Source organism: Sphingobacterium athyrii (assembly GCF_003071065.1).
Taxonomy (GTDB): domain Bacteria; phylum Bacteroidota; class Bacteroidia; order Sphingobacteriales; family Sphingobacteriaceae; genus Sphingobacterium; species Sphingobacterium athyrii.
On the sequence record NZ_QCXX01000007.1, the window covers coordinates 116,012 to 231,354 of the forward strand.

General features: G+C 40.0%; 94 protein-coding genes (1 of these 94 cut by a window edge). 52 read left to right on the top strand and 42 right to left on the bottom strand.

Annotated features, from left to right (window positions below):
- The first annotated feature begins 25 nt into the window (after positions 1-25).
- Positions 26-1,009, top strand: coding sequence for a sugar phosphate isomerase/epimerase family protein (locus DCO56_RS22040; protein WP_241254925.1), 984 nt, complete (start codon positions 26-28; stop codon positions 1,007-1,009).
- 105 nt (positions 1,010-1,114) lie between these two features.
- Complete coding sequence (locus DCO56_RS22045) at positions 1,115-2,650, top strand: IS1182 family transposase (RefSeq protein WP_108634802.1); 1,536 nt, start codon at positions 1,115-1,117, stop codon at positions 2,648-2,650.
- A gap of 151 nt (positions 2,651-2,801) precedes the next feature.
- Here the strand turns inward: DCO56_RS22045 and purE are convergent, their stop codons facing one another.
- The 8 genes from purE to glyA all read right to left on the bottom strand — a co-directional run bounded on the left by purE (position 2,802) and on the right by glyA (position 10,546).
- Positions 2,802-3,311, bottom strand: coding sequence for a 5-(carboxyamino)imidazole ribonucleotide mutase (gene purE / locus DCO56_RS22050; RefSeq protein ID WP_104384899.1), 510 nt, complete (start codon positions 3,309-3,311; stop codon positions 2,802-2,804).
- Positions 3,312-3,318: 7 nt separating this feature from the next.
- Positions 3,319-4,461 (bottom strand): 5-(carboxyamino)imidazole ribonucleotide synthase, encoded by a 1,143-nt coding sequence (locus DCO56_RS22055; RefSeq protein WP_108635902.1) that lies wholly within the window; start codon positions 4,459-4,461, stop codon positions 3,319-3,321.
- 32 nt (positions 4,462-4,493) lie between these two features.
- Positions 4,494-4,997 (bottom strand): NADH-quinone oxidoreductase subunit B, encoded by a 504-nt coding sequence (locus tag DCO56_RS22060; RefSeq protein WP_104384901.1) that lies wholly within the window; start codon positions 4,995-4,997, stop codon positions 4,494-4,496.
- 2 nt (positions 4,998-4,999) lie between these two features.
- On the bottom strand, positions 5,000-5,587 hold the full coding sequence (locus DCO56_RS22065) for an NADH-quinone oxidoreductase subunit A (protein ID WP_108635903.1): 588 nt from the start codon (positions 5,585-5,587) through the stop codon (positions 5,000-5,002).
- A 126-nt stretch (positions 5,588-5,713) separates the two neighbouring features.
- Positions 5,714-7,054, bottom strand: coding sequence for a signal recognition particle protein (gene ffh / locus DCO56_RS22070; protein ID WP_108635904.1), 1,341 nt, complete (start codon positions 7,052-7,054; stop codon positions 5,714-5,716).
- A 134-nt stretch (positions 7,055-7,188) separates the two neighbouring features.
- Positions 7,189-7,884 (bottom strand): zinc metallopeptidase, encoded by a 696-nt coding sequence (locus DCO56_RS22075; RefSeq protein WP_108636104.1) that lies wholly within the window; start codon positions 7,882-7,884, stop codon positions 7,189-7,191.
- Positions 7,885-8,113: 229 nt separating this feature from the next.
- On the bottom strand, positions 8,114-8,704 hold the full coding sequence (locus DCO56_RS22080; protein WP_077437828.1) for an RNA polymerase sigma factor: 591 nt from the start codon (positions 8,702-8,704) through the stop codon (positions 8,114-8,116).
- Positions 8,705-9,274: 570 nt separating this feature from the next.
- Positions 9,275-10,546 carry a serine hydroxymethyltransferase gene (glyA, locus tag DCO56_RS22085; RefSeq protein WP_108635905.1) on the bottom strand — a complete coding sequence of 424 codons (1,272 nt, stop codon included), beginning with the start codon at positions 10,544-10,546 and terminating at the stop codon, positions 9,275-9,277.
- Between the two features lie 286 nt (positions 10,547-10,832).
- Here glyA and DCO56_RS22090 point away from each other — a divergent pair, with 286 nt between their 5' ends.
- On the top strand, positions 10,833-11,183 hold the full coding sequence (locus DCO56_RS22090) for a HesB/IscA family protein (protein ID WP_108635906.1): 351 nt from the start codon (positions 10,833-10,835) through the stop codon (positions 11,181-11,183).
- A 10-nt stretch (positions 11,184-11,193) separates the two neighbouring features.
- Here DCO56_RS22090 and DCO56_RS22095 read toward each other — a convergent pair whose 3' ends face one another.
- Positions 11,194-11,436, bottom strand: coding sequence for a hypothetical protein (locus DCO56_RS22095; protein ID WP_108635907.1), 243 nt, complete (start codon positions 11,434-11,436; stop codon positions 11,194-11,196).
- 47 nt (positions 11,437-11,483) lie between these two features.
- On the opposite strand from DCO56_RS22095, the gene ileS reads away from it, so the two are divergent.
- From ileS to DCO56_RS22125, 6 genes are all read left to right on the top strand, one after another.
- The gene (gene ileS / locus DCO56_RS22100) at positions 11,484-14,897 is read left to right on the top strand and encodes an isoleucine--tRNA ligase (protein WP_108635908.1); all 3,414 of its coding nucleotides are present in this window, start codon (positions 11,484-11,486) and stop codon (positions 14,895-14,897) included.
- A gap of 3 nt (positions 14,898-14,900) precedes the next feature.
- The gene (locus DCO56_RS22105; RefSeq protein WP_046674049.1) at positions 14,901-15,287 is read left to right on the top strand and encodes a TraR/DksA family transcriptional regulator; all 387 of its coding nucleotides are present in this window, start codon (positions 14,901-14,903) and stop codon (positions 15,285-15,287) included.
- Between the two features lie 54 nt (positions 15,288-15,341).
- On the top strand, positions 15,342-15,992 hold the full coding sequence (locus DCO56_RS22110; protein ID WP_108635909.1) for a lipoprotein signal peptidase: 651 nt from the start codon (positions 15,342-15,344) through the stop codon (positions 15,990-15,992).
- 135 nt (positions 15,993-16,127) lie between these two features.
- A complete protein-coding gene (locus tag DCO56_RS22115) occupies positions 16,128-17,072 on the top strand; it encodes a M20/M25/M40 family metallo-hydrolase (RefSeq protein WP_108635910.1) in 945 nt (314 codons plus the stop codon).
- A gap of 122 nt (positions 17,073-17,194) precedes the next feature.
- Positions 17,195-18,109 (top strand): SDR family oxidoreductase, encoded by a 915-nt coding sequence (locus DCO56_RS22120; protein ID WP_108635911.1) that lies wholly within the window; start codon positions 17,195-17,197, stop codon positions 18,107-18,109.
- A gap of 14 nt (positions 18,110-18,123) precedes the next feature.
- Complete coding sequence (locus DCO56_RS22125) at positions 18,124-18,651, top strand: acyl-CoA thioesterase (protein ID WP_108636105.1); 528 nt, start codon at positions 18,124-18,126, stop codon at positions 18,649-18,651.
- 109 nt (positions 18,652-18,760) lie between these two features.
- On the opposite strand, the gene DCO56_RS22130 is transcribed toward DCO56_RS22125, so the two are convergent.
- Genes DCO56_RS22130 through DCO56_RS22145 form a run of 4 tightly spaced genes read right to left on the bottom strand, consistent with a single transcriptional unit; the run spans position 18,761 to position 21,276 of the window.
- On the bottom strand, positions 18,761-19,171 hold the full coding sequence (locus DCO56_RS22130; protein ID WP_108635912.1) for an EVE domain-containing protein: 411 nt from the start codon (positions 19,169-19,171) through the stop codon (positions 18,761-18,763).
- A 27-nt stretch (positions 19,172-19,198) separates the two neighbouring features.
- The gene (gene gldC, locus DCO56_RS22135) at positions 19,199-19,549 is read right to left on the bottom strand and encodes a gliding motility protein GldC (protein ID WP_088160288.1); all 351 of its coding nucleotides are present in this window, start codon (positions 19,547-19,549) and stop codon (positions 19,199-19,201) included.
- Positions 19,550-19,597: 48 nt separating this feature from the next.
- Positions 19,598-19,900: a hypothetical protein gene (locus DCO56_RS22140; RefSeq protein WP_108635913.1), complete on the bottom strand. Its 303-nt coding sequence runs from the start codon at positions 19,898-19,900 to the stop codon at positions 19,598-19,600.
- Positions 19,901-19,905: 5 nt separating this feature from the next.
- Positions 19,906-21,276, bottom strand: coding sequence for a DEAD/DEAH box helicase (locus DCO56_RS22145; RefSeq protein WP_108635914.1), 1,371 nt, complete (start codon positions 21,274-21,276; stop codon positions 19,906-19,908).
- Between the two features lie 176 nt (positions 21,277-21,452).
- On the opposite strand from DCO56_RS22145, the gene DCO56_RS22150 reads away from it, so the two are divergent.
- On the top strand, positions 21,453-23,591 hold the full coding sequence (locus tag DCO56_RS22150) for a S46 family peptidase (protein ID WP_108635915.1): 2,139 nt from the start codon (positions 21,453-21,455) through the stop codon (positions 23,589-23,591).
- A gap of 118 nt (positions 23,592-23,709) precedes the next feature.
- On the top strand, positions 23,710-23,889 hold the full coding sequence (locus tag DCO56_RS22155; protein WP_104384913.1) for a histone H1: 180 nt from the start codon (positions 23,710-23,712) through the stop codon (positions 23,887-23,889).
- A 77-nt stretch (positions 23,890-23,966) separates the two neighbouring features.
- Here the strand turns inward: DCO56_RS22155 and DCO56_RS22160 are convergent, their stop codons facing one another.
- The 5 genes from DCO56_RS22160 to DCO56_RS29380 all read right to left on the bottom strand — a co-directional run bounded on the left by DCO56_RS22160 (position 23,967) and on the right by DCO56_RS29380 (position 31,723).
- Positions 23,967-24,758, bottom strand: coding sequence for a GLPGLI family protein (locus DCO56_RS22160; RefSeq protein WP_108635916.1), 792 nt, complete (start codon positions 24,756-24,758; stop codon positions 23,967-23,969).
- Between the two features lies 1 nt (position 24,759).
- Positions 24,760-27,477, bottom strand: a complete 2,718-nt coding sequence (locus DCO56_RS22165; protein WP_108635917.1) for an outer membrane beta-barrel protein — start codon at positions 27,475-27,477, stop codon at positions 24,760-24,762.
- Positions 27,478-27,774: 297 nt separating this feature from the next.
- Entirely contained in the window at positions 27,775-28,563 is a 789-nt protein-coding gene (locus tag DCO56_RS22170; RefSeq protein WP_108635918.1) for a GLPGLI family protein, read from the bottom strand.
- A 17-nt stretch (positions 28,564-28,580) separates the two neighbouring features.
- The gene (locus DCO56_RS22175; protein WP_108635919.1) at positions 28,581-31,325 is read right to left on the bottom strand and encodes an outer membrane beta-barrel protein; all 2,745 of its coding nucleotides are present in this window, start codon (positions 31,323-31,325) and stop codon (positions 28,581-28,583) included.
- Positions 31,326-31,582: 257 nt separating this feature from the next.
- Complete coding sequence (locus DCO56_RS29380; RefSeq protein ID WP_165305657.1) at positions 31,583-31,723, bottom strand: hypothetical protein; 141 nt, start codon at positions 31,721-31,723, stop codon at positions 31,583-31,585.
- 107 nt (positions 31,724-31,830) lie between these two features.
- Between DCO56_RS29380 and DCO56_RS22180 the strand changes: the two genes are divergently transcribed.
- The 20 genes from DCO56_RS22180 to DCO56_RS22275 all read left to right on the top strand — a co-directional run bounded on the left by DCO56_RS22180 (position 31,831) and on the right by DCO56_RS22275 (position 56,183).
- On the top strand, positions 31,831-33,201 hold the full coding sequence (locus DCO56_RS22180) for a dipeptidase (RefSeq protein WP_108635920.1): 1,371 nt from the start codon (positions 31,831-31,833) through the stop codon (positions 33,199-33,201).
- 61 nt (positions 33,202-33,262) lie between these two features.
- Positions 33,263-34,165 carry a LysR family transcriptional regulator gene (locus tag DCO56_RS22185; protein WP_108635921.1) on the top strand — a complete coding sequence of 301 codons (903 nt, stop codon included), beginning with the start codon at positions 33,263-33,265 and terminating at the stop codon, positions 34,163-34,165.
- Between the two features lie 80 nt (positions 34,166-34,245).
- On the top strand, positions 34,246-35,226 hold the full coding sequence (locus DCO56_RS22190) for a c-type cytochrome (protein ID WP_108635922.1): 981 nt from the start codon (positions 34,246-34,248) through the stop codon (positions 35,224-35,226).
- Position 35,227: 1 nt separating this feature from the next.
- A complete protein-coding gene (locus DCO56_RS22195) occupies positions 35,228-35,701 on the top strand; it encodes a DsrE family protein (RefSeq protein WP_245935896.1) in 474 nt (157 codons plus the stop codon).
- 1 nt (position 35,702) lies between these two features.
- Positions 35,703-36,620: a substrate-binding domain-containing protein gene (locus tag DCO56_RS22200; protein ID WP_245935897.1), complete on the top strand. Its 918-nt coding sequence runs from the start codon at positions 35,703-35,705 to the stop codon at positions 36,618-36,620.
- 64 nt (positions 36,621-36,684) lie between these two features.
- On the top strand, positions 36,685-37,476 hold the full coding sequence (locus DCO56_RS22205) for a lysophospholipid acyltransferase family protein (protein WP_108635924.1): 792 nt from the start codon (positions 36,685-36,687) through the stop codon (positions 37,474-37,476).
- Entirely contained in the window at positions 37,458-38,216 is a 759-nt protein-coding gene (locus DCO56_RS22210) for an ABC transporter ATP-binding protein (protein WP_108635925.1), read from the top strand. The genes DCO56_RS22205 and DCO56_RS22210 overlap by 19 nt, the downstream gene beginning before the upstream one ends.
- Positions 38,217-38,338: 122 nt before the next feature.
- The gene (locus DCO56_RS22215) at positions 38,339-38,560 is read left to right on the top strand and encodes a DUF2795 domain-containing protein (protein WP_028072584.1); all 222 of its coding nucleotides are present in this window, start codon (positions 38,339-38,341) and stop codon (positions 38,558-38,560) included.
- An 80-nt stretch (positions 38,561-38,640) separates the two neighbouring features.
- Positions 38,641-39,108 (top strand): hypothetical protein, encoded by a 468-nt coding sequence (locus DCO56_RS22220; RefSeq protein ID WP_146191115.1) that lies wholly within the window; start codon positions 38,641-38,643, stop codon positions 39,106-39,108.
- A gap of 391 nt (positions 39,109-39,499) precedes the next feature.
- Positions 39,500-40,489 carry an anthranilate phosphoribosyltransferase gene (trpD, locus tag DCO56_RS22225; RefSeq protein WP_108635927.1) on the top strand — a complete coding sequence of 330 codons (990 nt, stop codon included), beginning with the start codon at positions 39,500-39,502 and terminating at the stop codon, positions 40,487-40,489.
- A gap of 1 nt (position 40,490) precedes the next feature.
- A complete protein-coding gene (locus DCO56_RS22230) occupies positions 40,491-41,117 on the top strand; it encodes a phosphoribosylanthranilate isomerase (RefSeq protein ID WP_108635928.1) in 627 nt (208 codons plus the stop codon).
- Positions 41,114-42,298 (top strand): tryptophan synthase subunit beta, encoded by a 1,185-nt coding sequence (trpB, locus tag DCO56_RS22235; RefSeq protein WP_108635929.1) that lies wholly within the window; start codon positions 41,114-41,116, stop codon positions 42,296-42,298. Before DCO56_RS22230 ends, trpB begins: the two co-directional genes overlap by 4 nt.
- Positions 42,299-42,301: 3 nt before the next feature.
- Positions 42,302-43,063 carry a tryptophan synthase subunit alpha gene (trpA, locus tag DCO56_RS22240; protein WP_108635930.1) on the top strand — a complete coding sequence of 254 codons (762 nt, stop codon included), beginning with the start codon at positions 42,302-42,304 and terminating at the stop codon, positions 43,061-43,063.
- A gap of 286 nt (positions 43,064-43,349) precedes the next feature.
- Positions 43,350-43,943 carry an RNA polymerase sigma factor gene (locus DCO56_RS22245; RefSeq protein ID WP_108635931.1) on the top strand — a complete coding sequence of 198 codons (594 nt, stop codon included), beginning with the start codon at positions 43,350-43,352 and terminating at the stop codon, positions 43,941-43,943.
- Positions 43,944-44,026: 83 nt separating this feature from the next.
- Positions 44,027-45,220: a FecR family protein gene (locus DCO56_RS22250; RefSeq protein WP_108635932.1), complete on the top strand. Its 1,194-nt coding sequence runs from the start codon at positions 44,027-44,029 to the stop codon at positions 45,218-45,220.
- Positions 45,221-45,410: 190 nt separating this feature from the next.
- Positions 45,411-48,794 (top strand): SusC/RagA family TonB-linked outer membrane protein, encoded by a 3,384-nt coding sequence (locus DCO56_RS22255; protein WP_181390641.1) that lies wholly within the window; start codon positions 45,411-45,413, stop codon positions 48,792-48,794.
- A gap of 15 nt (positions 48,795-48,809) precedes the next feature.
- The gene (locus tag DCO56_RS22260) at positions 48,810-50,249 is read left to right on the top strand and encodes a SusD/RagB family nutrient-binding outer membrane lipoprotein (RefSeq protein ID WP_108635934.1); all 1,440 of its coding nucleotides are present in this window, start codon (positions 48,810-48,812) and stop codon (positions 50,247-50,249) included.
- 8 nt (positions 50,250-50,257) lie between these two features.
- Positions 50,258-52,723, top strand: a complete 2,466-nt coding sequence (locus DCO56_RS22265) for a phosphocholine-specific phospholipase C (protein ID WP_108635935.1) — start codon at positions 50,258-50,260, stop codon at positions 52,721-52,723.
- Positions 52,724-53,069: 346 nt separating this feature from the next.
- Positions 53,070-53,489: an HYC_CC_PP family protein gene (locus DCO56_RS22270; protein ID WP_108635936.1), complete on the top strand. Its 420-nt coding sequence runs from the start codon at positions 53,070-53,072 to the stop codon at positions 53,487-53,489.
- A 105-nt stretch (positions 53,490-53,594) separates the two neighbouring features.
- Positions 53,595-56,183, top strand: coding sequence for a TonB-dependent receptor domain-containing protein (locus DCO56_RS22275; protein ID WP_108635937.1), 2,589 nt, complete (start codon positions 53,595-53,597; stop codon positions 56,181-56,183).
- 41 nt (positions 56,184-56,224) lie between these two features.
- On the opposite strand, the gene DCO56_RS22280 is transcribed toward DCO56_RS22275, so the two are convergent.
- On the bottom strand, positions 56,225-56,803 hold the full coding sequence (locus DCO56_RS22280) for a Maf family protein (RefSeq protein ID WP_108635938.1): 579 nt from the start codon (positions 56,801-56,803) through the stop codon (positions 56,225-56,227).
- Between the two features lie 2 nt (positions 56,804-56,805).
- Positions 56,806-57,324 carry a KdsC family phosphatase gene (locus tag DCO56_RS22285; RefSeq protein ID WP_108636107.1) on the bottom strand — a complete coding sequence of 173 codons (519 nt, stop codon included), beginning with the start codon at positions 57,322-57,324 and terminating at the stop codon, positions 56,806-56,808.
- A gap of 601 nt (positions 57,325-57,925) precedes the next feature.
- Here DCO56_RS22285 and DCO56_RS22290 point away from each other — a divergent pair.
- The 7 genes from DCO56_RS22290 (at position 57,926) to DCO56_RS22320 (ending at position 67,218) form a co-directional block, all read left to right on the top strand.
- On the top strand, positions 57,926-61,357 hold the full coding sequence (locus DCO56_RS22290) for a hybrid sensor histidine kinase/response regulator (protein WP_108635939.1): 3,432 nt from the start codon (positions 57,926-57,928) through the stop codon (positions 61,355-61,357).
- Entirely contained in the window at positions 61,345-62,184 is an 840-nt protein-coding gene (locus tag DCO56_RS22295; RefSeq protein WP_241254921.1) for a CheR family methyltransferase, read from the top strand. The genes DCO56_RS22290 and DCO56_RS22295 overlap by 13 nt, the downstream gene beginning before the upstream one ends.
- 6 nt (positions 62,185-62,190) lie before the next feature.
- On the top strand, positions 62,191-62,751 hold the full coding sequence (locus DCO56_RS22300) for a chemotaxis protein CheB (RefSeq protein ID WP_108635940.1): 561 nt from the start codon (positions 62,191-62,193) through the stop codon (positions 62,749-62,751).
- 23 nt (positions 62,752-62,774) lie between these two features.
- The gene (locus tag DCO56_RS22305; protein WP_108635941.1) at positions 62,775-64,376 is read left to right on the top strand and encodes a response regulator; all 1,602 of its coding nucleotides are present in this window, start codon (positions 62,775-62,777) and stop codon (positions 64,374-64,376) included.
- Positions 64,377-64,431: 55 nt separating this feature from the next.
- Entirely contained in the window at positions 64,432-64,965 is a 534-nt protein-coding gene (locus DCO56_RS22310) for a plastocyanin/azurin family copper-binding protein (protein ID WP_104384943.1), read from the top strand.
- A gap of 375 nt (positions 64,966-65,340) precedes the next feature.
- Positions 65,341-66,747, top strand: a complete 1,407-nt coding sequence (gene lpdA / locus DCO56_RS22315) for a dihydrolipoyl dehydrogenase (protein WP_108635942.1) — start codon at positions 65,341-65,343, stop codon at positions 66,745-66,747.
- Positions 66,748-66,813: 66 nt separating this feature from the next.
- Positions 66,814-67,218, top strand: a complete 405-nt coding sequence (locus DCO56_RS22320; protein WP_108635943.1) for an acyl-CoA thioesterase — start codon at positions 66,814-66,816, stop codon at positions 67,216-67,218.
- A 165-nt stretch (positions 67,219-67,383) separates the two neighbouring features.
- On the opposite strand, the gene DCO56_RS22325 is transcribed toward DCO56_RS22320, so the two are convergent.
- On the bottom strand, positions 67,384-67,683 hold the full coding sequence (locus DCO56_RS22325; RefSeq protein ID WP_108635944.1) for a DUF3817 domain-containing protein: 300 nt from the start codon (positions 67,681-67,683) through the stop codon (positions 67,384-67,386).
- A 244-nt stretch (positions 67,684-67,927) separates the two neighbouring features.
- On the opposite strand from DCO56_RS22325, the gene lpdA (DCO56_RS22330) reads away from it, so the two are divergent.
- Positions 67,928-69,316, top strand: a complete 1,389-nt coding sequence (gene lpdA / locus DCO56_RS22330) for a dihydrolipoyl dehydrogenase (protein WP_108635945.1) — start codon at positions 67,928-67,930, stop codon at positions 69,314-69,316.
- A gap of 75 nt (positions 69,317-69,391) precedes the next feature.
- On the opposite strand, the gene DCO56_RS22335 is transcribed toward lpdA (DCO56_RS22330), so the two are convergent.
- From DCO56_RS22335 to DCO56_RS22350, 4 genes are all read right to left on the bottom strand, one after another.
- A complete protein-coding gene (locus DCO56_RS22335) occupies positions 69,392-70,396 on the bottom strand; it encodes a LacI family DNA-binding transcriptional regulator (RefSeq protein WP_108636109.1) in 1,005 nt (334 codons plus the stop codon).
- 131 nt (positions 70,397-70,527) lie between these two features.
- Entirely contained in the window at positions 70,528-71,058 is a 531-nt protein-coding gene (locus tag DCO56_RS22340) for a hypothetical protein (RefSeq protein WP_108635946.1), read from the bottom strand.
- Between the two features lie 74 nt (positions 71,059-71,132).
- Positions 71,133-71,612, bottom strand: a complete 480-nt coding sequence (locus tag DCO56_RS22345; protein ID WP_108635947.1) for a hypothetical protein — start codon at positions 71,610-71,612, stop codon at positions 71,133-71,135.
- An 8-nt stretch (positions 71,613-71,620) separates the two neighbouring features.
- Positions 71,621-72,271: an ABC transporter ATP-binding protein gene (locus tag DCO56_RS22350; protein ID WP_181390655.1), complete on the bottom strand. Its 651-nt coding sequence runs from the start codon at positions 72,269-72,271 to the stop codon at positions 71,621-71,623.
- Positions 72,272-72,443: 172 nt separating this feature from the next.
- Here DCO56_RS22350 and sucC point away from each other — a divergent pair, with 172 nt between their 5' ends.
- The 3 genes from sucC to DCO56_RS22365 all read left to right on the top strand — a co-directional run bounded on the left by sucC (position 72,444) and on the right by DCO56_RS22365 (position 76,116).
- Complete coding sequence (gene sucC, locus DCO56_RS22355) at positions 72,444-73,637, top strand: ADP-forming succinate--CoA ligase subunit beta (protein WP_108635949.1); 1,194 nt, start codon at positions 72,444-72,446, stop codon at positions 73,635-73,637.
- A 248-nt stretch (positions 73,638-73,885) separates the two neighbouring features.
- The gene (gene asnS, locus DCO56_RS22360) at positions 73,886-75,331 is read left to right on the top strand and encodes an asparagine--tRNA ligase (protein ID WP_108635950.1); all 1,446 of its coding nucleotides are present in this window, start codon (positions 73,886-73,888) and stop codon (positions 75,329-75,331) included.
- A 164-nt stretch (positions 75,332-75,495) separates the two neighbouring features.
- Positions 75,496-76,116 carry an L-threonylcarbamoyladenylate synthase gene (locus DCO56_RS22365; protein WP_108635951.1) on the top strand — a complete coding sequence of 207 codons (621 nt, stop codon included), beginning with the start codon at positions 75,496-75,498 and terminating at the stop codon, positions 76,114-76,116.
- 895 nt (positions 76,117-77,011) lie between these two features.
- Here the strand turns inward: DCO56_RS22365 and DCO56_RS22370 are convergent.
- The 5 genes from DCO56_RS22370 to tilS form a co-directional block, all read right to left on the bottom strand.
- Complete coding sequence (locus DCO56_RS22370; protein WP_108635952.1) at positions 77,012-77,341, bottom strand: DciA family protein; 330 nt, start codon at positions 77,339-77,341, stop codon at positions 77,012-77,014.
- Entirely contained in the window at positions 77,334-78,437 is a 1,104-nt protein-coding gene (recF, locus tag DCO56_RS22375) for a DNA replication/repair protein RecF (RefSeq protein WP_108635953.1), read from the bottom strand. Before recF ends, DCO56_RS22370 begins: the two co-directional genes overlap by 8 nt.
- Before the next feature lie 33 nt (positions 78,438-78,470).
- Entirely contained in the window at positions 78,471-78,791 is a 321-nt protein-coding gene (locus DCO56_RS22380; protein WP_108635954.1) for a DUF4834 family protein, read from the bottom strand.
- 89 nt (positions 78,792-78,880) lie between these two features.
- On the bottom strand, positions 78,881-79,375 hold the full coding sequence (locus tag DCO56_RS22385; protein WP_241254920.1) for a hypothetical protein: 495 nt from the start codon (positions 79,373-79,375) through the stop codon (positions 78,881-78,883).
- A gap of 51 nt (positions 79,376-79,426) precedes the next feature.
- Complete coding sequence (tilS, locus tag DCO56_RS22390) at positions 79,427-80,758, bottom strand: tRNA lysidine(34) synthetase TilS (protein ID WP_108635955.1); 1,332 nt, start codon at positions 80,756-80,758, stop codon at positions 79,427-79,429.
- Positions 80,759-80,857: 99 nt separating this feature from the next.
- Here tilS and DCO56_RS22395 point away from each other — a divergent pair, with 99 nt between their 5' ends.
- A complete protein-coding gene (locus DCO56_RS22395; protein ID WP_181390642.1) occupies positions 80,858-83,362 on the top strand; it encodes an OstA-like protein in 2,505 nt (834 codons plus the stop codon).
- A 102-nt stretch (positions 83,363-83,464) separates the two neighbouring features.
- Here DCO56_RS22395 and DCO56_RS22400 read toward each other — a convergent pair whose 3' ends face one another.
- The 7 genes from DCO56_RS22400 to DCO56_RS22430 form a co-directional block, all read right to left on the bottom strand.
- A complete protein-coding gene (locus DCO56_RS22400; protein ID WP_108635957.1) occupies positions 83,465-84,040 on the bottom strand; it encodes a non-canonical purine NTP diphosphatase in 576 nt (191 codons plus the stop codon).
- An 85-nt stretch (positions 84,041-84,125) separates the two neighbouring features.
- Positions 84,126-84,773 (bottom strand): hypothetical protein, encoded by a 648-nt coding sequence (locus DCO56_RS22405; RefSeq protein WP_108635958.1) that lies wholly within the window; start codon positions 84,771-84,773, stop codon positions 84,126-84,128.
- 126 nt (positions 84,774-84,899) lie between these two features.
- Positions 84,900-85,880, bottom strand: coding sequence for a deoxyhypusine synthase family protein (locus DCO56_RS22410; RefSeq protein ID WP_108635959.1), 981 nt, complete (start codon positions 85,878-85,880; stop codon positions 84,900-84,902).
- A 142-nt stretch (positions 85,881-86,022) separates the two neighbouring features.
- Positions 86,023-88,245: an outer membrane beta-barrel protein gene (locus DCO56_RS22415; protein ID WP_108635960.1), complete on the bottom strand. Its 2,223-nt coding sequence runs from the start codon at positions 88,243-88,245 to the stop codon at positions 86,023-86,025.
- A gap of 20 nt (positions 88,246-88,265) precedes the next feature.
- Positions 88,266-89,741 (bottom strand): N-acetylmuramoyl-L-alanine amidase, encoded by a 1,476-nt coding sequence (locus DCO56_RS22420; RefSeq protein WP_181390643.1) that lies wholly within the window; start codon positions 89,739-89,741, stop codon positions 88,266-88,268.
- The gene (locus DCO56_RS22425) at positions 89,734-90,105 is read right to left on the bottom strand and encodes a BlaI/MecI/CopY family transcriptional regulator (protein WP_108635962.1); all 372 of its coding nucleotides are present in this window, start codon (positions 90,103-90,105) and stop codon (positions 89,734-89,736) included. The genes DCO56_RS22420 and DCO56_RS22425 overlap by 8 nt, the downstream gene beginning before the upstream one ends.
- A gap of 240 nt (positions 90,106-90,345) precedes the next feature.
- A complete protein-coding gene (locus DCO56_RS22430) occupies positions 90,346-91,443 on the bottom strand; it encodes a mandelate racemase/muconate lactonizing enzyme family protein (protein WP_108635963.1) in 1,098 nt (365 codons plus the stop codon).
- A gap of 457 nt (positions 91,444-91,900) precedes the next feature.
- Between DCO56_RS22430 and DCO56_RS22440 the strand changes: the two genes are divergently transcribed.
- From DCO56_RS22440 to DCO56_RS22470, 6 genes are all read left to right on the top strand, one after another.
- Positions 91,901-95,563, top strand: a complete 3,663-nt coding sequence (locus DCO56_RS22440; protein ID WP_108635964.1) for a DEAD/DEAH box helicase — start codon at positions 91,901-91,903, stop codon at positions 95,561-95,563.
- A 236-nt stretch (positions 95,564-95,799) separates the two neighbouring features.
- Positions 95,800-97,086: an ATP-binding protein gene (locus tag DCO56_RS22445; RefSeq protein ID WP_108635965.1), complete on the top strand. Its 1,287-nt coding sequence runs from the start codon at positions 95,800-95,802 to the stop codon at positions 97,084-97,086.
- A 240-nt stretch (positions 97,087-97,326) separates the two neighbouring features.
- A complete protein-coding gene (locus DCO56_RS22450) occupies positions 97,327-97,728 on the top strand; it encodes a hypothetical protein (protein WP_146191116.1) in 402 nt (133 codons plus the stop codon).
- A gap of 292 nt (positions 97,729-98,020) precedes the next feature.
- Positions 98,021-102,535, top strand: a complete 4,515-nt coding sequence (gene gltB, locus DCO56_RS22460) for a glutamate synthase large subunit (RefSeq protein ID WP_108635968.1) — start codon at positions 98,021-98,023, stop codon at positions 102,533-102,535.
- Between the two features lie 17 nt (positions 102,536-102,552).
- Entirely contained in the window at positions 102,553-104,013 is a 1,461-nt protein-coding gene (locus DCO56_RS22465) for a glutamate synthase subunit beta (RefSeq protein WP_108635969.1), read from the top strand.
- 359 nt (positions 104,014-104,372) lie between these two features.
- Positions 104,373-104,807, top strand: a complete 435-nt coding sequence (locus DCO56_RS22470) for a hypothetical protein (RefSeq protein WP_108635970.1) — start codon at positions 104,373-104,375, stop codon at positions 104,805-104,807.
- A 309-nt stretch (positions 104,808-105,116) separates the two neighbouring features.
- On the opposite strand, the gene DCO56_RS22475 is transcribed toward DCO56_RS22470, so the two are convergent.
- Positions 105,117-106,409 carry an esterase-like activity of phytase family protein gene (locus DCO56_RS22475; RefSeq protein WP_108635971.1) on the bottom strand — a complete coding sequence of 431 codons (1,293 nt, stop codon included), beginning with the start codon at positions 106,407-106,409 and terminating at the stop codon, positions 105,117-105,119.
- A 363-nt stretch (positions 106,410-106,772) separates the two neighbouring features.
- Here DCO56_RS22475 and DCO56_RS22480 point away from each other — a divergent pair, with 363 nt between their 5' ends.
- Positions 106,773-109,787 (top strand): VIT domain-containing protein, encoded by a 3,015-nt coding sequence (locus tag DCO56_RS22480; protein ID WP_181390645.1) that lies wholly within the window; start codon positions 106,773-106,775, stop codon positions 109,785-109,787.
- Positions 109,788-109,907: 120 nt separating this feature from the next.
- Here DCO56_RS22480 and DCO56_RS22485 read toward each other — a convergent pair whose 3' ends face one another.
- The 3 genes from DCO56_RS22485 to tgt all read right to left on the bottom strand — a co-directional run bounded on the left by DCO56_RS22485 (position 109,908) and on the right by tgt (position 113,238).
- The gene (locus DCO56_RS22485; RefSeq protein ID WP_104384968.1) at positions 109,908-110,819 is read right to left on the bottom strand and encodes a DMT family transporter; all 912 of its coding nucleotides are present in this window, start codon (positions 110,817-110,819) and stop codon (positions 109,908-109,910) included.
- Between the two features lie 106 nt (positions 110,820-110,925).
- The gene (locus DCO56_RS22490) at positions 110,926-112,005 is read right to left on the bottom strand and encodes an LptF/LptG family permease (protein WP_108635973.1); all 1,080 of its coding nucleotides are present in this window, start codon (positions 112,003-112,005) and stop codon (positions 110,926-110,928) included.
- Positions 112,006-112,107: 102 nt separating this feature from the next.
- The gene (tgt, locus tag DCO56_RS22495; RefSeq protein ID WP_108635974.1) at positions 112,108-113,238 is read right to left on the bottom strand and encodes a tRNA guanosine(34) transglycosylase Tgt; all 1,131 of its coding nucleotides are present in this window, start codon (positions 113,236-113,238) and stop codon (positions 112,108-112,110) included.
- A gap of 225 nt (positions 113,239-113,463) precedes the next feature.
- Here tgt and DCO56_RS22500 point away from each other — a divergent pair, with 225 nt between their 5' ends.
- Together DCO56_RS22500 and rsmG are read left to right on the top strand one after the other, a co-directional pair.
- Complete coding sequence (locus DCO56_RS22500; RefSeq protein WP_241254918.1) at positions 113,464-114,627, top strand: glycosyltransferase; 1,164 nt, start codon at positions 113,464-113,466, stop codon at positions 114,625-114,627.
- A gap of 21 nt (positions 114,628-114,648) precedes the next feature.
- A complete protein-coding gene (gene rsmG, locus DCO56_RS22505) occupies positions 114,649-115,287 on the top strand; it encodes a 16S rRNA (guanine(527)-N(7))-methyltransferase RsmG (protein ID WP_181390646.1) in 639 nt (212 codons plus the stop codon).
- Here rsmG and DCO56_RS22510 read toward each other — a convergent pair whose 3' ends face one another.
- Positions 115,288-115,343 carry the 3' end of a hypothetical protein gene (locus DCO56_RS22510; protein WP_108635976.1) on the bottom strand. It continues 541 nt past the right edge of the window, so the window shows 56 of its 597 coding nt (coding positions 542-597); its start codon lies beyond the right edge, outside the window; it ends in the stop codon at positions 115,288-115,290. It lies immediately after the preceding gene.

Below are 115,343 nucleotides of genomic sequence, written 5' to 3' on the forward strand. Positions count from 1 at the left end.
TGTACACTAACACATAATCAGTTATATGATGAACAATTCTCGCCGTCAATTTTTAAAGCAAGCTGGAATAGGTCTTTCGGCAGCTTATCTGATGCCCAACTTGATATCTTGTCAAAATAAAGCGGGCGCCGTCAGTGACAATCCCCTGCAGAACATAGGTGTACAGCTCTATTCCATACGGGATTTAATGGATAAAGATCCAAAAGGTTCTTTGGAGCAAATTGCAAAAATTGGCTTCAAACATGTTGAGCTATATGGTATTGATCCCGCCGCCAAGCAATTCTGGAAATTACCTTATAAAGAGCTAAAAAAGATTTTGGATGACAATGGCTTAAAAACCTATTCGGGTCATTATGACATGTCTAAATATCTCAGTAAATCCCATACAGATAAAGAAGATCTATCCATTTATTTTGATGCGGCAAAAGAGCTCGGTCAGGAATATGTTATTGCACCGGTTACACCGATGTTCGATATTAATGCACTTAAAAAAGACGATTATCTCTATGCCGCAGAACAACTTAATAAAGCAGGGGAAGAGGCGAAGAAACTCGGATTAAAGGTTGCATACCACAACCATTTCTGGGAATTTAGAGATCTGGGGAATAATACGATGGGGGAAGAAGTCATGTTAGCTTTCACAGAACCTGATCTGGTGGATTTTGAACTTGATCTTTTCTGGGCCGAGAAAGCCGGAAAAAATCCGATATCCATATTCGAAAAATTCCCGAATAGATTTAAACTATGGCATGTGAAGGATATGGACCGTACAAAATCCAATCCGATCGAATGGCCTAAGGACGGCAAGTTGCCGGTTGAACAGATCTTTAAAGATATCAGATATACCGAAGTTGGTACAGGAAGTATCAATTTTACCGAGATTGTCAAAGAGAAGGCTAAAGCAGGGCTGAAATATGCTTTTGTGGAGCAAGACGACATTTATATGCCAAATAAGATGGAGAGTCTTAAAAAGAGCTACGACTATGTGCAGGCAAATCTTATCAAATAAAAAGAGGTTGTCTCAAAAAGACAGCCTCTTTTTTATATTATTTCATTATGTTTAATTTGGTTCAATTAACTGATTTTCATATATTTAAAGTGTAAAAAAAGATATATGTCATCTCAAAGACCTACTTTTAAGCCTTACTATCAGGACCAGATTATGGCAATTCCTCCAACTTTGGACGAATTGGTCTCCAAAGGACATCCGGTACGTATTGTTAACGATGTGATCAACCGTATCAACATACAGGGTCTTTTGGATGCCTACAAGATAAAAGGCTGTTCCAGTTATCATCCGCAAATGCTGTTGAAGGTTCTGGTGTTTGGCTATGTAAGCAATGTCTACAGCAGTCGGAAACTGGAAACAGCCTGCCGGGAGAACATCAACTTCATGTGGCTGAGCGGCATGAGCTACCCCGATCATAATACTATCAACAGATTTCGTGGTGTCCGCTTAAAGGAAGCACTTCGCAGTGTATTTGAAGAAGTTGTTAAGCTCCTGGCCGAAGAAGGGTTGTTAAGCATAGAAGATGTCTACACCGATGGCACCAAGATAGAGGCTAATGCAAACAGATACACTTTCGTTTGGAAAAAAGCTATCCATACCAATAAGGAAAAGATGAAAGCTGCTTTAAAAGATATATGGGACTACGCCCAAAGTATCGCCAAGTCGGAGGACAACCTTCCGGATCCTCCCGATCTGACGACAATTGACAGCGAAAAAGTCCGGGCTACGGTCGATAAGCTGAACAGGGTCTTATCCGACAAAGCTTCGGTAAATAAGAAGATGAAAGCAAAGTTGCGTTATGTAACCAAAAACTATCCGGAGAAGATCGCACAATATGAAGAGCAGGAAGCTACCCTGGGAGACAGAAACAGTTATAGCAAAACAGATCCCGATGCCACCTTTATGCGGATGAAAGAGGATCATATGAAAAATGGCCAGCTCAGACCAGGATATAATATCCAGATATCCACGTCCAATCAATACATTGTCAATTATACCATACATTCCAATCCCACAGATACCAGAACATTATCCGGTCATTTGCAACAACATGAGGACAGCTTTGGAAAAACACCGGGAACCCTTACCGCGGATGCCGGTTATGGCAGTGAAGAAAACTATGCATTACTGGCAGCAAAAAATATTGAGGGCTATGTGAAATATGGTATGTTTGACAAAGGGCAGAAAAAGAGCTGTCGGGATAAGAAACCATTTTCTGCAGATAAATTACATTATAATCCTTCACAGGATTGCTATATCTGTCCAATGGGACAGGAAATGCATTGTATAGGTACATTTAACCAAAAGACCTCCGCAGGCTTCCGGCAGGAAATCAAAAAGTATCAGGCAAAAAACTGCACAAACTGCCCGTTGAATGGCGCCTGTCACAAATCACAGGGAAATAGGATCATCGGGGTGAATAAGCAACTTGAGATGTACAGGGACAGGGCATACGAATTGCTCAACAGCGATGTAGGTGTAGCCAAACGAAAACAGAGGTGCCATGATGTCGAACCTGTCTTTGCAAACATTAAACAGAACCATGGGTTCCGAAGATTTATGCTCCGGGGTAAAGAAAAAGTGTCCATAGAATGGGGATTATTGGCAATAGCGCAAAATCTAAGAAAAAAAGCGGCCTAAAAAGCTACTTTTTGTTCATTTTTCTCTTTCATATGAGTCTTTTTCCAAAATAACCAACAAACAACACACAGATCTATCTCATAGACTTTTTAAACAAAAAAACTGTCCCAAATAAATTTGAGACAGCCTCTTTTTTATTTGATTAATTTCCTTAGAATTGTGTATCCTCTACTTCAACGGCTGTTTCAATCACTTTACGCGCCAGTTCTTCCTTGAAGTCAATAATATTTTTACTGATCGTCTCATCGTGAGTTCCTAGAATCTGAGCGGCCAAAATACCTGCATTTTTTGCTGCATTTAAGGCAACTGTAGCCACTGGAATTCCGTTGGGCATCTGCAGGATGGATAAGACCGAATCCCATCCATCGATAGAATTAGAGGATTTTACAGGAACACCGATCACAGGTAAATGTGTAATTGAAGCGACCATTCCCGGTAAATGTGCTGCCCCGCCAGCTCCTGCAATAATCACCTTCAATCCGCGGGATGCCGCATCTTTCGCATAATCAAACATACGTTGTGGCGTACGGTGTGCCGAAACGATGGTAACTTCAAATTCTACTCCAAGGACTTTGAGGACATCAATGGCATCCTGCATAACTGGAAGATCTGATTTACTTCCCATGATAATGCCTACCTGGGCCTTATTATTGACTGACATAGTATTATTAAGCTTTAACTTTTAATATTTCTTGTACTTTTCTTGCATTGGAGATTGCTTTATCCCGATCATCATTGATGATACACACGTGGCCCATCTTGCGAAAAGGTTTTGTATATTTCTTGCCATACAGATGCAAATAAACTCCCTCCATCGCCAACACCTCTTCTACGCCATCATATTTTGCCAAACCTTCGTAGCCATTTTCGCCCAAAAGATTGATCATGACGGTATTTGTCCGACATCTCGTATCGCCCAATGGTAAATTGAATATTGCTCTTAAATGTTGTGCAAATTGAGAAACATAATTGCCCTCAATCGTTTGATGTCCGCTATTATGCGGGCGCGGAGCCAGTTCATTCACCAAAATATCTCCGTTTTTCGTTAGGAACATTTCCACGGCAAGTAAGCCCACGATCTGCAAATCGTCCGCAATTTTCTTTGCAATTGCTTCCGCACGCTGCTGAATTTCCACGCCATATAAGGATGGCGCGATAAGAAACTCAACCAAATTAGCTTGTGGATTAAATTCCATCTCCACCATCGGAAAGGTGGAGACATCCCCCCGATCGTTACGGGCGACAATGACAGCGATTTCCTTTTCAAAATCTACCCACTCTTCTATTAAACTCGGTTCTTCGAAAGCATCCTGAATATCCGCTTCAGTAACAATTTTCTTAACCCCTTTTCCATCATAACCATCTTTACGCAGTTTCTGAATGTAAGGTAGGCTCAGGGCAGGATTTTTTAAATTATCCTTTGTTGATATCAATTGAAACGCTGAGGTCGGGATATCATTTTGTTTAAAGAACTGTTTCTGCAACCCCTTATCTTGGATCAGGCGAATGATACGCGACTGTGGGTAAACAACTACGCCTTCCTCTTCCAGTTTCTCCAGGGCATCAACATTCACTTTTTCGATTTCGATCGTTATCAAATCCAGATCTTTCCCAAAATTATATACCGTCTCAAAATCACTCAATGAACCACATTCAAACTTATTGCACAGTTTCCGACAAGGAGCATTCTTATCAGGATCCAACACATGAACGTTTACATTGTAATTAATGGCTTCCTGGATTAACATTCTTCCGAGTTGACCACCACCAAGAATGCCTAATTGCAGTTCGCCATAAAAATCTTTTGCCATAATTGATTTTAAAATCTTATAAAATTTATCTTCTAAGCTTTTTCCTTGAACAGTTGTTCGCCTAATAAGCTTTCTTTATCTATCTTTTTTTGCAGTTCAATAAATGCACCGATAAGGGCTTCTGGACGTGGAGGACAACCTTGAACATACACATCCACCGGGATGATCCGATCCACTCCCTTAACCACATGATAGCCGTGTTGCCAATAAGGTCCACCACAATTGGAACAGGATCCCATTGAGATCACATATTTAGGATCGGGCATCTGCTCATATAGTTTTTTTATGCGGTCAGCCATTTTGAATGTAACTGTACCTGCGATTATAATGACATCAGACTGTCTCGGCGAAGGTCTTGGAAAAACGCCCATCCGATCCAGGTCATAAGTCGAGGCCATCGCTCCCATCATCTCGATCGCACAACAGGCAATGCCAAAACTCATGGGCCACATGGACGAAAGCCTCGCCCAGTTTAACAAATCATCCAATTTGGCAACAACGACACCATTATTTTGCAGTTGACTATCTAAACTCATGCTTACTCAGGTTTTTTAAATCGAGGTTTAAAAGCGATCTTTGGAGCAGCCGCTACTTCCTGTACGACAGTATTCTCCATAGCCGCGTTTGCCGGCTCCCTATAGTCCCGCACCTGATAGGTACTATTATTCAATGTGGAATAAGCACTTTGAGGAATATTTACAGGAACCTTAGGTAAAGATACATTGGGCTTCACCCATTCCAGATCGCCTTTTTTCCATACAAAAACCAATCCCAAGATTAATATACCGATAAACATGGCCATTTCAATCAGGGTGAACCAGCCCCATCGACCATCTGCGGCAATGTATTCCGATTGCCCAAATACAGTTGCCCATGGAAAAATAAAAATAAGCTCCACATCAAACAACAGGAACACCAGGGCAATGACGTAGAATCGAGGGTTAAATTGTACCCAAGAGGATCCAACAGGATCTTCACCACATTCGTAAGTACCAGATTTAATGGGATTGTTCTTTTTGGGAGAAATTAAACGTGCTAAAAAAATGGTCGCACAGACTAACAGCGCCCCTATCAGCAGAATGATAAGGATTTTGCCGTATTCCGATAATTGCGCGGGGTCATCCATAATAATTACAAATTTAACAATTATTTCGTTTACTCGAGCGAGGAACTTGAAATTACGAATTATTTATTAAAAAAATAGGGCATTGTATGCGTACAATGCCCCATAATATATAACTATACACTAAAATTACATTTTTCCTGGCATTTTAGGCATATTGCGCATCAACTTCGCGGCCATCGCCGGGTTAGACATTTGCTTCATCACCTTTCGCATATCACCAAATTGCTTCAACAATTTGTTTACTTCATTAATATCTGTTCCGGAACCTTTGGCAATACGTAAGCGACGTTTTTGATCAATTACATCCGGATTTTCACGCTCAAAAGGAGTCATCGAATCAATGATCGCTTCAATAGGTTTGAACGCATTGTCATCAACTTCAATATCTTTCATTGCCTTTCCTACGCCAGGGATCATGCCCATCAAATCTTTCATATTACCCATTTTTTTGATCTGTTGGATCTGGGATTTGAAATCATTGAAATCAAATTTATTCTTACGGATTTTCTTCTGAAGCTCAGCAGCTTGCTTTTCGTCGAACTGTTGTTGTGCACGCTCCACCAAAGATACCACGTCACCCATACCCAAAATACGGGATGCCATACGATCGGGGTAGAAAACATCCAATGCATCCATCTTCTCTCCGGTACCGATAAACTTAATTGGCTTATTGACAACGGATTTTATGGATAGCGCAGCACCACCGCGTGTATCACCATCCAATTTGGTCAATACAACACCTGTAAAATCAAGGCGATCGTTGAATGTCTTCGCTGTATTGACAGCATCCTGTCCCGTCATCGAGTCAACTACAAATAAGATCTCATCCGGTTTTGTTGCTTCCTTAACCGCAGTGATCTCCACCATCAAAGGCTCATCTATCGCCAAACGACCAGCGGTATCAATAATGACTACATTATGGCCATTGCGTTTTGCCTCTTCAACCCCCGCTTTCGCAATAGCAATCGGATCCGTTGATTCTCTATTCACATATACAGGTACACCAACTTGCTCGGCTAGCACCTCCAATTGATCAATCGCAGCCGGACGATAAACGTCACCCGCAACCAATAATGGCTTTTTGTTCTTTTTATCTTTCAGGTATAAGGCTAACTTTCCGGAAAAAGTTGTTTTACCGGCACCGTTCAGACCCGCGATCAAAATAACAGTAGGATTTTTACCAGTCTCCAGCTCGGTAACAGATCCGCCCATCAATTCTGTCAACTCATCATTCATGATTTTAGTCAACAATTGACCCGGAGAAATACTTGTTAAAACGTTCTGCCCTAAAGCTTTTTGTCTAACATCATCTGTAAAAGTTTTAGCAGTCTTGTAATTCACGTCGGCATCCAACAATGCTTTGCGAATTTCTTTCATCGTTTCAGCAACGTTGATTTCGGTAATACTGCCTTGCCCTTTTAATACCTTAAAGGCCCTATCTAGCTTATCTTGAAGATTTGAAAACATAAAATCTGAGTCTTATTCTATATAAACAGCAAAGTTAAAAAAATTGTCTGTAGTAACCTCATTAACACCCTATAAAAAATGCGACTATTAAAAATAATCGCATTTTTTATATGCTAAAGTTGTTAAATCGTTCTTTACTCGCTTCTACGCCCGCCAAATAACATAGACGCATAGTATAAAAGTGTTACCAAGGCACTCAAAGCAGCAACTACATACGTCATGGCAGCCCATTTTAACGCATCCTTCGCACCATCGTGCTCCTCGCCATTATAGGTAACTCCGGCATGATTTAACCACGCTAGCGCCCGGTTTGATGCATCGAATTCTACCGGAAGTGTGATGAACGAGAAAATTGTTGTAATAGCCAAAGCACCTACACCCACGGCCAACAACCAAGGATTACCGCCTTTGGAAAATGCAAATAACATCACACCCAGCATCAATACCCAAGAGGTCAGTTTGGAAGCCGCATTGACCATAGGCACCATTGCCGAACGGAAACCCAACCATTTGTAGGCCTTTGCATGCTGGACAGCGTGACCACATTCATGCGCCGCGACTGCCGCAGCCGCCACACTACGACCACTATACACTTCAGGACTCAGGTTTACCGTTTTATCCGATGGGTTGTAATGATCTCCCAAACGATCAGGAATGGAGATTACTTTTACGTCATAAATCCCGTTATCGTTCAGCATTTTCAGTGCGATCTCAGCACCTGACATTCCATTCCCCAATGGCATCTCCGAATACTTCTTAAATTTGTTTTTAAATCGTGTCTGGACAATCAGGCTTACCACCATTATTCCAATAAATAAAATCAAGTACATAGCTTTTATATTTTTATCGTTATTATCTTTTAATAGTTTCGATATGACTATCAAACCCTATTCCAATTCCCATAAATTGATTAAGACATGAATTTCTAAGATAATAAAAAGCGTATAACTGACAAAAAGAACAAATTCTTCTGATGCCGACATGACATTGTAGCATAAAAAAGGGGATGAAAACCTCACCCCCGTTATTGTTATTTTCTAAATTATAGTACTTTTTTCATTATCCCATCTGAAAGACCAAATCGGAGCCTTCGATCATTTTTCGCAGATTGCTCAAAGCATAGCGCATTCTTCCTAACGCAGTATTGATACTCACCTCTGTTATCTCGGCAATATCCTTAAAGCTCATATCACAAAAATGGCGCATAATCAAAACCTCTTTCTGATCATCCGGTAGTTTCTGTATCATTTTCTTTAAATCGACATCCACCTGCTGTTTCAGCATCTTAGACTCAGCGCTTTCATCACTGAACTCCAACACTTCAAAAATGTCAAAACCATCTGCATTTACAATATTGGGAGCCCGTTTGGCTTTCCTGAAAAAGTCAACGATCATATTATGCGCAATACGGATCGCCCAAGGCAAAAATTTCCCCTCTTCGTTGTATTTGCCAGATTTTAAGGTATTGATGATTTTAATGAAAGTCTCCTGGAAAATATCTTCAGCAAGATATTCGTCTTTTACTTTCATATATATAGAGGTGTAAATCTTCGATTTATATCGATTCAACAATGCCTCTAGGCCGGACTCCTGGCCACCGACATACATTTGGATCAATTCTTGATCACTCTTACTTTTCAAAAGTCTCATACGTCACTTACTTTTTAGCAGTTCGCAATTAAATTATCAGTTCTGTTGTAAAATGTAAATGTTTAGCGTATAGTGTTCCTTTCTTATTGTAAAACAATCAATTAATACTATCTCAAAGTACCGTAAAATTATTGAGTAATCAAATTTTTACATTTTATTTTAAGACTTTTTAACATTTTAAGAATTAAAAACTTCCTTCCCTTCGCAAAAAGAGCACCTGACATACTTAGGTCTGCTTCGACTTATCCGGTGAATTACGCTGACCCAAATTGACCGATAACAGGGAGCTTACAGGAACCTGGTCCAGACCTCATTGGATGAAAGCGTATCAAACCGCTGTTAACTCGCTGTTATTTTAGTATAAAACGCGTATTATCCCAAAAGCTGTCTCCATATTGCCGGCAGGAAATTATAAGCTGGTTTCGCAGTTCATACTGTCTCGAAAATAACATGTTAAAAGAAGGGAACGAACATAAGCAGAGCCGGGACTTGCAAATGTAGCTTAGACCCAAAACGAAAATAGCGGAATTACCTTGGGCAATTCCGCTATTCTATATAGGAACAATCGTCTTATTTATACAATGGAAATTCGGCCATCATGGCTTTCACCTTGCCATGGATTTTATCCAATTCAGCATCGTTCGATGCATTTTGCAATGCTTCGTCAATTAATTCTCCGATTTGAACAATTTCATTTTCTTTGATTCCACGTGTTGTGATCGCCGCAGTACCAAAACGTACACCTGAAGTCACAAAAGGAGAACGTGTATCAAAAGGAACCATATTTTTGTTGGTTGTGATACCCGCTTTACCCAATACCGCTTCTGCTTCTTTACCAGAAATATCTTTGTTTCGTAGATCCACTAACATCAAGTGGTTATCCGTACCGCCAGAGATAATCTTATAATCTTTCTCAACGAAGAACTGTGCCAATGCCGCTGCATTTTTCTTCACCTGAACAATGTACTCCATGTATTCGTCAGATAAAGCTTCGCCGTAAGCAATTGCTTTTGCAGCAATTGTATGTTCCAAAGGACCGCCTTGTGTGCCTGGAAAAACAGCTAAATCCAACAACTGTGTGATTGTACGGGTTTCGCCTTTAGGTGTTTTGATACCCCAAGTGTTTTCAAAGTCCTTACCAACCATAATCATACCACCACGTGGACCACGTAGTGTTTTATGTGTCGTTGTAGTAACGATATGACAATGTGGAAGTGGATCATTCAATAAACCACGAGCGATCAAACCTGCAGGATGAGAAATATCAGCCAAAACAATCGCACCGATTTCATCAGCAACTTTACGGATGCGTGCATAGTCCCAGTCACGGGAATAAGCTGAAGCACCGCAGATAATCATTTTTGGTTTTTCACGAAGTGCCGTTTCTTCCAACTGTTCGTAATCAATCAGACCTGTATCTTCTTTTACACCGTAAAATAATGGTTGATAGATCTTACCAGAAAGGTTTGCCGGTGATCCGTGAGTCAAGTGTCCACCATGAGATAAATCAAGACCTAAAATTTTGTCTCCAGGTTTGATTGTCGCCAAAAAAACAGCCGCATTTGCCTGTGCTCCAGAGTGAGGTTGAACATTTACCCATTCTGCGCCAAATAATTGCTTTGCACGATCAATTGCGATGGTTTCAATTTCATCCACAACTTCACAACCTCCATAGTAACGTTTTCCTGGGAGGCCTTCTGCATATTTATTTGTCAACACTGAACCAGCAGCTTCCATCACTTGTTTTGAAACAAAGTTTTCCGAAGCAATTAATTCAATACCTTCTTCTTGGCGTTTCAGCTCATCAGCTATTAAATTAAAAATGGCTTGATCTCTTTCCATTGTTTTTAAATGTTGTAAAGTAAATTTTGTTTTTATTTTAATGCCTCAAAGATAGCATATTCCATAAAGAATATCGACAAAAAGCCATATTTTATTAAATGTTCTTAGAAAAATAGGCTTATTTATGCGAATTAGCTAATTAACAAGGTATCCTTTTAACTCCTATTTGGAGCCCCCCCAATCCAATAAAAATTGAATGTTTTGTAAATGTCAAAAAATCTACGGCGGGCGATTTGCAATTAAAAATATGTATTTTTGTTAAAGAATTGGCTAAAACATTATCAAAATGAGCACAGAACATACAGCAATTGCTCCCGTTACCTTAACTCAAGGGGCAATCAAGGAACTCAATAAATTAAAGGATCAGCAAGAAATCTCTGATGATTTTGGTTTACGTGTCGGTGTAGAAGGTGGTGGTTGTTCAGGTATGAGTTATATCCTTGGTTTTGACCAGAAAAAAGATGGAGACAGCGAGTACGAAATTGAAGGAATCCGCATTTTTATGAACAAAGCACATGGCTTATATCTTGCAGGCATGGAAATTGACTTCAAATCAGGACTTGACGCAAGAGGTTTTACTTTCAATAATCCAAATGCAAGTAGCACTTGTGGTTGTGGAAGCAGTTTTTCAGCATAAAGTTGAAATTTTACACATATTCCAACAGAAAGGGGACTGCAATGCGCAATCCCTTTTTTGTTTCATGCTGATTCCAGCAGCTCGAATAGCTCATTGTCCAACATAACTCCCGTGCTTTTCTAGCTTTCATTTCGAGTTTGAGTACTCCTATCCGTACAATCCTTCCGTTTTGATAGTACCGTGAATTTTCAAAAATAGGAACTGCACATTTAATGATATTACAGCTACAATGCCCTCTTTCTTTTTCCATCATAATTCACTAAATTAGCGACCTTTAGAAAAGAAGCATACAACAGTCTGATGTACAAAGAATATAAGCAGTTAAATTTACCGGAGATCGGTAAAGAGATTTTGACCCGTTGGGAACAGGAAAAAATATTCGAAAAAAGTATCAATAATCGTCCTGAGAGCAAATCATATACATTTTTTGAAGGACCACCTTCTGCAAATGGAATGCCTGGGATCCATCACGTGATGGCGCGTACGATTAAGGATATTTTCTGTCGCTACAAGACATTGAAAGGCTACCGCGTAAAACGTAAAGGAGGCTGGGATACCCATGGTCTTCCAATTGAGCTTGCTGTCGAAAAAGCGCTTGGTATTACAAAAGAAGATATCGGCAAAAAGATTACCGTCGAAGAATATAATGAAGCTTGCCGCAAGGAGGTAATGAAGTATACAGATGTCTGGAATGACCTAACCAACAAAATGGGTTATTGGGTTGACCTTGAGCATCCTTACATTACCTATAAAAACGAATACATCGAAACACTATGGTATTTGTTAAAAGAACTTTACAAAAAGGGTTTATTATACAAAGGCTACACCATTCAACCGTATTCGCCTGCTGCAGGCACCGGATTGAGTTCACATGAGCTTAATCAACCGGGTACGTACAAAGATGTCAAGGATACGACCATTGTTGCTGAATTCCGATTGATCAAGAGCCAGCTGCATCCGGCAATCGAAAAACTGGTTGATGATGAAGCCGAGGATGTTGCGTTCATCGCCTGGACAACCACCCCCTGGACATTACCTTCCAATACAGCCCTGGTAGTCGGCAAGAAAATAAACTATGTGAAGATCCGTACATTTAACAAGTATACGGGAGCACCTGTCTCTGTTGTATTGGCAAAAGATCTGATCAGCAAACATTTTAAAGCTGAAGGTGAAAATGCATCTTTTCAAGACTACAAATTGGGTGATAAAGTAATCCCTTGGGAACTTGCCGCAGAATTTGTCGGCGAGGAACTCGTTGGCTTACGTTACGAGCAATTGTTGCCCTATATCACCAATGAAGATTTACAGGAAAATGCCTTCCGTGTAATCCCCGGTGACTTCGTGACAACTGAAGACGGTACGGGTATCGTACATGCTGCGCCTACTTATGGTGCGGATGACTTTCGGGTAGCGAAAGAACACGGTGTACCGGGCATTCTGGTGAAAGACGAAAATGGAAAAGATGTTCCTACAGTAGACCGTACAGGCCGTTTCGTTAATGAAATCACGGATTTTGCTGGACGATTTGTAAAAGAAGAATACTACAGTGCCGAAGAACGGGCAAAAGAGGACTTCAAACCTACTGACGTCTTGATCTCCATCAAATTAAAAGAGGACAATAAAGCATTTGACGTTAAAAAATACGAGCACACCTACCCACACTGCTGGCGTACAGACAAACCGGTTTTATACTATCCATTGGATAGCTGGTTTATCCGTACAACTGCGGTAAAAGAAGATTTGGTTGCTTTAAATAAAACAATCAACTGGAAACCTGAAGCTACCGGTACGGGGCGCTTTGGAAACTGGCTGGAAAACCTAGTGGACTGGAACCTTTCACGCTCACGCTACTGGGGGACTCCACTTCCTATCTGGCGTTCGGAAGATGAGAATGAAGAAGTATGTATCGGTTCATTACCAGAGTTAAAATCGCTATTGGAAGCCTCCCTGAGGTCGGACGTTTTATCCGCAGATGAGAAAGCGAAAAATCAGGCTTACCTGGATAAATTTGACACGGAACAATTGGACTTACACCGACCTTATGTCGATGATATTGTGCTTGTTTCTGATGCCGGTCAAAAATTATTCCGTGAACCGGACTTAATTGACGTATGGTTTGATTCCGGTGCAATGCCTTATGCCCAATGGGGACTGGATCATGAGAAGTTGGCAAAAGGTGAAGAGTTTCCATTTAAAGACGGATTCAATCATGCGTATCCGGCAGATTTCATTGCGGAGGGTGTTGACCAGACTCGTGGATGGTTCTTTACGCTACATGCGATCTCCACGATGATGTATAAATCGGTTTCTTTTAAAAACGTGGTTTCCAACGGTCTGGTATTGGATAAGAACGGGAATAAGATGTCCAAACGTTTAGGTAATGGCGTAGATCCATTTTCAACGATAGATCAATATAGTGCCGATGCTACTCGTTGGTATATGATCAGTAATGCAGCTCCTTGGGACAACTTAAAGTTCAACATGGAGGGATTGGATGAGGTCCGTCGTAAATTCTTCGGTACGCTATACAATACCTATGCATTTTTTGCACTTTATGCCAATATTGACAAGTTCTCCTACGCAGAACCAGATATTGCATTGGAAAACCGTCCTGAAATCGATCGTTGGATTATCTCATTACTCAATTCACTAACGAAAGAAGTGGATGAATATCTAGCGGATTACGAACCGACAAAAGCGGCTCGTGCAATCCAAAATTTTGTGGACGAGCACCTGAGTAACTGGTACGTTCGTTTGTGCCGCCGTCGCTTCTGGAAGGGAGAATATACAGAAGATAAAATTTCTGCCTATCAGACATTGTATACTTGTCTGGATACTATCGCGAAATTAATGTCACCGATATCACCATTTTTCTCGGATAGACTGTTCCTGGATTTGAATACTGCAACAAATAAAGAGCAAGTTGATTCTGTACACTTGGCGAACTTCCCGGTATACAATGAAAACTTAGTGGACAAAGATCTGGAAGAACGTATGGCCCTGGCACAAGACATCTCCTCGTTGACGCTGTCATTGCGTAAAAAAACGTCGATCAATGTGCGTCAGCCATTAAACAAAATCCTTGTTCCGGTATTGGACAGTGCTTTCCGGGAGAAAGTGGAGAAAGTAAAAGATTTGATACTTTCGGAAACTAATATCAAAGATATTGAGTTCATTACGGATACAACAGGTATTATCAAGAAAAAAATAAAACCAAACTTTAAAGCTCTTGGCGCGAAAGTTGGTAAGGATATGAAGTTAGTCTCTTCAGCTATCCAATCGTTGACTATAGATCAAATCAGCACGCTGGAATCAACTGGTGAATTGGCCTTAACAGGTACGCCATATACTATTCTATTGAGCGATGTCGAAATTATAGCAGAGGATGTGGAAGGATGGCAGGTTGCTAATTTGGGTAAATTAACCGTCGCATTAGATGTCCATATCACCGAAGAATTGAAGAAAGAAGGACTATCAAGAGAATTGATCAACCGTCTACAAAATTTGCGGAAAGAAAAAGGACTTGAAGTAACGGATAGAATTAACGTAAAGTTAACAGTTTCACCAGAGGTGGTCGATGCTGCGAAAGAAAATTTATCTTATATTTGCACCGAAATTCTAGCCGATTCATTGGTATTTGAAGATTCACTAACTGAAGGAGAGCTCATCGAGATCGATGGCAAAGAACTTAAGGCATTAATCCAAAAAAATTAAATTATGGCAAACAACAACGAGAAAACACGCTATAGCGATTCAGAATTACAAGAATTCAAAGATATTATCTTGGACAAGCTTAGAATAGCAAAAGAAGAGCTTTCCTCGTTGACAGCAACGCTTAATAACAGCAATGCGAATGGTACAGACGATACTGCGGGTACTTACAAGACCTTAGAGGATGGTTCTGCAACGTTGGAGAAAGAGCAAACCAACCAATTGGCTGCGCGTCAAAAGAAGTTTATCGACAACCTTGAAGCAGCGTTGGTGCGCATCGAGAACAAAACGTATGGTATCTGTAGAGAAACCGGAAAACTGATTCAAAAAGAACGTTTGAAAGCTGTTCCGCATACGACGTTGAGCATCGAAGCGAAAAACAAACAATATTAATTTTAAGCAAAAATATATGGTCTTTGCTCCGGCAAAGACCATTTTTATAGCACAATGAAGGGGTATACGAAACCAGTCGCACTAATTGTCGCGATTCTTTTAATAGACCAATTGTCAAAAATATGGGTTAAGCTCTCTATGACAATTGGACAAAGTCATCACATCTTAGGTAAATTCTTCCAGATCCATTTTATTGAAAATAACGGAATGGCTTATGGAATGGAATTTGGTGGCGATTACGGGAAATTGTTCCTGACCGTGTTTCGGATACTGGCCGTCGCTGGTATTGGCTATGGTCTACACTACATGATTAAGAATAAATACAACCGTGGTTTTATATTAAATGTAGCCTTGATTCTCGCCGGTGCTTTGGGCAATATCATTGATTCGGCATTCTATGGGGTGATCTTCAGTGAGAGCACCTTTTACGACAAAGCATCCTTATTTCCAGCTGCCGGGGGGTATTCATCCTTCTTGCATGGAAAAGTCGTCGATATGCTTTATTTCCCATTAATCGAAGGAACTTTCCCTACCTGGGTACCTTTTTGGGGTGGCGAAGATTTTCTATTCTTCAGGCCAGTTTTTAATATCGCTGATTCGGCAATCTCAGTAGGTGTTGTGTTAATATTACTATTCCAAAAACGGTATTTTAAAACGGAAAAAGAGGAAAAATCTAGTATCCATAGCGAAATCGTTGAAGATTAACGAAATATATTACAAAAGCCTTGTTAATCACAAGGCTTTTCTTTTAAAAAGTTAAAAATAAAATGGGGATCATAATCCGGTTATCAAGTAACCTAGCCATGTAGGTAATGGTGATCTCCACACTAAACATCAAAAATGAAAAACATAAACTTATTCCTAATCGTCTGCTTACTTTTTTTGACAAAATACGCGCAAGCACAGCAAATTGAAATTCCAAAGCTAAAAAAACATATCTACTACCTGGCAGATGACAAGATGAAAGGTAGAGGAACGGGTAGCAAAGAAGTATTCAAAGCAGCAGACTATATCGAAAAAGAATTCAAAAAATATAAATTACAGCCCAAAGGTGACCATGGTTACCGTCAGTCTTTCAAAGCCAAAGTATGGAAAGTGAAAGTAGCCGACAGTATCCGTGATGCAGACAACATTATCGGCTTTGTTGATAATGGAGCAGCCCTGACAGTGGTGATAGGTGCTCATTACGATCATTTGGGTACAGGCCACCAAGGTAGTTCAAAAGATTCCTTAGGTGTGGGAAAAATCCACAATGGTGCTGATGATAATGCTTCCGGTACCGCCGGTTTATTGGAACTTGCCCGTTATTTTAGTACCAACAAGGAAAAAGAACCTTACAATCTATTATTTATAGCCTTTGGCGCTGAGGAGCTGGGATTAGTAGGTTCCAAATATTTTACGGAGCACCCCACCCTACCGCTTGAAAAAATCACCGCCATGCTCAATATGGATATGATCGGCCGCTATAATTCTGACAATGGACTTGCCGTCATCGGATATGGCACAAGCAGCCAATGGCCAACGATTTTTAAAGATATCCAGGCACCAATAAAATTTAACCTGAGCAAGGACGGTAACGGCGGATCCGATCAGACTTCCTTTTATAAAAAGAATATTCCAGTATTATTTTTCCATACCGGTGGGCATCCAGACTACCACATGCCTACCGATGATGCAGACAAAATTGATTACAAGGCATTGAAATCTATTCTTGACCTGGAAAAATCGGTGATTGAAAATGTGATGAAACAGTCCGATAAAATGGATTTTATCTGGACGAACTAAATATATAAAATCCCGCTTGTTTTTTTGAATCCCGGCTTAGTCCCGGAAACAACTTGATCGGGATGAATGATACAGTGTAAGTCCCTATTGAACTAAAAGACGGATAAAAAATAACTATACGGATGAAAAAAATTCTTGTCACAGGATCCAACGGCTTTTTGGGGCAAAAGGTCGTAGACCTACTTGCCGGAGATGACCGCTATGAAGTTACAGCCATTTCAAAAGGCTCAAACAGAAATCCAAATCAAGCTGGATATGTATTTGAGCAGATTGATTTACTGGATCATACAAAACTGACGGATTTTTTATCCAGTCATAGCTTTGATACGATTGTACATACTGCAGCGATGACCAGTGTCGAAGCATGTGAGGTCGATAAGGCGGCCTGCCAGCTGATCAATGTAGATCTGGTACAAACCTTGGCGAGCTACTGCGAAAAAAATCAGGCACAGTTGGTTCATCTCTCCACCGATTTCGTATTCGATGGCAAAAAAGGTAGTCCCTATCATGAACAGGATTTACCAAATCCCCAAAGTGAATATGGGAAGAGTAAACATGCCTCGGAGCAAGTGCTCGCACAGTCTTCCTGCAAGTATGCCATTTTACGTACAATTTTAGTCTATGGTATAAATGCTGACCCAAACCGCTCCAATTTAGTGCTATGGGCAAAGGGAAAGCTTATACAAAAAGAAGCGATAAAAGTAGTCAATGACCAATGGAGAATGCCTACATTTGTAGATGATTTAGCGTACGCTTGTCAATTGGCCATTGAACGAGATGCTCAGGGGATATTCCATATCTCCGGGGCCGAATTGATGTCCATCAATGAAGCGGTTTATGCAATTGCAGATTATTGGCAACTGGACAAATCATTGATCTCGGAAATCAGTGCAGCAAGTATCGGACAAGCGGACAACAGGCCGCGTCTGACAGGTTTTGATCTCAGTAAATCCAAAAACGAACTGGGCTATGTACCGACGTCATTTGTGGAGTCCTTGGCAATAATTGATAGGCAATCTAAGGAACTTGGAAGATAATGACAAAAAATAATATGATAGAGAAATTTGCGAGAGAGTCATACACGGAGATGAATGAATTGGTCCTTCCGAATGATACCAATACGTTTGGAAATCTCATGGGCGGCCGTTTATTATATTGGATGGATATCTGTTCGGCTATTGCTGCACAGAAGCATTGTAGCAATGTGGTCGTTACGGTATCTGTAGATAATGTATCTTTTAAGCGTTCGATCAAACTGGGTGAAGTGGTCACCATACAGGCACAAGTCACCCGTGCATTTAACAGTTCGTTAGAGGTACGCATGGAAATTTTTGCATCAAATTTGCCGGAGGGCACTCGCGTAAAAACCAATGAAGCGTATTATACTTTTGTTGCCGTTGATGCCGACAATAATCCTAAAACTGTGCCGGTATTGATTCCTGAAACAGAATCAGAACACAAAGCTTATGAAGATGCATTGCAACGCAGAGAGCTTCGCCTTATTCTCGCGGGAAAACTAAAGCCCGAAAATGCAAAAAAACTAAAAGCATTGGTCAGTCTGTTCAGCCAGAAAAACTAATACAGGACTGATACATTGCTATAAAAGAAAGCGAGTACATGTCGACATGTACTCGCTTTCTTTTTATTGGCTGCAAAAAATATGATTCTGCACCTTTTATTTCGAATGGTTACTCCCCATTGCCTAAAGCTAAGATCCGGTCGAATTCCTCAGGCTTTAACGGCATCACCGATAGACGGCCCTGTCTTACCAAAGCGATATCCTGTAATTGCTCATCTGCTTTGATGGTCTCCAGCGTAACAGACTTCTTCAGTGTTTCAACAGGAGCCAAGTCTACGACGACCCAGCGTTCATCATCGGTTGTTGGGTCCTGATAAAATTCTTTCACTACCTTCGCGACACCAACGACATCCTTTCCCTCGTTGCTATGATAGAAAAGGACCAAATCGCCTTCCTTCATCGCTTTCATGTTATTCCTAGCCTGGTAATTGCGAACACCATCCCAAAACGTCCGTCCATCTTTATTAAATTGCTCCCAACTATATTTAAATGGTTCAGATTTCACTAAGAAATATTGCATAATCAACTGTTTGTTAAGCGTTAAAAACTATTGTTGTGGCATTAATACTTCCATTTTGTCCGCGAAATGCGCACAGTAATCGCGCAAGTCACCAATAACCTTCTCGGCCATGGGATCTCCGCCCGAGGAACGGATAAAGGAGTCGCCCAAAGTTTGTAAAGTTTCGTAAAAAAAACGCTTCATCTCATCGTACGGCATGTCTTTTGTCCAAAGGTCGATACGCATTGAATTTTTATAATGTGAATCCCATAGGGCTAAAAACATCGCTTTCGCGGGTAATTCTTCCGCATTATTTCCGTCTGTGGACGACCACATGATGTTTTCAGGAACATTGTTTTCGTCAAGCTCTACTTGTAATTTTATTTCTGCTTTTTTCATTTTAGTATTGAGTATTGAGAAAGGCGTATTAAGTATTGAGATTTTACCTCAACCAGCCCACGGCTTCCGCACCATCTCCGTTTTTTTAATTTCCTTTTTTATTTTTCTACTGACTGTTACCTTTATGATCAAACTTACTACACAGACTAGGACCAAAAATGCCAGTTGCAATAGCCACATTTTCTTATTTTCTTTAATGAGTACTCTAAACAAAATATCTACCACTGTCAGTAGTACCATCAACGCGATAAACGCTCCCCATGTAAAGAGTGCCTTTTCGTCATTGGGATTTTCCATGACAAACCAGGCGACCAAACATGCACTAGCAATATTTAATGGGGTAAACCGCATGTTGGTTATCGTTTCTTGAAATTACGGCTTGATCCTGTAGATTTACCACCGCCCGATTTGCCCTTGCTTTTGGCCTTTGGCTTATAACCTGAGGCACGTTGCGCTTCGCGGACTTCCTTTTGTTTGATCACATATTTTTTCTCATGGAAAGCGCCCTGATAATCCGGGTTATCTTTTTTCTTTTGATTATCAATATCGCGTGCAATATCCTGTTTCTCCTGAAAAGGCGTCTTCTCCACGAATACCTCCTCTGGGATTGGATACACCGGAATACTCTGTTTGATCAATTTTTCAATTTTTCGAACATAGTATTTCTCGGCCTCATTGCAAAAAGTGATCGCATCCCCTTCATTGAACGCCCGGCCTGTACGTCCAATACGATGTACATAGTCTTCGATGACAATAGGCACTTCAAAATTGATCACGTGGCTTACATTGGAAACATCAAGTCCCCGTGCCGCTACATCCGTTGCAACTAGGATACGGATATTCCCTTCCTTAAATGCATTGATTGAGTTGATACGCGTATTCTGTCCTTTATTGGCATGAATGACACGGACTTCGTCTTTGCCATATTTACGTTCCAGGAAATGAAAAACATTGTCCGCAACTTGTTTCGTTTTACAAAAAACAATCAGTCTGCTAAAAGCTTCATCGTCTTTCAATAGATGCTGCAGTAAATTTAACTTGGTTTTTTGATTGGGAACAAAATATAAAGCCTGACTGACCGTTTTAGCCGGTGTCGCCTGTTCAGAAACTTCTATTACAGTGGGAAAAGCCAGAAAATCACCGGCAATTTTACGAACAAGTTCGCTCATGGTCGCCGAGAACAATAAATTTTGGCGTTTGCGCGGCACGATTTCCAATACGCGGTGAATCTTACTGATGAAACCCATATCCATCATCTTATCCGCTTCATCCAATACCAAAAATTTGAGTGACTTCACGACAATATGTCCTTCCAAATATAAATCCAAGAATCGGCCAGGTGTAGCGACAATAATATCAACTCCTTTTTCAAGGGTTTCAATCTGTGTCTTAGGCCCTAGTCCGCCGTATAAAACCACCGAACGCAAATCGAGGTAAGTAGAAAATAGCCTGATATTCTCTTCGATCTGCATGGCCAATTCTCTGGTCGGTGTTAAGATCAACGCTCGCGCATCAATTCCTTGGGCGTATTTCAATTTCATCAGGATGGGCAATACAAATGCAGCCGTTTTTCCCGTTCCTGTCTGGGCTATTCCCATCACATCTTGCCCCGCCAATATCGGTGTAATTGCCTTCTCCTGGATCTCAGTCGGTTGTTCATAACCTGCCTCTGTGATCGCGTTTAAGATCTGTTTATTGAATTTAAAATTTTCAAATGTTTGCTGCATCCTACAAAGATAAGGAAAAGAGTCCATTTGACTTTCCTCGATGGACATTCCCGTACACATTTACTTTTAATTGACATAAAAATTGGGAAAAAGCATAATATAAAGTCTAATATTTTGGTTTTTAACAGAATTAAAGCATTTTTGTAGGGTATAAACAAACTTTTTATCAGGTTGATATGAAAAAATTATGGATGTGTTTGTTGCTGATAACAACAAGCTTTGCTGCATTTGCCGATGAGGGAATGTGGTTTTTAATGTATCTAAAGCGTCTGAATGAGGCTGATATGCAAAAAAAAGGTCTTCGTTTAAGCGCCGAAGAGATCTACAGCATTAACCACTCGAGTTTAAAAGATGCGATTGTGCAATTTGGCGGTGGTTGTACCGCAGAGATTGTTTCTGACCAAGGGTTGGTATTCACCAATCACCACTGCGGCTATGGTGCAATTGCTGAATTGTCCACACCTGAGAATGACCACTTGACAAATGGTTTCTGGGCAAAGACAAAAAGCGAGGAATTGAAACCAAAATCCCTATCTGTCCGCTTCTTCGTACGAATGGATGATGTTTCAAAACGCATCTTAGGTTTGGTCAATAATAAAATGACTGAGGATGAGCGCAACAAAATTATCGCTGCTGAGATCGCTAAAATCCAAAAGGAGAACAGCGAAAATGGTAAGTATGTTGTTGAGGTAAAATCTTTCTACCAAGGTAATGAGTATTATTACTTTGTGTACCAAGATTATAACGATGTACGTTTAGTCGGAACGCCACCAAATAGCATCGGTAAATTCGGTGGAGACACTGACAACTGGGAATGGCCACGTCACACAGGCGACTTTTCGATTTTCCGTGTCTATGCAGACAGAAACGGAAACCCTGCGGAGTATGCACAGGACAACGTTCCGTTGAAACCAAAACATTTCTTACCAGTCAGTTTAAAAGGTATTCAAGAAGGCGATTTTGCAATGATCTTGGGTTATCCCGGCCGTACAAACCGTTGGATGCCTTCGGGTGGAATCAATCAAAACGTAAAATTTGCATATCCTGCTTGGGTAGAGGCCTCCAAAACGGGCATGGATGCCATGAAAAAATTCATGGACCAAGATCAAGCAGTTAAGTTGAATTATGCGTCGAAATACTCTCAGGTGGCCAATTATTGGAAAAACCGCCAAGGTATGATTGACGCGTTGACCTTACATAAAACAGCAGCGTCAAAAGCTAAAGATGAGGTTAAATTTGACAAATGGGCAAACAAGGCCGCCAACAAAGCGGAATACGGAGACGTGATCAAAATAATTAATGCTTACTATACCGCAACCAACGAGAAAGCGAGACATGACAACTATCTCATGGGAATGATTCGCTCCAGTGCGATTGCGACATTGCCGTACACGATCGGCTCCGGCTTAGAAGTTTATGCTGCAGGCGATGAAGCACGGAGAAAAGATATTCTTCCTCGCTTAAAATCGGCGATCGATGCTGGCTATGAAAAAATGTATCTGCCTTTGGAAGAACAGGTGTTGATCGACGAATTAAATCTATATGCAAAAAAAGCGGGGAATATTGCACCTTATGTTGCTGAGTTGGCTGCTAAAAACAATAATGATTTTACCGCTTACATCAAAGAATCCGTAAAGAACAGCATTTTCGCTTCTGCAGAGCGTTTGAACAATTATTTAGAGAATCCAAATGCTGAAATTTTGACAAACGATCCGTTGTACAAGTTATCTTCAGCATTGATCAGTAAATACCGTCAGGAAGATCCGAGCTTAAAAGTTGAGCAAGACAAGTTTGATGGGGCTTACCGTAAATACGTCGCCGGTGTGTTGGCTTCCAATCCAAAAGGAAAGTTCTATCCGGATGCAAACAGCACATTGCGTCTTTCATATGGTTCAATCAAAGGCTTGCCACAAGACCCGCGCAATGACGCTGACAAGAACTTCTACACGACTTTAAAAGGTACTGTCGCGAAGTACAAAAAAGGTGATGAAGAGTTCGATTTGCCCCAACGTTTGATGGATCTGTACAAAAATAAGGACTATGGGCGTTATGCTGACAAAAAAGGGTATTTACCAGTAAACTTCCTAAGTGACAACGACATAACAGGCGGAAACTCAGGTTCTCCCGTAATAAATGGCAATGGTGAATTAATTGGCCTAGCTTTTGATGGTAATATTGAGGCGATGGCCGGCGATGTGATCTTCGACCATAAGCTACAACGTACAATTTCAGTTGACATTCGCTACGTTTTATTTATCATTGATAAATTTGCAGGAGCAACCAACATTATTGACGAACTTAAGATTGTTGAATAGTTTTTTTTAAGCTTTTTCGATAAAAAAAAACGAAATTTATTTTCTATTTGATTCGTTTTTGTATATTTAAGGAGTGTTTAGGAAAAACCATAAAAACTAAAATTATAATTATAAAAAAATGGAAAACTACGTAAAATTAAAAGAGTTAGTAGCTTCTATCGAAGCTGATGCAGACAAGTTCTTCAACAATGGTAATTCTGCTGCTGGTACACGTGTACGTAAAGGATTACAAGACATCAAAACCTTAGCACAAGAAATTCGTAACGAAGTCACTGCTAAGAAAAACGGCGGAAAATAATCTTTCCTGAGTTTTTACATAAAAAAGGCCTTTCAAATGAAGGGCCTTTTTTTATGTGTTAGTGGATCTGGGGCTGGTTACAAGTAATAACAGCCCATCACAAGGTTATACACCTTAACGCCGAGATAGCCCCCCACAACAGCATTTAGTTTGTCGTAAACCTGCTTTCTATTCAAAGGTTTGTCTTTTTTCTTAAGAAGATTGTCAGAAGAAATCGTTACTGGACTCAGTTCGACTTTAGTTGCGAACATATTATAGTGAAGCTCCGGAACAGCCAACCCCAAAATCATCCCAGGTAAACCATTGAATGCGGACGGTCCACCAGATACTGGAATCTGATCCGTATAAAATGCTACAGCATAGATCGAGTCAAGCACAAGTCCGTTTGCCCGCCGGCATTGATACCCCGCGATCTCCCGGTACTCGTTCGTAATTTTCCATTTTATCTTTAGCGTCGAATCAGCGATTACGATCCGTTCTCCTCCCAATTCGAAGATGGATTTGAATTCCTTTGTTTTCAGGTTCTGATAACTGCTAATTCCAGATTCAAAAATCCCCATCCGCATCAACCCCTGTGTGACTTCGGGATAATCCTCAGCAATATGCTCATACAGCACTTCATCCGGAGAAAATTTCAAGGTCTTTCTCAGCACTTGATTTTCTGGAGCCGCTTCCCCCAATCCCTTGAAAGCATTACGGCTCTCTTCATCTTTGGAATAGGCTCCATAACGCTTGATCAAATTTTTAAGAAATACGGTTTTCTCAAAAGTAATCGTTCCCCGGTCAGGGAAATAAGCGTATTGTCCTACCGCCGTTTTTCCAAAAAATAGGACTAAAAATAGGGTTATTATATTTTTTATCGTTCTCATTTTATTTCGATTTGGCTAACATCTTATTGATTTCCCAGCTTAGTTTTACCATATAATACCTACCGATTGTATTAAATCGACGCTCGGTAAGTAGAGTGCCGTTTTGATTTCGTTCAAAGCCAATATTTTGATTCAATATATCATTAACCATAAAGGTTGCTTCAAGCTTCTCGTCTTTCATAAACTTTTTCGATAGTGCAGGGTTCAATACAAAACGTTCGAACTTTTTACTATACACGGCCGTCGGTGCCTGATATCGATAGTTGAAGTCTGTCCGCAATACAAATTTGGCCGGAAGAAAATATTTAAGACTTCCATTGGAAGATAATGTAAAACCTTTACTGTCTTCCATCATACCAATTGAATTACTCTGGATGACATAGCCCGGCGAAACTTCAAATTCAAAATCCAGCCCTTTTGTTGTGGACTTTTGAAGCCCATAATTCACTGAATAAGTTTGAAACTTCGCATTCGCCAAAACATTGTTCACATAATTATAATTGTTACCAATGGAAATAGTAGGTCCTCCACCGTGTCTCAATTGATACTTTTTCCACAGAATCCCATAATACATAGGGCTGATGCTAATCTGATTATTGGTATTGTGATTTAAGTTATCCCAGATAAACGTTGTTTTACCCACAGAATCAATTGTTGCATTTTGAACCAAGGCTTTGTTGGTACGGGAAGCATTGATGAAAATACCATAAAACTCACCTTTAAGAATTGAAAAAGATCTAAAACCTAAATTCAATTCATTGGTATAAGATGGCTTTAAGTTTTCATTTCCTAAATATTCATTCAACGGGTCAAGGTTTGACCGTAGTGGCTGAATCTGATTGAGTGAAGGTAATCCATTTGTTCCTCTATAGACCATTGAAATTGACCTATTTTTTTTAATCTCATAATTTAAATCCAAGACAGGATTATAAACAAAAAAGGACCTAGACAGATGTGCATTATCCGCTCGGTTTAACTGCGACAAATCGCTATTTTCAAATCTATTTGCAATATTAATAACAAATTTTTCCAGCGGTTTATAGTTGACCGAAAGATTATAGGTATTCTTCGTGGTCTTATACAAAAAGTCATTACTATAAACTTCATCCAGATCATCGTACTTACCTGTGACAGGATTTTTGTTAGATGATTTTACCGAATTATTGTCGCGGTTAAAATTGATACCGTACTCAAACGCTAAAATAAGCTTCTTTGATAGGGGTTCAGAGTAAGATACATCTCCCCCCATTGCAAACGATTTATTTGTAATCACCTTCTCTTGATCTAAAATCGTATTGCCGACGGAATCACCATCCTTGTAATAGCTTAGATTGGAATATAGCTGCTGATTTCCATCCTGCTTGTTACCTGATGTTGCATAGCTAAATGTTAATGAGCGCCCCTTTTTCTTAAATCTTCTTACATAAATTGCCGAGGTATTATACTGTTCTGACTCAGTATCATTCTTAAAATTTCGGGTATTGCCATTAATCTGTTGATCAAATTGGTTAAAGGTCGTTGAGATCGTTGCTGATGAGCTAATATCCCTTCTCCGGTTCGCACCAGCCCAAACGGTCAGATCCGATAAAGAATCTATTTTAAATTCATATTTCAATCCGAAGTTATGTTTTTTATTGTCGCTGGAAGCAGTCGTATTATTGTTGCTGATCAGAATGGTATCCCGTGCTGCATTTCTTGTGAATACACTTCTGTCCAGATCTACATTCGATTGACTATACTTATAGTCAATACGCCACGTATGTTTTTTATTTGCTGTTTTATCTGAATATAGAAAACCCGTATTTAAGGACTTCGGAACCCCTTCCCCCTCAAAATTTCCAGAACCGTCACCATCACCACCTATACTTGATGCCTCTTGACCATTCAGCCCTGTTTTTCCGGTATTACTTGCGATCAGATAAGTTGAAATCCGAAAAGATTGATTGAAATAATTCAAAAAGCCCTGACCAAGGTAAAATTTATTATTTCCGACACCAGCATCGGCTTTCCCAAATATACCACGTTTTGCTTCCTCTTTTAGTTTTACATTGATGGTCTGCGTACGTACTCCATCATCAATGCCCGTTTTCTCCGCTTTATCGGATTTCTTTTCATAGACCTGAATCTTGTCGACCATATCCGAACGGATATTTCGGCTCACCAATTTCGGATCATCCCCAAAAAACTCTTCGCCATCGACAAGCATCTTTTCGACCGTTTTCCCCTGTGCGGTAATCTTCCCCGAAGCATCCACGGTGATCCCGGGCAGCACTTTCAAAAGATCTTCAACCTTTGCATTTTTCTCCACCTTGAAACTCCGGGCATCGTATTCCGTTGTATCACCTTTAATTGTTATGGGGATCCGTCCCGTTACGATCACTTCCTCTAATAAAGTCGTACTGCTTGTCAGTCCAATCGACAAATTTGTGTAATCCTTCCCCGGTAAGATATCCGCATAATATTCACCATATTTTGGATAGGTAACGATAAGAATATATTGTCCGGTATCTGGTTTAGCCAAAGAGAATTTTCCGCCCTCATCAGAGCGGGTAAAATCTGTTAGTATCGAATCTTTGGCTGTCAACAACATGATCGTTGCTTTTTGTAACTTTAGCTGATCCTTTACGTCGTTAATCTTTCCCTCAATTTTGGATTGTGCTTGAACTATTCCGCAGGAGCATAGTAGGAAAAGTAAAAGTGGTAACCACAGGCTTTTCATAAAATTTATTGAATGGTATATAATGATAAATTGTATTAGCAGGCAAAACTACAATTTTGCCACTATTATTTTTCACTTCGGTTTTAAAAAAAATAACCATGTAATGAAAAAATTATAAAAATAAACATGCTAAGTCGCTTTTAGCCTATTGTATAGCAGCTAAATTTCGCATAAAGTTACCCCGATCAACATAGATTTCACTTTTTCCTACTAAGAAAGGGCTATCCTTGGGTAGCCCTTTCTTAGTAAGGCACTTTAGTACCTGACAAATTAAACACACTTATGCTCGATGCGTCTTTACAAATTGCCCAATTCCATGATAAACTGAACAGTTTCTTTATTCATGTGCTGTGATAAAACGCTCGAAATCTGATCGGTCATTGTCTTTCTAGTCATCCGTTTCACTTTACTTTTTTCGAACCTTTTTTTATCCATGATTACATCATTGCTCAATTCGACTTTCGTGGCAAAATAGGAAACATGCTGGCTGGGCACCACCAAGCCCAAGATCATCCCGGGAAGACCGTTGATGGATTCAGGTCCGCCACTGATTGGAATCTCGTTACAATAATAGCCGATTACATAAATCGAGTCAGCTGTAAGCCCATTGGCTCTCCGGCAATTGTATCCCGCGATTTCCCGATACTCGTCAGTAATTTTCCATTTGATACGTTTCATCGTGTCTTCGACAATAATCTTTTCACCAACGATATCATTATACCTTAGAAAAGAGCGGGTCGTCATATTGGACAAAGTAATCCCTTCAAAGTCCAATGCCAACATCATGATGTATTGCTTGACCATCTGATCCAGATTATCATCTTTGACTGGTTCAAACAAGGTTTCATTGGCATTGAATTTTAGGGTCTTTTTCAGTACGGCATTTTCAGGAAGTTTGGGTAACATCTGTTCAAAAAATATTTTTGATTTATCATCAGCCTTCGCCAAAAACTTTTTACCCACAATATTCTTCATGTACATGGTTTTATCATAGGAAATGCTCCCGGACCTTCCGAATAGCGTGTACTGCGCCTTGAGACTTAGAACTGTACAACAAAAAAAGAAAAAAACGATATATTTTAACATGGTATTTATCTTAAATTTTATAAAAACATTTTTGTGAAATCCCAGGATAACTTGAGCATATAATATCTACGGATCGTATCATAACGTCGCTGTGTAAAAATTGATGTTGATGCCGAACGGCTAAAACCTTTATTTTGATTAAGTACATCGTTGATCATAAAATCCAACATCAGAGATTCATTCTTCAGGAACTTTTTACTTACTCCGGGATGCAACAGGAATTGCTCAAATTTTTCATCAAAAGCCTTCGTCGCTGCCTCGTAGGTATAGCTATAGTTTGTATATACTTTAAAGGTTTTATTGATAAAATATTCAACACTACCATTTGATCCAAATACAAAGCCATTACTATTCGTGTTACGTTCCAGGCTGGATTTCATTAAGCGATATTGTGGGCTGAAGTTTAAATCGAAATTCAATCCAGTCTTTGTATCTCTTTTAAAGTTGTACGTAAAATTGAAATTCGTTGTGTTGACCTTGTTTAATTGCTGATTGAATAGATTATAGTTATCACTCATATTCAGGTAGAACTGTGGCGAATTGGACAAGCCCAATTTTTTGCTCAATTTGAAATGGTATCCAGACCAGATATTCACGGAGGTATTTGTTTTACCTTTTACATTATTCCAGGTGTAGATATTGAGACCTTTTACAGTATCAATATTTTGTGTGATCGGATTTTTATCCAAAGTGATATTCCCGCCCACATAGACATAACTTCCTGTCAAAATTCGAAATGAGTTATAATTGATATTTAAGGAGTTTCTAAAAGAAGGTTTTAAATTTTCATTTCCCAAATACCTGTTGATCTGATCCGAATTATCGAGAATAGGCTGAATCTGACTCATGGAAGGTAATTGGTTCTTTCCTGTGTAATTCATCCATAACCCTTTGGTCTTTGTGAAGGAATATCCGGCACTCACATTGGGATTATAAGTAAAATAAACTCTGGAAAGCCCTTCTTGACTATAATAATTATATTGTTTCAGTTTATCATTATTAAAATTATTGGCAACAGTGAACTTGAACTTATCAGTGGTATGCACGATGGCTAATTTATATCTGCTGCTCCGTCTATCAAAATCATAATTGTTACTAAAACGACTGTCCAGATCATCATATTTCCCGTCAGCACCTTTATTGAATGATTCAACACGGGAGGAGTTATTGCTACTTTCTATTCCAGTTCCGACAACTAGATTCCAAACTTTCGATAGAGGCTCTGTATAGGATACCGAAGCACCCAGCACATCATTTTTATTATTGCGTTCCTTGCGTTGATCTGTCCTGTCAATCTGTCTATGCCCTGCGGAATCTTTTTGAGCATAATTTTCAACAGTTGAGGATAGATGACCGTCTCCTATCATTTCACTTCGCTTGAATTGACCGTCAAATGTAAAGGAACGTCCTTTTTTCTTAAATTTATGCGTAAAATAAGTGCTAAAATTCAACTCGTTAACCGTATTCTTGATGGTCTCACGGGTGTTTTCAGCGACGGTTGTATCCATATTCTGGGTAAACTGATAGGCTTCACGTTTGTTGTCCGACCAAAGATTTTTACGGGAAGCTCCGCCTCGGATGGTCAAGGTATTTAATGAATCAAAATTTAGATCATATTTTAAATTGGCACGATGCTGATCGTTTTCTGTATCTACGGATTTAGTTGACTTATTATTGATCAGCCCCGTACTAATTGTCTCATCATCCCCATCACTGCTTAGTCTTCCATATTTATAGTTGATATTGACGTTGTGTTTATCCTTGTTGAATTTATCTGAAAAATTGACCCCCGAATTGATCGCACGGGGTATACCGATTACACCCTGCCCTGAAAAAGGATCCGTAAAATTAGACCAGGACATGGATCCGTCATCCCCGTATGAAACGCCTGAATCACCACCATATTTCTGTGCATCCTGCCAGTTCATGCTTGTCGTCCCATTATTTCCAAAAAGACCATAAACGGAGATCTTTTGAGATCCCTTGAATTTGTTTAACATCAACTGTCCCATATAATAATCACTGGTACCGCCTCCGAGTAAGGCTTTTCCGAACATTCCATTTTTGGCACCATCTTTTAATTTGACATTAATGGTCTGTTCGCGCTGTCCGTCATCTACTCCCGTTCGTTCGGCTTGCTCAGACTTCTTTTCATACACCTGCACCTTATCAACCATATCCGATCGAATATTGCGGGTGACCAGCGTCGGGTCATCACCGAAAAATTCCTCGCCATCTACGAGAACCTTTTTGACCGTTTTACCCTGTGCAGTAATTTTTCCGGACGCATCGACAGTAATCCCCGGCAAGACTTTCAACAAATCTTCAACCTTTGCATTTTTCTCTACTTTAAAACTACCGGCGTCATACTCTGTGGTATCCCCTTTTATAGTAATGGGAATTCGACCAGTAACAATAACTTCCTCCAATAAAGTGGCCGTTTTGGTCAGCCCAACAGCTAACTTGGAATAATCCCTGTCTTTAGAAATCTCTGTATAGTAATCACCGTATTTGGGATAACTGACGATCAACAGATAGGATCCTGTATCTGGCTTGGATAAAGAAAAAAGTCCGTTTTCATCTGATCTCGTAAAACCTGTCAATATGGAATCTTTAGCGGTAAGCAACATAACTGTTGCATCAGATAATTTGACTTGATCCTTTACATCACTTATTTTTCCGGCAATAATTTTGGACTGTGCGTGCACTATTCCATGAACTCCGAAAACGAAAAATAAGAGAATTTGCAAAACTCTTTTCATAAAATTGTTGGATAGTATTTTAATATCAATATAACATTAGTAGATAAAACCAATGTTTTGTTACAGTAAATTTAATTTTATTTCTAAAAAAATTTCCCCGGCTGCCCCGACTCTAATTGAAAAGAAATAAAAAGTCCATGTCTGATCAAAATTGCGACTGCGAGTGAATCAGGCAAACCAGCACTCACATAGTTTTGTAATATGCCCACAATAAATAATCCAATGCCTATTCCCAATACCAGAATCCCCGGCTTTTGTCAATCAGCGGGTTGCCTTCTTCTTTCCTCTCCGGGGATATTGATTGCTGTGCTGCGGTAACGCATAATAAAATAGACGCTAAGTGTAACACATGCAAACAATCCTATCCCTAGAATTGCTGCCATTTGCTCTTTTCCCATAATAATTTGATTTAATTTTAACATTAGTCACTACCAAATCTGAAAAGGTTACAACAAATTGAGTTAAATGTACCGATTTGTGTAAATTTGTTTCAAATACAAACAATATGCAAAACATTAAAGAATATGTAGAAGCAAACAAGCAACGTTTTTTAGATGAGTTGTTTGATTTATTGCGTTTACCTTCGGTCAGTGCTGATCCTAAATTTAAGGGTGACGTGCAGAAGACGGCTGAATTTGTTGCTCAGAAATTGCGTGATGCAGGGGCCGACAAGGTAGAAGTTTGTGCCACTGCTGGTAATCCAATCGTTTATGGCGAAAAAATTATTGACCCTTCATTGCCGACTGTACTGACCTATGGTCACTATGATGTACAGCCAGCAGATCCATATGAGTTGTGGGACACCCCTCCTTTTGAACCGACTATCCGTGATGGTAAAATATATGCCCGGGGTTCGGCAGATGACAAAGGACAATTTTACATGCACGTAAAAGCTTTCGAATATATGATGAAAAACAATGCGCTGGCATGTAACATCAAATTTATGATCGAAGGTGAAGAGGAAGTAGGTTCAGTCAACTTAGGCACCTTTGTCAAGGAAAACACCGAAAGGCTTAAAGCAGATGTTATCGTGATCTCAGATACATCCATGATCAGCATGGCGCAACCGTCTTTGGAGACTGGCCTTCGTGGTCTTTCTTATGTCGAGGTCGAAGTTACGGGGCCAAACCGGGATTTACACTCTGGCGTATATGGTGGTGCTGTAGCAAATCCAGCAACGATTCTCGCAAAACTTATCGCCTCCTTGCACGATGAAAACAACCATATCGCAATTCCCGGATTTTATGACGATGTCGTTGAATTAACGGATGAAGAACGCAAAGCATTGAACGAAGCTCCATTTGATATTGAAGAATACAAATCAGATTTGGGTATTCAGAATATCTGGGGAGAGAAAGGATATACAACATTAGAACGTACGGGAATCCGTCCAACCCTGGAGGTCAATGGTATCTGGGGCGGATATATCGGCGAAGGTGCCAAAACAGTATTACCTTCCAAAGCAAATGCTAAAATCTCCATGCGTCTTGTCCCAAACCAAAATTCTGAACGCATTACCGAGTTATTCAAAAAGCACTTCGAGGGTATTGCACCAGACTATGTTAAAGTAGAAGTAAAACCGCATCACGGTGGAGAACCGGTAGTCACACCAACAGACAGTGTGGCCTATAAAGCCGCTGAAAAAGCTTTACATGAAACATTCGGTGTAAAACCAATCCCTACACGTGGCGGTGGATCTATTCCAATTGTCGCTTTATTTGAAGACGTTTTAGGATTAAAAACAGTGCTTCTTGGATTTGGACTAGACAGCGACAACCTGCATTCTCCAAACGAGAAGTATGGAATCGAAAATTACCTCATGGGGATCTCTACAATTCCTTTATTTCATAAATATTACGCAGAACTAAGTAAATAATTTAGTTTTTCATTAGATAAAGGGTTATTTTTAAATTTTAGAAATAACCCTTTATCGTTTTATGGATTTTGATTTTCGTCTCATCGTTTTTTATACTGCAGCTCAGCATCTTAATTTCACCAAGACCGCTTCGGCGCTTTTCATCTCGCAACCTGCGGTCAGCAAAAACATTCAGGAACTGGAAAAAAAACTTGGTGTTCCTCTTTTTGAAAGGAAGGGAAATAACCTCGACCTGACTGAACCGGGGCAAATTCTCTATAAATACGCCCAACAGATTATCAATCTCTACAATCAGGCAGGGCAGGAAATACAAGAACTACAAACGGGACGTAAGGGAAACCTTGTGTTAGGAGCCAGCACAACAATCTCCCAATATGTACTTCCCACCTTACTGGCAGACTTTCTTTCCCAATATCCAAACAACCGCATCCAGTCTTTTCAATCCAACAGCCGTAGCATTGAAGAACAGCTTATTGACAAAACATTGGACCTGGGTATCACGGAGGGCTCTACAGACAACAGGGCATTAAAATATATCCCCTTTATGAAAGATGAGCTCGTCTTGGTCACGAATAGTGAAAACCCGCTTTTAAAACAATTGAAAAACCCTATTCTTTCGGACATTACACGTCTACCTTTAGTGCTTCGTGAGCAGGGGTCAGGTACACGTACCATTGTTGAAAATGCATTAAAAGAACAACGTATCAGTCTCTCAGAAATCCAGATAGAAATGATATTACCATCAACAGAAAGTATAAAAGGATACCTGGCCCGCCGCCATAGTTTTGCCTTTCTTTCTATTCATACGGTTCAACGGGAGGTCCTGAACAATCAATTGACCATTGTCGATATTCCCCAGCTGTCTATTGAACGTTATTTCTATTTCACGCACGTATACGGAGGTCTTGCCGGTACCCCAAACCAATTCTTGCAGTTCTGCCTGAAACAAAATTTCAAGATATAACATTTGGTTATATCTCATAAAAAAACTTCGTTTTAATCGCTGTTAATGGACAGGTAGATTTGTACAAACGAATTAGAGGCATGGAATACAAAAAACTAACAAATTACCTAAAGGCGCTCAGTTGGATCATTATCGCATTGTTCATCACCTGTACAACACTCTGTGTATTTCCACTTAAGCATGAACGCACCGGTCAATCGACCGATTCGCTCGCTGCAGATAATGATTCTCTGATTACACATGTATCACAGTTCAGAGCCGTATCCTTCAAAGACAACCCAGAAGGTGAAATGGCTAGTTACGGCGAGAAGCTGATCAAAAACACGTATGACTATTTTTACGACGGGGAAATAAAAATCGGAAATAAATTAGCATGCAGCAGTTGTCATCTCAACGGTGGAACAAAAGCTTTCGCTGCCCCGTATGTTGGACTCACAAATGTTTTTCCAACCTATATCGGACGGGAAAACAAAGTTGAATCTCTGGAAGAACGTATTAATGGCTGTTTTGAAAGAAGTATGAACGGCCGCGCTATTCCAGAAAATGGCAAAGAAATGCGTGCTATTGTCACCTATATAAAAAATATCAGTATCAATACGGTCAATAAGGGAAGATTAACCGGTCAGGGCTTTGTCAAAATGGACATACCAAATCGTGCTGCGGATTTAAAACATGGTCGATTGGTCTTTGAAGGCAAATGTACCAGCTGTCATGGAAAAGACGGACAAGGGGTGCCGCAATCTACAGGTAAAGGGTATCTATATCCACCACTCTGGGGCAAAGACAGCTACAACGATGGAGCTGGTATGGCACGATTGCTTACTGCTACACGTTTTATTAAAGCAAATATGCCCTTGGGAGCAAGCTACGAAGCACCACAGCTCAGCGATGATGAAGCCTATGATGTTGCGGCATACATCAATTCTTTCGATCGTCCAAAAAAAGCAAACAAGGAATTTGATTACCCGAATCTGGCAAAGAAGCCAAAAGATAGTCCTTATCCCCCCTACGCAGACAATATTAGTTTAGAACAACATAAACATGGACCTTATAATTTTTAATATGATGAAAAAACACCTGACAATTGCGTGCATCCTCTTAGCAATGACAACAATACAAGCTAAAGCACAAAGCAATAAATTATTGCTAAACAACCATCAGTATACCGGTGCTGTCGCCAAGAAAAAAATGTATAAAGCAATCTATCAATTGGATAGTAATGATCCAAAAACAATCGAGAAAGCCATTCGCAATATCAACAATGTGCTGAAAGATCCGCGACTGAAAGGACATCTTCAAATTGAACTAGTGGCTTTTTCAGGTGGTACCGAAGCCTATCTAAAAAAGAATAGCCAGTATGAAAAACCATTGCAGGACCTCGTCGAAAAAGGTGTTATTGTCGCCCAGTGTTTAAATACATTGGAAGAGAAACATATCCCAAAGGAGGAGTTATTTGACTTCATCGGTTATGTTCCCAGTGGGAATGGCGAATTGATCCTAAGGGCAAATGAAGGTTGGGTCATTGTTAAACCATAGTATGATGAGAAAATTAATCACGTTAAGTCTCGCCTTGGCATGCTTTACCGTTCCAAAAATCAAGGCGCAGGAACATCGTTTTGATCCCCCTTGGAACAATCCGCCGGAATCAGCATTAAATTTTACTGTTCCTGGGATAGACAATATTCCGGATCTGTACGGGGATATTGAAAACCCACAGCTCACTGTATTTTTTGCCGGCAACCAGTTTATGGTCGTGGATGATTTACTGGCATCTTTCAAAAAAGAATACCCACAATATGAACGTATTTTTGTCGAAACATTGCCGCCGGGAATCCTGGCGAAACAGATAAAAGGGGGATCCATCACGATTGGCAATCTACGCATTACACACAAACCCGATATCTACACTGCAAGCAAACGTGCAATTAATGAAATGGCCGATTATTTCAGCCATACACAAACCTATTGCTACAACAACATCTGTTTGATGATCCCACAAGGAAACCCTGCTCATATCAAAACGTTAAATGATCTGGGAAGAGCAAATGTACGGATTAGCATGCCTAACCCACAATGGGAAGGCATAGGTGAACAGATTAAGGCTTCCTATAAAAAAGCAGGTGGCGAACAGCTGGTCAAGAAGATCATGGAAGATAAGGTAAAGGATGGCAGTACGTATTTGACAAAAATACATCATCGCGAAAGCCCCATGCGTATCCTCTACAGTCAAGCCGATGTCGCTCCGGTCTGGACTTCAGAGGTCGTCTACCAAAAGCTTATCGGTCATCCTGTTGAAGGCATAGCTATTCCTGATGCGCAGAATACCACAGCAACCTATGTGGCCGCAAAATTGAAAGATGCACCACATGCACTGGCTGCAGATGATTTTTTAAAATTTATGGACTCCCCCACAGCCAAGCAGATCTACAAAAAGTATGGCTTTACAATAGACTAAAAGAAAATGGATAATTAATTATCCATTTTCTTTTTTTACTTTAGGTCAAAATTAGTTGAATTGTATGGTTCTATTGCTCAAAAAACTCCATCGTTACTGGTATTTTATTAGCGTTCTACTTGTTTTCATCGTATTATTCCCCTATATCTATTTCTTGGCCCGGGATCCAAAAAAGAACTATGCTCGGATTGCGCGTATGCGACGTTGGGTATCCATAGGGGGATCAGCATTGGCAGGTGTATTTTTTAAAGTCACCTATGAATCAAAAATGGACTGGAACAGACCGATGGTACTTTGTCCCAACCATACCTCAGTGCTTGATATCACAGCGTTAACCTATCTATGTCCTGTCCCGTTTTCATTTATCGGGAAGGCCTCTCTTCTTAAAAATCCCGTAACCCGTATTTTTTTCAAAACCATAGACATTCCTGTCACACGGAGGAGTAAAGTATCTTCATTTAAGGCATTTCAACGTGCTAACGAACTTGTCCAAAATGGCCGCAGTGTCGTCATTTTTCCGGAAGGAAAAATAGATGACGGATTTCCACCTCAGATACATGCGTTTAAGTCTGGGGCCTTTCGTATTGCGGCACAAAACGATGTGCCAGTGGTTCCCATTATCATTGAAAACGCCTGGGATATCTTTTTTGATGATGGCGCCAAAAGGGGATCCCATCCGGGGATTGTCAGGGTCCATGTTTTTTCACCTATTGAAACAAAAGACTTTGACGACAACAATGCCGCAGACTTGGAGAAAATTGTCTATGACAAAATGCATTCCTATTGGATTATGAAGAATAAATCGTATTTTCATCAACCAGAGAACGTCCAAAAAATATGTCAGGAAAGATATTAATCGAAATCAAGGATATTGCTCGTGAATACCAAATAGGCTCAGAGACAATCCATGCACTCAGCTCAGTAACGCTCAATATTCATAAAGGAGAATTTGTAGCGCTTATGGGGCCTTCAGGATCCGGAAAATCCACGTTAATGAATATCCTGGGTTGCTTGGATACCCCCAGTAGAGGTGAATATATCCTGAATGGGATTAATGTAAGTGACATGTCGGAAGACGAGTTAGCTGAAGTAAGAAATAAGGAGATCGGCTTTGTATTTCAAACATTTAATCTCCTTCCTAAAAGCACTGCATTGGAGAATGTGGCACTCCCTTTAATCTATGCAGGATACAATAAAGCCAAGCGTGAAGAAAAAGCTACGGGCGCATTAGAAAGTGTTGGACTAGGACACCGTATGGACCACAGACCCAATGAGCTTTCAGGGGGACAACGTCAGCGGGTGGCTGTAGCCCGGGCCCTGATTAATGATCCCTCGATTATATTAGCCGATGAACCAACGGGAAATCTTGATACAAAGACATCCATTGAAATCATGGGTTTACTCGAGGAGATTCATTCCAAAGGAAATACCATTATTCTAGTCACTCACGAAGAAGATATTGCGCTACATGCTCATCGCATTGTACGCATGCGCGATGGTCTAATTGAAAACGATTACCCCAACGCTGACATTAAGTCCGTGTCACCACGGCTAAGTGCCTTAAATGAAAAAGGGAGCGACTTTGAGAATATTTAAAAATATTATTTCATTATAAATCAAACACTTATATTATTGACACAAAAATAACAGTTGATTTACTTGTTTAAGTTAAATTAAATGATAGTTTTGCGAAAATAGAGAACTTAAATTGTTTTTATATGTATTGGACATTAGAATTAGCTTCGCATCTAGAAGATGCACCGTGGCCAGCAACAAAAGATGAATTAATCGATTACGCTATTCGTTCGGGTGCACCAGTTGAGGTGATTGAAAACTTACAATCTCTTGAGGATGATGGTGAGCCATATGAAAATATTGAAGAAATTTGGCCCGATTATCCAACAAAAGATGATTTCTTCTTCAATGAAGATGAATATTAGCAAATAAAAAACGCCTTTAGTCAAAAGGCGTTTTTTTTTCAGAAAATTAATCCATTGCCATGAAGTTCAGTCTTACGCTTATGAAGATAAAACTAAATCTATTGTTGTTAACGTTCATAAGCTGTATGCTATCTATTTCTCTGTTCGCTCAGGAAAATCCTGCAGCGACAGAAAATATTGCTGTGTTAAGAAAATTCGTCCATCGTCTAAATGATCCCGATCTGGCGACTGACATCATTTTAAGTCAGGATATATTAACGGCGAAAAACCTCGATGAAGACCAACAGGAGTATCTTTTGGCCAGCATAGACGAAATCCGAATCAATGTACAAAGCAAAGATATCCGTCAATTAGAATATATCAATTTTATAGCAGCTGGCCGGAAAGAAACCTACGATATTGATCTGGAAGGAATAGATCCGCAACAAGTATATTTCGTGAGGTATCTCAAGCGTTTTGTTTTTGCCGCTGTTATTCGGGACAAAAAAATTGCCTCCTTTACCTTGGTCTCCAAAGGAAACAATAAAGCACATTTTGTATTCTATTAATCTTTCATATGTGTTATACTCTTCGTTTTTTCAGGCAATCTTATCTTTTTAAAATCCCCGTCTTAGTTTGCCGTTGATCATCCTATTCCAATATGGAAAAGCACAATACACTTGACTTATTTCAGGATTTCACTCGGCTGGACTTATGAGCCATCTTAAGCTTAGACTGCTTTCTTAAAAATTTTTCAATAAAAACACTTGCATTTTAGAATTCTATCAACCATATTTGTAATAACAAAAACGGAAATGATAATAACTGTATTAAATAAGGCTTGGTGGTGGCACAACGAATAACGTTGTGGCAAACACCTATTGCATTATTTGATATATACATCAAGATATGATGGGCTTGCCTGAATAAGGTAAGCCCTTTTTTATTTACAAAAATATTATGAAAGAAATTTTAGCCCATTTATTTGAATACAAGACCTTTTCGCGGCAAGAAGCTTACGAGATTTTGACGAACATTGCCAAAGGTAAATATGATAGTCATCAGATCGCCGCTTTTATGACAGCTTATGGTATGCGCAGTATTCGGGTGGAAGAACTTGGCGGATTTCGAGATGCCATGTACGATCTGTGCCTCAAGCTGGATTTTGATGGCTATGACTTGATCGACTTATGTGGTACTGGCGGTGATGGTAAAAATACGTTTAATATTTCTACCATTGCTTCCTTTGTGACAGCTGGCGCAGGTTATCAGGTTGCAAAACATGGCAATATAGGTGTATCATCGAGCTGCGGCTCCTCCAACGTAATGGAGTATTTAGGGTATCAATTCAGTAATGACAAAACCGAGTTACAGCGACAGCTTGATGAAGCTAATATTTGCTTCCTCCACGCGCCGCTGTTTCACCCGGCCATGAAAACAGTGGCCCCTATACGCCGCGCATTGGGGGTAAAGACATTCTTTAATATGTTGGGACCATTAACAAATCCGGCCAATCCGAGGTTTCAATCTGTCGGTGTATTTAGCTTAGAACTTGCCCGGCTTTACGGCTATCTATACCAAAATACAAACAAACAATATTCTATTATCCATGCACTGGACGGTTATGACGAGATATCGATGACCGGAGATTTCAAGGTTATCAACAATCAGGGTGAAAACTATTATAATATGGAGGAGTTAGGCTTCACTCCTGTTCTTCCACAGGAATTAGCCGGTGGTGACAGCATCGCCGAAGCAGCCCAGACCTTCTTGTCCATCTTGAACAACACAGGCACAGATGTGCAGAACAATGTTGTTTTGACAAATGCGGCATTTGCCATAAAAACATTTCATCCTGAAAAATCTTTTGGCGACTGTTTCTATGAAGCTGAGGAATCACTTATGACAGGAAAGGCGCTCACAAGTTTCAAAAAAATAATAAAGCGATAAGATGGCAATCAAGATAAAAGTTTGTGGCATGAAGCACCCCGACAATATCGTTGGAGTGACCGCCCTTGCTGTTGACTACATCGGTTTTATATTTTATGAAAAATCCAAACGTTTTGTTGGCGATGCTAATCAAGACTATATCAAAGGCCTCAAAGGTATTATAAAAGTTGGTGTTTTTGTCAATGCAAACCTTACCGAGGTACATCGTAAAATAGAAGAGTTCGACTTAGATGCAGTTCAATTGCATGGCGATGAAAGTCCTCAATTCTGTGCAGAACTTAAGCAATGTACACCAGTGACCGTGATCAAAGCCTTTGGTATAGACCCGCATTTTGACTGGTCAGTATTGGATGCTTATGTGGGTGTAATTGATTATTTTTTATTTGATACCAAAAGTAATTCCCACGGTGGTACCGGTCTACAATTTGACTGGTCTTTGCTCCATCAGTACAAACTTGATTGCCCCTATTTCCTCAGTGGCGGATTAAATGCGGACAATATTAAAGACGCTTTACAAGCAAATGATCCCAGGTTATATGCCTTGGATCTCAATTCAAAATTTGAAGTAGAACCAGGATTAAAAGATATTAATCTTTTGGCCCACAGCATAAATAGTATTAAGAAATGAGTATATATCAAGTCAATGAAAAAGGGTATTATGGTCCATTTGGTGGTGCCTATATCCCCGAAATGCTCTATCCCAATGTAAAAGAGCTACGGGAAGAATATCTCAAGATAATCGAAGAGAAAAGTTTTCAGGAGGAATTTAACCAACTACTCAGTGACTATGTGGGACGCCCCTCCCCATTGTATCATGCAAAACGACTGTCTGAAAAATATGGCACAACGATTTATCTCAAACGGGAAGATCTCAATCATACAGGTGCACATAAGATCAACAATACCATCGGACAGATTCTATTGGCCGAACGTCTCGGAAAAAAACGCATTATTGCAGAAACAGGTGCTGGACAACATGGTGTAGCTACAGCTACTGTTTGCGCATTAAAGGGGATACAATGTGCCGTCTATATGGGAGAAATTGACATTCAAAGACAGGCACCTAATGTTGCGCGAATGAAAATGATGGGTGCGGAAGTCATTGCCGCAACATCTGGTTCAAAAACACTCAAAGATGCGACAAATGAAGCTTTGCGCGATTGGATCAATAATCCTGTCGATACGCATTACATTATCGGCTCTGTCGTAGGTCCACACCCTTATCCCGATATGGTTGCCCGATTTCAATCCATTATCTCCGAGGAAACGAAAAAGCAGCTGTTAACAAAAACAGGGAAAGAGAATCCGGATATCGTACTCGCCTGTGTCGGTGGCGGATCCAATGCTGCAGGAATGTTCTATCACTTTCTGGACGATGAAGCTGTACAGTTATATGCCGTAGAAGCGGCGGGACATGGCGTTGATTCCGGTGAATCTGCAGCCACTACAGCGCTAGGAAAAGAGGGTGTTTTGCATGGTAGCCGATCCATATTAATGCAAACCGATGACGGTCAAGTAACTGAACCTTATTCAATCTCTGCCGGTCTTGATTATCCCGGTATCGGCCCACAACACGCTTGGCTGTTTAAATCTGGAAGAGGAAAATACGTTAGTATAACAGATGATGAAGCTATGCGTGCAGGATTGGAACTCACTCGACTAGAAGGTATCATTCCCGCGATCGAAAGTTCACATGCACTTGCCTATTTGGGTAAAATCCCTTTCAAAGGTGATGAAACCGTTGTGGTTTGTCTATCAGGGCGCGGCGATAAGGATCTCGATAACTATATGAAATACTTTGATTTTTAAAGCATGACTACAATTGAAAAAAAAGAAGGCAAACCCCTTCTATCTATATATTTTACAGCTGGGTATCCCGAGTTGGATAGTACTGTCCGCATCGCTAAAAAATTGGAAGAAGCCGGTGCTGATTTTCTGGAAATCGGCTTTCCATATTCCGATCCTGTCGCGGACGGACCTGTCATTCAACACAGTTCGGAAGTTGCCCTGGCAAACGGAATGACTGTCAAAAAATTATTTGATCAATTACGCGAGCTACGAAACCAGGTACAGATCCCGGTCTTTCTGATGGGCTATGTCAATCCCGTGATCCAATTCGGCGTAGAAAAATTTTGTGAAGAATGCAAAAATGTCGGTGTAAATGGCGTTATTATACCCGATCTACCGATGTACGAATACGAGGATCTTTATAAGGATACTTTTGAAAAAAACGGTATTGCAAATATCTTCATCGTTACACCGCAGACCTCAACAGAGCGCATCCGGAAAATAGACAGTCTATCCAATAGTTTTATCTACTTATTATCCTCCAATGCAACAACCGGAAAAACGCTGGATGTAAGTGAAGATACCAATGCTTATTTCAAGCGGATTCATGATCTTCAGTTGAAAAACCCCTTGATCGTTGGATTCGGAATTTCAAACAAAGAAGCTTTTCAGAAAGCAAGTCAACATACTGCCGGAGCAATTATAGGCAGTGCATTTGTAAAAAGACTCGGAGAAAAAGATTATATGGATCAGATCCCTGACTTTATAAAATCAATAAAAGGGTAAGACAACACGATGTGCTAACGTGAGTTCTAAGCAAAGCGATGGACTCACGTTAGTATCTTTAAGTACTTCAAAAAAGCTGTATCATACAGCTGTTAAATAGCCTATAGTTCCATTCCCTTTAAAAGATATTTGTTAACTTCATTTATAATTTACTAATATTGTAACGTAAATACACTTGAGCTAATGATATGCCTTTTAGGAGTGTTTATTAGCCAAAGACGGGATATAAACAATCTGATTACATTCTGTTAACAACCAATTCATGTATAACCAATAGTTTCACGAAATGAAGAGTAAAGCTGAAGATCTGAATTATACCGCATGGATTATTCGCTTAAATGCAGGTGAAATGATCGCTTTTGAATGGTTGTACAATACCTACAAACATCAGTTAGCTGGCAATCTTCTTAAACTCGTAAAAACGTCCGATATTGCCGAAGATATCCTCCATGATGTTTTTGTTAAAGTTTGGGAAAATAGAACAAAGATTGATCCCGCACGTTCCTTCGAAGGTTATCTTTACCGCATAGCAGCCAATATGGTAGCAGACTTTTATCGAAAAATCAGCAAGGATAGAAATTACCAAAAACACCTCATTTCTATACAAGAAACTGTTTATCAACATATTGATGAGTTATTGGAAAATAAATACAGAAAGGAACTGATAGATAAAGCTTTGACGGAACTCCCCCCTAAGTGCAGAACAGTTTTCCAATTGTGCAAAATTGAAGGCCGTAGCTATGAAGAAGTCTCCAATCTTTTGCAAATATCTCCAAATACGATTAGCAACCACCTAAATCGCGCTAACAAAAAGATACTATTATTTTTACAGAATCCTGTAAACCTCCCCTACTTCCTGCTCCTAATATGGATTAAATAATCCTTACGAAAAAAATAAAAAAAAAATAAATTTCATGTAGTGACTTTTTTACGCTAACACGTAATAGATATAAAACGAGTCCCTTGGAAAAGAAAAATTTGAATAATCTGTTTGAGGATTTTATTGCCAATCGCTGTTCGCCCGAAGACATTGAGCAGCTGATGCAGCATTTTGATTCGCCAACAAGCCTAGATAATCTGCGCAATCTGATTGAACAACAGCTTGCGGTACAGCAATTCGAAACGTCCCCCCAAGCTGTTGGATCGATCGTTTGCGCCGTTGATAAGAAAATGGCAATGACCATGTTGAAATATCAAGCAGTAGAAAAACAAAAACGAAAAACACAAAGAATATGGCGATTTGTTTCAGCCGCCGCCGCGTTAATCCTTTGTATCTTGGCCGTACTTTGGCAATACAAACCAGCTATACAGAAAGATACAATACAACAAGCTGAAAAAACACGTACTCAGGAAATTCGTCCAGGAAAAAACCAGGCACGTCTTACGCTATATAATGGCGAAAAGTTAAACTTTGACCAACAAGGGACCGACAATAAAAAAAACAGTACGGCCAATCTCAATTACGACAACGGAAAGTTGGTGTACGGTGGAAGCCCTGTCGAAGAAACGATTCAGTGGAACGTCCTTGAAGTTCCTAAAGCCGGAACCTTTGAAATACAGTTGCCTGATGGATCGACAGTGTGGGTAAACGCCAATTCCAAACTCTATTTCCCCAATCGTTTTCCAGCAAATGAGCGATCCGTCAAAGTGGAAGGAGAAGCTTTCTTTAAAGTACAAAAAGATAAAAAACGTCCATTTAAAGTCCAAACTGGAGATCTTAATATTTCAGTCTTAGGAACATCCTTCAATGTACGTGCTTATCAAACCAAGCATATATCCACGACACTGATCGAGGGATCCGTCCAACTGACATATCACGATCAGCGAATCATCATGACGCCGGGGGAAAAAGCATTTATAGACGCAAAAAATAAGCTCCAAATCCAAGCAGTAGATATCGAAGGCGCGACGGCATGGAAAGAAGGATATTTTTATTTTAAAGATGAATCATTGGGTAAAATATTGCAAGATGTAAGTAATTGGTATGATCTGAAGGTCAGCATAGCCGGAAATTTACCGGGCGGTCGATATAGTGGTAGTATGGATCGCAACAGTAATTTAAGTGGCGTACTTAAAATGCTCTCCACAGTTGCTAACCTTGATTTTATCCTTGATGGCAATCATCTTACTGTTAAATCAAAAAACAAAAATAATTAATCGCCTATGATAAGAAGTTAGTACAATAAAAATACGGAGATGGTGGTAACATCTCCGCAATCTGTTCAAAAAAGCTGTTCAAAAAATTATTAAACAACCTTAATTCAAAATTATGGAATATTTCTGTGATCGTAAAGAAACAATACGACTATATCGTTTTTTTACGGACCATTATCTAATCATTAGAAGAATGAAACTGACGATCATCTTCATCTTGTTCTCAATTGGGTTAAACGCCAAAACAAGTGGACAACAAATCAAACTATCAGTCAAGCAGATGCGTTTGGAAAATGTACTTAAAAAGATAACCCAGCAGACTGATTATAAATTTTTCTATTCAAGCGATCTGATCGACAATACAGAATCGGTCAGTATATCGGTAGAGGAAGCTTCCCTAGAAGAAATATTGGAAAAAATCCTTACGCCGAGGGGGCTGAGTTACCAAAAGATGTCACGAACAATCACAATTACTGCCGCCAATAAGCCACAACAAATTGAGATTTCGGGGACTGTAAAAGATGATAAAGGGCCACTTGCAGGGGTTAACGTCTATACCAAAGCCGACAACAGAATCGGGACAAGAACAGATGCGGATGGAAAATTCACCTTAAGAGTACCTGCGAATTCAACACTTATTTTCAGTTTTCTAGGCTATGAGCGAAAAGAAATCGTTGCGCGAGATAAGGAGCTTCATGTGGTATTAAATCAGATCAGCAACGCAATGTCCGAAGTTGTTGTAACAGCTTTAGGTATCAATAAAGAGAAACGTAAAGTTGCTTATGCCGCACAAGATGTCAAAGGAGAAAGCCTGACTGCAGCCCGGGAGCCTAATGTCGCCGCCAGCTTGGTTGGAAAGGTCGCTGGCCTACAGATAAAAACCAAATCGACCTTGTTTGAGAATCCCGAGATTAGCCTGAGAGGTGGGAAAGCGACAATCGTCATTGATGGGGTACCTGCGCCTGATGGCTTTGATATGTGGAGCATAAACGCGGATGATATTGAAAACATCACGGTACTGAAAGGAACTGCCTCATCGGCTTTATATGGTTCAGTAGCACAGAATGGAGCCATTATGATCACCACAAAAAAAGGGAATGGTGGCAAGGCGGGCATTGAGCTTTCCTATAATTCCAGTACAGAATTTCAAGCTGGATTTTTACGTATTCCGAAAACACAGCAGGATTATGGCATGGGCTTCAATGGTAAGTATGCCTTTGTAGACGGCAAAGGCGGTGGTATCAATGATGCTTATGGCTATGTCTGGGGACCCAAACTTAATCAACCGGATCCGTCGACAGGCAGTGGCTTTGTAGAGATACCACAATATAACAGCCCCTTGGATCCGATAACGAACAAGTTGACACCGCTTCCATGGATTACCAGAGGAAAAGACAACTTAAACAATTTTCTCAATAATGGTTTAATTACAACACACAATGTGAGTGTTGCTGGATCGACAGACAAATCGGACTACCGCATCTCACTGTCTCACCTGTATCAAAAAGGACAGGTGCCCAATACAAAATTAAATTCAACGACCTTGAACCTCGCAGGTAAGCTGAAACTGAATAGTAAACTTGAAGCTGAAGCGACTTTATCGTACAACAGGCAATACTCACCCAATTATCCAAACAGTGGTTATTCACCGGACAATTATCTTTATAATATTGTTTTATGGATGGGGCCTGATGTTGATATCCGTGATATGCGGAGTTATTGGAAGCCGGGCCGGGAGGGACTGGAGCAGCTGACTTACAACTACAGTTGGTATAATAACCCTTGGTTTTTGGCTTATGAGAAAGAGCGAGCCTACACCAATGATGTGATCGTTTCACAAGGTAATATTAAATATGCTTTTAACAATGACCTAAAATTACTCGTTCGCGGTGGCATTACCACAAACTTTGCAAACAGTGAAAGTCGTATTCCCTATAGTTATATTAACTATGGTACGGATGCCGCTCCTTATGGCAATTACAGCATCAATCGTGATAATCAGATGCGTTTTGTCAGCGATGCCTTGCTGACCTATGACAAAAAATTAAGCCAAGATTTCACGGTTACAGCGAGCGTCGGCGCAAGTACACGATTAGATCAATATAATAAATTGGAATCCAAAACTACTGGCGGCCTTTCCGTTCCGGAATGGTACAATCTTGACAATTCAAGAGATCCTGTCCGTTCTACGAATGAGCGAATTGAAAAACAGGTGTATGGTGTCTATGGTTATGTTGACTTAGATTACCGTAACATGGCAACATTAAGTTTGACCGGACGGAATGACTGGACTTCAGCGCTGCAATCTCCTTATAACTCTTATTTTTATCCTTCAGCCTCCCTCAGTCTGATTATTTCCGAAATGTTCCATTTACCTAAAGTAATCTCATATTTCAAATTACGCGGTGCTATAACAGATGCCACTACCGATATCAATGCCTATAGTGCACTGTTAACATATGAAATCGGTCGTAGATGGAACGGTAACCCTTCATTGTATCTTCCTAATACCTTACGTCCTCCGGGATTAAAACCCAATAAAACAATCTCTCAGGAATATGGTGCAGAATTACGCCTGTTTCGTAATCGTATCGGATTAGATTTCACCTATTTCAACTACGACAGAACGAACAATGTAGTAGAGGTACCACTCTCTGAAGCTTCCGGTTTTGCCAAACTTCAACTAAACGGGGATCGTTATCGTCGGAGAGGTATCGAACTTGTTGTTTCGGGGACACCAGTACAGACCCAGAACTTCAAATGGACGACCACATTGAATTATTCCCGTTTACGAAACACGGTAATTGAATATTATGGTGGCGAAGAAATTCGTGGCGGGGTGAAAGTAGGGGAACGAATGGATATCTATCGCGGCTGGGCATGGCAAAAGTCTCCTGATGGACAGATTGTACATGAAAATGGTATTCCACAGTATATTAATCAAGAGACCAACCTCGGGTATGTCCTCCCAAATTGGGAATTCGGTTTCCAAAACAGCTTTCAATATAAAAATTTCGGAGTTTCTTTTGCTTTTGATGGCCGTATTGGTGGAAAAATATACAATGGTTTAGAGGCAAAAATGTATGAAGGTGGAATGCATCCCAATACCGCAAACAGTTACCGGGACGATGCTTATAACGGAGAAAAGACATACCTTGCCGGTGGCGTAACACAAACGGGCGGCGAGGTGAGTTATGACGCCCAAGGTAACATCACTGCTGATACACGCACTTTTGCACCAAACACAACTAAAGTTAACTATATAGATTGGGTGTTTGCAAAATATACCAATGGTATCGACGAATCTGTAAACTATAGTGGAACCTTCGTGAAACTGCGTGAAGTAACATTGACGTATCAAATTCCGTCCCACTTATTGACAAAAAGCCCTTTTAAAGCAGCTAGTATTTCTCTTGTCGGACGAAATCTAGCCCTTTGGGCGAAAGTTCCCTTTATGGATCCTGATGGCTATAACGGTTTGACAAAAAATAATAGTGTTTCCCCACAGACAAATAGTATTATTTTCCCTGAACCCACTATCCGTAATATAGGTTTCAACGTCAATCTCAAATTCTAAAAGCAAGAACTTATCATGAAAAAAACATATATATTATTGATCGTAAGTATACTCGCATTGAGTATGGGTTGCAAAAAATTTGATTATTATCAAGATAACCCCAATAAACCAACCAAAGCTACACCAGCTTTATTAATGACCTATATCTGTCAGAATATCTTTAACAACAATCCCATCAGTGCCGCTTATGCCTCAAGACACCTCACTTATTATGAGCGACCGAACGAGTCCATCAATTACAATTGGAATCGCGGCTCTTTTGACGGTTATGGCGGCTTACGTCAAGTACTCAAATTAGAGGCTCTTGTTGCGGATAACAAAAATTTCCAAGGACTTGCCCATTTGTTCCGTGTAATCTATTTCACCCAGCTGACGGAAACTTTTGGCGATATTCCGTACACAGATGCCTTGAAGGCCGAGCAGGATGGGCGCACGCCAATCTATAACAAACAAGAGGATATTTATACCGGATTATTGCAGGAGCTGGAGGAAGCTAATTCCCTGTTGGATGCCGGAAACGGAATTATCGACGGCGACGTTGTCTACGCCGGCGACGCCAATAAATGGAAAAAATTCGTCAATGCTTACCGGTTACGTCTGTTGATCCATCTTTCGAAGAAAGAAGGCCAATCGAAAATAGCGATCAAACAGCAATTTCAATCTATCCTTAGCAACCCGGCTAAATATCCGTTAATGACAAGTCCTAGTGATAATGCCCAATTGGTATTTAATACAACTGATCCATCAAACTATTATCCTACTGCGGGTTCGCTAAGTGTTTCAACCTTAGTATCGCTCGAACAATCTTTTGTCGAAATGCTACAGCAACGAGAAGATCCACGTTTATTCTCCTTTGGAGATCCAGTCGCTGGCAAAACAGCGGGAGTTTTCGCAAACTATAAAGGAGTAGATGCAGGCCTTTCTCCGGCAGATCAGCAAGCTAGTGCTGCCCAATCGTCCCTGATTGCCCGCAGATTTGTCGACCTCCGTAATCCCGTAAACGAACCGATGATCTTCTTAAGTTATGCGGAACAAGAATTTATTATTGCAGAGGCTATTCAACGGGGTTGGGTTACAGGAGATATGAACGACCATTATCAAAAAGGAATAACCGCATCAATGGCCTTCTATAAAATAACTGGAACGATTGTCACAGATTACCTTAATAAAGATCTTGTCAAATTAACCACCGGTGACCCTTTAACAAAAATATTGACACAAAAATACATTGCTTTCTACATGAATTCAAGCTGGGAACCTTTCTTTGAACAACGACGCACTGGAGTCCCCGTGTTACGAGTTGGCCCCGGAACGTTAAATGGAGGTAAAGTACCCAAACGTTGGCAATACCCACTTTCCGAGTCACAATATAATGAGGCGAATCTAGATGAAGCTGTCAAGAGACAATTTGCTGAGGGAGATAACGTGAATGCCAGTATGTGGCTAATCAAATAAACTAAAACATGGATACTAGAAGAGATTTTTTAAAAAAGGCAGCTATGCTTGCCGGGGGAGCATCACTTTCCCAAGTGCTCCCAGCGGCTATCGCAAAAGCTATGGCTATTGATCCGGCTCTAGGTAGCACATTTTATGATGCTGAACATGTGGTTCTGTTGATGCAGGAAAACCGGTCTTTTGACCATGCTTTTGGTACGCTACGGGGTGTCCGCGGCTTCAATGACCCGAGAGCCATCCGTCAACCAAACAATCACAAAGTATGGTTACAGACACAAAAAAACGGAGAAACATACGCTCCTTTCCGACTGGACATTAAAGATTCAAAAATCACATGGATGGGTTGTCTTCCACACAATTGGACCGACCAGACCGATGCGCGAAACAACGGAAAGATGGATAAATGGCTAGATGTCAAACATTCCGGATTTAAGGAATTTGCAGATCTGCCCCTGACCATGGGCCATTATACACGGGAAGATATCCCATTCTACTATTCACTCGCGGATTCTTTTACCATCTGCGACCAGCATTTCTGTTCCAGTATCACAGGTACAAATCCCAACAGACTTTATTTTTGGACAGCTAATATCCGGGAAAACCTGAATGGAAAAGCATTGGTATGGAATGGCGATTCTGAATTTAGCGGCAAAGCAAACTGGAAGACTTTCCCAGAGCGACTTTCAGCGCTGGGTGTAGACTGGAAAATATATCAAAATGAGATTTCCTCAAGCAGTGCGGGATACAGTGGTGAGGCCAATAGCTGGTTGGCGAATTTTGGTTGCAACCCGATGGAATATTTCCCTCAATACCAAGTCAAATATAGTTCCCGATACAGGGAGCTCCTCACAAGGAAAAAAGAGGAACTTGACAAAAAAATAGCTTCAACAACGGCAAAAGATACGCTTGAAAAGCTGCATAAGGAACATGCACATATAAACGAAGAACTGCAACAATACAGCGCAGAAAATTTCGAAAAGCTTGATGAACGTACCAAAGATATCCATCGCCGTGCTTTCGTCAATAACAGTGCGCAGCCCGGTTACATGGAACTCGAAACCATGCACTATCAGGAAGGTGATCAGCAACGGGAACTGCAGATCCCAAAGGGCGATGTGTTATATCAGTTCAGAAAAGATGTCACTGAAGGTAAACTACCAACGGTATCCTGGCTTGCACCGCCACAACTTTTCTCAGATCATCCCGATTCGCCTTGGTTTGGTGCTTGGTATGTCAGTGAAATCATGGATATCCTCACACAAAATCCCGAAGTCTGGAAAAAGACAATCTTTATTCTTACCTATGATGAGAATGATGGTTATTTTGATCATTTCGCGCCCTTTTCAGCCCCAAACCCTTATGAAGCAGAGAGCGGTAAAGTATCCTCAGGCATAGATCCCAAATTGGAATTTGTCCGTCGTGACGAACAATATTACCCAGAAAGTGGGAGAGAAAGCAATATAGGTCTGGGATATCGTGTCCCTTTGATCATTGCTTCGCCATGGACAAGGGGTGGATGGGTAAATTCTCAAGTTTTTGATCATACTTCGAGTTTACAGTTTTTGGAAAAATTTATTAGCCATAAAGTCCATAAAGAAACCAGGGAACCCAATATAAGCAGCTGGCGGCGTACAGTTTGTGGAGATCTCACCTCTGTATTTAGACCTTACCATGGGGAAATCATCAAAAAACCGCTGGTATTGGAACGTCAGCTTTTTATCAAAGAGATCCACCAGGCAAAATTCAAAGGGCTCCCAATGGGATTCAAAGCATTGTCAACTGCGGAGATCGAACAGATTGAAAAGAATCCCGCACTCTCCCCCTATTTTCCAAAGCAAGAAGAAGGACTTCGTGACTCTTGTACTCTTCCGTATGAGCTGTATGTACATGGCGAATACCTACCGGAAGGAAAGTATCAGCTGACGTTTGAAGCGGCTAATACGATGTTCGGTGCGCGTTCTGCAGGTTCACCTTTTACGGTATACCATCGCAGATCTTATAAGGACGAAATCGGTACCTCCCGTAACTATGCCGTATCTCCGGGGGATCAGATCTCGGACAGCTGGTCTATCCATGCATTTGACAAGGGTCTATTTCAACTTGACGTCCATGGTCCTAATGGGTTCTATCGTATGTTTAAAGGTGATACGCAACGCCCAAACATTCAAGTTCGCTGCACCTACGAGAAAAGTAGGGATGAGCGGTCATTTACAGGTCGTCTTTCCTTCACTTGTATAAATCAAGATAGCAAAAGCCATCGTCTTTTGCTTGAAGACATCAGCTATGGTGGAGATAGAAAGGAATTCGAACTCAAGGCCGGAGCGTCAACAACAGTGTTATTCGACCTTTCCAAACAAAGCTTTTGGTATGATTTCCGTGTCAGCTGTAAGAATGACAGTGTATTTGAAGAACAATACGCAGGTCGTATAGAAGCTGGAAAAAGTGGAAAAAGCGATCCGCTATTAAGCCGATAATAACTGATAAACGGGGTTATTTTGAGAAAGAGATAACCTCGTTTATCAGTTATTTATCAAGAAAATAGATGATCAATCTAAAATCAACTCGTTTAAGCCATAATTACTTAGCAAAGCCCCCATCACTATTATTCTTGTATACGACGAATAACGTGATAGAATCCTTTATATAGTAAAACTGCGCCAACAATCAAAAAAAAAGCTAATAAATATAAACTGATGGAGTTAATAAATAATAGACACATCATAACGGTAATTTTTGGTTTTTTATTTCTTATGTACAAGTTATAACATTTATCCAAAATATTACAAAAAAAAAATACAAATTTTCTCTACTTTTGTTGGGATGAGGAAAATTGTATTGTTTATCGGCTTGTTTTTTTATTTGCTTGCGGCAAGTGGTGCAACTTTACACTTTCATTTTTGTCAGGGTGAAGCGCAAAGTGTTTCATTAAGCCAAAATCAAACGGCTCATTGTCCACTATGTGCTAAGTCGGATAAAAAGCAGCAAAATCACTGCCATCAAGAAGGCAGTTGTAAAGATGTCATTATTGCTGCTCAAAAGGTCGATGACTTTAACAGATTATCACAAACCCTTAATTTCAATAGTTTCTCTCCGGCAATTGTTACACTGCATTGGATATATAATTATTATCAATTTCCTACAGATGAGGACGATTCATCGAAATTAAGTGCTAATCAGAACACCGTAATAAAAAGGTACAGTCCCGCTGTATTTATTCTAAATCAGAATTTCAGAATTTGATTCTTTTCTTTTTTGATTACCTTTAATCAAAAAAATTATAGATGATTTTTTACACCCCCCTAAATAGCATGTGCGATTTTTTAAGTCATACATTATTAAAAAACTATGAATCAAATTTTAAAAAAAATCTACACAACGATTCTTTTATTCTTAATTACTCTCGCCATTGTGCAGGCACAAACCGATAGCACCAGAACGCTTACCGTAGGCGGCAACTGTGGCATGTGCAAAAAGAGGATTGAAACAGCCGCAAAACTACCAGGAGTTGAAAGCGCTGTATGGAATGCAAGCGATAATTTACTCCATCTTAAATACAATACTCAAAAAGTTAAATTGGAAACCATCAAAAAGAATATTGCCCAAGTTGGGCATGATGTTGATAACTTGGTTGCAAGTGAGGAATCCTATGCGAAACTCCATGAGTGTTGTATGTATCCGAGACTGGAAAACGGAAAAGTTCCCGAAAAGAAAGTGGTTTCTACAGAAGATGGGCACCAAGATCATCCCCATACCGTCACAGGTGTTGTTGTCGAAGAAAATGAAAAAGGAGATCTAAAACCTATCGTTGGTGCCAATTTACATTGGGCGAATTTACCGACCAGAAATACCAGAAGTAATGAAAACGGTGTATTTAAGCTTGAGCACAAAGAGGGTTTTGACAAATTAGTCGTCAGTTATGTCGGGATGAAATCCGATACAATCACGATCAAAGACCTGCATGAGGTCGTCATGATCACTGCGAAGGGAAATGTACTCATGGAAGTCGAAGTCAAAGGAACACGTCGGTCGAACTACATTGACCGGATGACACCAGCTCGACTGGAAGTTCTCACAGGAAAAGAATTATTTAAAGCTGCATGTTGTGATTTAAGTGAAAGCTTTGAGACCAACGCTTCAGTGGATGTCATTAGTGCAGACGCGGTAACCGGCAGTAAACAGATTCAAATGCTGGGTCTTAGTGGTATATATACACAATTGACGGTAGAAAACTTGCCTGGACCACGTGGTTTGGCCTCCCCATTAGGACTTAATTCCATTGCCGGTACCTGGATTGAATCCATTCAAATCGCCAAAGGAGTGGGCTCTGTGGCTAATGGCTATGAAAGTATGGCCGGTCAGATCAATGTCGAGCTGAAAAAGCCACAAAATTCTGAAAAACTATTTTTTAATGCCTATGCAAATAACATGGGACGTACCGATGTGAATTTAAATCTATCTCAAAAAATAGGTCAACATTGGTCTACATCGGTGTTATTACACGACAACTTTATGTATAATAAGTCCATGAACTTTAGCCACAATGGATTTAGGGATGTGCCCGTTGGCAATCTTTTCTCCGGAGTAAACCGTTGGTTGTATGAGAATGGTAAAGGTCTGATGGTTCAGTTTGGTGTCAAGTATTTAAATGACGATCGTACTGGCGGGCAAATAGATTTTGACAAAAAAACAGATAAGGGCACGACGAATCGTTATGGGCTTGGTTTCGATATTGAACGGGTTGAAGGTTTTGCCAAAATAGGCTATGTATTTCCCGAAAACAAACACCGAAGCATTGGCCTTCAATTGGCTGGTTCCAACTATAATCAAAAAAGTTATTTCGGGTTAAAAAATTACAACTCCGAACAGCAAAATGGTTATGCCAACCTATTATTTCAGGATATTATAGGTACCGTAGCCCATAAATATCGTGTGGGCGCCTCCATCAATTACGATAACTACGATGAATGGTATTTAACCGATCAAAATTTCCAACGCAAAGAAGTCGTTTCAGGTGCATTTGCAGAATATACCTTCAGTCCATCCGAAAAATTTGATGCGGTAGTCGGACTGCGCCAGGACTATAATTCATTATATGGCTGGTTCACTACGCCGCGGTTGAATGTACGCTATGCTCCTATTGCTGGAACGACATTCCGCGCAAGTTCAGGTAGGGGTCAACGCACCGCCAATATTTTTGCTGAAAACACGGCGGTGTTAGCAAGCAGCAGGAGATTGATCATTCAATCTCAGGATATCTACAATAAAGCTTATGGTTTGCAACCAGAGGTATCTTGGAATACAGGGATCGCGGTAGACCAAAATATGCGCATCTTTGGAAGGGAAGCCTCCGCCTCTATTGAATTCTTTCATAACAGCTTTTCCAATCAGGTGGTGGTCGACTACGAAAATCCAAGAGAAATCAGTTTTTACAACTTAACCGGAAAATCATTCTCAAATAGTTTACAGACAGAATTTCGGTTTATGCCAGCGCCACATTTTGAAACACGATTGGCTTACCGTCTATTGGATGTCCAGACCGACTTTCAGAGTGGAAGAAAAACAAAACCATTGTTGGCAAAACACCGTGGTTTCGTCAATTTAGCCTATAATCATCATTCCGGATGGAGCTTAGATTATACCTTGAATGTGGTCGGACCGAAACGTATCCCTTCAACCATGGATAATCCGGTTGAATACCAGATGCCGACCGAATCAAAAACGTACGCAACGATGAACGCACAGATCAGCAAAACTTTTGGAAAAGATAAAAACTTTACCGTATATGTCGGTGGTGAAAACCTGTCCAATTATTTCCAGAAAACACCCATCCTTGCGGCGGACCAACCTTTCGGAAACTATTTTGATACCTCCATGTTATGGGGACCTTTAACAGGACGCATGTTTTATACAGGCGTTCGATATTTCATAAAATAGAATCATTTTAACATAAAAAAAGCGGCTCGGCCGCTTTTTTTTTATGTTAACTTCTTCAATTCTTGATATAATCGCGCCGTCGGAAGTCCCACGACATTATTATATTCACCTTCGATCTTCTCGATAGCAATTAAACCGATCCATTCTTGAATACCGTAAGATCCAGCTTTATCAAGCGGTGAAAAATGAGTAACATAATAATCAATTTCTTCTCGATCCAATACGTGGAAATGCACTGTTGTCGTTTCGACAAAGGATTGCACGACACCTTGCCAACGTATTGCTACCGCGGTAATGACCACATGTTTATTTCCGGATAGGTCTGCCAAAGTCTGCTTAGCTTCCGCTGCATTCTTCGGTTTACCTAAAATCTCACCTACGGCCGACACAACAACGGTGTCAGCACAGATCACCAAGCCATCTGTTTTATCTGCAAAAGCCTGTACTTTTTGCAGTGCAATCTGACGAACAGCTTCACTGGCAGAAAGACTCGGATCAACATATTCATCCGTCTCCCGCACCTCTACTTCAAAGGTAATGCCCAATCCCGATAAGAGCTGCTTACGTCTCGGAGACTGGGACCCCAGGATAACTGTTTTGTTCTTTAAATTTTCTAACATCGTCAAATACTTTTTATCGTTTCGTCCTCATACCAATTTCCCTGCACTTTAAGTACCTTTTCAATCAGTTCCCGTACAACCCCTTTTCCGCCATTGAAAGCCGAGATATAATGTGATATCTTCTTGATCTCTTCCACGGCATCTGCCGGCGACACGGCCAAACCAACAGATCGCATGCAACTAAAATCAGGGATATCATCACCAATATACATCAATTGATCAAGTCCCAGATGATAATCTTTAGCTAACGCTTGCAATTTCGAAAGCTTATCTACGACACGCGAGTGAATTTCTTTCACGCCCAATCCCTGTAAACGGCGCTCCACCCCTATGGAAGCCCCGCCAGTGATGATAAAGATCGGATAACCTTTTTTAATGGCCAATTGTATGGCATACCCATCTTTTATATTAAAAGTCCGCAGCTGCTCTCCAGCTTCATTCACCTGTACAGTTCCATCTGTCAATACCCCATCCACATCCAATACAAATCCTTTTATTGTTTTAAATTCAGTCAATACCATTGAAATATATTTTTGTAAAAATAAAGCATTTCCGCTAAATATACGATTCCCCTTCACCGCCCCTTGTTTTCTCAGTTTATGCCATAAAATTATTCAAATAAGCCAAAATATCATTTATATGTCACAACATAGTTGTATCAGCAACTTATTATAAAAAACATTTGGATGGAACCTGATATTTAGCGTATCTTTGTAGAAGATAATTAAAGGTTATCTGGCTATGAAAACACTAACAGTACTGTTCAAACAAACAATTTTGTTTAAAGCAGCATAAGATTAAAAAAACAATCAATTTAGTTTTTCATGGCAAAAAATACGGCAACTAATTAAGTTTAGTCGCCCTTAAAAAGTCTTTTCATAATTTAGGTTTATAATTGGTTAGTAACAAACCCTGGTGCCCATCATCAGGGTTTTGTTTTATTGGGACTTTTTATTCCCTTATGCACAATATTGTATTTATTTGCTTTTTTGACTATTTTAGGAATAGCAAGTTTTTTTGTTATTTTACATATATCTTTTTTTCCCCAGGTAACATCAGGAAACTACCGACAGAAAAATGAACGATAGTTGGGCGATCAAAATTCATTAAACTCATTCTCGCATGGAGCAAAAAAACTATAGAAAGCAAATTACCATAGGAGTGATAATTTCTTTTTCGCTTATCTTTATTTCCGCCCTATACTTTTTTATTTCTCTGCATCATATCGTCGATAATGAGCGTAATATTGTCCGGATCGCTGAAAATAAATTTAATGTGATCAATGAAGTCCGATCAAACATTGATGAAGTGAACGATGTAAAACTTCATTACTTCATAAAGGAAGATCCGGACTTATTTATTCCTTATCGAAACGAACGAAAGCACATAGATGAATTATTGCGATCTATTGTTCGAGCAGATGAACTCTATCCGGTCTCCCCATTAGCCATTGAAACACTTCGTAAAGAAATTGCACTTTTCTATGATTTCGAAAAAGATATAACCTATGCCAAACTGAACAATGGTTCGCTGCCAGCCTATATCCATGAACAGAAAACAGCGATCTTAAATCAGATAGATATACTATCCGGAGATCTGCTTGATCAAAGGGCAAGTCGGCTGGAAAAATCTAGAAACAGTCTTCAATTGGCGCAGAACATTACCTATCTTTTCATTGCAATCGGCTTAAGCGGTTTTTTCTATATTCTAGCAAAATTTTCCGGTATTTCAAAAGTTTTGAGAGCCACTGTCAAAGGACAAAGAGAATCCAATAGTCGTCTTCAGCATTTACAGGATCAAACCAATAATGATAACTGGATCTTGAATGCTATCAACCATATAGATGAACAACTAAGGGGCGATTACAATGATAAAAAAATAGCCGAGATCAGCCTAAATGCGATTACCAGTACAACGAAAGCCCTGGGAGGGACAGTCTATATTTTTGATGATAATTACCGGGAATATCAATTATGTCATAAAATAGGAATCGCAACGAAACAGGAGATTAAAAAAAGTTTTAAAGAAGATGACGGTATTCTGGGGGAAGTAACAAACAAACATAACGTAGTTAAAATCAAGGATATCGACCATAATCATCTCGTTTTAGAAACTTCTTTATCCAATAGAATAGAAACAGAAATCTACATTATTCCATTCACCTATGAAAATCACTGTGTTGGTCTGATGGAAATCTGTTGCCCGATCGTATCAGAAAAAGAGGAACGGTTACGATTCAATTTCCTTGATAAAGTAAAAGGCAACATCGCGATTATCCTCAAAGTTGCGCAGACCCATGGCAAACTTGCCGATCTCTATGAAGAACTTCAACAGCAAACGGAAGAACTTGAAGCTCAACAGGAAGAATTGAGAACTACAAACGAGGAATTAGTCCATAAGACTCATTTACTGGAAGCTTCCGAAGAAGAGCTCCGTGTACAACAGGAGGAACTTATACAAACAAACAATGAGCTCGATGAGAAGGCGAAATTACTCTTCACCCAAAATGAAGATCTGGAAAAAGCAAGACAGGCCATTGCACAAAAAATTGAAGAAGTCGAATTATCAAGTAAGTACAAATCCGAATTCATGGCGAATATGAGTCATGAGCTACGGACTCCGCTGAATAGTATTCTTATACTTGCCAAATTGCTGCAGGACAACAAAAAGAAAAATCTGAATGACGATCAGATAAAATATGCTTCAGTGATCCACAGTGCAGGTACGGATTTACTCCACTTGATCAATGAGTTATTGGATTTGGCAAAAATAGAATCTGGAAAAGTGGAAGTCCAAAAGGAATGTATCAATACAAGCGATCTGGTCAATTACATAAAAGATTTCTTCCATGATACCGCAGAATCCAAGATGATCAAATTTAACGTTGAAATTGATAGCGATACACCACAAGAATTTATTGGTGATGAACATCGCATACAACAGGTGCTAAAAAATTTGTTGTCGAATGCGTTTAAATTTACGGGTGAAAATGGCACAGTATCACTCAAGATCAATATAGAAAATGAGAACATCTATTTTACGGTTAAGGATAATGGTATTGGTATCGCTCCGGAAAAGCAAGAGCTCATCTTTGATGCATTTAAACAGGAGGACGGATCCACAAGCCGCAAATATGGTGGCACAGGACTAGGCCTGTCCATATGTCGTGAGATTGCAAGCCTATTGAAGGGAAGAATTACCCTAAACAGCAAAATTGGTGATGGCAGTACCTTTATTTTCAGTGTACCACTGGAGAAAGAAGCTGCAATTGAAAACATTCCGGAAATACCGGTTATTGAACAAAATAGCGTACCATCCTATCCACAAGTAGAAAATATAACCCTCGAAAAAAATCGTCCTATTGAAAATAGTAACAGAAACAATAAATTACTGATCATCGAAGACGACTTTATTTTTGCAGATATACTAAAAGATTATGCGATCCAAAATGGTTATGACGCCTATATCAGCTATGACGGACAAGATGGCCTTCATAAAGCGCAGAACTTAATCCCTGCCGCCATCATACTGGATATCATGCTGCCAAAAATGGACGGTTGGGAAGTGCTACGTAATCTCAAAAAAACAGATTCAACGAAGAATATCCCTGTACACATGATGTCAGCGGGAACTTTCCTGCATGATGAACCGATATCTGCGGGCGCTATCGGATTTATGTCCAAACCAGTTTCTGAAAAATCACTAGCGGAGACTTTTCTAAAAATTAAAGCGTCAACAAGCCATCCTATTCAGAAAATTCTATTGGTGGAAGATCAGGAAATTCAAAGTGATTTTATCAAGCAATCTCTCGAAGAACAAAATATTCAGATATTTCAGGCCTTCAACGCGCAACAGGCGCTCGATCTGCTGGACCAGGAAAAAGTATTTGACTGCATCATTATGGATCTAAATTTACCGGATAAATCTGGTATTGAACTGCTCAATGAGATCAAATCAAACAGCCAGTTTAAAGATTTACCGATTATTATCAACACTGCTATGGAGCTAAGTCCTGAACAAACATCCGAGATCTTGCACCATAGTCAAGCCATGGTGTTAAAATCAGCCAAATCCAATAATAGATTGATCGATGAAGTCAATTTATTCTTAAATAAAATCCGGAGCAGCAAAACGGAATACCTCGCATTTAACAATAGTGCTTCGGTGCTCGTGGAAAATAATTTGGCTGCTAAGACCATCTTGCTGGCAGACGATGATATGCGCAATATTTTTGCACTAAGTACAGCTTTCGAAAGCTATGACATGAAAATCGAGATTGCAAATAATGGTCAGGAAGCACTGGATATTCTAGCACGCAACGAGCATATTGATCTTGTTTTAATGGACATTATGATGCCTGTCATGGACGGATATGAAGCGATCGAAAAAATAAGGTCAAACAAGAAGTTTTCAAATCTCCCTATTATCGCCGTGACAGCAAAGGCAATGAAAGGTGACCGAGAAAAGACAATTGCTGTAGGAGCAAACGATTATATTAGCAAACCCGTTGATGTGGATAAATTGATATCCTTAATGCGTGTATGGTTGAGTTAACTACTAAAGTAGCGGTAATGATCACTTTTGAAGAGTTGGAGGAAATTATTGATATTGTCAAAAATCTTCACGGTTATGATGTGTCCGGATATACGAGAGCATCCCTCAAGCGGCGTGTCACCAGAATTATGGAGCTAAACAAACTGGACCTGGTCGAATTAAAATCCAAACTAATTAACCAGCCAGGATTTAACACTCATTTTTTACAGGAAATTACAGTCAATGTGACTGAAATGTTCAGAGATCCGGAATTTTACAAAGCATTAAAAAACGATGTATTTCCTTATCTGGCCACTTACCCCCATATTAAGCTGTGGAGTGCCGGTTGTTCCACGGGTGAAGAAGTCTACTCTTTGGCCATTTTACTACAAGAAGCAGCGCTTTATCAACGTTCCTTTATCTACGGAACTGACATTAATAATAAAGTATTGGAGAAAGCCAAACGAGGCATTTATTCGTTGGCAAAAGTGAAGGAATATTCTGAAAACTTTATTAAAACGGATCCCAAAAGTTCTTTATCCGAATATTATACAGCTATGTACAATGCGGCCACGATAAATAATAGCCTAAAAAAAAATGTGCTTTTTTCGCAGCATAGCTTGGTGTCCGATCGGGAATTTAATGAATTTCAATTGATCACATGCCGTAATGTATTGATTTATTTTGATACAAACCTCCAGGAAATGGTATTGGATTTATTTTATAATTCACTTTGCCACCTTGGCTTTTTATGTCTAGGTTCAAAAGAATCATTAATTAACTATAAAAATGCAGCAAAATTCAAGGTTGTAAATAAAAAACACAACATTTATCAAAAAATCGGTTAGGTCAACATGGAGCGTAAAATTCTTTTATTAGCGGGTTCCGCTGGCGGGTTTAGTGTTATTTTAAACATCCTGAAGGCATTGGAACGTCCGGTTCAGATACCCATCATCGTCGTTGTTCACCGCAATCCCAAATACGCATCAAGTATAGAAGATACCCTTTCGAAAGCCCTATTACAAAAAATAAAAACGGCTGACGATAAAGAGAGTATCGCGGACGGAACAATCTATTTTGCTCCCGCAGGCTATCATTTACTTATTGAGCCAGATTATAGCTTTTCATTGGATATCTCAGAACCGGTTCAATATTCAAGACCATCTATAGATGTGACCTTTGAGTCGGCTGCCGAAATCTATAAACAAAATTGTACTGCAATTTTGTTTTCCGGGGCCAACCAAGATGGCGCACAAGGATTGTTAATGATAAAAAAGTACGGCGGAAAAACCTATGTTCAGAACCCGCTTGAGGCAGAAGTTCCGATAATGCCTCAGGCTGCAATAGACCTTAATGCGCAAGATAAGATCTTGAGTATAGCCGAAATAAAAGATTACATTATGCAATTAACCTAAAGTTATATTTTTGATTTGATATAATGAAGAAGATTAATATATTGATCGTCGATGATAAAATTGAGAATATTATCAGTCTCACAGCATTGCTGGAGGATATCGAATATGTAAATATAATTAGTAGTACAGATCCCAATGAAGCGTTAAAAATCTGTTGGAAAGAAGAAATTGATCTCGCTCTGGTTGATGTACAGATGCCCGAAATCAATGGATTCGAATTCGTCACCTTCCTGAAGAAAAACCCAAAGACGAATCACATCATCCCGATCATGGTAACTGCGATTTCCAAGGAGGACAAGTACCTCATTCAGGGACTTAACAGTGGCGCTGTAGACTATCTATATAAACCGCTCAATCCAGAAGCTACCATCGCAAAAGTCAAATCTTTTGTTCAGCAGCTGTTGATACAACAGGAAATTAAAGAAAAAAACATTGCATTGGAGGAGTCTAAACAAGCTATTCTTAAAGCAAAAGAAGAAGCTGAACTCGCCAGAAAGTCAAAAGAAACGTTCTTAGCCAATATGAGTCACGAGATTCGGACGCCTATCAACGGCATTATGGGAATCACCCAAATGCTAAAAAATTCACAGCTTACCGTTGAACAGGAAAACTGGATCTATAAACTCGATTCGGCCTCTCAAAACTTACTTACGATCATTAATGACATTTTAGACCTCTCCAAAGTCGATTCGGGCATGATGAAGCTGAATATGGAATCCACTTCGGTGCATGATATTACCGATGATTTGAACAATCTGTTTATCGATAAGGCGAACTATAAAGGTTTGAATTTTAATATCGAGGTGGACGAGCGGATAAACAGTTATTTTTTAACGGATCCGCTTCGCTTAAAACAGATTCTAACGAACTTCATCTCCAATAGTTTCAAATTTACCTCTGCAGGCTCGGTCATTTTAAAAATCCAGCTTCTAACGGAGAGTAATCAGCAAATTGGTTTACAGTTTCAGGTCATCGACACTGGTATTGGCATCGCAGAAGATGCATTGGAAAAAATATTCATCGCATTTGAGCAAGGAGAAGACAGCATTACAAAAAAATTTGGTGGAACGGGCTTGGGCTTAGCAATTGTAAAACGTATCGCTGCCCTTCTCAATGGAAAGGTTTTCGCATCAAGTGAATATGGCAAAGGAAGCACATTTTCTTTTGAATGCGATTTTGACAAAATAGAAGATAAACCTAAAGAAAAAGAAACACAAGTGCTTTATACCGAGTTACCAAAATTTAATTCACCGATGATCCTGATTGCCGAAGACAATGAATTAAATAGCTTTATGTTAGCAAATATCCTCAAGAGCTGGAATTGCGAGATCACCTTGGCGACAAATGGACAGCTTGCCCTCGAGGAAATAAACAGAAAAAGAATAGACCTGGTATTTATGGACGCACACATGCCACTCATGAGTGGTTTTGAAGCGATCAAAGAAATACGTCGCCATAAGAATCCAGCCATTGCGAATATGCCCATTATCTCGATTTCTGCTTCAGTTTTAAAAGCAGAACAGCAAGAAGCTTTGGATGCAGGAGCCAATGAAGTGGTTGGAAAACCATTTGATCCTATCAATTTATACAAAACAATTGAAGCTTTATTGTCAAAATTGAAATGATTGTTTCGATTTACCGATGAAATCATTAATTTTAAAGAATTAACAAAACATAATAATGAAAAAACTTTTTATGATACCAGCAGTTGCAGTTGCCTTGTCAATTGCATCTTGTGGCGGAAACAGTGAGAAGTCTGGCAAATCAGCTAGTACAGAATCGACAACTTCAACAGAAAACCAAGCAACAGAAACAGTACCTGGAATTGAAAACGTAGCTATTTCCAACAGCTTATCTTTAGAAGGTAATGATCAGATGAAATTTGACAAGGATTTATTCCGTGTGAAAGCTGGTGAACCTGTAGAATTATCTTTCAAAAATGCAGGTACCATGCCAAAAGAATCTATGGGACATAATGTTGTCATCCTTAAACCGGGTGTAGATCTTCCAACTTTCGGAGCTGAGGCGGCAGCAGCCGCAGCTGATGAGTATATTCCAAAATCAGCATTGTCTTCCATCGTTTCCCACACGAAATTATTAGGTCCGGGTGAAACAGATAAAATTACATTTACACTTGAAAAAGGAGTCTATCCTTTCATCTGTAGTTTCCCTGGTCACTACGGAGTAATGCAAGGAAAAATCGTTGCAGAATAATATAAAAACAAAAAAGGGTATCTAGATATAGGTATCCTTTTTTTGTTAAGGTATTATTTTTCGTTAACAATGATCACTTCGTTAACAATGATCACAAGTTACTGCCCCTTGATCCTTTTCGCTGATTCAGTTGAATCATCATCTACAACCTCGCACCACGCCGATGCCTGCTCCTATTTAATGAGCAGCTTGTTTACAAAATAACTTTTATCGCATACAGATTTAACGAAATAAGATTATTTTTTGGGTTGCACACGCCTATCCATTTATCAAAAAAATGTAAAGTAAGTCTATTCGCCTACAAATCGTAAGTTTTGATTTCCTATCCCATTAATAATCATTAAATTTGTACTACTAAAAATTAAAACGTAATCAATGCAATACGACGTAATTGTAATCGGAAGTGGTCCAGGCGGATATGTAGGAGCTATCCGTTGTGCCCAATTAGGATTAAAAACAGCTGTTATTGAAAAATATAGCACATTTGGTGGTACTTGTCTTAACGTTGGATGTATTCCTTCAAAAGCGCTTTTAGATTCATCGGAGCATTACCACAATGCTGCCCATAATTTTGACGCATTTGGCATCAGTTTAAAAGACCTAAAGGTGGATATGGCAAAGATGATTGCTCGTAAAGACGATGTCATTGCTCAAAATACTGCCGGTATCACTTTCTTATTCAAGAAAAATAAAATTGACAGTTTCCAGGGTGTGGGTTCATTTGTGGACAAAAACACCATTAAAATAACAAAAGCAGATGGTTCTACGGAACAAGTTACAGCAAAAAATGTAATTATTGCCACAGGTTCAAAACCGACTTCTCTACCGTTCTTGCCGGTTGACAAAAAAAGAATTATCACTTCCACGGAAGCGCTTAACCTAAAAGAGATCCCTAAACATCTTATTGTCATTGGTGGTGGTGTCATTGGTTTAGAATTAGGTTCGGTATATGCCCGTTTAGGTTCAAAAGTTTCTGTCGTTGAATTTGCGAAGTCCATCATTGGTACAATGGATGGTGGCTTAGGTAAAGAATTGCAACGTGTTTTGAAAAAATCATTAGGCATGGAATTCTACTTGGGTCACAAAGTCACAGGGGCAACAGCAAAAGGGAAAACCGTAAAAGTAACAGCTGAAGATCCAAAAGGACAAGAAATCACATTGGATGGCGATTATTGTATTGTTGCAGTTGGACGTACCGCTTATTCTGAAGGTCTAGGCTTAGAAAATATCGGCATTACATTGGAAGAAAGAGGCAAGAAAATCCCTGTGAACGATCACTTAGAGACTTCTGTACAAGGTGTATTTGCGATTGGCGATGTGATCACTGGCGCTATGTTGGCACACAAAGCCGAAGATGAGGGGGTATATGTCGCTGAATATATTGCGGGACAAAAACCACACATCGATTACAATTTAATTCCCGGTGTTGTGTACACCTGGCCTGAAGTGGCTTCAGTTGGAAAAACGGAAGAACAACTGAAAGAAGCCGGCGTGAAATATAAAGCTGGATCTTTCTCCTTCAAAGCTTCTGGCCGTGCAAAAGCCTCAGGTGATACAGATGGTTTTGTCAAAGTATTGGCTGATGCAACAACAGACGAAGTATTAGGCGTACATATGATCGGTCCACGTGCAGCAGACATGATCGGCGAAGCTACAGTAGCCATGGAATACCGTGCTTCTGCAGAAGATATCGCACGGATCTGTCATGCTCACCCAACCTACACCGAAGCTCTTAAAGAAGCTGCATTAGCAGCAACCGCAAATAGAGCAATACACGCTTAAGCGTTAATAGCATAAACCAAAGGGGAAAAGGAAACTTTTCCCCTTTGTCATAACTACCTATATAAAATGAATTTTTACACAAGAAAATGGGTCAAACCCGAAGATCTTAATCCGAACGGAACATTATTCGGCGGAACACTTTTGCGTTGGATAGATGAAGAAGCTGTCATTTATGCGATTGTACAATTGGGCAATCCAAAGGTCGTTACCAAATTTATATCTGAAATCAATTTTGTAAATTCTGCCAAACAGGGAGATATTTTAGAGTTAGGTATAGAGGCGACTAATTTTGGAAGAACATCATTGACAATGCGTTGTGAAGTCCGAAATAAAATCTCAAAGAAAACAATCCTATCCATCGACAAACTGGTATTTGTCAATTTAGATGAGGATGGAAACCCCGTCCCACATGGAAAAGATAGCATTACCTACGCTTACATGGGAATCGAGAAAACAGGAAGAGATGATTAACCATCTCGCCTGTTCCTATTGTATTGAAGCATATTTTTTGTAAACCGCTACCCGCAAATTTATGCGCACAAATTATCGGGCGCTATTGCTGTATGCTTAACTTAAACCTAGCCCTAAGCTTAACGGTTTTTAAGATCTCAATATTAATATCTCAAACCCAAATGATTAAGATTTCTGTCTTTTTCCTTCGATTTCCTTCTTTAAATCCAATTCTACCCAAAATCCAAGAATGGGAACCAAGGAGGCCAAAAAGTACTTAATCGCTTTCAGAATGGGCCATTTATATTCGATGGTAGACATGATGAGCATCACGACAAATATAATGACAAAAAAGCCATGAATGGATCCAGCAATCTTCACTGCCTCGGGTATTCCGGCAAAATATTTCAGGGGCATTGCAATAAAAAACAAGCAGATCGTGGAAACAGCCTCCCACAGCGCAATTTGTCTAAATATTCTTAACATAATGATAAACTGTGTATTGTGAACATCAAAAATAACACTCTAAACACGGTTACTCCATTATTTTTCGTCCTTTTACCGACACGTGACATTAGGCTGTACACAATGACATTGTTTTATCAAAAACCGCCAATTTTACAATAAATAGTTCATATTCATCAGAAAAAATATGTACTTTTGAATGAATATAAGGTTCAGTACCTTGGTATTTGAAGCTATAACACTCAACTACAGAATATTTATTTATATGAATTACGACATCATTGTAATCGGTAGTGGTCCAGGCGGGTATGTTGCTGCCATTAGAGCCGCTCAGTTAGGGTTCAAAACAGCGATTATTGAACGCGAATCATTAGGCGGAATTTGTCTAAACTGGGGCTGTATCCCTACAAAAGCATTATTGAAAAGTGCTCAAGTATTTGAATATTTAAACCATGCCGCAGATTACGGCATCAATGTTCAAGGTGGTGAGGCTGATTTCGAAGCTATCGTCAAAAGAAGCCGCGGAGTAGCTGAAGGAATGAGTAAAGGTATTCAGTTCTTGATGAAAAAGAATAAAATTGATGTCATCAACGGAACTGCAAAAATTAAAAAAGGCGGTAAGATCGATGTAAAAGGCGCAGACGGTTCGACAAAAGAATATGCAGCAAAACACACCATCCTGGCCACAGGAGCACGTTCACGTGAACTGCCTAACTTGCCACAAGATGGTAAAAAGATCGTTGGCTACCGCCAGGCAATGACATTACCTAAACAACCAAAATCTTTAGTGGTTGTTGGTTCTGGTGCTATCGGTGTTGAATTTGCTTATTTCTATAATGCAATTGGAACAAAAGTGACTATCGTTGAATTTATGGATAGAATCGTTCCAGTTGAAGATGAAGAAATCTCAAAACAATTAGAAAAAAGCTTAAAGAAACAAGGCATCAATATCCTTACTAAATCAGAGGTGCAATCCGTTGACACATCCGGCGAATTGAGCAAAGTTTCCATTAAAACGGAAAAAGGTATTGAAGTCATCGAAGCGGAAGTTGTACTATCGGCGGTAGGTATTGCTGCTAATATTGAAAACATCGGTTTAGAAGAGGTTGGTGTAAAAACTGATCGTGGCCGTGTTGTGGTAGACGATTTCTACAAAACAAATATTGAAGGTGTATACGCTATCGGTGATATCGTTAAAGGCCAGGCCTTAGCTCACGTTGCTTCAGCAGAGGGTATTACCTGTGTCGAAAAAATCAAAGGTCTTCATGTAGAACCTATTGATTATAACAATATCCCGGGATGTACTTATTGTTCACCAGAGATTGCTTCGGTTGGTTATACTGAAAAAGCCGCAAAAGAGGCTGGCTATGAAGTTAAAGTAGGTAAATTCCCATTCTCAGCTTCAGGAAAAGCTTCTGCAGCTGGCGCAAAAGACGGTTTCGTCAAAGTTATCTTTGATGCAAAATACGGTGAATTCCTAGGTGCACACCTGATCGGATCTAATGTTACTGAAATGATCGCAGAAGTTGTTGTTGCCCGTAAATTGGAAACAACAGGACATGAAATGATCAAAACAATCCATCCGCACCCAACAATGAGTGAAGCTATTATGGAAGCATGTGCCGATGCATACGGTGAAGTGATCCATCTATAGTCGCATATAATATAAAAAAGAGGGGAAAATCGAATGATTTTCCCCTCTTTTTTATATTGTTCATTTCAACAAAAACTACATCACCAATCTCGACTTAAAAACAATTTGCTGATCTGCCACATCTGAATTCTCAATTCGCTCAAATAGAATTTCCGCCGCCTTACGTGCCTGCATACCCGGAAACTGTTCAATACGTCCCATTGGTGGGTTTTCCATATACTGCCACAGTGGATAATTGGCATAACTAATGAAAAAGATATCTTGATTTAGGACCAATCCCTTATTGCGCGCTGCTTTCATCAGATCGAGTGTAACAAAGTCATTGAAAGAAATAATCGCCGAAGGCCGTTCGGGCATCGCAAATATGCAATCCATGGCTTTTTCATTCCCCTCTGTGCTCAGGTCTGTTTCGATAATATTCTTTTCCAGAATATCCATTCCATTTCGCTTCATTGCAGACAAATACGCTACTTTTCGGTCCTCACTGGCAGGTAATGTCTTCGGTCCATTAACTAAAGCAATTACTTTGTGCCCGCGTGCTACAAACGCATCTACAGCCTCATTCATGCCGGTCGACAGATCACTTTGAACTTTATTGATATTCGGCAAACTAGGAACACAATCAAAAAAGACAACCGGTATTCCAGATGATTCCAGTTTTTCGATAAATTCCAAATTTGTCGTCTTCTTCCCGATCGACATTAATATACCATCTACACGATGATTTTTAAATGTTTTTAAAATCTGTTCTTCCCGATCTGGATCATCCAATGATTGCCCCATCAGAACAGTATACCGTTGAGCCGAAGCAACATTTTCTATTTCGCTGATCGCGAAGGAAAAAAATGGTTCCGATAAACTAGGCAGGATAACAGCGATGGTAAATGTCTTGCGTTGTTTAAAGAAAATAGCTGTCTGGTTGGGTTCATAGTTCAATTCTTCGGCCATTTTTTTGACACGCATTGTCGTAACCAATCCAATACTTGGATGATCATTCAATGCTCTCGAAACCGTGGAAGGACTGATTTTCAGCTTCTTGGCAATTTCCTTAATCGTGGCAGGCTTGTTCACTTTATTCATAAATCCAAGGGCTTTATATAAAAATAGGGCTTTTATATCCCTAATCATAATTTTTTTTCAACAATGTTTTTCAATATTCTTCTATCTTCAAAACTTTGTTGGTAGATAATACAAAGATAATCACTACAAACTTAGTCCACAAATTGAATTGCGGAACTATCTACCGCAAATTCCTGGGCTAAGAATGACATCGGATCTATCTTCCGAAATACAAGCTCATCCTCAAAATAAATTTTTATCCGATCGCTGAACACTCCCCAATCCACAAATCTCACTTTGTTCAGTTGTTCCAGTGGATTTCCCTTCGTCAGAATACATATTATTTTACCAGCAGCACTCAATTGAGAAAATAATGTGGTGATATGATCAAAAAGATGCAGCTTTAATGGCAATACGGCATTTACATGCAATCGTTCAAAATTTTCCTTATACTTCATGTCGAATCCAAATGTTGCTTGCGCATGTTCAAATAAGGATTCTTCCCCTTGGTTTTCCAAATGGTTTTTCATGAAATTAACCAGATCGCCCTGGGACGGAAATGTCTCCGTGAATTCAATAAAATTAGCAAACAGATAGTAAACTTGGAGCAAGTAATCTTTTTTTGGAAAAATAACATCATCCAATTCAAAAACATAGACTTTCTTTTCTTCTGGAAACAGCATCACTAATAAACCTTTAAATTAAAAAACGTCGCACAAGTCAGGTTCAGCATGAGGCGAACAATAGTACAATTGCTTTATTTCGATACGCAGACTAGTGCAAAATCTTCCTCAGAATCCGATCTGACCAATAGTCCATCTAGGGTATTTTCAGCCACATCGTCTCCCAATAAATTATCGCCTTTGGAAAGCAAAACATAAGGAAGGTCAACAGGAGGATTTTCAATGATAGGAAAGGCATCAAGAATATCTTTATCCGGAACAAGCACAGCGATCTGATACTCGTCAAATAATACTTTGGCTTCGGCCAATGGTTCGAGCTCGAAACCACCTAAAGGCAGCACATAATCCACTTGCTGGTCTAGGCTCAATTTGAGCACCTCGTGTGCAAAGGTAGGTAGCAATCCTTTGGGAATTGACACATAATTCCCCGATTTTAGGAGTAATTCCGGAATCTCTTCCGAACTCGCGTACAAAACTTCAAATTTTCCTGCAAGCTTTTTGGCAATACGCATCGCCAGTGGTCTGGTTCCGAAAGTTATTAATATTTTCTTCATCAAAATAATTATACTACCAACCCATCCCGCATATGAATTGTCCGGTCTGAAATGCGGGCCAATTCTTCATTATGGGTTACAATGATAAATGTTTGTTGAAATTTAGTTCTAAGGTCAAAAAACAGCTGATGTAAGGCTGCGGCATTTTCTGAATCTAAGTTACCGGATGGCTCATCTGCCAAAATGATAGAAGGATCATTTATTAGGGCTCGGGCGACAGACACACGTTGTTGTTCCCCCCCGGACATCTCAGCAGGCTTATGGTCAATGCGATGAGAAACTCCAAGTAATTCCAATAATTCTTTTGCTTTCTTCTCCGCTTCGGCCCGCCCCTGCCCATGGATAAATGCAGGGATGCATACGTTTTCCAATGCCGTAAATTCAGGCAACAAGTGATGGAATTGAAAAACAAAACCGATATGTTCATTACGAAATGCACTCAGCTTTTTGGCATTCAGTTTATGGATATCAACACCATTAATAAATATCGAACCTTGATCAGGTTTGTCCAATGTTCCGATAATATGTAAAAGTGTACTCTTACCTGCTCCTGAAGCTCCAACAATACTCACGATTTCACCTTTTTCCACGCTTATGTCAACGCCTTTCAAGATGGGCAATGCCCCATAAGCTTTGTGAATTCCTTTGGCTTGTAACATCATAGGGCAAAGATAAATAAATTTACGATATCACGCCTTTGAATAAATAAGCAGTTATTTCTCTATTTCAGCCATTTTATTTTTCACAAATGTCAAAAAATAGATAAAAGAGCAATTTATCCCTTGTCTTATCCCTTAAAAAAACATATTTTTACGCCAAATATTTTTGCAAATGAACATTCACGAATATCAAGGAAAACAAATACTAAAGAGCTTTGGTGTGCGCGTACAGGAAGGTATCGTAGCAGATACTCCAGAGCAAGCTGTGGAAGCGGCTAAAAAAATGAAAGAAGACTACAATTCCGACTGGGTTGTTGTCAAAGCTCAAATTCACGCTGGTGGCCGTGGTAAAGGTGGTGGTGTCAAGTTAGCTAAGAACTTAGATGAAGTCAAACAAAGAGCAACTGACATCATTGGTATGCAATTAGTAACGCCTCAAACTGGACCTGAAGGTAAAAAAGTAAACAAAGTTTTGATCGCTCAAGACGTTTACTATCCAGGTGAAAGCGAAACAAAAGAATTCTACATGTCTGTCTTATTGGACCGTGCTACAGGACGTAACATCGTTATGTACTCTACAGAAGGTGGTATGGACATTGAAGAAGTTGCAGAAAAAACACCGCACTTGATTTTCAAAGAAGAAATCGATCCAAAAGTAGGTTTACAAGGATTCCAAGCACGTAAAATTGCTTTCAATCTAGGTCTTTCTGGTGCTGCGCACAAAGAAATGGTAAAATTTGTTGCTGCACTTTACAAAGCATATGATTCTACGGATTCTTCCATGTTCGAGATCAATCCAGTATTAAAAACTTCTGATGACAAGATTTTAGCTGTTGACGCTAAAGTAAATCTTGATGAGAACGCTTTATACCGTCATCCTGATTACGCTGCTATGCGCGATGTAACCGAAGAAGATCCTACAGAAGTTGAAGCTGGCGAATCAAACCTTAACTATGTTAAACTAGATGGTAACGTAGGTTGTATGGTAAACGGTGCTGGTCTTGCAATGGCAACGATGGATATCATCAAATTAGCTGGTGGTGAACCTGCAAACTTTTTAGATGTTGGTGGTACGGCAAATGCTGAAACGGTAAAAGCTGGTTTCAATATCATTTTGAAAGACCCGAATGTAAAAGCAATCTTGATCAATATCTTTGGTGGTATCGTTCGTTGTGACCGTGTTGCACAAGGGGTAATTGATGCTTACAGTGAAATTGGTAATATTCCTGTTCCTATCATCGTACGTCTTCAAGGTACAAATGCCGAAGAAGCGAAAAAATTAATCGATGAGTCAGGTCTGCAAGTTTATTCTGCAATCTTATTGAAAGAAGCTGCTGAATTAGTAACCAAAGTATTGAAAGGATAATTCCTTCGATCATCATAAAGCTTAAAAGCGGATCAACTGAGTTGATCCGCTTTTTTGTTCTAAATGCAGCCCCCTTTCTATTGGTTTTGATCCAAATATTCGTCCTGAAAAATTAGTTTTAAAAGCTTATTGATCCTTCATTCAGCGAATTAAATCAACATTGATACCCAATAAACCAACAGAATAGCTTATTTTTGTATTGCTTTTTAAACAAAGCATCTTTTACAAGTCATTCTCCAAAAATTAAAATGGAACACACAAGAATAAAGGAACTATTGAATGCCACAGAATTTGGCAAAGAGGTCGTTGTTAAAGGTTGGGTAAGAACTTTCCGTAACAATCAATTTATAGCAATTAATGACGGTTCGTCAATCAATAATATTCAAGCAGTAGTCGATTTTGAAAATACACCTGAAGATATCCTGAAGCGTATCACTACCGGAGCAGCAGTTCGTGTAAAAGGTCAATTGATAGAATCGCTAGGTAAGGGACAAAAAGTGGAAGTTAAAGCTACGGAGGTAAGCATTATTGGTGATTCAGATCCCGAAAAATACCCCTTACAACCGAAGAAGCACAGCTTGGAATTTCTACGTGAAATTGCGCACTTACGTTTCCGTACAGGAACATTCAATGCGGTATTTAAAGTACGCAATGCCTTGGCATTCGCTGTGCATAAATTTTTCCAGGAAAATGATTTTGTGTATATGCACACACCGATTATCACAGGTTCTGATGCAGAAGGTGCCGGTGAAATGTTTCAGGTGACTACCTTAGATCTAAAAAATCCACCGCGTAAAGAAAACGGAGAAATTGATTTTAAAGAGGATTTCTTTGGGAAATCGACAAACCTGACGGTATCTGGTCAATTAGAAGGTGAACTAGGCGCAATGGCCTTTGGAAACATCTATACTTTTGGACCAACATTTAGGGCTGAAAACTCAAATACAACGCGTCACTTGGCTGAATTCTGGATGATTGAACCGGAAATGGCTTTCTATGAACTGGAAGACAATATGGACCTCGCCGAAGCCTTGTTGAAATACGTAATAAAATACGCTTTAGAAACTTGTCCTGAAGAAATCGAGTTTTTGAAAAGCCGTTTATTAGAAGAAGAAAAATCAAAACCGGCAGCAGAACGTTCTGAACTAAATTTGGTTGAAAAGTTAAACTTCGTCTTAGCAAATGATTTCGAGCGTGTAACGTATACAGACGCTGTTGAGATACTAAAACGCAGTAAGCCAAACCAAAAGAAACAATTTAAGTATTTAATTGACGATTGGGGAGCTGACTTGCAATCTGAACACGAACGTTATTTGGTCGAGAAACACTTCAAGAAGCCTGTTATTTTGACTGATTACCCAAGAGAGATCAAGTCTTTCTACATGAAACAGAACGAGCCTGATGCGCAGGGGCGTAATACCGTACGTGCGATGGATATTCTTTTCCCGGGCATTGGTGAGATGGTCGGCGGCTCACAACGTGAGGAAAATCTAGACCGCCTATTGGCGCGTATGGCAGAAGTAGGCATACCAGCAGAAGAAATGGAATGGTTCTTGGATACCCGCCGTTTTGGTTCTGTACCACATTCAGGATTTGGTGTAGGTTTTGAGCGCTTGGTCTTGTTCACTACCGGAATGACCAATATCCGCGATGTAATACCATTCCCCCGTACTCCGAAAAACGCAGAATTTTAATATAAAGAACAACAGCCAAAACAAAATATTTTGGCTGTTGTTCTTTTAGAAAGATACGTATCTGAATAATAGTTTGCCCCCTTGAGATGGTAAGCACCCCGTTCAGGGGCTCGCAGATTAAAAGCTATGATTTTCATACGTCATAATAAATTACTATACGCAATATGCTTATCAAGATATATAACGACAATCCCAATCCAAAAGCCATTGCACAGGCTGTTGACATCCTTAAAAGAGGCGGAGTAATCATCTACCCCACCGATACTGTCTATGGTATCGGCTGTGATATTACACAACAAAAAGCAATAGAACGTGTCTGTGAAATTAGAGGATTAAAACCGGATAAAGCCAATCTATCCTTTATCTGTTATGACCTGACCGATATTTCGCAGTACACCAAGTCATTCGATACCACCGTATTCCGTGTCCTGAAGAAAGCGCTCCCGGGCCCCTTTACCTTTATTTTTAACGCAACAACAAAAGTTCCCAAGCTATTAAGTTCGAAAAAGAAGACCGTGGGTATTCGCGTGCCAGACAATAACATTGTTCGGGAAATTGTGAAACAATTGGGCAATCCGATTGTGACGACTTCCATTCACGATGAAGATGAAATAATCGAATATTCGACTGACCCCGAATTGATCTACGAGAAATATCAGGATCTTGTCGATGCTGTTATCGATGGCGGTTATGGAGACAATGTCGCTTCCACGGTAGTAGATCTGACAGAAGGAACCTTTGATGTTATCCGTGAAGGCAAAGGTGATCTGGAACAATACTTATAGTAGCCTCCACATTCCAGTATGGCAATCTAATCGACCAATAAACATGCGCCCAACAAATACCAGCCCTAACAGACTGTTGGTATTTTGTGCATAAGATTGACTCTTTGGTATTTCGCTTTAGACTTATCAACAAAAACAACCACTTATTAACATAAAGAATGTTAATAAGTGGAATACCTGTACCTACCCATCACTTGGGAATGTTAACAACTCAGCACTTACCAACATTAAAATGTGAATAACACAACAAAGCAAAATTAAAAATCACGGTAAAATGTGTAAAACTACGAGGTTATCCACACAAAAATGTTAACAACAGAGCTAAATGCATCGCTAAGCCAAAATTCATTGTGTATAACCATCCTATATTCACATCTCAATGTTGAAAGCTATACCCCAAGCCCCACTCGCTGCTTTATTGCCGTATCAAAGAGCTCAAATCCTTGCCTGATGGTCAATAACTACAGGCTCCTGTTCAAAACTTCTAATCGTCAGAGGGTTTATGTGCTCACTCGCATCGCATAGGCAATCATGCAAACTGAAATAAATGTCATTAGATTTACGATATAAAAACAAGTCTATGCCTTTCCTTTTATTGGTATTGAAGGCCTTGTGATAAAAGTTCAAGCGTTACACAGATCACAAAGCACGAGACATGTCAGTGGAGATACAATAAAACTACTTCCGTTTCCATCTGTTGATAATCTGATTTTGATAAACGGTACTTACGACAAGCACTGATGTATTGAAAATCCTATATAGAAGGAACATCAAAAATAAAAGATTGAGATAGTCACCCCGCTTGAATTCGACGTGTTCAAAACGTGCAAACAGCTTTGTCCGTGCGGTTTCAGGGAGATGAAATAGGTTGGCTAAATTTAGCTACGAATAGAGGCTACAAAATCACGACCTCTTCGATAATGACATGTCCGACATACTCATTTACCCTTCCTAGGATCTGACGGCGCATTAATGCCAGTTCATTTTTAATCACGGCAGACTCTACGCGTACAAACAACTTTTTGTCACGCACATACAGCTGCTGCGTGCGATTGGCAATTGCATTTCCAATCAATTGAGGCCATACCGAAGCGATTGAGGTCTCATCAAATTTTCGGCGTAGTTTATACGCTTCGAGGAGACGCTCTACCCCCTGCTTAATGGTCATGTCATCGCTTGACCGAATAAATTCCAGGCTCTTTTTCGTTGGTTGTTTCTTATACATTCACTTGTCCTCCTTCGATTCCAAATATACGAACAGGGCGATTGATTTCGTCAAAGATTCGTTGAATTCTTTTTGAGTCCGTATCCGTTAGAAAAATCTGACCAAAATCATCATCAGAGACCATCTGCATCAATTTATGCGTACGGCGATCGTCCAGTTTATCAAAGATGTCATCCAAGAGAAGTAAGGGTTTAAATCCTTTTTTTTGCTGTAAATAGGAATATTGAGCAAGTTTTAACGCAATGAGAAATGATTTTTGTTGTCCTTGGGAGCCAAACTTTTTCAGCGGCATTCCGCCATGGATAGTAAATATCAGATCATCTTTATGAATCCCCTGACTAGTACGTTCCAAAATACGGTCACGCTCAAGGTTTTTCGCTAGAATATTCAGGAAAGAATCCGACATTAGGGGGGACTCATATTGCAGCTGGACAGACTCCGCATCTTCGGTCAAAAATTCATAATGTCGGTCAAACTCAGGTTGAAACTCTTCCATAAATGATCTTCTCTTGGCAAAGATAATATTGCCGACTTCCTCAAGTTGAAAGTTAAGAATTTCGATTAATCCCAAATCCAGCACACTGGTTTGACGGGCCTGTTTGAGCAGGCTATTTCGTTGGGCTAAGAACTTATTATAGATAATTAGCGTATCCAGATACTTATTGTCCGTTTGGGAAATCACATTATCCACAAACTTTCGACGTTCCTCGCTCCCATCCGTAATGATGATACTATCATTTGGCGAAATCATAACCAAAGGAAAAAGTCCAATATGATCGGCCAGTCGAGGATAATCTTTTTTGTTCTTTTTAAACTGCTTTTTTTGATTCTTTTTTAGGCTGCAGGAAATAACATCACTATTCGATTCTTTATCAAATTCACCTTGGACCATGAACCAATCATTACCGGATTTGATATGTTGCGAATCTATAGGATTAAAATAGCTTTTACAAAGTGATAAGTAGTGGATTGCATCCAAAAGATTGGTTTTGCCAACACCATTATTCCCTGTAAAAGCATTTACTTCAGGGAGAAATTCCAAAGAAGATTCCGAGTAATTCTTGAAATTTAGAACAGAAAGTTGCTTGAGCCACATAGCACAAAGATACGCTATTTGGGCCGCTAATAATTATTTTATTTCCTCAAAATCGACAAACTCACCAGCCGTTTCCGTCCCTTTGCGCTCGGGAGTTTCCTTGGGTGGAATATAATCAACTTTAATTTTGCCTTCAGGCTGAGATCTTTTATTTTCTTGCTGACGCTGACCGGTAAATTCATAATGGAAAGTACCACCTTGCCCCTGGCCGCTATATGCTCCCCCCTGTTCCTGCGCTTTTTTCATCAACTTTTCAGCTGCCTTGCGCATCGCAAACGGTAATAATAATTTGAATAAGAATCTTATTACAAAGTAAACAGCGAATGTAATAAGTATAAATTTTAAAAATGCCATAGTTAATTCGTTGCTATTTTCTCAAATTTAACCAATAACTCCATAAACTGTTGTCTTTAAAATGTCAGATAAGAAATTATTAACAATTTTTAAGACTTCGCCAGTTTCCCTTTTGTCTCCATGATTGTACGGTAAAGCTCCTCTTGTCGCTGGGTTCCCAACACGTAGGTCAATCCATCTTTATCCGTTAGGAAGACCGCATTTTTACCCCCTGCAAAAAACTTAATCTTCCCTTTGGAATGCAGGTTATAAACAGGGTTATTAAAAAAAAATGTGCTATATGGTCCCTTTTCAACTTTCGAAATAGAAGCCAAATCTATTTTCACCACCCGGGTGGACCAGAGACCACTGATCAGGATATGATCCTGGAATACTTCTATGCGAAACAAGACCATATACATCATAACAATGGATGTAATGATGATCCCCACTCCGACAATGAAAAACAATTGACTGGAAATCAAATGGTCCAAATTCAGATAAAATGCGGTAAAACAAAATAACACAAGTACCAAACGTACGCTTATCCAAACACGGTCACGTCCTAAATATTGATTTTCCGAATAGAATACACCTTCTTTCATTTCTTTTTTTATAATAGGGCACAGAGACAATTTTCCCTTGCTCCTTAATCCTTAACCACATTTACAGACTAAAGTAAGGACTTTTTTTGTATTGCTGGTAATCTTATAGCGATTATCCATGCGATATTTGGCAAGCCAAAGAATATCGCCATTTCCGTTCACCAGAATAGGAATATTTTCCTTTTCAAATAAACTGATTTTCTTATTGATGAAAAAATCACTCAGCTTTTTTCGCCCATCCATGCCCAAAGGATAGAAGCTATCTCCGATCTTCCATGAACGGATTGTCAATGGAAAGACAAGCAGATCATAATCGAATTTTGCAATCTCCCTACTCGTGTTAATCGTAAGTTCTGTAGAGATCCCTGCATGGAAACAATATTGTTTCCATTCCACCGTCGATGTTTCAGAGGTAATGATCGCCTCGTCCGACGATATAAACTCCTTCTCTTTGATAAAAAGTTCATTTCTATCCAAAAGCATATGATAGCAATCCGATTGAAAGATACGCCCTGATTCCCGTCCCCAAGCTTGCTGTAAATCACTTAACACAGCTTTAGAAAAATTAAAACCGGAAAACAACTCGTACAATAAGGGCAAATTGTTCAAATGTTCTTCCAGATCTTCTTTGCGCACTACCCAACCATCACCTGTAGACCGAAAAAGTTTATTCCGGATCGGTTCGACAAATTGCTGTAGCAATTGATAAGATTCCTTAAAGTGTGTAATATTCTGTTCAAAAATCTGCTCAAAATCAGGTTGTAGCTTTTTGAAATGCGGAATGATATCGATTCTTATCTTATTGCGCGCATACTTTGTCGAAAAGTTAGATTGGTCATCCCGATAAGCAATACTATATTCCTGAACGTAATATTCGATTTCACTTGCTTTAAGGAATAAAAGCGGCCGAATGATGCGACCTCTTACAGGCAAGATGCCCTGAAGTCCTTGCAGACCAGTTCCACGTGAAAGATTTAACAAGACGGTTTCAATGTGATCATTGAGGTGTTGAGCGACAGCAATTCGGTCAAACTGAAGTTGCTCACGAAGTTGTTCAAACCAGCGATAACGAAGTTCGCGCGCAGCCATCTGAATGGAAATTTGATTTTCCTTGGCATAGGTCTTGGTATCAAACTGGTTGACAAATATTGGAATTCCATTATCAGCAGCAAATTTTCGAACCAAAGCTTCGTCCAGTTCGGAGTCCTCTCCACGCAACTGGAAGTTACAGTGCGCAATAGCGATATTAAAGCCGGCTTTTGCGAATAAATGTGCCATCAGCATCGAATCTTTCCCCCCACTTACCGTAAGCAATATTTTGTCATGAGGCATCATTAAATGCTCCTTTTCAATATATCCCTTTAATCTTTCCAGCACATTCATACAACAAAGTTACGGTATATTTTGGCTGAATGATAAATTCACATCTTAAAATTTGTGAAATCCAATAAAGTAGCAATTAAAATCCATATTTTTGCCCTTGTGAGACAATACATTTTTACCCTGATTGTATTAATTTTAACTGGCTTGACGGTGCAAGCCCAGAAACAGGACGAATTAAAATTACTTTCTTCGTCGCATATTATTACTGGAAAAAACGGCAACGTCGTTTTCTACCGTCCCGTATATGAACATGTTGGTTCGACCTTATCCTCTGACAGTGGGTATTTACATAATGATAAACTGGGTCGACAATTCTTCGAGGCCTATGGAAATGTAATCATCACCCAACCTGATGGCACACAGATATTTTCCAATAAGCTGCATTATGAAGCAGCCATGCAATTAGCGACATTAACCGGAGCAGTGCGTATGGTCAGTACCAGCGGATCAATATTGACCACCGATCATCTTGTTTATAATATGCGTAGTAAAATTGGAAATTACTATAGCGGTGGACGTATTCTCTCCGGAAGTGACACGATCACCAGCCAGCGCGCAACCTATTTCGAAAATACCGGCGAATCTTATTTTAACCAAAAAGTTGTTGTCCGATCGACGAATGTAAAAGTCTATACAGACTCCATGAAATACAATGGCAACACCCGAATAACGGATTTCTACGGCCCTACAAATATGAAAGGGAATAAAGGCGAAAATCTGTATACGGAAAAAGGCCGTTATCATATGGCCACCGGTCAGGCCTATTTTTCTAAGAACAACCTTTATACAGAAGGCACCAAATTCCTAAAAGGAGATAGTCTTTTCTACGATAGACAAGTCGGCATCGGTAAAGCCGTGAAAAATGTTGTCTTTGTGGACACATTGGACAAATTCTATGCATATGGTGGATATGGACTCTATAATGGAAAAAATGAATCCATCACGATGACAGACAGACCCTTGGTGGTTTCCGTGGTAAAAAAGGATTCGACCAAAAAAGATTCTGTCTCCTCGTTCTCACCTGTACAGAAAAAGTCTGAAAAGGAACTGAAAAAAGAAGCAAAGGAATTAAAGAAAGCTGAAAAAGAAGACCAGAAAGACAAGGAAAAAAATAACAAAGCAGCGCTTGTTACCGATAAGGACCCTAAGAAGACCGTAGCGGAAAATAAGAATTTCATCGGCAAGGATGAGAAACTAAAAGAAAATTCCGAGATGGACTCTGTTTTTATGACTGCCGACACCCTATTCTCACAGATGATCTTCCGGCGAGATTATATCGCACGGGATTTTAAATTAGATCGAGAAGGGGGAGCCATTGAAGAAGACAATGAGGTCGATTATGGTGATACAGATTCTACGTCCACCGATATAGATTCAACCAATGATTTACGACAAGCAGCCGATAGCTTAAAAAAAGGTATAGACAGCCTACATAAGAAGGAAATCAAACAACCCACCCTTGGCAAGGAAATCAAAAAATCAGCAGATACTACTGTCACTAAAAGGCAGAATATTGCGAAGAAACAACCGGTGATCGTAGGTGATCAAAATCGGATTGAGATTGAAAAAAATCTGAAAGCCGATAGTGTATTACGCAAAAAAGCAATCATCCCGAAAGGCGGGGAATCGGATCAGATTATGGGTGCCGCATTGAAAAATGCGCAAGGCGGGAAAAAAGATTCTTTGGCTCAGGATACCGCAAAAACGAGAATTCTGAAAGCCTACTATAATGCCCGATTATTCAAATCCGATCTGCAGGCGGTTGCCGATTCCATGTATTATGGTATGCAGGATTCGATGTTTAGGTTGATGGGAAAACCGATGATGTGGGCTGAGAATTCGCAGATATCCGGCGATACAATCTTCTTGCAGGTCAAAAATCAAAAACTGGACAATTCCCTTTTAGTCGGAAATGCATTTATGGTCAATGCCACAAGCGATTCATTAAAATTCAATCAGATCAAAGGAAGAAAAATTACCAGTTTCTTTACCAATAACCGGATGGAACGCCTCTTTGTGGATGGAAATGCTGAAAACATCTTCTATAATATTGACGAGAAAACGAATGTAACCACAGAACTCGTTCATGACCGAAGCAGCCGTTTCAAAATTCTGATGGAGGACAATAAACTCAAAGAATACGTTTCTATCCGAAAAGTTGATGGCAAGGTCTATCCGATAGCAGAGGTTACCGCAGACAAAGAGTTTCTGCCAAACTTTACATGGCGTCCTGAGGACCGTCCTAAATCGAAAGCGGATCTATTAAATAGAAAACGTAACCTTTCCAAGTCATCTTTCACGGCTCCGACAGAAAAGGAAACGGAGGAAAATGGGAAAATGAAATCCAAGCCTAAAGAGGATAAGCAGGGCCAGGAGAAGAAAGGGAATGACACGAAAGCCGGAGCAAAAGCTGTTTCGAATAAAACCAGCAGTACGCCTAAAGCAACAAGCCCCGAAGCAACAACGGCTAAGCCACAAGTAAAAAAAGACATTACGCCAACAACTGATAAAACAGCTGTAAAACGGGATTCAACGAATTTAAAACCGTTGACAGGAACAGCTCTAGATAGTACCCAAACGTCCAAAAAGAAAGAGGCGAAATAGACCATATAAAAAGATAAACACAAACGGGGCAAAATAAATATTTTGCCCCGTTTGTGTTTACCGTAAAGGATAAAGTTTATCAACTAAAATTGCACCTAAGCATTATTTTGTTTTTAGATATTCAGCAAGCTTGCCGACAGCAATCGCACGATGACTGATCGCGTTTTTTTCTTGGGCGCTCATCTCAGCAAAAGTTGTGTTGTAGCCATCAGGGATAAAAATCGGATCATAACCGAATCCATCCACTCCCCTACGCTCTTTAATGATTTGGCCTTCGATACTTCCCTCAAAAAAATGCTGTTGTTCATTCAGGTATAACGAAATAACGGTTTTGAATCTAGCCGTACGGTTTGGATTATCGCCTAATTTTTCCAGCACAAGATCAATATTCTTTTCCATATCCCTAGAGCCCGAATAACGTGCCGAATACACTCCCGGTTCACCATTTAAGGCATCTATTTCCAGGCCCGAGTCATCACCAAAACAGTAAAGCCCATATTTGTTGACCAAATAGTCCGTTTTTTGCTGTGCATTTTCTTCAAATGTTACCCCGGTTTCCGGTATATCATCCTGACAGTCAATATCGTTTAAACTTTTAATAACAAAAGCATCTCCCACTATTGCCTGAACTTCGTTCAATTTATGGGCATTATTCGTTGCAAATACAAGTTCTAGCATCTTCTTCAATTTTATATTGCCAAAAGTAAAAAATCTTATTTAGAAAGGTGGCAAGCATTCTGATTGGCTATATAGCTTTTTGAAATCAAGAAGCTATAAATGTTTTAAACTCGTTCCAGAACAGTTTCTTTTTATTGACATCGGCAAACATCTCCTCAAAGCTGAAGGTATTGAACACCGTCGCTATGCGCCCTTTCATATAAGAATTGTGTTCGATCGGAGGAAGCTTTAAGGATGCGGGCTCCACACCCAATAAGATAATCTTTGTAGGTTCAAAAAAAGCCATAATCCGCTTAAAATCGTTGGGATTATGTGCATTGGCTAAATTAACCACCGCCACAGTTTCCTTCGTTAACTTTAAAGCACCAATCGTTTTTTCAAATGCTTCACCTGCTGCTGGAGAAAAATAAGGATATGCTACATAACGCAGAATAAAAAGTATCCCCTGATCTTTGTTGCCCTGATAAATAAATTCTCCGCCAAACACCTCCAGTGCATTGCCACTACCCTTTTGATCTTTTCCGCTCCCTAGCGTACTCGATTCAATGTTTTTGTCTGAAATAACTGGCGTAGCGAGTTGATCAACCGAGGGAATTCCAACAGCAACATATTCCGTATCCTTTGCTTTGGCTACAGCTTCCGGTTCCGACCGGAAGTCATACCCATTAGAAAAAATAGTTTCATCCATTAAGGCTTGAAGGGCTACCGGATTATCTGTTGTTAAATTGCTCATCGTCTGAAAAAGAAATAGTGGAAAGTAAAGATAAACAAGAAAAGAATAAAAGAAAAGGAGCGAGGAATAAAGAACTTGCCTGAGCCAAATTCTTTGTTCCTCACTCCCCTTTCTCTATAAAAAAGATTAATGCCCTAAGATATAAGAGAAAATCAAAGGCGCTACGATTGTCGCGTCAGATTCTACAATAAATTTAGGTGTATCAATATCCAATTTACCCCAAGTGATTTTTTCATTTGGAACCGCTCCGGAGTAAGAACCATAAGAAGTCGTTGAATCAGAAATTTGACAGAAATAAGCCCAGAAAGGTACTTCTTCCCACTCCAAATCTTGATACATCATCGGAACGACACAGATCGGGAAATCACCGGAAATACCACCGGCAATCTGGAAGAAACCAACACCTTTACCTGCAGAATTATTACGGTACCATTCCGTCAAATAAATCATGTACTCAATACCCGATTTAACAGTGCTCGCTTTCAATTTACCCTTGATCACATTTGACGCGAAGATATTACCTGTAGTCGAATCTTCCCATCCCGGACATACAATAGGCAAATTTTTCTCAGCAGCAGCAACAATCCATGAATCTTTTGGGTCAATTTCATAGTATTGCTCCAATACACCAGAATTAACGACCTGATACAAAAACTCATGTGGCAAGTAACGCTCACCTTTCGCTTCAGCAGCATGCCACACATCTTCAAGATGTTTCTGCAAGCGACGGAAAGCCTCTTCTTCCGGAATACAAGTATCTGTTACACGGTTGTAGTGATTATTCAATAATTCTCTTTCTTGTTCCGCTGTCAAATCTCTATAATTCGGAATTCTTTTGTAATGTGAGTGAGCAACTAAGTTCATCACATCTTCCTCCAAATTAGCCCCAGTACAAGAAATAAAGTGTACTTTATCTTGACGGATCATTTCTGCCAAAGAAACACCCAATTCAGCAGTAGACATTGCGCCTCCTAGGGAGATCAACATTTTTCCACCATCCAAAAGATGTTCCTCGTAACCTTTTGCAGCATCTACTAATGCCGCTGCGTTAAAGTGACGGTAATTATGCTCAATAAATTGAGAAATAGGTCCTTTTTGAGTACTCATGATATTTTCTAACTTTTATAAAATAATAAGTACCGCAAAGGTACTGAATATTATCTATTTTAGGCTTCCTCTCCCACCAAAACAGCTATTGGCTGCTTATTTTTTAACAAATGTAAAAAGAATGCCAGCACCATAAATAGAATTACATTCTTGAAACTTCCGTTTCGAGTGACGTTTTCTGAGCTTTTTGTTTTTGATAGAGCCCAAATGTATAATTGAAATTTAAACCAACAATTTGTGAATCATTTATGGTTTTAGAACGGATGTTGAATCGATCTCCAACTATTTCACGTTTGATCACATTTGTATGAAATAAATCCCGTATCGTTAAAGCCAGACTGAGGTTATTGGAAAACTGTTTATTGATCGCCAGGTGCATCTGGTACAGTGGTTTAATAACTGTTTGTGCATAAAGCACATTTGTCCGATACGAATTGGTCCAATTTATTGTCAATTTATGCGGTAGCTTTACCTGTATCATCAAATTACTTTGAAAAGACCAAAGATTTCGATCAATCGATAGGTCATTTAGCTCATCAGGTGTGTTTTTATAGTGGATATATTGAATCTGACCAAAACCGTACAGTGTTAAGCTTTTAAAAATTTCTTGGCCCACATTCAAGGAAATAGCAGTACTCCGAACAGCCTCAATATTTTGATAAGTCTGGGCATAATTCTTTCCATTAAGCTGATGGATCATGGATATATAATCTCGATGGTTAAGGAAAGTTACACCGATATTCCAACGCTGGCCATGCACATATTTTAACTCCATATTATCGGTCAGTTGTGGCACCAAATGAGCATTGCCCTGGTAGCTCGTATTAGCATCAAAAAAAAATATTGCAGGATTCAGATCCTGATAGTTGGGACGTACGATCCTTCGTCCGTAAGCAATTTGTATGGCTTTGTTATTTTCTTTGTTGATTTTGTAAATGCCAAATAAAGTAGGAAAAAGATATAAAGTTTGTTTACGCTTGCCCAATTCGGCATATACATCATTAATTTCGTTATGAAATTGCGAATATTCAGTTCTTAAGCCCAATTTAAATTCCCACTGTTTTAATTTTATTTGAAAATCTGTATATATCGCTTCCAGATACTCTACTTGTCTAAATGCGCTTTCAAGTGCGTCTGCATCCCGCAGATCTTGGTCAGTTTTCCCCTTTTTATAATATCCACGTGAGCTACGTGCCGATCGGCTTAGCTGGAACCCCGCTTCTAGCTCAAACCGTTCTTCAAATTTTCGCTGGAAATCGGTCTTAATTCCAAAAAGATCAACAACAAAAGGATTGTTGGAATATAACAACTGCTCATCTTTACGCTGATGCGCAGCTCTCTGCATGATCATTGTTGTTAAATCTTGCCACCTATTACTTGTATAATTTAGGTAATCGACATCCCATTGAATGGTTGTCTTTTTGTTTTCAGCGGCATAATCGTAGTGTAGGTTAGCACTATTTTTATGAATAGGATTGCGCAGGTTACTCCATGATGACGTGGATTGAAATAAGTCACCTGCGTTGGAAAAACTGGTCTGATAAACCCCTAATTCCTTATAGTTACTTTGAAGAAAATTCCAGTTCAATTCGATCGAAGAATTCTTGCTTATCCGATATTCAAGTCCGATTCGTGCATTCATTTCCAGTGCATGATTACGCTCTTGGTTGTGCTGAGCAATTGTATTGATCTCATTGTCCTCGGCTACCAACTGACGTTCGCGAGCAACATCGAAATAATTGGAAGACCGTGCAATAGAAAACCCCGAGTTGATGGTCCATTTTTTCGTGCCATATTGGATCAGCATACCATTGTTGTATTTCCACAGCTGGCCCTTTGATCCTCCCAAAAATACAGTTCCTTTCAACCCTTTTAATACATCCCTTTTTGTTCTAATATCAATTACTCCAGCATAGCCTTCAGCACTCCATTTTGCTGGCGGTATCGACATTAAATCAATGTTAGCGACTGATGTCGCCGGTATAGATTTCAGATAACTTATCAATGCTATCCCATTGAGATGAGTTTGTTTACCATCTACAGTAACTAGCACACCCATTTTGCCTAAGAAAGATAGATTCCCTAATTCATCGATCTGTAAACTCGGAATATTATTCAATACATCAAATGTATTCCCATTTAATAAAACAGGATTGCTTCTAAGGTTGATCCGTACACGATCTAGAAGTTGCTGTTTAAGTACTGTGTTTCTCTTTACTTCAACCGTATCTATTTTTTGTGGCTCCAGACCAAGTGGTTTCAATATGACACTATCCCGCGATTGTACCGTTTTCTTCGGCTTTACCTGTGCCAATAAAAGGCACGGCAAGCCCAGGGATAGCCATAATAGTATCCTAAATCTCATGCTGTTTTATCCATTAAAATTTATTGATCGAAGCTTTGATCTATTGCATTGGCTAATTTTTGGACAAAATAAAGTTTTACATTTTTATCTATCGCATTGATATTGTCCAGATCAAGTAAGAGTGCAGGTATTTTTGCATTACGTAGAACAGCGTGTTTCGTACTAACCTGAGGCCTGCTTACCTGCAATCCATTTTGTTGAAATTTCTGATCTAGGCTAAATGCAAACCTATGATTATGCTGTTCAAGCACATTATTAGTAACCCCTGATTGGTACAAAATCCGAATCGGGAGCATCTCTTTTGTTTCTATGCGATCAAAATGAATGGAAAGAAATAAATCCCCTTCCAAATTGGATCGTTCCTTCAACGTTTTAAACTCGTCACCTGCACGCGATAGTAACACTTTATATCCTTTACGCTCTAATTCCTGCTTCAAAAGCAAACAAGTCTCCCAAGTCAACGACTTTTCCGTCAATCCAGAAAAGGCTGTGGCTCCCACATCTTTTCCTCCATGTCCTGGATCTAAGACAATAGTTTTTATAACTCCTCCTTTTTCGGAATGAAAAATGGAGTACCACGAGCTCCGCGGTGGATTGATAAACGAATAAAACAATAGTAAAAAACATAAGACCGGAACAGCCAATATGTATTTCCATTTTGATCGGGCAGAAGATGGTTTAGACATCATTACCTGGACACGTTCTACCAGCTCATGCTGGTTATTAAACAAACTGCTCTGTAATCCGATCGGCTTTTCTTCCTGCGAAAAGGCAAGCAAAAAGCGAGCATAGCCGCTTTTCCCGTAGGTATCAGCCAAAATACGATCGACTTGATATTCATGAGTCAGGTACAGTTGCCCACGCAGCCAATAAATTAGTGGGTTCAACCAAAAAAGGCAACGAAAAAATTCGATAACCCATTTATCCAGACGATGCTTGAATAAAATATGTTGGCTCTCATGTTCAAAAATTAACTGCCCTGCCGCCGTATCGAGCAACTGCTCCTCCATAACGATAACGTGTTGTACAGAACAGTTTATATATTGATCAAATGGATCTACGATGATAAATCCCCTATATTCACGCGGGTGCAACTGTCTAATTCTCCTACGTAATGTATTGTAGCGCACGATACAACGAAGTAACAGCAAGACTGTACCGAGTAGATAGAGATAAGCAATCCAATGACCAAGCGAAATTGAGCTCCACAGCGAATCGGCCATTTCTACTTCCGTGAATAGATCTCCGCCTGCTTGTAAGGTGTTTAATACTTGCCCGACCTCAGCAACTTCTGGGGCTGTAGTTACCGACGAAAAGAATAATTCCGCTATGCGAAATTTACCAAATGGCAATAGCAAGCTCAACAAACAGATTCCGATCAAATAATAACGGTTCCATTGAAAAAAAGAAAGACCTTTGATCACCAGAAAATAAAGGGCCGCTCCCAGCATTAGACTACAATTGACCTCAAACAGATAATAAAGTATATTATTCATGATCTTCATTCTTTTTGATGAGTTCTTCAATCTTCTGTATATCTTCAGCCGAAAGTTTCTTCTCCTTTACCATAAAAGACAGGAGGTTTTCGACGGAATCGTCGAAGTAGTTATCCAGTACCCTCGAAAATGAAAATTTTCTATATTGCATTTTCGAAATCAATGGATAGTATTGATAAGTCTTTCCAAAAGCCTTATAACCTACATAACCTTTCTTTTCCAGTATTCTAACAATCGAGGAGACTGTATTGTAAGGGATTGAATTGGTGGGATCCAAGTACTCTATGACATCTTTGACAAAGACCTCCTTTAGATGCCAGATTACTTGCATGACTTCTTCTTCTTTTTTTGTTAGTTCTTCCATAACATAAAGATGAAACTTATTTTTCAGTTATACAACTTATTTTTCAGTTTTTAAACTGGAAAATAAGTTGTATAATGAATTTCAATAAAAAAAGAATACCTAGAGGTTTATTTTTACTTCTTTAATAATCTCGAAAAAAAGAAATATGCAGCCATTAAGAAAATGATAATAACAATAAGGACGACAATCTCCTGAGCGCCTATCCCCCAGTTCATACTATTCATATCTTCCGTATATAAGTTAAATCACCCATTTTTCACAGCCATCCAGAAATGCCTGGTCTATATCTGCGCCAATCCCCGGTTCGTCCGATATATGGATTTTGTACCCGTCATATTGAATCCCACCGATGACCGGATCCTCTAGGTGCCCAACCATGCAAGTATCTAAATCAAAGAATTTGACATTGGGAGCCGCATAGGCGAAATGGACTTTAGCGGCTAATGCTAAACGAGACTCCAACATCCCCCCGATCATACAGTTAATACCATATTCCGCAGCAACGTTATTAATTCTCAAAGCTTCTTGGATCCCCCCTGATTTCGAAAACTTAATATTGATGTAATCACAGGCATCTGCTTTACAAAGTCGTTCCGCATCATGATGCGAATAGACCGACTCATCAGCCATAATTGGGACGATCGTCTCTGTGCGCAATTGAGGTAACAGTTCATCATTCCAGGTCCGCATAGGCTGCTCACAAAATTGAATTTTAAACGGTTCTAAGCCCTGTAAGGCTTCCACTGCCTCTTCGTAGGACCAGCCTTGGTTTGCATCAATCCGAATAGGCATCTCAAATCCGACCGCTTTACGAATTTCACGAATACGAGCCACGTCTGTTTTCGGATCCTTTCCCAGTTTGACCTTCAACATAACTGCCCCCTCATCCTGCAGACGCTTAGCTTTCATTGCCATCTCCTCCGGAGACGCTATACCCAGCGTTATATCCGTGGTTATCTCCCTTGTGGTTCCTTTTAAAAATTGATAAAGAGGTAAACCAGCATGTTTGGCTGCCAAGTCATGCAATGCGACATCAAAAGCAGATTTGATCGTTCGATTTCCTGCAATATACAAATCCAGTTCAGCCAGTCGTTCGGCGATGGCCAGCGGATCCTTTCCTTTCCAGATCTTAGCAAAATCACGTGCCAAAACCAGACAGGTATCCTGTGTTTCTCCCACGATCATGGGGAACGCAGAGCATTCACCGACACCGTAGATTCCAGTATCGGTATGTACACGTATAAAAGTATTCTGAGCATAATCCATGGTTCCGGTCGCAATAACAAATGGTTCCATCGGAATGCTGAGCCGGTATATCTCAATTTCAGTTATTTTCATGTCAGAAAGTTAATGAAAATTAAGATAAAAGTTGCTATCAAAAATTAGTAAAAGCAGCTTATCATATCTGTCTATATTGTTAAAAAGACACATCAACCTCTCCCAAAAACAAACAGCAGATTGTGCTGAATAACTAGCAGCTCGGCCTTCAAAACTGTCCGGGTCGCTAGATCGTACTGAACGCAACCATCTGAACATGTGGCCAACCTCAAAGCCAAGCTCCTCTAATACTCTGCCATACACATCGGTTTTTCTTCGATGGCATTGATTTCCGCTAAATCAAAATAGGTCGATACCAGATTATTGAGTACTTTAAGTTCCTTCTACGCGCAGATAGTTCTTGGGGATCAACCCTATACACAATTCTATCCATTGAGTTTCGTGTTCAGTCTTTCTAATACCCCAATATTTAACCAATTATAGAAAAACTTCATATCCAAATCCGTATTTTCGTATCATGGATATTCAGTTCAGCCCCTTCAACACTTTTATACAGAAGAATACTACAGCGCGCACACGCGATAAATATGCAGATTCTAGGATAGTGAAAATTGATGTACAGGATTGTTATATCAAGGCACGGGTAAGAGGTACCAGTACGTACAGTATTGAAATTTACTACGATAAGTTCCAAGTTTTCGACGCCCACTGTACCTGCCCGTATGATAATGGCGGGTATTGCAAACACATCGTTAATGTACTGGTAAATGCCGATCGACATTTAAGGAGCTTAGATACACAATCTTTTCTATTTCCTGAAGAAACGACCACAGAATTAAACATTACAAAAAAAGATAAAACATTTACTCTCGCTAACAGCGATATACTTACAACTCCACAATTAAGTTCGAACACTTTCCCAAAAAGTCGAAGATATAACGCGGTTAGAATGAATTTACATGCAGCTCAATACAATATCAACGAGTTAAATGGAAAAATAATTGCTTACCAAGGCTATCAGGTCCAAAACCTTAATATTAGCATCGTTCAACAAGACAATGATTTGCTCTTGACCTGTGACTGTTCCAATGACAGCAATCGAATATGTGAACACCTCGATTTTGCGGTCAGTGAAATAAAAAGAGAAAAGTTGCTCCAATTACCTTTCAACGTATCGGAACGTCATAAGATATTAGCTAACAAGGCTAAGGAGGATGGATGGAGCGAAATAAAAGACTATGATACGTTTTTTAAAATCTACATGGAGGGAAAAAAAATCCATATAGCCCCCAGAATCAATGTATTGTCCTACAATCAGTTTTTAACAAGCCGATTCAAAGAAAGAATATTTCCTGGCATTAACCTTCCTACTGAAACCAAAGAGGAATTTCAGGAGTTTATCATTATAGAAAGACAGCCTTATCAGGACTACTTCAAATTTAGTTTAGCTCAAAGCAAGGTGACTAAAAATGGAACCATGAAAGCCCCGGTTACTTTTAATAATTCACTACAGACCCGTGTCAAACGAGCACAAAGCAATGAAGAAATCGCATTTTATAGTTCATTGATGATGGGCAACTCGGAAGACAAGCGATCCTTAGGAATAGATTATTATAAAGATATTATCAAAAACCCACTAGGTTTAGAATTCTTTCTGTTATTGCCGGCCCGCTATTCAGACAAAATAAACCTTAAGCACTTACACTCATACAGGCTACAGCAATCCCCTATAAGTATAAAGATATCAGTCAAGGAAGATGGCGATTATTATCGCATTGAATGTCACATAGAGGTCGAAAGGAAAATGATAGCCTACCACGAAGTTGAGTTATTTGATTATATCTTTACCTATAAAGAAACCTTGTACTGCCTCAACAAAGAAAGCGAAAGAAATGTATTGCGATTTTTTGAAGAAAATGGCTCGCATGTCTTTATTCAAAAACACCAACTTGAGTCCTTTCAATCTGAATTTTTAGGCCCTTTAGAAAATATTGTAACAGTAAGCTATAGTTTCATTAAACCTGCATCAAAAACAATGATCAAGCAAAATGGATTTGATCAAATTAACAAACAACTGATCTACCTATCCGAACTTAATGATTTTATTTTAATAACACCAGCAGTTGCCTATGGTGACACAGAAATTCCACTACTTTCCAAGCGAACTTTATATATCAAACAGGCTGATGGCACGTGCTATGACGCTGAGCGCGATAACCTCTTAGAGCAAAAAGCCCTTGATAGTATACAAGCACAGCACAAAAGTTTTAGCGATGTACCACAGACCGAATTCTACTATCTCCATAAAAGAGAATTTCTGGACAGCGGTTGGTTCATCGATGCATTCGAAGCTTGGCGTCAAGCAGGTTTTACTATACTCGGATTTAACAAGCTAAGAAACAATGTCTATAATCAACATAAAATAACTGTAAAAAACAGTCTAAAATCCGGCATCGATTGGTTTGATATAGAAACTGATATATCCTTTGGAGACCAGCAGGTTACACTCAGACAACTACAAAAGTCTGTACTCAACAAATCTCGATATATTGAACTGAGTGATGGAACGCAGGGCATTTTACCGCAAACATGGATTGAAAAATTTGAGCGATATTTCCGTGCAGGAGAAATAAAGGAGGGCAGTATCCGCGTGCACAAAAGTAATTTTCAGCTCATTGATGAGCTGTTTGAAAACGAGATATTAACGCAGGATGTTCAGCTCGAACTCAGTCAATATCGTAAGAAACTCGCTGAATTTCATTCGATCCAACAAGTCAAGGTTCCTATAAAGCTAAAAGCCAAACTTCGGGATTATCAGAAAGAAGGGCTTAACTGGTTGAATTTTTTAAGCGAATTCAACTTTGGAGGTTGTTTGGCAGATGATATGGGCTTGGGTAAAACCATCCAGATCATTACCTACATATTGAGTCAGCATGAAAAAGGCAACATGGCTCCTAACCTAGTTGTTCTTCCGACTTCATTGTTATTCAATTGGCAAAAAGAAATAGAAAAATTCGCCCCTCATCTCAAGTATGTAACATTATATGGGAGCGGCAGAAATACAGCACAGCTTGATGTTAACAAATACCATCTTGTGCTTACCACCTATGGTACATTGTTATCGGATATTAGTTTTTTAAAGGAGCAATTTTTTAACATTATTGTCCTTGACGAATCACAAGCAATTAAAAATCCAGAGTCGAAACGCTACAAAGCTGTGAAATTATTAAATGGTAGGCAGCGTCTTGTTTTAACAGGAACTCCTGTAGAGAATAATACTTTTGATCTATTTGCGCAGCTTTCCTTTGCCATGCCAGGGTTGTTGGGTACGTCCAAGCGATTCACAACAGACTATTCCACACCTATCGACAAATTCCAAGATAGTGAACGTGCAAAAGAGCTTCAACAAAAAATATATCCCTTTGTGTTACGCCGTACAAAAAAACAGGTTGCTACTGAACTACCTCCGAAAACGGAAATAATCCACTACTGCGAAATGGGTGACGACCAAAAACGAATATATGACGCTTATAAGCTCGAATTTCAGAAATACTTAACCGGACTCAATGAAGAGGATATTCAGTCTTCGAGTCTTCATATCTTACAGGGAATAACCAAATTAAGACAGATTTGCAATTCTCCATCCCTGCTTAGCGACGAAGAATATTACGGAGAGGATTCTGCAAAGATCAAGGAGTTGATCCATCAAATAAAAGCGCTTAAAGATGCACATAAAATATTAGTTTTTTCTCAGTTTGTCGAGATGCTGGATCTTATAAAGAAGCAACTTGAACAAGCAGATATAGGATATACTTACCTCACAGGCAAGACAAAAAACAGAGAACATGAAGTTGAACAGTTTCAAGAAGATGAATCAGTACGTGTTTTTCTCATTAGTCTAAAAGCGGGAGGAACAGGCTTGAATCTTACACAGGCTGAGTATGTCTTTTTGGTAGACCCATGGTGGAACCCTGCAGTAGAAAATCAGGCCATAGATCGAGCTTACCGAATAGGTCAGCAACACAAAGTAATTGCTATACGACTCATAACTCCTGATTCAATAGAAGAGAAAATCATGGAATTACAACAGCGCAAACGTCAATTGGCAGATGAATTAATCCATACCGACAATAGCATCTTGAAGTCACTGAAAAAGAATGATTTGATTAATTTGCTTTAAATTCTATTGAGAAGCCAACGCATATTTTGTAGATTGAAGCATCGAATTATTTTGATCTATTTTTTAACAACACTTATTAATACAGTCAGGATATTTCACAGAGATAATACTTCGTTAGGGATTCAGGATTTGACCCAAGAAATATCCTACATAAAAATGTATAAAACAACAAAAACTCGTACATAAAAATGTATAAAACAACAAAAACTCGTACATATTTTTTGTAAATTTGTAGTATGAAAAGAGATTTATATCACAAACTACAGTCTTGGAAATTTAGAAAGGATCGTAAACCACTGATTATTCAAGGTGCACGGCAGGTGGGCAAAACATGGCTTATGCGCCACTTTGGAGAGGCCTCGTATCCTAAGGTAGCATATGTGAACATGGAAAGCAACCCCTTGATAAAAAATCTTTTTACAACTGACTTTGATATAGACCGCATCATCTTGGGCTTACAGATAGAAACTGGTGTTTCCATCGACGCCGACACCTTGCTAATATTTGATGAGATACAGGAAGCTCCCGAAGCCATTACTTCCTTGAAGTACTTTCATGAAAATGCACCACAATACGATATTATCTGTGCAGGCTCCCTTCTAGGAGTAGCATTGCATAGTCACAGATCCTTTCCAGTAGGCAAAGTAGAATTCATGGATCTTTACCCGTTATCATTCACAGAGTTTCTGACAGCTATAGGCGAAGACACATTGGTACAATTGCTCAACAGCAAAAACTGGTCGATGATCAACAGTTTCGCTCCCAGACTACAAGAATGGCTACGTCATTATTATTATATCGGAGGTATGCCCGAAGTCGTGAACACATTTGTAAACAATAAAAACCATGAAGAAGTTAGGGCAGTCCAAAAAAGAATATTAGCAGCTTATGAACAGGACTTTTCAAAACATGCTCCACACGACATCGTACCACGTATACGACTATTATGGAATACTATACCAGCACAACTTATAAAAGAAAATAAGAAGTTCATCTATGGCATCATACGTCAAGGTGCTCGAGCCAAAGACTATGAATTAGCCATGGCATGGCTGATCGACTGCGGTCTGATACACAAAGTGCATAATATCACTAAACCAGCGATTCCATTAAAAGCATACGAGGATTTCAGTGCATTCAAACTATTCTTGGTCGATGTAGGCCTACTTGCTGCAATGACAGATCTGGATGCCCATACATTGTTAGAAGGTAATGTCATTTTTCAAGAGTTTAAGGGGGCGCTAACCGAGCAATATGTACTTCAACAATTCATAACGCGGGACGATCTAAACATCTACTATTGGTCCCCCGATAATTCCAGAGCCGAGATAGACTTCCTCCTCCAATATAAAGGAGATGTTATCCCCGTGGAAGTGAAGGCTGAAGAAAATCTACAGGCCAAAAGCCTACGTGTCTATGTCGATAAGTTCAAACCGCAAACAGCTATACGAACATCCATGAGCAACTATAGACAAGAAGATTGGATGGTGAATATTCCCCTATTTGCAATATCTACAATATAGCAGGATATCACCTCACTTTCGCATTAAATAATCAATGCAGCACGCACTCTTTGCTTTTGACCGAATAGACCTATTTGGGGTATTAGCTCGCTAAAGTATTATTCTGACAAGATACATCATTGCGTTCACACAAAGTATCGGCTACATAAGCCTCTTATACAATACCATAACGCAAATCTAAAAAAGGATATATCGGCGTATTTCAATGCAATGCCCTGTTACTTGGACAGCTCTTGGTTGTTGAAATATACAATCATCTTGGGCGCATTAGCATATTTTATGCTATACATCGCACTTTTTCTTCGTGCTCTGCCGTGGCATATACAAATTGGCACCGATGACCGAAGCTTTCTTTTCACAAGATGGACAGACTACCTCAATATCATGATAAAGCCTTCGTTACGGACTATAGTAAGAGGATTACTCCCCAACTCGCCTTCTTTATTTTATATTCAGTTCATTATCACCTACAAGATTAAACCTATAGATCCTCTAAATTTCCAAGTGCTACAGTCTGTTTTCGAGCACTATGAAGATATGCAGGTAGACGTCGTTTCACTAGATAGAGACTTACAAGAATTTCTGACTATCGTGACCGAAGTCTACGAACTACCAGTATCAATATATACAACAGTACAGTAGTATGTATAAGGCATATAGCACACTACTCAAGAATACAGCCACACTTGTGAGTGAAGTACAAGTTTTATCCAAAATTTGGGGCAAGTTGGCAACCCTCCAAAAACATCGCGACTTATGCATTCAAAGCAGGGGTTTTCACCCCATTTCGATTAAAAACAATAAATACAATATCCATAACAAAAACATTAAAAAGAAACAATAAAATCAAAACAATCACATTTTTATTAGAATATTTATAATTTTATTCATTTTTATTCCTATATTAGCAATGTATAATATTTGAAAAGGAAAGATGATTCAACAAAGACCGAAAACGGAGGGCCTTTACGACCCTAATTTTGAGCATGACGCCTGTGGAGTAGGCTTTGTCGCCCATATTAAAGGGAATAAATCACACGCACAAGTAAAAGACGCCTTGACCATGTTGGAGAACATGGAGCATCGTGGTGCCTGTGGTTGTGATCCCGAAAGTGGAGACGGAGCTGGTATCATGATTCAGTTGCCACACGAATTTTTGTGGGAAGAATGTATCAGCTTAGGAATACAGTTAGAGGAACCGGGATATTATGGAACAGGAATGGTATTTCTTCCAAAAGAAGAAGACATGAACAAAATATGTCGGGACTTGATTGAGGAAGCGGCAGCCGAAAGGGGTATGAAATTCCTTGGCTACCGTCCAGTACCAGTCAATCGTGAAGGTATTGGACCAACAGCGCTCAGTGCCGAACCTGAAATCGTCCAATTTTTTGTTAGCAGACCGGACGGCGTTTCAAACACGGAAGAATTTGAACGCAAACTTTTTGTTCTACGTCGCCTGATCATTCAAAAAGTTAAACAGCAACAAGAATACCCTCTCCCACTTTACTTTGCATCACTTTCTTGCAAAACTATCATTTACAAAGGTCAATTAACAACATACCAAGTCGGCACCTATTACCTTGATTTACGCGATCCTCGTGTGGTATCCGCGTTTGGATTGGTACACTCACGCTTCTCGACCAATACTTTTCCTTCCTGGTCACTAGCACAACCGTTCCGTATGTTGGCCCATAATGGTGAAATCAACACCTTAACAGGTAACCTCAATTGGTTTTACGCTGGAATGCGTGCCCTTTCGTCACCTTATTTCACCGAAGACGAAATGGAAATCCTGCTTCCTATCGTTGATCGGGGCCAGTCGGATTCAGCCTGTCTTGACAATGTTGCCGAGTTGCTTTTACACAGTGGCCGTAGCCTGACACACGTCATGTTGATGTTGGTACCTGAGGCATGGGATGGTAATACCCAAATGGATCCACTAAAACGTGCATTCTACGAATACCATGCAACCTTAATGGAGCCTTGGGATGGACCTGCAGCACTATGTTTTACCGATGGTAAACATATCGGGGCAACACTAGACCGTAACGGTTTACGCCCATTACGTTATGCTGTAACTTCGGATGACCGTGTTGTCGTTGCTTCCGAAGCCGGCGCCCTTCCGATCGAAGAATCTACCATTATTAAAAAAGGCCGCCAACAGGCAGGCAAGATATTTCTCGTCGATATGGAGCAAGGTCGCATCTTAACAGACGATGAAGTAAAAGATCAATTGATCAACCAACAACCTTATAGCGATTGGTTGGACAACTATAAAATCAAGCTAGAAGAACTGGAAGAACCTCGTGTCACCTATACCTATCTTTCCAAAGAATCCGTTTTCAAATATCAGAAGACATTTGGTTTCTCCAGAGAAGACCTCGAAACAATCCTGACGCCAATGGCATTGACCGGATACGAACCAACTGGTTCGATGGGTTCGGATGTTCCGCTCGCTATTCTTTCCGATCAGCCACAACATATCTCAAGTTACTTTAAGCAATTTTTTGCGCAGGTAACCAACCCACCGATCGATCCGATCCGCGAGCGTTTGGTCATGAGCTTGGCGACCTTTATCGGTAATGCGGGCAACATCCTGATTGAGGACAAAAAATTCTGTCACTGCGTGACCTTACCTCATCCGATCCTCACATCCAAAGAACTTGAAAAATTACGTTCTATTGATACCGGATTGTTTCAGGCAAAAACCATTCAGTCCTATTTCCGTTCAGACGGAAAGCCGGGTTCGCTGGAAGCAGGTTTAGAGCGTCTATGCAGATATGCCGATGACGCTGTACGTGATGGTTTTCAGGTATTGATACTTTCGGATCGCGCGATAGATTCCAAACATGCGGCCATCCCTTCTTTGCTTGCCGTATCAGCAGTCCACCACCACTTGATCAAGACCGGTAACCGTGGTGCTGTAGGACTAGTTGTCGAAGCCGGCGATGCTTGGGAAGTACACCACTTCGCCTGCCTATTGGCTTTTGGTGCCACGGCGATCAACCCGTATATGGCACTGGCAAGTATCCGTACCATGAAGGAACAAAACACCTTGGATACTGAACTTACCTGGCCTGAGCTATCCAAAAACTACGTAAAAGCAGTTAACAATGGTTTGTTGAAAATTTTCTCCAAAATGGGGATATCAACATTGCAATCTTATCACGGAGCACAGATCTTTGAAGTACTTGGTATCGACAAATCTGTTGTTGATAAATTCTTCTGTGGCGCAGTATCCCGTATCGGTGGTATGACACTGGATGATCTGGCCAAAGAGGCTTTATCTAAACACTGGCGTGGATTTGAAAAAAGCCGTACACCACAAAACCTATTGCCGGAAGGTGGTATCTATCAATGGAAACGTCGTGGCGAAGGGCACTTGTGGAATCCAGATACCATTCACTTATTGCAGCAAGCATGCCGGACCGGAGACTATGCCACGTATAAAAAGTATGCAACCAAGATCAACGAACAGAAAGAACATATGTTTACCCTTCGTGGACTTTTGGATTTTGCTAAACATCGCAATTCCATTCCATTGGAGCAAGTTGAGCCGGCAAGTGAAATACTAAAACGCTTTGCTACCGGAGCGATGTCCTTTGGATCTATCTCCCACGAAGCACATAGTACCCTTGCCATTGCCATGAACCGCATCGGCGCAAAATCTAACACCGGTGAAGGAGGGGAAGATGAATTGCGTTATCAACCTCTTCCAAATGGGGATTCCATGCGTTCGGCAATTAAGCAAGTCGCTTCTGCGCGCTTTGGTGTCACCTCCAATTACCTGACACAAGCGGATGAATTACAGATCAAAATGGCACAGGGTGCTAAACCGGGTGAAGGTGGTCAATTACCGGGGCCGAAGGTGGATGCCTGGATTGCGAAAACCAGACACTCTACACCGGGCGTCGGTCTGATTTCCCCGCCACCACATCATGACATCTATTCCATCGAAGATTTGGCACAGTTGATCTTCGATTTGAAGAATGCGAACCGCCAAGCACGGATCAATGTCAAATTGGTATCTAAAGCCGGTGTAGGGACGATTGCCGCCGGTGTTGCTAAAGCACATGCTGACGTTATCCTCATCGCAGGTTTTGACGGCGGAACAGGTGCCTCACCGATCAGTTCGATCAAACATGCCGGATTACCTTGGGAACTGGGCCTTGCCGAAGCACATCAGACGCTTGTGAAAAACAAGCTGCGTAGCCGTGTGGTCTTACAGGCCGATGGTCAGGTAAAAACAGGTCGCGATATCGTTATTGCAACACTTTTAGGCGCCGAAGAATGGGGTGTTTCCACAGCTGCCTTGGTTGCTGGAGGTTGTATCATGATGCGCAAATGTCACCTAAATACCTGTCCCGTCGGTGTAGCCACACAAGATCCTGAATTGCGCAAACTTTTCTCCGGAAAACCTGAAGATATCGTCAACCTATTCACTTTCCTTGCCGAAGAAGTACGAGAGACCATGGCATACCTCGGCTTCCGCACCATCAATGAAATGGTAGGCCGTGCTCAGTTCCTCAAAAAACGGGAGAACATCGACCATTGGAAAGCAAAGAAAATCGACTTTACGGATATTCTCCATGTTGAGCGCAATGAACCCGGACAATCATTGTACAATACAGAGGAGCAGGATCACGGCATGGCCATGATTTTGGACTGGGGATTATTGAAACAATCCAAGCTAGCGTTGGAAAGCAAAACACCGGTCTTCGGAACGTTCAAAGTAAAAAATACGGATCGTACCATCGGCACAATGCTCTCCAATGAGATTTCCAAATTGTATGGATCCGAAGGATTGCCTGACAATACCATTAATTTCAAATTCGAAGGGTCTGCAGGCCAAAGTTTCGGGGCCTTCTCTACCAAAGGACTTTCCTTTGAATTGCAGGGCGAAGCTAATGATTATGTTGGTAAGGGCCTATCTGGCGCTCAACTTGCAATTTATCCAGTGACCGAAAGTGGCCTGATACCAGAAGAGAACATCATTATCGGTAACGTCGCACTATTCGGAGCCACTTCAGGACACCTATTTGTCAATGGCCAGGCAGGCGAGCGTTTCGCTGTGCGTAACTCCGGAGCTACTGCTGTCGTTGAGGGTGTAGGCGATCACGGTTGTGAATATATGACGGGTGGACGGGCACTGATCCTCGGCGCGACAGGACGCAATTTTGCAGCCGGAATGAGCGGTGGTATTGCGTGGATTTATGACATCAATGATGATTTCCGCGAAAACTGCAATCAGGAGATGGTGGACCTGGATCCATTGGAAAGTGAAGATGAAACAGCAATTATTGCCCTATTGAAACGTCATGTATTGTTGACTAATAGCCGTAGAGCAGATTTCATCTTACAAAACTGGGCCCGGGAGAAAAATAAATTTATTAAAGTATTCCCTAGGGAATATAAAAATGTCATTCGTCAAAAATTAGTTGAAGCATAAAATAGGAAGCACAGATCATGGGAAAAATTACAGGTTTTAAAGAATTTGAGCGCGTGCTTCCAACAAAAGAAGCTGTTGAAGGCCGTGTGCAGCACTTCAAAGAATTTAATAAAGGATATTCTGAGAATGAGCTGAATAAACAGGCCGCGCGTTGTATGGATTGCGGTATTCCGTTTTGTCATTCAGGCTGTCCACTGGGCAATGTCATTCCTGAATTCAACGATGCCGTATACGACGGTAAATGGGAAGAGGCTTATCAGATCCTGACCTCGACCAACAACTTTCCTGAATTTACAGGTAGAATATGTCCTGCTCCTTGCGAATCGGCCTGCGTATTGGGCATCCATAGCACTCCGATTACCATCGAAGAAATTGAAAAGCATATCATTGAGATTGCATTCAAAAAAGGCTATGTAAAAGCCCATAAGAGCTATTTAAAAACGGGCAAACGTGTTGCCGTGGTCGGTTCCGGGCCAGCTGGACTCGCTGCCGCAGCACAATTGAATAAAGCGGGCCATGACGTCACTGTTTTTGAACGTGACGATCAGGTGGGCGGCTTACTCCGTTATGGTATTCCGGATTTCAAACTGGAGAAGTCTGTTATCGACCGCCGGATTAATTTAATGAAAGAGTCTGGGATCGAATTTAGCGTCAATACAGAGGTAGGAAAAGACATCAGCTTTTACGAATTGAAAGCTTATGATGCCGTAGTATTGGCTACTGGATCGACCGTCCCCTGGCACATGCAGTTGCCCGGACATGAAGCCAAAGGGATCCATTTCGCCATGGACTTCTTAAAACAGCAGAACAAAGAAGTCAGTGGCATCAGCATTGATCAAGAACGCATTTTAGCGACAGATAAACATGTGGTCGTGATTGGCGACGGTGATACAGGTTCGGACTGCATTGGTACCTCCAACCGCCACCGGGCCAAAAGTATTACACAGATCGCCCGTAAACCAACACCTGCAAAAGAGCGTTTAAGAAACAATCCCTGGCCGATGGACAAAGTGACCTTCGGAACCTCCTCTTCACAAGAAGAAGGCTGTGAACGTCTTTGGGCAACGGAAACGCAAGAGTTTGTTCACGACGAAAATGGCCATGTCAAAGCGGTAAAAATTAAAGAAGTTCAATACGAAGTCGATGAATTTGGTCGCCGTACGAGACTGGGCGAATCCGAAGTTCGGGAAATTCCTGCCGATCTTGTTTTATTGGCTATTGGCTACAAACATACCGAGCAAAGACTACTGGAGCAGCTCGGTGTACGTGTGGATGAAAAAGGAAATATCCTGGCAAACGACAAAGATTACCAAACTTCAGTGGAAAATATCTTCACAGCGGGTGACTGCCGCAAAGGGCAATCCTTGGTGGTCTGGGCGATATCTGAAGGCCGGGAGTGCGCACGAAAAGTAGACGAATACCTCATGGGGTATTCCGAACTTGAAAGCAAGGATTTCTTGGCTACACACCAGGCATAATTATAAATAATAATCCTCATATAACAAAAGCACCTTAAGGTGCTTTTGTTATATGAGGATATCCGCGCCCATTACCGAAAATCTCCCTCAGGGAACGCAAAATACTCCAAGGGGAATTTACTTTGCTCTCAAGGGGATAAACTTTTCCCTTAAGAGATTGCAAAAAATTCCTAGGGGAATTTGATTTCCTCTCAGGGGGATACACTTTTCCCTTAAGGGACTACAAAAAATTCTTAGGGGAATTTGATTTCCTCTCAAGGGGATAAACTTTTCCCTTAAGGGATTGCAAAAAATTCTTAGGGGAATTTGATTTCCTCTCAAGGGGACAAACTTTTCCCTTAAGGGATTGCAAAAAATTCTTGGGGGAATTTGATTTCCCCTCAGGGGGATACACTTTTCCCTTAAGGGTTTGCAAAAAATTCCTAGGGGAATTTGATTACCTCTTAGGGGGATACACTTTTCCCTTAAGGGATTGCAAAAAATTCCTAGGGGAATTTGATTTCCTCTTAGGTGGATACACTTTTCCCTTAAGGGATTGCAAAAAATTCCTAGGGGAATTTACTTTCCTCTCAGGGGGATACACTTTTCCCTTAAGGGACTACAAAAAATTCCTAGGGGAATTTGATTTCCTCTTAGGGGGATACACTTTTCCCTTAAGGGATTGCAAAAAATTCTTAGGGAAATTTACTTTCCCCTCAAGGGGACAAACTTTTCCCTTAAGGGATTGCAAAAAATTCCTGGGGGAATTTGATTTCCCCTCAGGGGGACAAACTTTTCCCTTAAGTTCAGGCTAGCCAGCTAGACCATCTAAAATCAACCTCTACGCCATCCAAACACAGTTTGTAAGAAAATATTTATTACAAATCAATAATTATTAGGGGTAAAATTCCGCCACATGGAGTTTTCCGCTTTTTGCATTTTGGCGGAATTTTACCCCCTCACGTCCTCTCCACTGTCGTATATTGGTATCGTTGCTAGCTCAATAATTTATTTTAAACTTTTAACATTTAAAAATTATGAGTCAATCCAACTTTAGAAAAATGGAAATATCAAAAAATGCCTGACTTTATAAAACAGACATTTTTTGATATAAACCAAAATAATTATTTCAACGGCGTTTTTAATTTAATAAAATAGATGCTATTCTTATCAACGGTTTTTATCGCCGGTAATATCTTCGATTTATAAATCCCCTCTCCCGTAACGCCAAAATCATCGTCGTTACATACAGCGATTAAAGATGAATTAATAACAGCCAATCCTTCGGCTTTGTCATGCGGATATAATTCTTTGATATCCTTCATTAAATCAGCCACCAAAGTTTTGGTAACAGGCTTAATATTATATTTCGCTAAGGTGGCAGCATCTTTTAGTTCTTCAACACTCTTACCATCAAAAATTCTCCCTTTTTCACCGTTATTATCATCAGAAATATCCGTTGCACCCGCAAGATCTATCTGATAGATTTTTTTGAATACATCACCACGTGTTTCTTCTGTCGCATATGCTCCGTCACGTTCCAGCACAATAAAAGTGGAATTGGACACCGCGGCAATTTCACTGACAGCCTGTAGGTCAGACCGTTCCATCATATACACGTACTGCTTGGTATTTCCAGTTGCGATATCCATGGTGACAATGCGGATAATCAAGGAATTCTTCACCGCATCCTTGGATGGATTATAGAGTGGAAATTGCATAATACCGACCAAAGTCTTTCCATCCGGTGTAATGGTCAATCCCTCCATTCCACGATTTGGTCGACGTTTGGCAAAGACCAAGGGTAATTTCTTTCCTGTTGTCCAAGGATTGATCCGCTCAATCTCCTTTCCGGAAGCATCAAAGTGAACGATATGTGGTCCATATTCATCACTTACCCACCAAGAACCGTCAGCGGCTCTTGCCAAGCCCTCCGAATCGATGCCATCTTCGCTCTTTCCCAAATCCTTTCCATTCGTATCCAAAGCTTTCTCTCCCGAACCACCTTTACCCTCAGGGTTCGGCAAGCCGTTCAATTTTACACCGTTTTTATTCTTTAATTCAATCGCAGACTCAAAAACCAGCACATTATCCTTTAATCGAAATTTACCGATCTGAGGGGTAAACATCGGGTTAGCAAAAACTTTACTATCTTTTTCTGTACCATCAATATTTGGCCCGCGATCTGTTAAGAGGTAAAACACGGTCTTATCATTCGGATCCTGAACCATGGAAGAGCCGTACCCGCCATTATATACCTTTACCTCACCAATCGTACCCAATACTTTTGGATCCATGGCTACAGCCTTATCCGGGTAAGTTAAATTGACAATCGGATCAATGATCTTTGATACATCATCCTTACTGCAGGAAGCACACAAAAGAGCAATCCCCAATACACTGTATAATCTTTTCATAATTTATTCTATTATCCTGCAAACATAAACCTCGCATATTAGGGCATCATTAACAAACGTTTAAATAACTTACATCCACCGACCAAATCATAATGACAAATAAAAATAGATTGGCTTTATGGAATTTCGTTTTTCATTGCATCAAAGAAAAAATAGACAAAGAAAAGATGAATCGTTGTTGATGGGGGGATACAAATGAAACAGCCTAAGACTGTGTGAATGCCCGAAAGAAACAATGAGCTGATGATTAAAAAAACGGACTAAAAGCGTCCATTGATACCGATAAGACCAGACAAGTATGCCGCGGAAGGCAGCCTGAATATGTTAAAAAACAAAATAATTGATAAGCAAATCATTTCAAAGATGAAAAAGACAATATTAGCCCTCCTCACCCTATTGGTATTTTCCAATGTGGATACAAAGTCTCAAATAAAACCCACCCGTGAGGTGCCCAGCTTAAAAATAAAAAATGAGCAAGGTGTAGACGCAGCAAAACTCGTCGACCTAAAAGTAGCAGTCAATATTTTTGGAAATATTGCAAACACATCAATGACCATGACTTTCGAAAACACGTCAAATCGGGATCTTGAAGGTGAACTTACCTTCCCGATGCCCGAAGGTGTCTCCGTCAGCGGCTATGCCCTGGATATCAACGGAAAACTACGTCAGGCGGTACCTGTGGACAAAAATAAAGGAACCGAAGTTTTTGAAAGTATAGAAACACGACGAGTAGACCCCGGGCTGCTTGAAAAAGTTGAAGGAAATAATTTCCGGACACGTATCTATCCTTTGCCTTCAAAAGGACGGCGTACCATTCAGATTAGCTATTCCGAGAACCTAACTCCAGAATCCGATCAGGCATTATACTATTATTTGCCTTTGAACTATAATTCCATTATTGAAAATGTTGAGCTGAACATCAACGTTTACCAAGGGAATAAAAAGCCGAGCTTTACTGAACAGCCTGATGGATCCTTGGCATTTGCTGAACAAAACCATAACTATGCTGCCACATTACGCAAGCAACAGTTTAAATCCTCAAAAAATCTCGCAATTAAACTTCCTTTAAACGAAAACGCCACCTCAGGATTAAAACAATCCAACCAGGATGGCAGTTTTTACTTTCTAGCCAATGCGAAATTGGAAATACCTAAACAGACACAAAAAAAATGGGGCAACAGCCTCGCCATTATTTGGGATCGTTCACTAAGTTCAAAAAATAGAGATCTGGAAAAAGAGTTCAGCCTCCTGGATCAGTTTTTCAATGAAAATCAGAATATATCAGTGGATCTAGGCTATTTAGATATTCGTTTCAGCAAAGCCCGCACTTTTCAGATTAACAAGGGAAACTGGACAGAATTGAAGGATTACCTGAAACAGACTGTTTATGACGGCGGTACCGATTATAGCCAAGTAAAGAGCGGAGTTCTACATGGCGCAAATTATCTCTTTTTCAGTGACGGACTTTCTACATTTGGCCAGGGCAAAATTGTACTTGACCAGCCTACTTATTGCATTACCTCCTCAACCAGCTCAGACTATGCCAATCTCAAACAGATTGCCCAGACTCATTATGGGAAAATGGTCAATTTGACAAATACGACGATCACGCAAGCCTATAACATGCTAAATTCGATCGATCAACTCTTTTTGGGAATAAAAGAACAATATGCTTTTACCGAAATCTATCCCGAAAAAGGCTCACCTATTCAATCCTATTTCTCTGTTTCGGGACTTGGTAAAAACAGTGATGCAAAAGAAATCACACTTTTAATTGGTGATGGAACAGACCAAATTAAAGAAATCAAAGTTCCATTAAAGCCTGACAATGGCGAGATTGATCTGCAACAGATCTGGGCGCAGAAGAAAATAGAGGCATTGGACATCCAATATGAAGACCACCGTGAAGAGATTGAAGCGATCGGAAAACAGTTTGGCATTGTCACCCGGAATACAAGTTTAATCGTACTTGAAAATGTGGAAGATTATATACGCTATGCAATTACACCACCAGCAGAACTGCTTCCCGAATTCAATCGACTCAAAAAAGAAGAACGTATAGAAAAAGAAGAGCGTGTGGCGGATCTATTATCTCAGGCCCAAAGTATCACCGAGCAACTCCAATCTTGGTGGAATACCGACTTTCAGCAAAAAACGAAATACCCACAACGGGAGCGATCAGGTCGGTCGACTCATACAACTATTGTTGCTCCCCCAATACCGTCTCGTCCTTCGGCAAGCCCATTGGCTACACCCGCGGTCGTGGAATCCAGATCAGCAGAAGGTGCCACAAACAAGAGCCTGTCTGTGTCCGCCAATTCAAGAGCAGCTAACGCAGCAGTCAGCGCTCAGGAGGAAATGGTTAGTAAAGATGAACTTATGGAAGCCGTCACAGTAAATGCTGTTCAAGCACTAGAAGAGCGAGTCGCTGGAGTACAAGTAACGAATCCCCGCAATCAGGTATCTGGAAAAATAAGTATTCCCGAAATTAAGGAAGACAATACTTACCTAAAGGAGCTTAATCAAGCCAAAGATCCTTACAAAAGCTATCTTCAGCTTCGGGATCAGTATATGGGTACACCAACGTTCTATTTTGATGTCGCCAATTTCTTTTTCAAAAGGGGAGATAAACAAAAAGCATTGCTTATCCTGAGTGCCATGGCAGACCTGCAAATTGAAAATGCTGACCTTTATAAAACCATTTCATACAAACTCAGGGAATGGGGAGACGTCGACAACGCGTTGTACATAACCGGTAAAGTATTAAAATGGCGACCAATGGATCCACAGAGTCATCGTGACTACGCCTTAGTATTACAGGATAAGGGCCGTTACAACGAAGCCTTGGAAGAACTTTATGGCATCTTGATACAAAGCTATTCAGCGGAAGCCGCAAATAGAGATGATGGCATTGAAGAAATCCTTGTCATGGAGATCAATAACCTCATTAAACTTCAGAAAAACGCAACTGCAAAAGTTGCTGTGGAGAAAAAGCTGATTGCCGACCTACCCGTTGACATGCGCGTAGTCATCAACTGGAATTCCCAAAACACCGATATCGATCTTTGGGTAACTGATCCAAACGGGGAAAAATGTTTCTACAGCAACCCCGCTACAGCAATTGGGGGTCGTCTTAGTAACGACTTTACCGGAGGCTACGGTCCAGAACAATTTTTATTAAAGAAAGCGTTAAAAGGAAAATATAAAATAGAAGTTGATTTCTACAACGATAGTTCGCTGACCTTGGCCGGTCCCGCTGCTGTTCTGGCAGAAATCTACACCTATTATAGTACTGGGAGACAGGAACGTAAACTCACGACGATTTACCTTGACAGGGATCAGGAGAGAAATGTTCTGGTAGGTGAATTTGCCTTTTAATTTGCCCGACAATTGAATTCTTGGTATGGTGAACAATCAAGGCGAACCACTGTCAGGAACAGGAATGTGTACAACAAAAGATTACCGGGTTGTCCAAAAAGACAGACTGCCCGGTAATCTTTAATGTAATTTTCGGATGATAAGATCTTTCTGTCTCTTCTCCAATTTTGTTTTCACATAAGGGTAGGTAAACACCGCACCTAGAACGATACAAGCTCCGAGATAAAATCCGCCGCTCATGGTTTCTTTCTGTCCAAAGATCAACATGGCCAAAAGTATTCCATAGACAGGCTCCAAATTCGTCGTCAATGCAACCGTAAAAGCCGATAGCTCTTTCATGACCGCTACCCCCATCACATAGGCAACCGCCGTACAGACTACCCCCAACAATAAAAGGTAAATCAGATCCTGCTGTCCCAATTTCATCTCAGCATTGAAATCCCCAGTAAAAAACATCAATATACTGATCCAAAAACATGCACCCAGCATTTCGTAAAATGTGATCAATGTCGGACTCGATTTCTTAACCATCCTTGCATTGGCAATGGAAAATATACTGGCGCAAAAAGCACAGCCAAGCCCCGCCAGTAAGCCGACCAAATAATGCGTTTCAAAGGAAAATATGGTATAAATCCCCACGATGATCACCAAACCAACCACAATGTCCAATAGCGCGATCCGCTTTTTATTGATAATCGGTTCCAATATTGCCGTAAACAATGTCACCGAAGATAAAGTTACCAACGTGACCGAGACAGTAGAGACTTTGATGGAATAGAAAAATAAAACCCAATGTAGACCAACCACGGCCCCCACCATAAAAAACTGAAGAAACTGTTTTTTGGAAACTACTATCGTTTGTTTGGTCAACAGGAAATAGGCCAGCAAAGAAATGGAAGCTATCGCCACGCGGTACCAAACCAAATGAATCGCAGAAACAGAAATGAGACTCCCTAGAATCCCCGTAAATCCCCAAATCAGGATTGTTAAATGCAGAATTAAGATATTCCGATTTAGATGAATTTTGGACATATTCAATAGAATATAAATTATTTGTAATGGCAATGAAAAATCACCATGCGCAGCACTTATTTTCCCTTTTTTTGTAAGCTGCTTAAGTTGATGATCGTAATCGGAGTTATTTTGGCGCCTTTACAGCCAGATAAATTGCGACCAATAAAAAAGTCACATTTGGAATCAATACCGCAATTATCGGCGGCAATCCGCCTTTCAGTGAAAACATGGTGGCAAATTGGATAAAAACAATATACGTAAAACTTAAGCCGATTCCGACACCAAGACTTAAACCGATCCCACCTCTGACTTTCTTGGAGGAAAGCGCTACCCCCATGAGCGTCAGAACAAATGCTGAAAATGGGTAAACATAGCGTTTATATTTTTCCAGCAATAAGTCATTCATTACCCCCGTTCCCCTCGTTTCTTCTTTATGGATTCGGATATTGAGTTCTCGCGTATCCATGGCAGTAAACATATTATCCCTTAACTCAAAATCAGAGGGCTTCATATCCAATGTCGTATCTTTGACTGTCCCTTTGTCCATTCGCTCGCGTAAGCCATTGATAATACGGTTGGTGTATCCCTCTATTTTCCATTTCGTCGCCACTGAATCCCAAGTAATACGGTCTGCCATCATCTTCTCCTTCAATGTATCCCCTTTGAAAATCTCCAGGACGAAACCATAGCCAGTCTTGGTAGCATTGTCAAAATTGTCAATATACACGTAACTGTTTTTATCCAGCTGCATATGTGTTGATACCCGGGAGTTATCCTTCAACGGTTTCACATAGATATTCTCAAAATCCACCTTCATTTTATTGGTATGCGGAATAATGAATATATTGAATATGAAAGATACAGCAAAGATTATTGTTGCAGCAATCATATAAGGCCGCAACAAACGGTTGAAACTATAACCCGCACTTAATATCGGGACAATCTCGGTCTGATCCGCCATTTTCGAAGTGAAAAAGATCACCGCGATGAAGTTAATTAACGGACAGAGAAAATTAAGATAGAATGGAATAAATCCGGCATAATACTCAAAGATAATCTTATCCAGTGGTGCTTTGTATTTCAGAAAATCGTCCAATCTTTCGGACACATCAAAGACGACCATAACCACGGTGAATATCGCCATCGTGAACACAAATGTTGTCAGGTACTTTTTGATGATGTAACGATCGATTAACGAAAGCATAGTTTTAGATTTGAGTATTAAGATATGAGATTTGAGACTCTACTTCTGCAAGCCCCGAGGCTCACATACTTTATCTATGTTTTATTTTTTTATGTGACTCCATTACAAACGTTGATCCAAAATTTTCACCATTTTATTTTTCCAGTCATAGAATGTACCGTCTATGATTTTCTCCCGGGCTTGATTGACTAGCCAAAGATAAAAATGTAAATTGTGTAATGAAGCAATTTGTGCACCTAAAATTTCCTGTGATTTTATCAGATGCCGTAAATACGCTTTTGAATAGAACTGATCTGCATGTAAGTCGCTTTCTGCTTCAATAGGCGAAAAATCATCCTTCCATTTTTCATTCTTAATGTTGATGATCCCGTTTTGTGTAAAAAGCATACCATTTCTTGCATTACGCGTTGGCATGACACAGTCGAACATATCAACTCCCAAAGCGATATTTTCCAGGATATTCACAGGAGTACCTACTCCCATCAAATAACGCGGTTTTTCTTTAGGCAAAATATCACAAACCACTTCGGTCATCGCATACATTTCTTCTGCCGGTTCACCCACGGACAATCCTCCGATTGCATTTCCGTCCCGGTTAAAGGAGGCTATTGTTTCTGCGGATTTTATTCTTAAGTCTTTGTAAACTGAGCCTTGTACAATAGGAAATAAGGTCTGATCATATCCGTAAAGTGGATCCGTGCTATCAAAACGATCTACACATCGCTTCAACCAACGGTGAGTCATATCCAATGAACGACGTGCATAACCATAATCACAAGGGTAAGGCGTACACTCATCAAAGGCCATGATGATATCCGCACCGATAATACGCTGCGTATCCATCACGTTTTCTGGCGTAAAAAGATGTTTTGAACCATCAATGTGAGAACGGAAAGTTACTCCTTCTTCTTTAATCTTACGCACTTCCGTCAGGGAGTACACCTGATAACCACCAGAATCGGTCAAAATCGGACGATCCCAGCCGTTAAACTTATGCAATCCACCAGCTTTATTCAATACGTTCAATCCCGGACGCAAATAAAGATGATAGGTATTCCCCAAAATAATCTGTGCTTCAATATCATTTTTCAGCTCATGCTGATGAATGGCCTTCACCGTACCGGCGGTGCCAACAGGCATAAAGATGGGAGTTTGAATGGGACCGTGTGCAGTTTCGACAACACCCGCACGTGCTTTTGATAGTGTATCTTGTGCTTGTAGCGTAAATTTCATTAATATTTTCCTCTAAGACTAATTTCATTTTAGTAGACAGACTTTCGCATGTATTTTTCCCAATAATATGGGCAAGACTGTTTTCAACAACGGAAATATGGTTCCGCTTACCAGTATGTTTACGCCCGTCCTTTCCTAAAATATGTTGCAAAAATACTACAAAAAGATTTGCAAACAGGATGTTTCAGGAATAAATTATCATTTTCCTTTATAAAAAGATTATGAATGCGCTTATCTTTGTGGGCTATGCTTGACCTACATGTATTTTTGGCCAATCTTCCATATATTATATTTGGAATATTAGGTCTTTTCCTATTGGCACAATTATATTACATCTTATTTGTTTACAGCAAATTAAGTAGGTACCAAATTGAAGCTTATCAAGAGGGAACGGATCTCCCGGCAATATCTGTTATTATCTGCGCGCACAATGAGCAGGATAATCTGCGTGAATACTTGCCCAGTATCCTTGAGCAAGATTATCCCAATTTTGAGGTTATTGTTGTCAACGATTTTTCAACCGACGAAACACCATGGATACTCCAGGAATTTGATGAGCAATATGCCCATTTAAAAATTGTCGATATCAAAGAGCATATCCGATTGAAGCATGGCAAAAAATTCGCGGTAAGTATGGGGATCAAGGCTTCAAAACATCAGACTTTGGTATTTACCGATGCAGATTGTGCTCCTCAATCTAATCAGTGGTTGAAAGAGGTTGCATCGGCTTTTAGGCCGGAGACCGAAATCGTATTGGGCTATTCGCCTTATTTTAAAAAAAGAAGCTTACTCAATTTGCTGATTCGGTTTGAAACGAGCCATACCGCAATGAGCTATTTATCCTATGCGCTCAAAGGAGACGCCTATATGGGCGTTGGCCGAAACATGGCCTACAAAAAAGATCTCTTCTTTCGCAACAAAGGATTCGCAGCCCACATGCATGTCAAATCCGGTGACGACGATCTTTTTGTCAACCAAAATGCCACCGCAACCAATGTCAATATCGTCCTCGCACCAAGCGCTATTGTCTACTCGGCTCCCAAAACAACCTGGAAAAGCTATTATAAACAGAAAGCAAGACATTCGGGAGCCTCCACCATTTATAAAAAACGTCACCAGCGCATGCTGGGTACACAGCTGGTATCCGCGGCATTGTTTTACCTAACCTTGATTGCTGTTGCGATTGCTTTTCCTACGTTCTGGTACGTTCCGCTTACAGCTTACCTGCTCAGACTATTCGCCCAATGGGCCGTTTTTTCATCTATTTACAGGAAACTCGAAGTGAAAGAACTGATTTGGTGGCTTCCGCTGGTAGACTTCATCTACTATTTCTATATTTGTATCAATGGTTTGTTCAGCCGAAAAAAGAAAAAAATAAGCTGGAAATAATTCACCCCTTTAAAAAATCACATGTTGAATCCTACAGTCGATATCATATACTCCTATTTTCCGAAATTAACGGATATACAAAAAGAACAGTTTGCCAAACTTGCAGACCTCTATACTTTTTGGAATAGTCAGATCAATGTAATTTCACGTAAGGACATTGATAGCCTATATCTTCATCACGTATTACATTCATTGGGCATCGCCAAATTTGTTCAGGAGTTGACTCCGGGAACACAGATTTTGGATGTCGGTACCGGCGGTGGATTTCCGGGCATCCCCATGGCGATCCTTTTTCCGGACGTCAAATTCCACTTAGTCGATTCGATCGGAAAAAAAATCAAGGTAGTCCGTGAAGTCGCCGCGGGATTAGGCCTTAAAAATGTTGAAGCCGACCATATTCGCGCAGAACAATTGGACGACAAATATGATTTTGTCATCTCGCGGGCAGTAACCAGACTTGGAGAATTCACTCCCTGGATCCGAAACAAATTCGCAAAGAAAGATAAAAACGGAATTCCGAACGGAATTCTTTATCTAAAAGGTGGTGACCTGAGCGAAGAAATCAAAGAATCCAAACTAAAAGCTGAATTGTACCCGCTCTCGGGCTACTTTAAGGAAGAGTTTTTTGACACAAAATATTTGGTATACGTACCGATGTAATCAAAGTTTAGCATTATCCATAGGCAGTTGGAGCCGCCTGTGGATAATGGTTACAG

Coding starts and splice junctions, on each gene's coding strand:
- DCO56_RS22465 (WP_108635969.1), top strand. CDS start 102,553: ATGGGAAAAATTACAGGTTTTAAAGAATTTGAGCGCGTGCTTCCAACA.
- DCO56_RS22270 (WP_108635936.1), top strand. CDS start 53,070: ATGAGGAAAATTGTATTGTTTATCGGCTTGTTTTTTTATTTGCTTGCG.
- trpB (WP_108635929.1), top strand. CDS start 41,114: ATGAGTATATATCAAGTCAATGAAAAAGGGTATTATGGTCCATTTGGT.
- DCO56_RS22415 (WP_108635960.1), bottom strand. CDS start 88,245: ATGAGATTTAGGATACTATTATGGCTATCCCTGGGCTTGCCGTGCCTT.
- DCO56_RS22060 (WP_104384901.1), bottom strand. CDS start 4,997: ATGAGTTTAGATAGTCAACTGCAAAATAATGGTGTCGTTGTTGCCAAA.
- DCO56_RS22290 (WP_108635939.1), top strand. CDS start 57,926: ATGGAGCAAAAAAACTATAGAAAGCAAATTACCATAGGAGTGATAATT.
- lpdA (WP_108635945.1), top strand. CDS start 67,928: ATGAATTACGACATCATTGTAATCGGTAGTGGTCCAGGCGGGTATGTT.
- DCO56_RS22370 (WP_108635952.1), bottom strand. CDS start 77,341: ATGTATAAGAAACAACCAACGAAAAAGAGCCTGGAATTTATTCGGTCA.
- DCO56_RS22155 (WP_104384913.1), top strand. CDS start 23,710: ATGGAAAACTACGTAAAATTAAAAGAGTTAGTAGCTTCTATCGAAGCT.
- DCO56_RS22305 (WP_108635941.1), top strand. CDS start 62,775: ATGAAGAAGATTAATATATTGATCGTCGATGATAAAATTGAGAATATT.
- DCO56_RS22065 (WP_108635903.1), bottom strand. CDS start 5,587: ATGGATGACCCCGCGCAATTATCGGAATACGGCAAAATCCTTATCATT.
- lpdA (WP_108635942.1), top strand. CDS start 65,341: ATGCAATACGACGTAATTGTAATCGGAAGTGGTCCAGGCGGATATGTA.
- DCO56_RS22300 (WP_108635940.1), top strand. CDS start 62,191: ATGGAGCGTAAAATTCTTTTATTAGCGGGTTCCGCTGGCGGGTTTAGT.
- rsmG (WP_181390646.1), top strand. CDS start 114,649: ATGTTGAATCCTACAGTCGATATCATATACTCCTATTTTCCGAAATTA.
- DCO56_RS22405 (WP_108635958.1), bottom strand. CDS start 84,773: ATGAGCAATTTAACAACAGATAATCCGGTAGCCCTTCAAGCCTTAATG.
- glyA (WP_108635905.1), bottom strand. CDS start 10,546: ATGGAAAGAGATCAAGCCATTTTTAATTTAATAGCTGATGAGCTGAAA.
- DCO56_RS22055 (WP_108635902.1), bottom strand. CDS start 4,461: ATGGCAAAAGATTTTTATGGCGAACTGCAATTAGGCATTCTTGGTGGT.
- DCO56_RS22145 (WP_108635914.1), bottom strand. CDS start 21,276: ATGCAGCAAACATTTGAAAATTTTAAATTCAATAAACAGATCTTAAAC.
- DCO56_RS22200 (WP_245935897.1), top strand. CDS start 35,703: ATGATGAGAAAATTAATCACGTTAAGTCTCGCCTTGGCATGCTTTACC.
- DCO56_RS22220 (WP_146191115.1), top strand. CDS start 38,641: ATGAAGATAAAACTAAATCTATTGTTGTTAACGTTCATAAGCTGTATG.
- DCO56_RS22385 (WP_241254920.1), bottom strand. CDS start 79,375: ATGAAAGAAGGTGTATTCTATTCGGAAAATCAATATTTAGGACGTGAC.
- DCO56_RS22325 (WP_108635944.1), bottom strand. CDS start 67,683: ATGTTAAGAATATTTAGACAAATTGCGCTGTGGGAGGCTGTTTCCACG.
- DCO56_RS22120 (WP_108635911.1), top strand. CDS start 17,195: ATGAAAAAAATTCTTGTCACAGGATCCAACGGCTTTTTGGGGCAAAAG.
- trpD (WP_108635927.1), top strand. CDS start 39,500: ATGAAAGAAATTTTAGCCCATTTATTTGAATACAAGACCTTTTCGCGG.
- DCO56_RS22365 (WP_108635951.1), top strand. CDS start 75,496: ATGCTTATCAAGATATATAACGACAATCCCAATCCAAAAGCCATTGCA.
- DCO56_RS22380 (WP_108635954.1), bottom strand. CDS start 78,791: ATGGCATTTTTAAAATTTATACTTATTACATTCGCTGTTTACTTTGTA.
- DCO56_RS22410 (WP_108635959.1), bottom strand. CDS start 85,880: ATGAGTACTCAAAAAGGACCTATTTCTCAATTTATTGAGCATAATTAC.
- DCO56_RS22340 (WP_108635946.1), bottom strand. CDS start 71,058: ATGCTGTTTCCAGAAGAAAAGAAAGTCTATGTTTTTGAATTGGATGAT.
- DCO56_RS22255 (WP_181390641.1), top strand. CDS start 45,411: ATGAAACTGACGATCATCTTCATCTTGTTCTCAATTGGGTTAAACGCC.
- DCO56_RS22080 (WP_077437828.1), bottom strand. CDS start 8,704: ATGAGACTTTTGAAAAGTAAGAGTGATCAAGAATTGATCCAAATGTAT.
- purE (WP_104384899.1), bottom strand. CDS start 3,311: ATGTCAGTCAATAATAAGGCCCAGGTAGGCATTATCATGGGAAGTAAA.
- DCO56_RS22205 (WP_108635924.1), top strand. CDS start 36,685: ATGGTTCTATTGCTCAAAAAACTCCATCGTTACTGGTATTTTATTAGC.
- gltB (WP_108635968.1), top strand. CDS start 98,021: ATGATTCAACAAAGACCGAAAACGGAGGGCCTTTACGACCCTAATTTT.
- DCO56_RS22045 (WP_108634802.1), top strand. CDS start 1,115: ATGTCATCTCAAAGACCTACTTTTAAGCCTTACTATCAGGACCAGATT.
- ffh (WP_108635904.1), bottom strand. CDS start 7,054: ATGTTTTCAAATCTTCAAGATAAGCTAGATAGGGCCTTTAAGGTATTA.
- sucC (WP_108635949.1), top strand. CDS start 72,444: ATGAACATTCACGAATATCAAGGAAAACAAATACTAAAGAGCTTTGGT.
- DCO56_RS22040 (WP_241254925.1), top strand. CDS start 26: ATGATGAACAATTCTCGCCGTCAATTTTTAAAGCAAGCTGGAATAGGT.
- DCO56_RS22115 (WP_108635910.1), top strand. CDS start 16,128: ATGAAAAACATAAACTTATTCCTAATCGTCTGCTTACTTTTTTTGACA.
- DCO56_RS22130 (WP_108635912.1), bottom strand. CDS start 19,171: ATGCAATATTTCTTAGTGAAATCTGAACCATTTAAATATAGTTGGGAG.
- DCO56_RS22260 (WP_108635934.1), top strand. CDS start 48,810: ATGAAAAAAACATATATATTATTGATCGTAAGTATACTCGCATTGAGT.
- DCO56_RS22195 (WP_245935896.1), top strand. CDS start 35,228: ATGATGAAAAAACACCTGACAATTGCGTGCATCCTCTTAGCAATGACA.
- DCO56_RS22420 (WP_181390643.1), bottom strand. CDS start 89,741: ATGAATAATATACTTTATTATCTGTTTGAGGTCAATTGTAGTCTAATG.
- DCO56_RS22180 (WP_108635920.1), top strand. CDS start 31,831: ATGCAAAACATTAAAGAATATGTAGAAGCAAACAAGCAACGTTTTTTA.
- DCO56_RS29380 (WP_165305657.1), bottom strand. CDS start 31,723: ATGGGAAAAGAGCAAATGGCAGCAATTCTAGGGATAGGATTGTTTGCA.
- DCO56_RS22265 (WP_108635935.1), top strand. CDS start 50,258: ATGGATACTAGAAGAGATTTTTTAAAAAAGGCAGCTATGCTTGCCGGG.
- recF (WP_108635953.1), bottom strand. CDS start 78,437: ATGTGGCTCAAGCAACTTTCTGTTCTAAATTTCAAGAATTACTCGGAA.
- tilS (WP_108635955.1), bottom strand. CDS start 80,758: ATGAATGTGCTGGAAAGATTAAAGGGATATATTGAAAAGGAGCATTTA.
- DCO56_RS22215 (WP_028072584.1), top strand. CDS start 38,339: ATGTATTGGACATTAGAATTAGCTTCGCATCTAGAAGATGCACCGTGG.
- trpA (WP_108635930.1), top strand. CDS start 42,302: ATGACTACAATTGAAAAAAAAGAAGGCAAACCCCTTCTATCTATATAT.
- DCO56_RS22245 (WP_108635931.1), top strand. CDS start 43,350: ATGAAGAGTAAAGCTGAAGATCTGAATTATACCGCATGGATTATTCGC.
- DCO56_RS22160 (WP_108635916.1), bottom strand. CDS start 24,758: ATGAGAACGATAAAAAATATAATAACCCTATTTTTAGTCCTATTTTTT.
- DCO56_RS22295 (WP_241254921.1), top strand. CDS start 61,345: ATGGTTGAGTTAACTACTAAAGTAGCGGTAATGATCACTTTTGAAGAG.
- DCO56_RS22440 (WP_108635964.1), top strand. CDS start 91,901: ATGGATATTCAGTTCAGCCCCTTCAACACTTTTATACAGAAGAATACT.
- DCO56_RS22095 (WP_108635907.1), bottom strand. CDS start 11,436: ATGATGGAAAAAGAAAGAGGGCATTGTAGCTGTAATATCATTAAATGT.
- asnS (WP_108635950.1), top strand. CDS start 73,886: ATGGAACACACAAGAATAAAGGAACTATTGAATGCCACAGAATTTGGC.
- DCO56_RS22480 (WP_181390645.1), top strand. CDS start 106,773: ATGAAAAAGACAATATTAGCCCTCCTCACCCTATTGGTATTTTCCAAT.
- DCO56_RS22075 (WP_108636104.1), bottom strand. CDS start 7,884: ATGTACTTGATTTTATTTATTGGAATAATGGTGGTAAGCCTGATTGTC.
- DCO56_RS22090 (WP_108635906.1), top strand. CDS start 10,833: ATGAGCACAGAACATACAGCAATTGCTCCCGTTACCTTAACTCAAGGG.
- DCO56_RS22175 (WP_108635919.1), bottom strand. CDS start 31,325: ATGAAAAGAGTTTTGCAAATTCTCTTATTTTTCGTTTTCGGAGTTCAT.
- DCO56_RS22400 (WP_108635957.1), bottom strand. CDS start 84,040: ATGCTAGAACTTGTATTTGCAACGAATAATGCCCATAAATTGAACGAA.
- DCO56_RS22320 (WP_108635943.1), top strand. CDS start 66,814: ATGAATTTTTACACAAGAAAATGGGTCAAACCCGAAGATCTTAATCCG.
- DCO56_RS22210 (WP_108635925.1), top strand. CDS start 37,458: ATGTCAGGAAAGATATTAATCGAAATCAAGGATATTGCTCGTGAATAC.
- DCO56_RS22335 (WP_108636109.1), bottom strand. CDS start 70,396: ATGAATAAAGTGAACAAGCCTGCCACGATTAAGGAAATTGCCAAGAAG.
- ileS (WP_108635908.1), top strand. CDS start 11,484: ATGTACAAAGAATATAAGCAGTTAAATTTACCGGAGATCGGTAAAGAG.
- DCO56_RS22350 (WP_181390655.1), bottom strand. CDS start 72,271: ATGTTACAAGCCAAAGGAATTCACAAAGCTTATGGGGCATTGCCCATC.
- DCO56_RS22425 (WP_108635962.1), bottom strand. CDS start 90,105: ATGGAAGAACTAACAAAAAAAGAAGAAGAAGTCATGCAAGTAATCTGG.
- DCO56_RS22105 (WP_046674049.1), top strand. CDS start 14,901: ATGGCAAACAACAACGAGAAAACACGCTATAGCGATTCAGAATTACAA.
- DCO56_RS22285 (WP_108636107.1), bottom strand. CDS start 57,324: ATGGTATTGACTGAATTTAAAACAATAAAAGGATTTGTATTGGATGTG.
- DCO56_RS22170 (WP_108635918.1), bottom strand. CDS start 28,563: ATGTTAAAATATATCGTTTTTTTCTTTTTTTGTTGTACAGTTCTAAGT.
- DCO56_RS22500 (WP_241254918.1), top strand. CDS start 113,464: ATGCGCTTATCTTTGTGGGCTATGCTTGACCTACATGTATTTTTGGCC.
- DCO56_RS22230 (WP_108635928.1), top strand. CDS start 40,491: ATGGCAATCAAGATAAAAGTTTGTGGCATGAAGCACCCCGACAATATC.
- DCO56_RS22185 (WP_108635921.1), top strand. CDS start 33,263: ATGGATTTTGATTTTCGTCTCATCGTTTTTTATACTGCAGCTCAGCAT.
- DCO56_RS22165 (WP_108635917.1), bottom strand. CDS start 27,477: ATGAAAAGCCTGTGGTTACCACTTTTACTTTTCCTACTATGCTCCTGC.
- DCO56_RS22430 (WP_108635963.1), bottom strand. CDS start 91,443: ATGAAAATAACTGAAATTGAGATATACCGGCTCAGCATTCCGATGGAA.
- DCO56_RS22445 (WP_108635965.1), top strand. CDS start 95,800: ATGAAAAGAGATTTATATCACAAACTACAGTCTTGGAAATTTAGAAAG.
- tgt (WP_108635974.1), bottom strand. CDS start 113,238: ATGAAATTTACGCTACAAGCACAAGATACACTATCAAAAGCACGTGCG.
- DCO56_RS22310 (WP_104384943.1), top strand. CDS start 64,432: ATGAAAAAACTTTTTATGATACCAGCAGTTGCAGTTGCCTTGTCAATT.
- DCO56_RS22190 (WP_108635922.1), top strand. CDS start 34,246: ATGGAATACAAAAAACTAACAAATTACCTAAAGGCGCTCAGTTGGATC.
- DCO56_RS22280 (WP_108635938.1), bottom strand. CDS start 56,803: ATGTTAGAAAATTTAAAGAACAAAACAGTTATCCTGGGGTCCCAGTCT.
- DCO56_RS22475 (WP_108635971.1), bottom strand. CDS start 106,409: ATGAAAAGATTATACAGTGTATTGGGGATTGCTCTTTTGTGTGCTTCC.
- DCO56_RS22275 (WP_108635937.1), top strand. CDS start 53,595: ATGAATCAAATTTTAAAAAAAATCTACACAACGATTCTTTTATTCTTA.
- gldC (WP_088160288.1), bottom strand. CDS start 19,549: ATGAAAAAAGCAGAAATAAAATTACAAGTAGAGCTTGACGAAAACAAT.
- DCO56_RS22485 (WP_104384968.1), bottom strand. CDS start 110,819: ATGTCCAAAATTCATCTAAATCGGAATATCTTAATTCTGCATTTAACA.
- DCO56_RS22110 (WP_108635909.1), top strand. CDS start 15,342: ATGAAGGGGTATACGAAACCAGTCGCACTAATTGTCGCGATTCTTTTA.
- DCO56_RS22125 (WP_108636105.1), top strand. CDS start 18,124: ATGATAGAGAAATTTGCGAGAGAGTCATACACGGAGATGAATGAATTG.
- DCO56_RS22345 (WP_108635947.1), bottom strand. CDS start 71,612: ATGAAGAAAATATTAATAACTTTCGGAACCAGACCACTGGCGATGCGT.
- DCO56_RS22140 (WP_108635913.1), bottom strand. CDS start 19,900: ATGCGGTTTACCCCATTAAATATTGCTAGTGCATGTTTGGTCGCCTGG.
- DCO56_RS22150 (WP_108635915.1), top strand. CDS start 21,453: ATGAAAAAATTATGGATGTGTTTGTTGCTGATAACAACAAGCTTTGCT.
- DCO56_RS22490 (WP_108635973.1), bottom strand. CDS start 112,005: ATGCTTTCGTTAATCGATCGTTACATCATCAAAAAGTACCTGACAACA.